Consider the following 111,203-nt stretch of genomic DNA (forward strand, 5'->3'; position numbering starts at 1 on the left):
GGGTTGCGGCGGAGGCGTCCGGCATGGCGGGGGATGGGGAGACGGCGCCGCGCGTCAGGCCGCTCTATCGCGGGGTGCGCGAGACGCTGGTGCGCCGCATCGCGGAGGGGGTGTGGCAGCCGGGCCAGGCGCTGCCGAGCGAGTTCGAGATCGCGGCCGATCTCGGGGTCAGCCAGGGCACCGTGCGAAAAGCCCTCGACGAGCTCACGGCGGAGCGCCTCGTGGTGCGGCGCCAGGGCCGGGGCACCTACGTGGCCCGTCACGACGACGAACGCATCCTGTTCCAGTTCTTCAAGCTGATCCCCGATTCGGGCGAGCGGCGCTTTCCCGAGAGCCGGGTGCTCGCCGTCGCGCGCCGCGCCGCCGACGAGGCCGCGGCCGGGCGGCTCGGCGTGGCGGCGGGCGCGGGGCTCGTCGAGATCGAGCGCGTGCGTTGCGTGGGCGGGACGGCGGCGATCGTCGAGCGGATCACCGTCGCCGACGCGCTCTACCCAGGTCTTGCCGAGCGGGCGCTGCCCAACAATCTCTACGAGCTCTACGCGGCCGAGTTCGGCGTCACCATCGCGGCGGCCACGGAGCGCCTGAAGGCGGTGGCGGCAGGCCCCCGTGAGGCCGAGCATCTGGGGCTCGCCCCCGGCACCCCGCTCCTCGCCGTCGACCGCACCGCCACCGCCATCGACGGGCGCATCGCGGAATGGCGGGTGTCGCTGTGCCGGACGGACGGGCTGCACTATCTGTGCGAGCTGCCCTGAGGGGGAGGAGCGCAGCGGCTCAACCGCACCCCCCAAACGCAAAACGCCGGGCGGGGCCCGGCGTCGCGTGGGTGATTCGGGCCCCTTGGGACCTGGGATCGATCAGACGGTCGCGGGACGCGGGGCCGGGCCGGGGCCGCCGGGACGCGGAGCGCCGGGACGGGCGGGCTTCACGGCACGCTTGGGCATGGGGAGCAACCCCTCGCGCTGGGCCTGCTTGCGGGCCGCCTTGCGGGCGCGGCGCACGGCCTCGGCCTTCTCGCGGGTCTTGCGCTCGGACGGCTTCTCGAACGCCTTGCGCTGCTTCATCTCGCGGAAGATGCCCTCGCGCTGCATCTTCTTCTTGAGGACGCGGAGAGCCTGATCGACGTTGTTGTCACGAACGAGAACTTGCAAGTGATGTCCAATCCTTGTGTTGCGCGATACCCCGGACGCGGCGCGGCCGTAGGATCGCAGGTTTGTCCGGCGCAATGGGCCGATGCTCGCGGAGGCCCCCTAGCACGATTTTTTAGCGTTCGCCTCCCTTTTCTCGCAAGGGCGGCGATCGTCACATGGCCGCATCCACGAAGATCGACACGTCGAGCCCGTGGAGGCGGCGGGCGATGAGGCATTCCTCGTCGCCGGGCTGGCACTCGCGGCACACGTCGGGGCGCACCGCGTAGATGCCGCAGGCGGTCGATTCGCCGACGACGCCCTGGAGGGCGCAGCACCGGTCGCCGACGCAGCGCATGCCAGAACCCCCGTCGGCGACGAGGGCATCCGGGATGCGGGCGAGGGCTTCATCGTCCTCGAGAGAGAAACGCGGCCAGGCGGCCGAGGTTGCACAGCACGCGCCGCAGCTCTGGCACAGGTCGTCGGGAAGGGCGCTCATGGGGCACGCGATAGCACGGCTGAGGGGGGCGCTCCACGCCCATGAAAAAGGCGGCCCGTGGGGCCGCCCAGAGAGAGGGACCGCATGGGCCCCCGGAGCCGAGACGGCCTCAGGCCAGCTCGATCGTGCCCACCGCGGGCTTGCCCGAGCGGCGGTCCACCTCGGTGTCGAAGCGAACCTTCTGGCCCTCGGCGAGGCCCCGCAGGCCGGCCCGCTCCAGCGCGGTGGCATGGACGAACACGTCCTTGCCGCCGTCGTCGGGCTGGATGAATCCGTAGCCCTTGGTTTCGTTGTAGAACTTCACGGTACCCGACTGCATGGCATCCTCCCTGGTCGACATCGAGCAATGGCAGGGATGAAACGGTGCAGGCGCACGCTCAGAAACCCCGATCGTCGATACGTGGATCGTTCAAAACGCGCCGGACGCGCGGTGGATCCCGTGGAGCGTGCGAAAAACCTGCATTCCCGCATCGGCGCCGGGCCCCTATGGTCGGGGCAGGCAACGAGAAGAGGGCGAGCCCGTGTCCCTGTCCGGCATCCGCGTCGTCGACCTGACCCGCGTCCTCTCCGGCCCGTTCTGCACCGCCCTTCTGGCCGACATGGGGGCGGACGTGATCAAGGTGGAGGCGCCGGGCGAGGGGGACCAGGTCCGGGGCCAGGGCTACCTCAAGGACGGCTATTCCTGGTACTTCGCCAACTTCAACCGCAACAAGCGCTCCATCGCTCTCGATCTCTACAGCCCAGAGGGGCGCGCCGTGCTGGAGCGCCTCATCGCGACGGCGGACGTGGTGGTGGACAATTTCCGCCCCGGCGTGATGGACAAGATGGGCTTCTCCCGCGAGCGCCTGGAGGCGATCCGCCCCGGCATCGTGGCGGCGAGCGTCAACGGCTTCGGCGCCACGGGACCCTATGCCGACCGGCCCGCCTTCGACTTCATCGCCCAGGCCATGAGCGGCTTCATGAGCCTCAACGGCCGGGCCGGGGACCCGCCCCTGCGGGCCGGGCCGCCGGTGAGCGACATGGTGGCAGGGCTCTACGGGGCGCTCGGAATCGTCGCCGCCCTGGTGGGGCGGGAGCGCACGGGGCGGGGCGAGGCCCTCGACGTGAGCCTGCTCGGCGGCCTCGTGAGCTTCCTCGGCTTCCACGCCACGAACTATTTCGCGAGCGGCGCCGCGCCCCCGCGCACGGGCAACGACCACCCCATCGCCGCACCCTACGGCCTGTTCGCCACCGCCGACGGCGAGGTGGCGATCGCGCCCTCCAGCGACGTGTTCTACGAGCGGCTGATGCGGGCGCTCGGGCTCGACGAGGCCCTGGCCGACCCGCGTTTCGCCACGAACGACCTGCGCGTCGCCAACCGGGCGGCGATCAACGGGGTGATCGAGGGCGCGACGCGGGCGCGGCCGAGCGCCCACTGGATCGAGGTGCTCAACCGCGCGGGCGTGCCCTGCGGGCCTGTGCTCGGGGTCGAGGAGGTGTTCGAGGACCCGCAGGTCCGCCACCAGGGGCTGGCCGTCACCTACGACCAGCCCGGCGGCGGCGAGGTGACGGTGCTGCGCCTGCCGGTGGATTTCAGCCGCGGGCCCTTCCGCATCCGCCGCCCGGCCCCGGGGCTCGGCGAGCACACCGACGAGATCCTGGCCGAGCTCGGCCTGTCGCCCGCGCGGGAGTGAGGGCCCGGCAACGTCGAAGGGCCGGCTCCCCGGGGGAAACCGGCCCTCGTCGGGCGCTTCTCATGGCGTGACCTGTGTCGGACTCGGCTTAACGGAGACCGAGGAAGGACAGGATCGCGAGGATGACGACGATCGCTCCGATGAGCCAGATGATGTTGTTCATGTGAGCGTTCTCCTGGGGACTCGACCTGGGGGCAACGCGGCCAAGCTTGACCTGTTCCCTGGCTCCGGCCGAGCTCCGCTCCCGCTACTCGCGGGCGCGGTGGCGCCTCGCGGGGGCGTCGACGCGCCCGAGGGCCAGGATGTCGCTTTCGTCGTCGGCGATGAGGCGCGCGTCCGGCGGGTCGAGCTCGACGCCCGCGGCGGCGAGGCGCTGCGCCACCTCGCCCGCGAGCGAGAGGATCGTGTGGTTGCCCGCGACGCCTAGACCCCGCAGGGCCTCGGCGGCGAGATCCGTGTCGCCGTGCATGCAGGCGGCCACGAGGCCGAGCAGGCGGTACTCGTGCGGGGTGGCGCGGCGGCTGCCGACGGGATGCATGGCCCAGGTGGTGCTGCGCTCCGTGCGGAGCGCGAAGCCCAGGAGGAGCGCGTCGGAGACGAGGCCGCGCGCCGCGCAGGGGTCGATGATGGCCGCGAGCCGATCCTCCAGGCGGTCGAGGGCCGAGAGGTCGTAATGCTCCTCGAAGTCGCCGAGCGCGCGGAACATGTCGATCACCAGCACCACGTCGGGGCTGAGAAGGAAGCTGACCGCCGCGCTGGGCGCGATCGGGGCGCTGGACTGGTACATGGTCACCTCGATGTTGGTGCCTCGTCCTGCGCGCCGATGGGTGCCGCAGTCTGAGGGCGCGTCAGTGATGGGGCGACGAGCTCGCCGTGATGGCTCGGCCCGACGCCGGGATGAGCAGGCCCCGGCAGGCGAGATCGCGGGCGATCACGTCGTCCTGCGGCGCCGTGAGCGACACGCCGCTCACCATGCGGGCCGTGCCCGTCTCGCCGCGCTGCGCGGTGGCCGACAGGCTGCGCAGCTCCAGGGGAAGATCCTGCGAGCAGCAGGGATGGTCGACGTCGTTGACCGGAACCACGTTGGGCCTCCTCGCCTCGTGCATGGGGCTCTCCGACCCCGGGCTTGTTAGGGGTCAACGCGAGGTCCGGACCCCGGTTCCTGCCCCTCGGTGGCGCAGGGAGGGGCAGCGAAAGCGGCGGTTCAAAAAATTTTCGAGCCCTGCGGAACCGGCCCTCGCCGGCGGCGTTATCGAGGCAACCGGCTCAATCTGCCCCCACGGGCCGGCACCTCATCGGCGCAGTCGGATCATCCGACTGCGCCGTTTTTCTTTCCAGGTCGGGTGCCCGGAACCGCCCCGCGGACGCATGGTTGAATCGCCGGCGCAAGCCGTCGATCCCCGTCCGGAGAACCCCATGAAAAGCTTGCAGGACCTGTTCGTCCACATGCTCAAGGACGTCTACCACGCCGAGAAGCAGGCGATCCGCGCCTACCCCAAGATGGTGAAGTCCGTGAAGACCCCCGAGCTCAAGCAGGCGCTCGAGGAGCATCGCGACGAGACCCTGGGGCAGGTCGAGCGGCTGGAGCAGATCTTCGAGATGCTCGACCGGCGCGCCCGCGGCGAGCCCTGCGAGGCGATGCAGAGCCTCATCGAGGAGGGCCGCGAGGTGCTGGAGGAGGCCGAGGACGACAACGTCCGGGAGGCCGGCATCATCGCCGCCGCCCAGGCCATCGAGCATTACGAGATCGCCCGCTACGGCACCCTGCGCGCCTGGGCCGAGGAACTCGGCATGGGCGACGCGGCGAAGCTGCTGCAGCAGACCCTCGACGAGGAGAAGAAGACCGACGAGCGCCTCAACAAGCTCGCCGTCGACCGCGTGAACCGCAAGGCCGCCTGAGCCGACGCCGGAGGCGCCGCCCCGCGGCGCCTCCGGACGGGCGGTTGTCAGGGACGGGCAAAGGGGCTTCGGGAGCGTGGGGCTGAACGATAGGCCCCCTCTCCGACCCCCTCATGCTGAGGAGCCCGCCGAAGGCGGGCGTCTCGAAGCACGCAGCACCTTCGTGAGCCGGAGGGAGATCCCTGGAATGCCCTTCGAGGCCCTGCTTCGCAGGGCACCTCAGGACGAGGGTGGAGGGTGGGCCGTACTTATGGGCCAGCCCCTCGGAACTGGACTGGATGCCCTGGCATGAAGCGGCCGGCACGGACCGGCCGCCGACGCGGCTCCCCCTCAGAGCCGCTCGCGCGCGGCGTGGCGGCGGGCCCGCACGCGGACCGGCACGGGCTGGGGCGTCGGAGCCAGCACGGTGAGGGCGCCCGCGAGGGCCGCGGCGGAGGCGAGGATCGCCACCATGGCCTGGGCCAGGATCGAGCCCGACGCGGCACCGAGGGTGCCGGCGGCGAGGGCGGCGAGGAGCAGGACGAGCGAGGCGCGTAGGGCCGCGGAACGAGACATCGGATGACCTCCTGGAACGTGAGACCTCAACGTCCGACGGGGTGAGCTGGTTCTCCGGCCCGGGTGTCGCAGGGCGACGCGACAGAATCGGAACATAGCATTCGGCAAGTCAAGGATGCGTCGAGTCACAGTCCCGTGAGAGTCGCCGGAACCGGGGCCGAGCGCAAGCGTTGCCTCAATGTCATCGGCAACACGCCGAATTCATCATCAGTGAGGTCAAAATGCTCGGCTGGGCAATCACTTTCCTTGTGGTGGCGCTGATCGCTGCGGTCCTCGGTTTCGGCGGAATCGCCGGTGCGGCCGTGGACATCGCGAAGCTCATCTTCTTCGTCGCCATCGTGCTCTTCGCCATCTCGGCGGTGGTGGGCCTCTTCCGGGGCCGGAGCTCCACGAGGCTCTGACGCGAGGTTCACGTCGAGGCGCGCGCCGTCCGGCTCGCCGGGCGGCGCGGCCCTACTCCTTCTTCTTGTCGAGGCGCGAGAGGAGATCCGCGAATCGGTCGGGCACCGGCTGGTTCAGCAGGTCGTCGTACATGGCGCGCAACTGGTCGCCGATCCGCCCCTGGGTGGGGCGATCGAGCTTCGGGTTGGCGGCTGTCGTATCGCGGGACGTGCCAAGAGCGGCCCCATCGGCGGCACCATCCACCGGAGTCTTCCCCATCTTGTCATTCATGTCCGGCTATCCCCGGCCGCTCTGCCGGCATGCGCCCATCGTCTGGGCGGGCCGCGGCGAACCTTGTGCGCATGGGCGACAACGTCGACTCCCCTGGTGAGTTCCGTAAAATGGAACCAAATTTGGGGTCTGGCGTTGCCCCCGCGGACCGCTATCATCAATCAAGCTTCACCATAAGGGGGACCGTATGTCGACAGCCCAGCTCGTCGTTCAGCATCTGCCGTACCTGCGCCGCTACGCCCGCGCGCTGACGGGGAGCCAGATGGCGGGCGACGCCTATGTGGCCGCGACCCTCGAGACGCTGGTGAACGAGCCCGAGACGATCGGCAAGGCGTCGAACGTCAAGGTCGACCTGTTCCAGGTCTTCACCCGGATCTGGAACTCGCTGTCGGTGAACGGCAAGAGCGAGCAGATCCAGCGGGACCTCCCCGCCGAGGTCCGCATCGGCCAGATCACCCCGCTGCCCCGCCAGGCCTTCCTCCTGTCCTGCCTCGAGGGCTTCTCGGAGGAGGAATCGGCCGCGATCCTCGGCGTCGACGCCGCCACCGTGCGCGAGCTCGTCGACGAGGCGGGCCGCGAGCTCGCCGCCGACATGGCGACCGACATCCTCATCATCGAGGACGAGCCCCTCATCGCCATGGACCTGGAGGCGCTCGTCGAGGGCCTGGGCCACAACGTCACGGGCGTGGCGCGCACCCGCACCGAGGCCGTGAAGCTCGCGCAGGGCAAGCGCCCGGGGCTCATCCTCGCCGACATCCAGCTCGCCGACGGCTCCTCGGGCCTCGACGCGGTCAACGATCTCCTGGGAAGCTTCGAGGTGCCGGTGATCTTCATCACGGCGTATCCTGAGCGCTTCCTCACGGGCGAGCGCCCCGAGCCCGCCTTCCTCATCGCCAAGCCGTTCCAGCCCGCGAACGTCTCCGCCGTGATCAGCCAGGCGCTGTTCTTCCAGCAGACCGCCCGGCGCCGCGAGGCCCGCGCCGCGACGGGCTGAGCGCCCAGCGCATCGGCGCCGGACGGCAGCAGGGGAGCCCCGATCCGGGCTCCCCTTTTTCGTGGCGCCGCCCATGGCGCATCGTCGCGGGGGCGGATCCCCGGACCCGCGCGGCACGTTGCGGCCTCGACACATGAGGAGGCTTGCGATGGAAGGCGGCATGATCTGGGCGACGATCATCGTCGGGTTGATGCTGGTGGCCGGCGGCCTTCTCGTCACCGCCCTCGCGATCCGCAGCAAGCGCTAGGACGGCCGACGAGGCGGGTGCGAAGCGGAAGGTTCGGCGCCCCTCGCCGCACGACATCGTGCGATCCCGATAAGTAGGGCGCAAAAAAAGACGGGCCGGCGAACCGACCCGTCAAGTATCCGGCCAATGCACAAGGGGAATGCGGGGAGGACCAGGTGGCCGGGTACTCAGGTAACGTTACGTCGCGCGGATTGGTTCCGAGCCGTTCCGGGGGATCGGCGGAGGCCGACGCCTTGGACCTTGCGGGCGCCTCGGCCCGGCGCGTGAGGCGGCGCACATCGGGGCCTCACGTTCGGGAACATAGAAATTAACCTGGCGTTAACCTCGAAAGGCCCGCACCGCCACGGCGGTACCCGGGGGAGGCACCGCACATGCTCAAGTTCTCGGCCGGTCTCGTCGCGGTTTTCGGCGCGTCGTTCATGCTCGGCACCTACGTGAACGCGTCCCTCGGCCTCACCGGCGGGGCGCAGGCCGGCGGGGTCTCGACCAAGGGCAACCGGATGGCAGCCTCCGCCGGTCCGGCCGCGCCCCGCCCCGTGGCGACCATCGAGGTCCTGGGGCTCGACGGGGCGACCGTGATCCTGCGCGACAAGGCCGGCGAGATCGTCTACCGGCACGACGGCGCCCGCAACACCACGATCGTCTCCCGCGACGTCGACCTGCCCACGATCACCGTGCGCGAGCGCGCCGACAGCCCGACGCAGCCCCAGCCCGTCCAGAAGCCCGCGACGCCGTCCCGCAAGACGGTGGGTTGCGAAGGGGTGGTCAGCACCCTCGTGAAGTCCGAGATGGCCCGCATCCCGAGCCTCTGCCTGACCTGAAACGTCGCACCCGCCGGCGGCCCCGGCGGCGAAACAATCCCGCAGCCCAGTGGTTGATCCCTTGCCGTCCGGCTACGCTTGCCGGGCGGCGAGGTGTCTTGCGTGGCGTGAGTAACGGAGGGCCGCTTGAGCGACTCGATCACCCGTGCCCGGCGGCGATCCCTGTTCCGGCGGTTCTGGCGCACCGCCTTGGGCTTCTGGCGGGGTGCGTCGAAGGGCAAGGCCTGGTTCCTGACGGGGGTGCTCCTCGCCACGATTCTCGTCCAGCTCTTCATCCAGGTCCGGCTGAACGTCTGGAACCGGGACATCTTCGACGCGCTGGAGAAGCAGAACTTCTCCGCCGTCGGGTGGCTCGCCCTCATCTTCGTGCCGCTTGCCGTGGCGGCGGTGGCGCTCAACGTGGCCTCCGTCTGGGGCCGGCTCACCACGCAGCGCACCTGGCGGGCGTGGCTGTCGAACCGGCTCATCGACCGCTGGCTGGAGCACGGGCGCTACTACCAGCTCAACCTCGTGAGCGGCGAGCACCAGAACCCGGAATTCCGCATCGCCGAGGACACCCGCATCGCGACCGAGTCGCCCGTCGACTTCGCCTTCGGCATCATCACGGCGGTGCTCACCGCCGTGACGTTCATCGGGGTGCTCTGGGTGGTGGGCGGCGACATCACCTTCACCCTGGCGGGGCAGCGGATCCACGTCCCCGGCTTTCTCGTCTTCGTGGCGGTGGCCTACGCCCTCGTGACCACGACGGCGATGATCTACATCGCCCGCGCCTTCGTCGCGATCGCCGAGAGCAAGAACCAGTCGGAGGCCGAGTTCCGCTACGCCGCGACGCGGCTGCGGGAATATGGCGAGAGCATCGCGCTGCTCGGCGGCGACCAGGAGGAGCGCTCGTCGCTCGGGGCGACCCTGGGCCGGGTGGTGCACTCCTGGACGCTGATGTGCCACCAATACATGCGCACGACCGTGGTCTCCTACACGAACTTCGTGGTCGCGCCCGTGATCCCGCTGATCCTGTGCGCCCCGAAATATCTCGCCGGCACCATGTCGCTCGGCGAGGTGATGCAGGCGGCGACCGCCTTCGTCACGGTGCAGCAGAGCTTCAACTGGCTCGTCGAGAACTACCCCAAGATGGCGGACTGGACGGCCTCCGTGAACCGGGTCGCGGGCCTGCTCGCCTCTCTCGACCGCCTGGAGCGGGCCGAGCGCCCCGAGGCGCATGGCCGCATCGCCCGCGTCGAGACGGACGAGCCCGGCGCGCCGTCGCTTCGGCTTCGCGGCGTCTCGGTGACCCTCGACGACGGCACCGAGGTGGTGGGCGAGACGGAGGTGGAGATCGGCGCGGGCGAGAAGGTGCTCGTCGTCGGCGAATCGGGCACGGGCAAGAGCACCCTCGTGCGCGCCGTCGCGGGCCTGTGGCCTTGGGGCGAGGGGGAGGTCGTGGTGCGGCGGGGCGTGCGCATGTTCTTCATGCCGCAGCGCCCCTACGTGCCCATCGGCATCCTCAAGCGGGCCGTGGCCTATCCGGCCGCCGTCGAGGAGGTGTCCGACGAGGACGTGGTCGGCGCGCTCACCGACGCGGGCCTGGAGCACCTCGTGGACAAGATCCACGCCCAGGGAATCCCCTGGGAGCGCACCCTGTCGGGCGGCGAGCAGCAGCGGCTCGCCTTCGCGCAGCTCTTCATCCACCGCCCCGACGTGGTGGTGATGGACGAGGCGACCGCGGCCCTCGACACCGAGACGCAGCACCGGCTCCTCACGCGCCTCGCCGAGCGCCTGCCCCACGCGGCCCTCATCAGCGTCGGCCACCGGCCCGAGCTCGAGGCCTTCCACGATCGCCGCCTCGTGCTCGCCCGCCGCCCCGAAGGCGCGCGGCTGGTTCGCGACGAGCATCTCGAGCATTCGGGCGTCAGCCGCCTGCTGGCGCAGATTTTCGGGCGCCCGACGGGGCGTTTGGCGGGCGAGAAGCGTTGACACGGCACAGGCCCCCCGCCGTTCCGGCCGGATAGGACCTCAGGCCGCAGGACGGAACGAAGCCCTAAACGTGGCGTTCCCTCCCTGTGCGCTTGCGCGCCCGATGCCACGTGCGCACGAGCGCCTCGTCGCCTGGCGCGGTGACGCGCCACACAACGACCCGGGAGAACAACATGTTGATCAAGCATATGGCGGCCTGCCTTCTGGCCACGTCGCTCGTCGCGGCACCCGCTTTCGCGCAGTCCACCACGGCTCCGGCCGGGGACCGTCCCGCCGCCTCCGACAACCGGACCGGCACCCTGGGCTCGCCCGCGATGAACGCGCCGGGCACGTCCGCGCCGTCCGCGTCCTCGGGCACCGCCAATTCCACGATGGGCGCCTCCGGCTCCACCGCGAGCTCCGATTCGGCGGCGGGTTCCTCGGGCTCCACGATGAGCTCCTCGGGCTCGACGGCGGGCTCCGCGCCGAGCAGCAGCGCATCCGCCTCGGCGGGCGGCGCCGGCTCCATGCAGCAGCTCCAGCAGGGCCAGTTCCTGGCCTCCGACCTGATCGGCACCCGCGTGGTCGGCCAGAACAACGAGGCGATCGGCGACGTGAACGACGTCGTGATGGGCGCCGACGGCAAGGCGATGGCGGTCCTCGTGGGCGTCGGCGGCTTCCTCGGCATCGGCGAGAAGGACGTCGCCATCCCGTTCGACCAGGCCAAGGTCATGTTCGACAACAACGACGGCAAGTCCGGCGGCTCGGGCGCGCCGAACACCACCGGCAGCACGGCGGCCGGCGGCGCCTCCACGGGCGGCAACACCGCGGCCAACAATGCGAGCGCCGCCTCGCACGAGCCCCAGCGCATCGTCATCAACATGACGAAGGAGCAGCTCACCCAGGCTCCGGCCTTCCGGGCGAACGGCGGCTCGAACGCGTCGGGCAATTCGTCCTCGGGGGCATCGTCCGGCGGCTCCACGGCCCCGGCTGGCGGCGCCACGCGTCCGTAAGGTCCCGGCGTAGGTACGAGAAGGGGAGGCTCGCGACGCGGGCCTCCCCTTTTTCATGCCCGGACGGCGCGCCCTCACATCTGCGGCGTCGGGGCGATCGGGCCGCCCGGCGGCAGGTAGTCGGGCTCGGAGCCCGGCCCTGCGGGGTCGGCTATGCCGGGATCGTTCACGGGATAGGGCGTGCGCGGGCCCGTGGGCCTGTCGGGCGTCCCGTCGGGGGCGCCCGGGACGCCGCGCGGGTCGATGGGGTCGAAGCCTGGCTCGGGGGCCATGATGCTCTCCTTGGGGTTGGGTCAGCACCGTCAACCGATGGGGCAGGGCGCCGTTCCGGCCCAGGGGACCGGCCCGGTGACGCAGGTCCAGGCGAGGTCGCTTCTCGGAGCCTCGCCCTCGTTCCCCGCCTTTGCGGGGGCAGGCTCCGAGGTGCCCTGCGTAAGCCGGGCCTCGAAGGGCGTTCCAGGGAGCTCCGGACGGCCATGGAGGGCGCCCTCCCTCCCCTCAGGGGAGGGGCAGGGGTGGGGTAAGCCGCGCCAGCGACCGCCTCCAGGGGGAGACGCTTCCAGGACTGGCCGGGTTAACGGTCCCGCCCCCCCGATTGGGATCGGCGTCGAGCCGCCCGCGCTGGCGCGCGGTACCCCGCTCGTCGGCTTTCAGCCGACACTCTCCCCTGAGGGGAGAGAGGCCGCGGCGGCGCTGTCGGATATCGCTTGATCCGCGTGGTATCCCCTCACCCCCGGCCCCTCTTCTTATGGGAGAGGGGAGAGCGTCGCGCCCTTTCGAGACCCCTCAGCCGAGGGTATGGCCGTAGGTCGCCGCGAGCAGGTCCACGATCGGGCCGACGCCGAAGCGCATCGGGTCGGTGGCCGGGAGGCCGTGGGTGGTCGCGGCGCGCTCGATCTCGGCCCGGGCTGCCGTCTCGTCGAGGTTCTCCGTGTTGATCGCGATACCGGCGCAGCGGATCGCCGGGTTGGTGAGGCGCCCGCAGGCGAGCGTCAGGTGGATGACGTCGCCGATGGTGGGCAGGGCGGCGGGGACGCCGCGCATCCGCGTCCGGGTGGGCTCGTGGCAGACCACGAAGGCGTCGGGCTGCGCGCCATGCAGGAGCCCTAAGGACACGCCCGCGAAGGAGGGGTGATAAAGCGAGCCCTGGCCCTCGATGAGGTCCCAGTGCCGAGCATCCGCCTCGGGCGAGATCCACTCGACCGCGCCCGAGATGAAGTCGGCCACCACGGCGTCGATGGCGACGCCCCGGCCCGAGATGAACACGCCCGTCTGCCCCGTGGCGCGGAAATCCGCGTCGAAGCCGCGGGCCCGCATGCCCTTCTCCAGCGCGAGCGCGGTGTATTTCTTGCCCACCGAGCAGTCGGTGCCCACCGTGAGGAGCCGCATGCCGGAGCGCTTCACGCCCTTGCCCGTGGCGAAGCGCTCGCTGGTGTGGCGCACGTCGTGGAGCGTGCGCCCGAGGCGGCGCGCGGCCTCGGCGATCTCCGGCACCTCGCCGAGACGGATATGGAGCCCCGAGGCGATGTCGAGCCCAGCCTCCATGGCCTCGACGATGGAGGCGATCCAATGCGGCGGCAGGACGCCGCCCGCGTTCACGACGCCGACGATCATCGTCCTGGCGCCCGCCTGCGCCGCCTCGCCGGGCTTCATCTCCGGCAGGCGCGCATCCGCCTTGGCGCCCGGCAGGCGCATCTGGCCGAGGCACCAGTCGGGACGCCAGTCGACGATGCCGAGCGCGGTCTTGGCGGCGAGCTGGTCCTGCACGTCGCCGAGGAAGAAAAGATAGGGGTGTTGGATCAGCATGGGGGCTCCGGGCCTGTCCGGCAGACCTTAGCCGCAGCGGCAAAAAGCGGAAGGGGGCAGCGTTCGCATCCGGCATGCTGGAGAGGGCACGAGCCATGCCCTAATCTGTGGGCCGGGCGGCGGAGCCCCAAGGAGCGCGGGCATGCGGATCGGGATCGACTGGGGCGGGACGAAGATGGAGGCGATCGCCCTCGACGGCGCCGGGACGATCCTGGCGCGCCGGCGCATCGCGACGCCCCAGGGCGACTACCGGGCCTGCATCGCCGCCGCCGCCGGCCTCGTGCGCGAGATCGAGCGGGAGACGGGCCGGGAGGGGAGCGTGGGCCTCGGCATCCCCGGCGCGATCTCGCCGGCCACGGGGCTCGTGAAGAACGCCAACTCCACCTGGCTCAACGGGCAGCCCCTCGACCGGGACATGGCGGAGGCGCTCGGGCGGCCGGTGCGGGTGGAGAACGACGCCAATTGCCTCGCGGTCTCGGAGGCGGCGGACGGCGCGGCGGCGGGGGCGGGCTCGGTCTGGGCGCTCATCCTCGGCACGGGGGTGGGCTCTGGGATCGCCATCGGCGGCCGGGCGCTCTCGGGCCGCCACCGGATCGCAGGCGAGTGGGGGCACAACCCGCTGCCCTGGCCCCGCGCCGACGAGCTGCCCGGCCCCGCCTGCTATTGCGGCCGCAGCGGCTGCCTGGAGACCTGGCTGTCGGGAACGGGGGTGGCGGCGGACCACGCGCGGCGCACAGGCGCGCGGATGCGGGCCGAGGAGATCGTGGAGGCCATGCGGGCGGGCGACAGGGCGGCGCGGGACACCTTCGAGCGCTTCCTCGACCGCGCGGCGCGGGGCATCGCCCACGGGGTCAACATCCTCGACCCGGACGTGATCGTGATCGGCGGCGGCCTGTCGAACGTCGACGAGCTCATCGCGGCGCTGCCCCGGCTCACCGCCCCGTACGTGTTCTCGGACGCCTTCACGACCCCCATCGTGAGGAGCCGCCATGGCGACTCCTCCGGGGTACGTGGGGCGGCGTGGCTCTGGTGAGGGGAGCCGCGCGTCACGCTCCCAGACGCGCCTCCCGGCCGACCGCCGCAAGCGCGAAGGCGTAGGACAGGGCGACCTCCTCCAGCCGGTCGAACCGCCCGGACGCGCCGCCATGGCCCGCGTCCATGTTGGTGCGCAGCAGGATCGGCCCGCCTCCCGTCATGGTGGCGCGAAGGCGCGCGACCCACTTGGCGGGCTCCCAATAGGTGACGCGGGGATCGCTCAGGCCCCCGAGCGCCAGGAGCGCGGGGTAGCGCTGCGGGCGCACGTTGTCGTAGGGCGAGTAGGACAGGATGACCCGGAAGGCCGCCTCGTCCTCGGCCGGGTTGCCCCATTCGGGCCATTCGGGCGGGGTGAGGGGCAGGTCGCCGTCGAGCATGGTGTTGAGCACGTCGACGAAGGGCACGTCGGCGATGATCCCTGCGAACAGGTCCGGCCGCTGGTTGGCGACCGCCCCCATGAGCATGCCCCCCGCCGAGCCGCCATGGGCGACGATCCGCCCCGCGCTCGTGGCGCCCATCCCGATCAGGGCCTCGGCGCAGGCGATGAAGTCGGAGAAGGTGTTGGGCTTCTTCTCCCGCTTGCCGTCCCGGTACCAGCGCCAGCCCTTCTCCGTGCCGCCGCGGATATGGGCGATGGCATAGACGAAGCCCCGGTCGACGAGGGACAGGATGTTGGTGCGAAATCCCGCCGGGATCGACATGCCGTAGGAGCCGTAGCCGTAGAGAAGGCACGGCGCCGAGCCGTCGAGGGGCGTGTCGCGGCGGCGCACGAACGAGACCGGCACGGTCTCGCCGTCGGGGGCGGTGGCGAGGAGCCGGCCCGAGACGTAGAGCTCGGGATCATGGCCGCTCGGCACCACCTGGCGCTTGAGCAGGGTGCGGGTCCGGCTCTCGAGGTCGTAGTCGTAGGTCTCGGAGGGGCGGGCCAGGGACGAATAGTTGAAGCGCACCACGGTCGTGTCGAACTCCAACCCCGCGTCGAGGGAGAGGCTGTAGCTCTCCTCGTCGAAGGCCACCGCGTGCTCCGCCCCCGTCGCGATCTCCCGCACGACGATGCGCGGGCGCGCGTCCTCGCGCTCCAGCCGCACGATGTGGCGGGCGAGGACCGCGTGGTAGAGGAGCAGGATGCCCGGCCGGTGCGGGACGAGGTCGCGCCAATTGGCGCGCGCGGGATCCGCCAGCGGCGCGGTGACGAGCTTGAAGTCCTCGGCCGCGTCGGCGTTGGTGAGGATGACGAGGCCCTCTCCGTGGTGCTCCACGTCGTACTTCACCCCCGCCTCGCGGGGCGCCACGCAGCGCGGCACGGCGTCGGGGTCGGCGCGGTCGAGGAGCCAGGCCTCGGAGGTCTCGTGGTCGCCGACGCCAATGATCACGAAGGCGTCGGACTGGGTCTGCTCGATGGAGACGAACCAGCCGGGCTCGGGCTCCTCGTAGACCACCGTGTCCTCGGCTTCGTCGGAGCCGAGACGGTGGCGCTTCACGCGGGCCGGGCGGTGGTTGTCGTCGAGCTCGACATAGTAGAAGGTGCTGCCGTCGGCGGTCCAGACGATCTGGCCCGCGGCGCCCGTGACCACGTCGGGCAATTCCGCGCCCGTCGCGAGGTCGCGCACGCGGATCGTGTAGACCTCGGCGCCCGTGACGTCGCTGCCCCAGGCGAGCAGAGCATGGTCGGGGGAGTTGGCGACGTCGCCGAAGCCGAAGAAGTCGTGGCCCTCGGCGAGCGCGTCGCCGTCGAGCATCACCTGGTCGGAGCCGATCTCGGCCAGGCCGAAGCCCCCGTCGCGCGGGCGCCGGCAGATCAGCGGATGCTGCCCGCCCTCGCGGTAGCGCGTGAAGTAGAGGAACGGTCCGTCGGGGCGCGGCACGGAGGAATCGTCCTCCTTGATGCGGGCCCGCATCTCGGCGACGAGGCGGCGCTGCAGGCCCTCGGTGCTGGCGAGGACGCCCGCGCAATAGGCGTTCTCGGCCTCCAGATGGGCGCGGATCTCGGCCGGGAGCGCGTCGCCGTTCTTGAGCACCTCGCGCCAGTTCTCGGCCTTCAGCCACGCGAAGTCGTCGTGGACCGTCTCCCCGTGCAGGGTGAAGGCATGGGGGCGGCGCTGGGGCAACGGCGCGTGGAGGGGGGAGGGGGCGTCCATCCGGGTCAGGCCTCGTCGGGGTGGAAGTCGAGGGCGGTGCCGTTCATGCAATAGCGCAGGCCCGTGGGGCGCGGGCCGTCCTTGAACACGTGGCCCAGATGCGCGTCGCAGGTGGCGCAGCGGATCTCGGTGCGGCGCATGAACCAGGAGCGGTCCTCGATCTCGCTCACCGCGTCCGCTGCGACGGGCTGGTAATAGCTCGGCCAGCCAGTGCCGGACTCGAACTTCGTCTCCGAGCGGAAGAGCGCCGTGCCGCAGCAGACGCAGGTGTAGAGGCCGGCGCGCTTCTCGTCCCAGTACGGGCCCGTGAAGGCCCGCTCTGTGCCGTGCTCGCGGGTGACGTGATATTGCTGCGGCGTGAGCTGCGCGCGCCATTCGGCGTCGCTCTTGCGTAGCTTCGGGGGATTGGTGCCTTGATCCATGGAGCCTGTCCTTGCGTCAGGTCAGATGTGGCGCGCAAGGCCAGTCCGCGCAAGCGTTCCGAGGCCGCAAGACGTCGTGTACAACGCGCCCCCTCACGTCTATCGAATTGCATGAAATGCGCGGCGACTGCACGGGAAGCTGTGATTTTTCGAAATCAACACTTGCAAGCTCAAAGACTTTGACCTAATGCCGTAGTTATCGTGACCTCGGGCTCAGATACCCGGCCACGAAAGGTGCATCGTGAGCGCGGGTTCGAACACGGAGAGGTCCACGGCGAGTTTTTACGCCGCGATCGACGCTCTGTTCGGCCAAAGGCTGTTTGGACAAGGAAAACAAGCAAGATGAACGAGAACCAGGCTTCCGCAAACTACATCGAGCTGGCCGCCGACATCGTGTCGGCCTACGTGAGCAACAACTCGGTGCCCGTCGGCGAGCTGCCCGGCCTGATCAACGACATTCACTCGGCCCTGATGAAGGTGTCGGGCTCCCCCGTCGAGGCGCCGGCCGAGGCTCCCAAGCCCGCCGTGCCGCTCAAGAAGTCGGTGACCCCGGACTACATCATCTGCCTGGAGGACGGGAAGAAGTTCAAGTCGCTCAAGCGTCACCTGCGCACGCAGTACAACATGACGCCCGAGCAGTACCGCGAGAAGTGGGGCCTCGCCTCGGATTACCCGATGGTCGCCCCGAACTACGCCAAGGCCCGCTCGGAGCTGGCGAAGGAGATGGGCCTCGGCCAGCAGCGCCGCAAGCGCCGCCCGACCCGCGCCTCCGCCTGATCCGGCACCGCCGGAGACGATCCGTCACGGGGTCGCCGCGCCAGTCGCGGCGGCCCCGTTCCTTATCCCCGGCCCTCCTCACGAGCGGCGGCGTGAATCCTCCTGCGAGCATCGGTTTTTATGGTCTCGCGGCGGTAGTGGGCTTGTTATCCTAAGGGGTCTCGTCTAACCTCAGCGGCGGCGCCGGGCAGGGCGCGTTTCGAGTTGAGGAACATATCATGAACAAAACTATTGCGAAGACGGGGCGTCGCGGGCAACGGACGGGCGGGGAGCGGGCGGCCGGCGCGGACCTGTCGCGCGACGCCGAACGGCTTCTCGCGGGATTGGCCCGCGACGGCGCCCATGGCCTCGCCGATCCGCTCGATGCCGCGCGCATCGTGCTGCGGGTCGGCACAGGGGGAGTGTCGCTCGGGGGCGGCAGCTTCGCGCGGGCGGCGGCGGACGCGCTCGTCGGGCACGATCTCGCGGCGTGGTCGGGCCGGCGGCTGACGGTGAGCGAGGCCGGCGCGGCCCGCGTCCGGCGCCGGGCGGCGGGGGCGGAGGGCTTCGCGGGCCAGCACCGCGAGATGGCGGCCGTGACGCTCGCGACCCCGGAGGGGCCGGTGCGGGTGGCCGTGAACACGGCGGAAAGTCCTCTCGACTGGCTGCGCCGGCGCCGCGACCGCGACGGAAGCCCCCTCATCGATGCGGCCGCCTACGAGGCGGGGGAGCGGCTTCGGCGCGACCTCACGCAGGCCGGGCTGATGCCGGGCGTCACCCAGCGCTGGGACGGCCTGTCCACGGGCCGGGGCGGGGCCGCCGGGCCCGCGGCGGCGACCGATTCGATGGTGGCGGCCCGCCAGCGCCTGCGCGCCGCGCTCCAGGCGGTGGGGCCCGACTTCGCCGACCTGCTCGTCGACCTGTGCGGCTTCCTGAAAGGGCTCGAGACCCTGGAGCGGGACCGGGGCTGGCCGGCGCGGGCCGGGAAGGTGGTGGTCCGCCTGGCGCTCGGGCGGCTCGCCGACCATTACGGCCTGGCGCGCGAGGCCGCCGGACCCGCCGGCTCGCGAGGCATCCGCGCCTGGGCGGAGCTCGACGCCGTCGCCTGAAAAAATTCCAGCATTTGTGAATGTATGCTTGACAGCGTGACGCTCCGGGGTTAAGGTCCAGACATGCTCACCAATTGCGCCTGACCCGCCGCGGCGGGGAAGGCGCCGGTGGCTCCGCCGCAGGAGCCGTGGACGGGCCCGCCTCCCAAAGGAGCGGGCCCGTTTCGCGTGGGCGCGCGGGGCAGGGATGGGGGTGCGGATGCCGGCCTTGCGGGCGACGGATACGCGCAGGGCGCGGGCGCGGGAGCTTCTCGTCACCACGCGCCTGTCGGAGGACACGATCTCCCGGCTCATCCGCATCCCCTTGCGGGCGCTGCGGCGGATGGTGGACGTGGAGGGGATCACCCGGCCGCGCTCGGGCGTGGCGGAGCTGATCCTCCAGGTTCAGGCCGCGGCCGGCACCCCGGAGGATCGCTGGGAGGCGCTGGTGCAGTGCCTGTGGGGGTTGGTTGCCGCCGAGACCCGGGCCCAGACGGGCCGGGCCCCGGAGGAGCGGGCCCCCGTCCTCTCCCCCGACGAGCTGAAGACGCTGCTGCGCGGCACCCTCGCCCTGGAGACCGCGCTCGCCCAGGCCCGCGCCGCGCTCGTGCAGCGCGGCCTGGGCGAGGGCGCCGCCGCATCGGAGACCGGCCATGAGCCCGACGCCGGAAACCTTGCTGAGATCCGCGCGGAGCTTGCTCGCCGCGTGGCCGAGGCCCATCGGCCCGGAGACGATGCCGGACTGGCTCGCGGCGATGCCGGCGCCGGTCCTGACGGCGCTCTGCCGTGAGTGGCTTTTGGTCGGGGCCCGCGACCCGCAGGCAGCCCCCACCCAGGTGCCCGCCGGCCGGGACTGGACCACCTGGCTCATGCTCGGCGGACGCGGGGCGGGCAAGACCCGCACGGGAGCGGAGTGGATCCACGGGGTCGCCGTCGGCAAGCCCTGGCTCGCCAACGCGCCCCTGGGCCGCCTCGCCCTCATCGGCGAGACCCTCGCCGACGTGCGCGACGTGATGATCGAGGGCCCGTCGGGCATCCTCGCGGCCGCGTCCGAGGAGGAGGAGCGGCCGGTCTTCGTCGCGGCGCGCCGGCGCGTCGAGTGGCCCAACGGCGCGGTGGCCTTCATCTTCTCGGCGGAGGACCCCGATTCCTTACGCGGCGGGCAGTTCGAGGCGGCCTGGGGCGACGAGCTCGCCAAATGGCGCCATCCCGACCGTACCTTCGACATGCTGCAATTTGCCCTGCGCGTCGGCGAGCGCCCGCGCCAGATCCTCACCACCACGCCCCGGCCGATCCCCCTCATCAAGCGGCTCCTGAAGGACCCCCGGGTGGCCCTGAGCCGGATGCGCACCGCCGACAACGCGGCCCATCTCGCCGAGCCGTTCCTCGCCAACATCGTCGAGGCCTATGCGGGCACCCGGCTCGGGCGCCAGGAGCTCGACGGCGAGCTCATCGAGGACCGGCCCGACGCCCTGTGGCGCCGCGAGCGGGTGGAGGCGATCCGGGTCGCCGAGGCCCCGCCGCTGCGCCGCCTCGTCGTCGCCCTCGACCCGCCCGCGAGCTCCGGCCCCCGGGCCGACGCCTGCGGCATCGTCGCGGCGGGTCTCGACGAGCGCGGCTTCGGCTACGTGGTGGCCGACGCCACCGTCCAGGGCTTGCCGCCCGCGGCCTGGGCCGAGCGGGCGGTGGGCCTTTACCGCAGCCTCGAGGCCGACGCGATCGTGGCGGAGGTGAACCAGGGCGGCGAGATGGTGGCGGCGGTTTTGCGCCAGGTGGATCCGACGGTCCCGGTGGTGCCCGTCCGCGCCACCCGCGGCAAGTTCCTGCGCGCCGAGCCCGTGGCCGTGCTCTACGACCAGGGCCGCGTGCGCCACGCCGGGACCTTTCCCGAGCTGGAGGACGAGATGTGCGATTTCGTCCCCGGCGACACCACCCGCTCCCCCGACCGCCTCGACGCCCTGGTCTGGGCGCTGACGCACCTCATGCTGCGCGGGGAGGGGCCGCGGGTGCGGGTGGTGTGAGGAGTGGGATTGGGAGGGTGCTCTCCATCCCCTCATGCTGAGGAGCGCTCATGGAGCGCGTCTCGAAGCACGCACCACCGCGCCCCAGCCGTCCCGTGGAGCCTCGCGCCCTATTTCCGCGCGAGCGAGAACCGCCCGGCGCCGCCCGCCACGAGCATCAGCAGGCCGCCGACGATGGCGAGGTTCTTCGCCGCGTGGATCTGGTTGCCCCGGGCCTCGGCGCCCGTCTGGGTCCAGAAGTCGTGGCCGAGATAGGTGGCAGCGATCGTGAACGCGACGAGTCCTAAGGCCGCCGCCCGCGCCTGCCACCCCACCACAACGAGCGCGCCTAAGCCCACCTCCGCCACGCCCGCCGCATAGGTGAGGTAGAGCGGATAGGGCAGCCCCTTGCCCGCGAGCATCATGCTCAGGCCCCCCGGCGACACGAGCTTGCCGTAGCCGGACCACAGGAAGATCGCCGCCAGCGCGATGCGTCCGAGGGCGTAGAGGGCATGGGCCATGGGGCGGGGATCCTGCTGCGGGCGGGCCGGACAATGGCGCGATTCGCCGGGCTTGGCACCTCACCCCTCCTCCCTTGCGGGGAGGGGCTGGGGGTGGGGGTCGGACAGTCGGAGCTCTCGGGCAGGTGGGGAGAACGCACGTTCGTACAGTCCCCTCCTGGACCGTCGGCGGGTGGCGTCCCGACCCCCACCCCTAGCCCCTCCCCACAAGGGGGAGGGGAACGCACCCCCAGCATCTCCCCCTTGTGATTGCACGCGGCGTGTCGAACAATCCCTGCTTGGGGTTGGTGCGATGCTCGATCGTTACGTGGTGTACATCCTGGCGAGCGGCCGCAACGGCACGCTCTATGTTGGCGTGACGGGCGAGTTCGTGCGTCGCGTCGAGCAGCACAAGGCGATGGCGGTGCCGGGCTTCACGCGGCGGTACCGGGTGACGCGGCTGGTCTATGCCGAGCGCTTCGCCGACGTTCGCGAGGCGATCTCGCGGGAGAAGCAGCTGAAGGGCTGGAACCGGGCCTGGAAGCTGCGCCTAATCGAAGCCTCCAACCCCGACTGGCTCGACCTCGACCCGACGGCCTGTTGAGGCGCACCCACCGTTGTCATCCCCGGCCGGAAGCAGCGTCAGCTGCTGAAGGGGATCCAGCATATCTTGATGTCGCGAAGCGACTCTTCATGCCCGTCCAGGGCCCTTGGCGGGCCCGAGAGAGCTGCTTCGCAGCAGCATCATTGCGCTGGATCCCCTTCCCCTCCACTCGCTTCGCGAGTTCCGGCCGGGGATGACAGCGGTCCCGCACTCGCCTTGTCATCCCCGGCTGGAGCTGACCGTCAGGTCAGCGGAAGGGAAGGGGATCCAGCACCACTTGCTGCGCCGCAGGCGCACCTAAGGCCCGTCCAGGGCCCTTCGCGGGCCCAGGCGAGCCGCTACGCAGCAGCATTATCGCGCTGGATCCCCTTCTTGGCACGCAAGCGTGCGTCCCCTCCGCCCTGACGGGCTCCGGCCGGGGATGACACGGGACCCCCCAACCCCACGAGGACCCCATGTTCGATCGCATCAATCGCTGGCTGCGGCCGGCGGAGGCCAAGGCGGCCGTGTCGGGGGGCGCGGCGGTGTATTTTGGGGCGCGGGCGGTATGGACGCCGCGGGATTACGGGGCGCTCGCGGCGGCCGGGTTCCGGCGCAACGCCGTGGTGCACCGGGCCGTGCGGCTCGTGGCCGAATCGGCCGCCGCCCTGCCGCTGACGCTCATCGAGACCGGGCGGGCCCTCGACGCCCATCCGCTCCTCGCGCTGCTTGCCCGCCCCAACCGGCGCCAGGGCGGGGCGCGGTTCCTGGAGGAGGTCTATGGGCACCTGATGGTGTCGGGGAACGCCTATGTGGAGGCCCTGCGGGTCGACGGCCGGGCCGCGGAGCTGCACGCGCTGCGCCCCGACCGGATGCGGGTGGTGACGGGCGCCGACGGCTGGATCGCAGGCTACGACTACACGGCCGGGGGCACCACGCGGCGCTACGCCATGGGCGAGGGGCCGGCCCCGATCCTCCACCTCACCCTGTTCCACCCCACCGACGACCATTACGGCCTCTCGCCCATGGAGGCGGCGGCCACCGCCCTCGACATCCACAACGCGGCCGGCGCCTGGAACAAGGCGCTCCTCGACAACGCGGCGCGCCCCTCGGGCGCCCTCGTCCTGGAGGGCAGCGGCAACCTCTCCGACCGGCAATTCGCGAAGCTGCGCGCCGAGCTCGACGAGAGCTTCCGGGGCGCGGCGAACGCGGGCCGCCCCATGCTCCTCGACGGCGGGCTCGCCTGGCAGTCCATGAGCCTCACCCCGAAGGACATGGACTTCATCGAGGCCAAGGCGGGCGCCGCCCGGGAGATCGCGCTCGCCTTCGGCGTGCCGCCCCTCCTGCTCGGCCTGCCCGGCGACAACACCCACGCCAACTACGCCGAGGCCAACCGCTCCTTCTACCGCCAGACCGTGATCCCGCTCGCCCGCCGCACGGGCGAGGCCTTCGCCGCCTGGCTCGGCACCCCGGACCTGCGCCTGGAACCCGACCTCGACGCCATCGAGGCCCTGGCGCCGGAGCGGGAATCGCTCTGGCGGCGCGTGAGCGCGGCGGACTTCCTCACCGCCGACGAGAAGCGCGAGGCGGTGGGCTACGGGAGACGATGAGGGGTGGGGGGAAGGTGCGCGTCTCCCCTCTTCCATGGGCAGAGGGATGCACGAAGTGCCAGCGGGGTGAGGGGCTACCACGCAGATCCAGCCGTCTCCCCCTCCCCCCTCTGCGGGGGAGGGTGGCCCCGCGAAGCGGGGTCGGGAGAGGGGGCATGCGTAAAAGCGAAGTGAGGGGCCTCCAGGGTCGCGCGAGGCCGATCTCACGCGGCGGCACGAGCACGCGAACCGTCTGACGGCCCCTCTCCCTGCTTGGCTTCGCCAAGCTGTCCCTCCCCCGCAAAGGGGGGAGGGTTGTGGCGCGAGCCTCCCGGCGTCCGCCCCCTCACCCCCGGCCCTTCGTGCACCCCTCCCCCCCGGGAGAGGGGAGCCTTCCCCCGGCGGGACAGGAGACCCCCATGACACCTCTCGACACCCTCGTGACCGCGGTCGCGGCGCGGGGGGATCTGGCGCACCTGGCGCTGCTCGTTTTCGCGGGCTCCGCCTCGGTGCTCGCCGGACGGCTCCTCAAGGAGCTCGGCGCCGCCAACCGGCGCTTCGACGACTTCGTGCGCGAGCTCGCGCAGTTCAACCGCCGTCACGACGGAGACCAGCCATGATCCGATCCCGCCCGCAGCGGCGGCCGACGCCGCCCTCCAGCGCCCGCGCCATCGCCGTGATGCGCGCCTTCATCCGCACCCTGGAGCGCCTCGACGGGCGCCCCCCCATGCGCGCGCAACCGGAGGGGCGGCGATGATCGCGCGGGAGACGAAGTTCCTCCCCGCGCTCCCCGCCGCCGACGAGACCGGCCGCTTCGAGGGCTATGCCAGCCTGTTCGGGGTGGTGGACCTCGCCAAGGACGTCGTGGTGCCGGGCGCGTTCCGGGCGTCGCTGGAGGCGCGCGGGTCGCGGGGCGTCCGGATGCTCTGGCAGCACGACCCGGCCGAGCCCATCGGCGCCTGGAGCGCCATCGAGGAGGACGCGCGCGGCCTGCGGGTCCGCGGGCGGCTCAACCTGTCGGTGGCGCGGGCCCGCGAGATCCACGCCCTCATGGGGCAGGGCGCCGTCGACGGGCTCTCCATCGGCTACCGCGTCGAGCGCGGGCGGCGCGACCGCACGGGCGTGCGCCGCCTGGAGCAGCTCGACCTGTGGGAGATCTCGGTCGTCACCTTCCCCATGCAGCCGGGGGCCCGGGTCGAGGCCGTGAAGGCCGAGCCCGTGGCGAGCGCCATCCGCCGCACCACGGCGCGGCTCTTCGCGGGCGCTTGAGGCGCCCGCCGTCTCATCCGCCCCTTTCATCCACGTTCATTGCCAGCGAGGCCGTTCATGACCCTTTCGCCCGAGACCAAGTCCGCCGACGTCGCGGCCGCCTTCGAGGATTTCGCCCGCGCCTTCGAGGCGTTCAAGGAGACCAACGACGAGCGGCTCGCCGAGATCGAGACCCGCATGAGCGCCGACGTGGTGCGCGAGGACAAGCTCTCCCGCATCGACCGGGCGCTCGACGAGGCGAAGGGCCGCCTCGACCGCCTCTCCCTCGACGCCCGCCGGCCGGCGCTCGGCGGCGCGCCCGGCGCCGACCCCGCCGTCCGCGAGCACAAGACGGCCTTCGACCTCTATGTCCGCTCCGGCGAGGCCGCAGGCCTCAAGAGCCTCGAGGCGAAGGCGCTCTCGGCGGGCTCGGGGCCGGACGGCGGCTACCTGGCGCCGGCCGACATCGAGCGCGAGGTGCTGCGCCGGCTCGCCGACATCTCGCCGATCCGGGGCATCGCCGCCACGCGCCTCATCTCGGCGGGCCAGTACAAGGTGGCCTACGCGGTCACGGGTGCCGCCGCGGGCTGGGTGGGGGAGGGGACGCCCCGGCCCCAGACGGCCTCGCCCGCGCTCGTCGAGCTCACCTTCCCGGCCATGGAGCTCTATGCCATGCCGGCCGCGACCCAGACGCTCCTCGACGACGCGGTGGTGGACGTCGACGCCTGGATCGCGGCGGAGGTGGAGACCGCCTTCGCCGAGCAGGAGGGCGCGGCCTTCGTGGCGGGCGACGGGGTGGGCAAGCCCAAGGGCTTCCTCGCCTATGAGCGCGCCGCCAACGGCGCCTGGACCTGGGGGCGGCTCGGCACCGTGGCGACGGGCGTCGCGGGGGCGTTCCCCGCGGGCAACGCCTCGGACGTGCTCGTGGACCTCGTCCATGCCGTGAAGGCGGGCTACCGCCAGAACGCCACCTTCGTCATGAACCGCAAGACCCAGAGCGCCATCCGCAAGTTCAAGGACGGCCAGGGCAACTATCTCTGGCAGCCCCCCGCCACCCCCGGCGCCGGCGCCACCCTCATGACCTTCCCCGTGGTGGAGGCCGAGGACATGCCCGACATGGCCCCGAACGCCGCCGCCATCGCCTTCGGCGACTTCCGCCGGGGCTACCTCGTTGTCGACCGCACGGGCGTGCGCGTCCTGCGCGACCCCTATTCCGCCAAGCCCTACGTCCTGTTCTACGTGACGAAGCGCGTCGGCGGCGGCGTGCAGGACTTCGCGGCGATCAAGCTGCTGACCTTCGGGGCGTGAGGGGGCGCCCCTCTCCCAGGGGGAGAGGGATGCACGAAGTGCCAGCGGGGTGAGGGGGTACCACGCCGATCCAGGGATCTCCCTCATGCTGAGGAGCGCTCGAGGAGCGCGTCTCGAAGCACGCACCACGCTTCCACAGCCGTCCGGAGATCCCTGGAGCGCCCTTCGAGGCCCTGCTGCGCAGGGCACCTCAGGACGAGGGCGGAGGATGGGATGAACGGGGTGGGAGAGCTCTGGTTCGAGGTGGTACCCCCTCACCCCCGGCCCCTCTCCCCATGGGAGAGGGGAGGGCGCTTACTCCCACGCCGCCTCGCGGCCCCAGGCTTTCAGCGTGCGGTCGATCCAGTCCCGCTGGGGCGCGACCAACACCCCTTGCGTGAAGGTGCCGCAATCGCGGCCCTTCGGGCCCGAGGCCCAGGTGGTGACGGCGAGGACGGTGTCGGCGCGGGTGATGGGGCCGCCGGAATCGCCGCGGCAGGCGCCGACGCCGCGGCGGTCGGGGTCCTGGGCCCAGAGCAGGATGCGGCTCGGGCCGAAGGGCTCCACCACGTCGAGGGAGGCGGTGCGGAAGGTGCCCGTGGTGCGGGACTCGCCCTCGCGCAGCACGCCCCAGCCGCCGAGCACGATGCGCTCGTCCTTGGAGGCGGCGCCGGCCGCGAGGGTCGCGGTCTCGATGCGGGCGGGGAGCGGCTCGGGCAGGCGCACGAGGGCGAGGTCGATGGAGCGGCGGCGGCGCTCGATGGCTGTCGCGTCGTAGCCCGGATGCACCGCCTTGGCGGAGGGCACGATGAGCACGGGCTGGCCGCCCGCGTCCCGGAAATGCACCCGGTGCTCGGGGGCGCCCGTCACGCAATGGGCGGCGGTGAGAACCACGTCGCGGGCCAGCACCACGCCGGAGCACACGCCGCCCCGGGAATCGAGCACCATCACGGAGCGGCGCGCGAGCGGCCCCGGATCGTCCTGCCCGCCGATCACCGCGAAGGCGAGAGCCGGCCACAGCGCCAGCGCCAGGCCCGCCGCCGATCCCGCGAAGCGTCCGCGCCCTGGATGCCGCATCGTCTTCACCTTGGGGAAACCAATCATGACTCCGATACTCGTCGCCGGCCCCGCCGTCGAGCCCGTGACGCTTGCCGACATGCGGTCAACCTTAAGATCGGAGGGGGGCGAGGACGCGCTGATCGAGGCCTTGATCCGCGCCGCGCGGCTTCTCGTGGAGGCGACGAGCCGGCTTGCCCTCCTGGAGCAGACCTGGCGCCTCACCCTCGACCGCTGGCCCCGCGACCGGATCGTGCGCCTGCCGCTCGCGCCCCTCGTCGGCCTCGAGGCCGTGCGGGTCCATGACGGCGCGGTCTTCTCTACCCTCGACCCGGGCCTCACCGCCCTCGATCCGCTCTCCGACCCGCCCCGCCTCCTCGTCGACGCCACCGCGCCCGAGCCCGGCCGGCCGATGGCGGGGATCGAGATCGTGGTGCGGGCGGGGTTCGGGGCCGCCCCCGAGGCGGTGCCCGCGCCGCTGGCGCAGGCCGTGCGCCTCCTCGTGGCGCGCTGGTTTGAGAACCGGGGCGACGCCCTCGACGACGCCCCCATGCCCCCGGACGTGGCGGCCCTGATCGCCCCCTATCGCCGCCTGCGCCTCACTTAGAGCCCTCCGGAGCGCCCCATGCCCACCCCTTCCATCGGCGCCCGCCGGCGCCCCTTCGTGCTGGAGACGCCGCTCGAGACGCCCGACGGGTTCGGGGGCGTGGTGCGCCGCTTCGAGGCGGGGCCGCAGCTCTGGGGCGCCATCGAGACCCTCACCGGCCGGCGCCTTCGCGTCGCGGGCCAGGCGACCCACCAGGTGACCCTGCGCTGGCGCGAGGGCGTCGACGAGCGCATGCGCCTGGCCTCGGGCCCCCGCCGCTTCCGCATCCGCGCCGCCGACGATCCCGACGGCCGCCGCCGCGACCTCGTGTGCCTCGTCGAGGAGATCGCGCCATGACCGCCACGACGACGAACGGCCCCGTCCTCGCCCTGCGCGCCGCGGTCCTCGCCCGGCTCGCGGGCGACGCGGTGCTCGAAGCCCTCCTCGACGCGCCCGCGATCCACGACGAGGCGCCGGTGCGCGCCGGCGGCGTCCACGCGGTGTTCGGCGACGTGCAATGCGAGCCCGACGTCGAGGGCGTCGCCGTCCAGTCCCTGGAGATCGTGGTGACGGGGCGGCCGGGCAGCGCGGCGTCCGCCCTCATGGCCGCCGACCGCATCGGCGGGCTCCTCGACGGCGCGGACCTGGCGCTCGCCGGTCCCGCTCTCGCCAACCTCACCCTCGTCCGGCTGACCGCGACCCGCGACGGCGCCACGGGCCTTGCCCGGGTGTCGCTGCGCCTTCGCGCCGTCACGGCAACCTGAAGGTATTGAAATGGCCGTGCAAAAGGGCAAGGACCTCCTCATCCGCATCGACGACGGGAGCGGCGCCTTCGTGGCGGTGGCGGGCCTGCGGGCCCGGCGCATCGCCCTCGACGCGCAGACGGTGGACGTGACGAGCGCCGATTCCGCCGGCCGCTGGCGCGAGCTCCTCGGCGGCGCCGGGGTGCGCCGGGCGAGCGTGTCGGGCGGCGGCGTCTTTCGCGACGAGCCCTCGGACGCGCTCATGCGCGCGCTCTTCTTCGAGGGCGGCATCCGCGCCTTCCAGGTCGTGATCCCGGGGCTCGGCCGCCTCGACGGCCCGTTCCAGATCGCGGCCCTCGACTATCGCGGCGAGCACGCCGGCGAGGTCACCTTTGAGATGACCCTCGAATCCGCCGGCCTCCTCGCCTTCACGCCCGCCTGAGGGGCAGGAACGCCTCCAGGGTGGGCCCCCCTCTCCCATGGGGAGAGGGGCCGGGGGTGAGGGGGTACCACCTCGAACCAGTGATCTCCCCAACCCCTCATGCTGAGGAGGCCTGCGGAGCAGGCCGTCTCGAAGCACGCACCACCTCTGCCCCAGCCCTCCGGAGACCTCTGGAGCGCCCTTCGAGGCCCTGCTTCGCAGGGCACCTCAGGACGAGGGTGGCGGGTGGAGCCACCCCATCAAGGAGACCATTGCATGCCCAATCGCCGCCGCGGGGAGGTGCAGGCCAGCTTCGGCGGGCGCCCCCACACCTTGCGCCTGACGCTGGGCGCGCTCGCCGAGCTGGAGGACGCCTTCGCGGTGGAGAGCCTCACCGCGCTCGCCGCGCGCTTCGGCGAGGGGCGCCTGTCGAGCCGCGACCTCGTCGCCATCCTCGGCGCCGCCCTGCGCGGGGGCGGGCACGCGATCACCGACGCGGAGGTGGCCGACCTGCCCCTCGACGGCGGGATCGAGGGCGTCGCCGAGGCGGCGGCCGAGGCGCTGCGCCTCGCCTTCGGGGAGGCCGGCCCAAACCCTCCGGGGCCGCAGGCGCGCCCGCAGCGTTCCCCTGGGACGACGTCCTCGGGTTCCTGATCGGCGTCCTGCGGCTCACCCCCGACGCGGCCTGGGCGCTCACCCCGCGCGAGCTCGCGATGGTGCTGCGCCCCCACCTCGCCCCGGCGCCCCTCGACCGCGCCACCCTCGACGGGTTGCTGCGCGCCTATCCCGACGACCCGCCCGCCCGAGATCCCCCCTGGAGAGCCCCATGACCGACGACGCCGCCGCCCGCATCGGGGGCCTCGAGGCCGGAGCCCGGCGCGTGGGCGAGGCGCTGAGCCGCGCCTTCGAGGACGGGGCCGCGGAAGGCCGGCGCCTCGACGGGGTCTTGCGCGACATCGAGCGCACCATGGCCGGGATGGCGCTGCGCACCGCCGCGAGCACGCTCGGCTCGATCGCGACGCAGGGGCTCGGCTCCCTGGTCTCCTCGCTGACGGGCCTGCAGGTGCCCCTAGGCGGCGCGAACCTCGCCGGGAACCTGCCGCTCGACCGCCTCTTCGGCGCGAACCGCCGCGAGACGGCCGCCGAGGCCCCGGCCGCTCGCCCAGTTTCCGTCTCGGTCCAGATCACCACCCCCGACGCGGCGAGCTTCAAGCGCTCCGAGGCCCAGGTCTCGGCGAGCCTCGCGCGGGCCGTGGCCCGGGGGGCGCGGGCGATGTGAGGGGGCGGCGCTCAGTAGAGATGCATGCCCGAGGGCAGGGCGCACGGCGCCTCGCCCCGGATCACCGCGCGCGCCGCGACGACGGCGGCCAAGAGGCTGCGCTCGTCGGCGGGCTTGTGGAGGCAGCCGAGCGCCGCGGTGCGCCCCCGCTCGGCCGGGCAATTGCCGGTGACGAACAGGCACGGGATGCCGAGCTCGGCGAAGCGGGCCGCCACGTCGAGCCCGGAGCTTCCCCGCAGGAGCTGCACGTCGACGAGGGCGAGGTCCGGGCGCGTGCGGCCCGCCAGGGCAAGGGCGCTCGCGAGGTCGTCGGCGACGCCCAGGACCTCGTGGCCGGCGTCGAGGAGCGAATCCTCCATCGACATGGCGAGAAGCGCCTCGTCCTCGACGATGACGAGGCGCAGCGGATGGCCGGCGGCGGGGCTCGATGGGGGCATGCAGGCTCAGGCGGGTGGCGTGAAGGCGATCGTGAACCGGGCTCCCGGCTCGGCGGGCTCGGCCCGCAGCTCGGCGCGGATCTGGCGCGCGAGCGCCGTGACGATCCGCATGCCGGTGCTCTTCGAGCGCGCGGGATCGAAGCCCTCGGGCAGGCCCGGGCCGTCGTCGCCGACGGTGACCTGGACCGTCCCGCCCTCGTCCTGGCGCAGGCGGAGCTCGATGCGGCCCGCGCGCCCGTCCCAGAAGGCGTGCTTCGCGGCGTTGGTCAGGAGCTCGGCCACGAGCATCACGAGGGGCGTGGCGTCGTTGATCTTGAGGACGATCCCGCCCTGCACGTCGACGTCGAGCCGCACGCGGTCCTCCGCCCCGTAGGCCTTGAGGGTGTCGGCCGCGATGGCGGCGAGGAAGGAGCCGATCTCCAGCCGGTCGTGTCGGCCGCTCTCGTAGAGGCGCTGGTGCACCCCGGCCACCACGCCGACCCGGGCCCGCACCTCGGCGAGCCGGCTCTGGAGATCGGGGTCGCCCGATTGCCGGGCCTGGAGCGCGAGCAGGCTCGTCACCACGGCGAGAGAGTTCTTCACCCGGTGGTTCACCTCGTAGAGGAGGGCTTCCTTCGTCTCCAGCGCCTCGCGCAGCTCGCTTGCCGCGCGGGCATGGGCTTCTCCCACCGCGTTGACCTCGCGGATGGCGGTGCTGACGGCCGGCATGGCGCCACCGGCACCGAGCGCCGAGGCGCTCCCGACCAGGCTGTCGAGGGCGCCCATGATGCGCCGTCCCATGAGGGCCGCGAGCCCCGCCGAGAGCAGGAACAGGAGCGCCCCCGTGGCGATGAGAAGGCGCATCAGCTCGGCGACCGGGCGCCGGAGGACCTCGTCCTCGATGCCGACCGCCACGGTCCAGCCGACGTTCGGCACGGGGGCCGTGAACACGGTGACGGGCGCCCCGGCGGCGGTGACCGAGTGGAGCCGCCCCCCCGCCGCGGGCACGGCTTCGGCGAGCATCGTCGACTCGGCGCTCTCGGCCTCCGACGGCCGGTTGCGGGCGAGCGCCACGGTTCGCCGGTCGGCGACGATCGCGAGGCCCTGCTCGGGCCGCACGGTGCTGAGGATGATCTGGCGCAGGCGCTCGGCCGGGATGCTGAGCTGGAGGAGATAGGCGACCTCCTGGCTACGCTCCCGGAACACGGGCACCATGATCACGAACAGGGGCTCGTTGGCGATCTGCCCCGTGAACATGTCGGTGACGTAGGGCTTCTTCGTCTCGAGCAGGACCGGCACGCCCCGGCGCACCTCCGGGTGGACCAGGGGGAGCGGCGTTCCCCAGGGGCGGCGCGTGTTGACGAGCTGCTGGCCGTTGCGGTCGAACAGGACCACCGCGAGCTCCAGCGTCTCGGCGAGCCGGGAGGCGACCACGTGGAAGCTCCCGAGATCGCCCGTCTGCAGCGACTGGGAATGGGTCAGGGCCTGGAGCCCGGCGGTGAGCGTGACGAGGTCGCGGTCCACGTCGATGGCCACGGTGCGGGCCGCGATGGAGCCCTCGCGCCGGATGGCCTCCTGCTCCCGCGACGCCGATTGCCAGAGCAGGAACGCCAGGAAGCCGAGAACCGGGACGACGATGCCTGCGCACAGCATCACGAGATGCCAGCTCAGCGGGCGGACCGTGGGCGCCCGCTCCGCGGTCCACGGAAGGGGCAGCGGGCTGGCCTGGCCGGTGATCGGTTGCGACGTACCGTCGGACATGCGGGCGGGCCGGCAAGAGGGAATCGGGGTGGCAGGCTTCAACTTAGACGAACAAACCGAGGCGCACATTGGGGTTTTCCCTGGCGCGCCGTCCGCCGGAGGGGGTCATGCAGGAGTTTCACGAGGTGCGCTTTCCCTTCGCCGTGGCGCTCGGCGCGCGGGGCGGGCCGGGGCGGGTGACGGAGATCGTGACGCTGGCCTCCGGCAGGGAGCATCGCAACGCCCGCCACGCGGGCTCCCGGCGCCGCTACGACGCGGGGCTCGGCATCCGCACCCTCGACGCGCTGCACGAGGTGGTGGGCTTCTTCGAGGAGCGGCGCGGGCGCCTGCACGGCTTCCGCTTCCGCGACGCGGTCGACTGGAAGTCCTGCCCGCCCCTGCGCGAGCCCGCGGCCGGCGACCAGCGCATCGGCACGGGGGACGGCGCCACCCGGGTGTTCCCGCTGGTGAAGGCCTATGGCGGGGCGCACGCGCCCTATGCCCGTCCCATCGCCAAGCCCGTGGCCGGCACGGTGCGGATCGCGGTGGACGGGGTGGAGCTCACCGGGATCGGGGGATCCTGTGATCCCGTGACGGGGCTCGTGACGCTGGCGGCGGCGCCGAAGGCCGGCGCCGCCGTGACGGCGGGCTTCTGCTTCGACGTGCCCGTCCGCTTCGACACCGACGAGCTCCTCTTCGACCTCTCGGCCTTCGGGGCGGGCGAGGCGCCCAACGTGCCGCTGATCGAGATCGTCCCGTGACGTCGCGCCTGGATCTTAAGGTTAAACCATCGTTGCCGGAGCGCCGCCTTGGATCGCCGGCTCTCTCATGCATAATAAATCATCGATTATGCCTACAATAGATAGAGAGAAGGCGGGACGATGAGCAAAGACGGCCTCAGCTACGATCGCGGGCTCGCCTCGTTCGGGTCCCTCGTCGATCTCGCGGCGCGCCATGCCGGCGAGGACGGCGTGCTGGACGCCGGCGAGTTCAAGGCCTTCGCCAAGGCCGCGAAGCTGAAGGGGGCCGACCTCTCGATGGTCGACGGCGCCGACGGCTCGGCCAAGGACGGCAAGGTCTCCATGGGCGAGCTCGTGGCCCGCATGGGCATCGCCGACCACGCCGACGGCGTGCGCGGCGACAACGGCCTGCTCAGCCGCAAGGAGGTGCGGGGCATCACCCGCGGCTGCATCGGCAACGCGCCGCTCCCCAACGCCGCCATCGGCGAGGTGGACGCGCCGGGCACGGCGCCCACGGGCGACAGCCTCCTCGACGCCATGGACGGGCCGAGCCGGCGCCATTCCGGCGCGGTGACGGCGGGCGAGCTGTTCGACTTCCTCGTCGCGGCGAAGGACCGCAACGGGCGCCACCTGCACGGGGGCGACTACCGCTTCAACGGCGACGAGCTCAAGGCGCTCGCGAAGGCCACGGGCCTCGACGAGGGCAAGCTCGCCGCGCTCGCGGGCTCCGACGGCTATCTCGACATCGCCGACCTGCAGCGGGCGGTGGAGAGCGGCGACACGGACGGCTCCGGCGCCCTGTCCGGCGACGAGCTGGCCGACCTGCTCCTGCCGGCGGCGGACGACGAGGAGCCCTGCTGCGGGCCCACCTGCGGCGCCGAGGCCACGAACCCGCTCTTCGCCGCCATCGACGGCTCGAACCCCGCTCACCTCGGCGCCCTCACCACGGGCGAGGTGTTCGACTTCCTGATCCAGGCCAGGGGCGCGGACGGCGCGCCGCTCCATGGCGGCGACGATCGCTTCGACGGCGACGAGGTCGCCGCGCTCGCCGCCGCCACAGGCTTCGCCGCCTCGGCCCTGGCCCGCATGGCCGGCGCCGACGGCATCCTCGACGCCACCGACATCGCCGACGCGGTGGCGGCGGCCGACACGAGCCGCGACGGCACCCTTGACCGGGGCGAGTTCGACGGCCTGTCCAAGGCCACCTGACCCACGCTTCAAGGCGACTAGGCCTATACGCCCCTCGCACCGGCTCGCTTGAGCCGTGGCGGGGGGCGATGCGTTTCGTGACGCCGCGTCGCGCGCTTCTCCGCCGGAGACCCCCATGCGAACCCTGTCCCCTGAGCTCGCGGCCCGCCTGGGCCGCGAGACCGCCTCCCTGTGCCGGTGCTGGGCCCTGATCCGCCGCGACGGCGCGGTGCTGGGCTTCACCGACCATGACCGCGACGTCGCATTCGCGGGCCGCGTCCACGCCGCCCGCACGGGCCTCGACGCGGCGGAGGCCACGAGCGAGCTCGGCTTTGCCGTGGGCGGCGGCGAGGTGGCGGGCGCGCTCACCTCGGCGGGGATCACGGAGGACGACCTCGCGGCGGGGCTCTACGACGACGCGAGCGTGGAGACCTGGCTCGTGGACTGGGCCGAGCCTGAGCACCGGCTCCTCCTCGACGTGGCGCATCTGGGCGAGATCCGCCGCGCCGACGGCGCCTTCGTGGCGGAGCTGCGTGGGCTGATGCACCGCCTCGACGAGGAGCGCGGCCGCCTCTACGGCGCGGCCTGCTCGGCCGATCTCGGCGACGCCCGCTGCCGGGTGGACCTCTCAGCCCCGGCCCTGCGCCACGAGGGCGCGGTCGCCTCCACCGACGGCGCCCTGGAGATCACGGCCCCTGCGCTCGCGGGCTACGCGCCGGGCCTGTTCACGGGCGGGCGCCTGCGCTGGACGGCTGGGCTCAATGCCGGCACGGCGGTCGAGGTCAGGGCGCATCGCGGCGGGTCCTTGAGCCTGTGGCAGCGCGCCGCCCGTCCGATCGGGCCGGGCGACACCTTTCAGGTCACGGCGGGCTGCGACAAGAGCCTCTCCACCTGCCGCGACCGCTTCGCCAACGCGACGAACTTCCGCGGCTTCCCCCACATGCCCGGCACGGACTTCCTGCTGCGGGGCGCGGGGTGAGGGATTTGGTCATGACCCCCTCCGCCCCCATCGTCGCGGCCGCGCGCGGCTGGATTGGCACGCCGTTCCGGCATCAGGCCTCGCTCAAAGGGGTCGGTTGCGACTGCCTCGGCCTCGTGCGCGGGGTGTGGCGGGAGGTGGTGGGGGCGGAGCCCGAGGCGCCGCCCGCCTATCCGCCCGACTGGGCCGCCACGGGGCGCGACCTCCTGCGCGAGGCGATCGCGCGCCATTGCGTGCCGGCCGAGGGGATCGGGCCGGGGGCGGTCCTGCTGCTCGCTTGGCGCGACGGCGCCCCCGCCGGCCATTGCGCCATCGCGACGGGGCCCGACGCGATCGTCCACGCCCATGCCGGGGCGGTGGTGGCGGAGGTGTCGCTGCGGGTCTGGCGGCGGCGGGTCGTGGGCGTGTTCCGCTTTCCCTGACGGGCCTCGCGCCCGCCTCGAACTCTCAAATCCTTGGAGGCCCCATGGCCACCGTCGTGCTCCAGGTCGCGGGCTCCGTCCTCGGCTCCATCGTGGGCGGGCCCGTGGGCGCCGCCATCGGCCAGGCGATCGGTGCCGCGGCGGGCGCCGCCATCGACGCGTCCCTGCTCAGCGCCGCCACGAGCGGGGGCGGGCGCACCGTCGAGGGGCCGCGGCTCAAGGACTTCGAGGTGCTGAGCTCGACGGAGGGCGCGCCGATCCCGCGGGTCTATGGCCGCGCCCGGGTCGGCGGCCAGCTGATCTGGGCGACGCCCATCGAGGAGACCGCGACCGTGATCCGCGAGCGCGGGCGCTCCAAGGGCGCGCCGAGCACCAAGCGCACCGAGTACAGCTACCACGTCAACCTCGCGGTGGGCCTGTGCGAGGGGCCCATCGCCTTCGTGCGAAGGGTGTGGGCGGACGGGCGCGAGCTCGACCTGAGCCTCGTCGAGATGCGCATCCATGGCGGGGGCGAGAGCCAGGAGCCCGATCCGCTCCTCGTCGCCCGCATCGGCGCCGGGAGCGTCCCCGCCTATCGCGGGCTCGCCTATGCGGTGTTCGAGCGGCTGCCCCTCGCCGATTTCGGCAATCGCATCCCGCAGCTCGCCTTCGAGGTGGTGCGGCCCGTGGACGGGCTCGCCCGGATGATCCGGGCCGTGTGCCTCATCCCGGGCGCGAGCGAGTTCGCCTATGCGCCGGGCGAGGTGGTGCGGCTGGTGGGGCCCGTCTCGACACGGCCCGAGAACCGTCACCAGCTCTTCGCCCGCGCCGACGTCCACGCCTCCCTCGACGCCCTCCAGGCGCTCTGCCCCAACCTGGAGCGCGTCTCCGTTGTGGCGAGCTGGTTCGGCGACGACCTGCGGGCCGGCCATTGCACCATCGCCCCGCGCACCGAGGCCCCCGACCGGGACACCTACGGCGCCACCTGGTCGGCAGCGGGGCTGACGCGGGCCAACGCCCGGGTGGTGAGCCACGTGAACGGCCGCCCGGCCTATGGCGGCACGCCCGCCGACGAGAGCCTGATCCGCCTCGTCCACGAGCTGAAGCGGCGCGGCCTCGCCGTGACGCTCTATCCCTTCGTCATGATGGACATCGCGGCCGGCAACGGTCGCCCCGACCCCTATGGCCGGCCCGAGCAGCCCCCGTTTCCCTGGCGCGGGCGCATCACCTGCGATCCCGCTCCCGGCCGCGCGGGCACGCCCGACGGGACGCCCGCCGCGGGCTCCCAGGTCGCGGCCCTCGTCGGCACCTGCGCGCCGGGGCACTTCTGGGTCGCTGGAGGCGCCGTCGGCTATGCGGGCCCGGAGGAATGGAGCCTGCGGCGGCTGATCCTGCACTATGCCCATCTCGCGCTTGCGGCCGGGGGCGTCGACGCCTTCATCATCGGCTCCGAGCTCGTGGGGCTCACGCGGGTGCGCGCCGGCAGCGGCGTCTATCCGGCGGCCGCCGCGCTCGCGGCGCTCGCCGCTGACGTGCGCGCGGTGCTGGGCCCCGCCACGCGGATCACCTACGCGGCGGACTGGACGGAGTACGGGGCGCATGTCCTCGAGGGGGGCGCCGAGGTGCGCTTCCCCCTCGACCCGCTCTGGGCGCACCCGGCCATCGACGCGGTGGGGATCGACTATTATCCGCCCCTCTCGGACTGGCGCGACGGCTCCGGCCACCGGGACGCGGCGGAGGCGCGCGGGCCCTGCGACACGGCCTATCTGCGCCGCCGCCTCGCGTCCGGCGAGGGGTTCGACTGGTACTACGCCTCCGACGCCGACCGGGCCTCGCAGACGAGAACCCCCATCGCGGACAGAGCTTACGGCAAGGCGTGGATGTTTCGCGCGAAGGATCTCGTGTCCTGGTGGAGCCTGCCGCACGTGGAGCGCCGGGGCGGCTTGGAGATCGGCGCGACCGCCTGGGTGCCGGGGTCGAAGCCGATCTGGCTCACCGAGATCGGGGTGCCGGCGGTCGACAAGGGGGCGAACGGGCCCAACGTCTTCCCCGATCCGAAGAGCTCCGAATCGGCCTATCCGCCCTTCTCGTCGGGCGCCCGCGACGACCTCGTCCAGGCCCGCGCCCTGGAGGCCATCCTCTCGCGCTTCGATCCCGCCCTGCCGGGCCACGAGGCGGGGATGAACCCGCTCATCGCGGGCGGGACCCGGCGCATGGTCGATCCCTCGCACGTCTATGTCTGGGCGTGGGACGCGAGGCCCTTCCCCGCCTTCCCGGACTACACCGACGTGTGGGCCGACGGGGAGAACTGGCGCACGGGACACTGGCTCACGGGACGGCTCGAGGGCGTGCCCCTCGACCGGCTGGTCGCGGCTGTGCTCGCCGAGCAGGGGATCGCGGCGCCTCTCGACCTCGCCCTCGACGGCTTCCTCGACGGGGCGGTGATCGACCGCCCGGTCTCGGCGCGGGGCGCGCTGGAGCCGATCCTGCGCCTCTTCGGCGCCGACCTCGTGGCCTCGGGCGGCGTGCTGCGCGGGCAGGGGCGCGGGGCGCAGGCCCTTCGCGCCCTCGATCCGGGCGAGCTCGCGGTGGTGGAGGACGAGCCCGTGCTGCGCCTCACCCGCGCCCAGGAGACCGACCTGCCCCGGCAGATGACGCTCTCCTTCATCGACGGCGAGACCGAGTACCGGCGCGCCGCCGTCGCCTCCCGGCGCCTCGCGGTCGCGAGCGGGCGGGAGGCGCGGGCCGAGGTGGCGGCGGTGCTGCGCCGCGACCAGGCGCAGGCGCTCGCCGATGCCTGGCTCCAGGACGTGTGGGCGGCCCGCGAGGGGGCGGCCTTCGCGCTCTCCCCGCGCGCCATCGCCATCGAGCCCGGCGACCTGCTCGCCCTGCCCACCGCCGGCGGCGCGCGCCTTCACCGGGTGGTGCGGATCGCCGACGGGCCGGTGCGGCGCGTGGAGACCCGGGGCGCCGAGCCAGCGATCTTCGCCGGCGCCACGGTCCCGGCTCCCCGCCCGCCGCGCAAGCCGCCGCTCTTTCCCGGGCGACCGGTTCCGATCGTCCTCGACCTGCCGGCCTCGGACGGCGAGCCGACGATCCTGCAATACCTCGCCGTTGCGGCCGAGCCCTGGCCCGGTCCCATGACGGTCTGGCGGGCGGGGGAGGACGGCTTCGTGCCGCACGCGAGCGCCGAGCGCCCCGCCCGAACCGGGCGCACGCTCTCGACGCTCCCGCCGGGCCCTCTCTGGCGCTGGGACCGTGGCGCCGTGCTGGAGGTCGAGATGGCGACGGGTGTCCTGGAGGCGGTGAGCGAGGGCGCGGCGCTCGCGGGGGCGAACCTCATGGCGCTCCAGGGGCCGGACGGCGTGAGGGAGATCCTCTCGGCGGCGGACGTCGAGCTCGTGGGCGAGGGGCGCTACCGGCTCACCCGCCTCCTGCGCGGCCTCGGCGGGAGCGAGGCGGCGGCCTCCCGCACGCTCTCCCCCGGCGCGAGCCTCGTGATGCTCGACGACGCCCTGGTGCCGCTCACCGACGCCCCCGGCGACATCGGGCGACCGCAGGTCTATCGCGTCGGGCCGGCCCGCGTCGATCCGGGCGACGGCTCGGTGGTCGAGGTGACCGCGACGGCGGGCCTCGACCCTCTGCGCCCCCTCGCCCCCGTGCACCTGCGGGCGCGGCGGACCCCCGACGGCGTGGCCATCGCCTGGATCCGGCGCACCCGCCGGGACGACGACGCCTGGGAGCCCGCGGACGTGCCGCTCGGCGAGGACGGCGAGGCCTACGAGGTGGACATCCTGGCGGGCGGCGTCGTGCGCCGGACGCTCACCGCCGCCACGCCCTCGGCCCTCTACCCGGCCGCCCTGGAGGTCGCCGATTTCGGCGCGCCGCAGGCGGCCCTCGCCGTGCGCGTCGCGCAGACGAGCCGGGTCGCCGGGCGTGGGGCCGCCGCCGGAGCCGTGCTCGATGTTCTGGCCTGACAGGCCAACCTCTCTCAGAACCCGGACGCATCCATGACCCAGACCCCTCATCTCGGCCTGCCCCTCATCGCGGCGGGCCAGGCCCAGAAGCATGTCACCCACAACGAGGCCCTGGTGCTCCTCGACGCCCTGGCGCAGCTCGCGATTGTCCGCCGGGACCTCGCCGATCCGCCGGGCGACGTGGGGGAGGGGGCCCGCTTTATCGTCGGGCCCGCCCCGACAGGAGCTTGGGCGGGGCGGGCGGGCCAGGTGGCCGTGCGGCTCGACGGCGCCTGGACCTTCCGCGCGCCGGAGGAGGGCTGGATCGCCTATGCTCTCGCCGAGGGAGCGCTCCTCGTTCACCGCAGCGGCGCCTGGACGCCGCTCGGGGCGCCTTCCGTCCAGCAGCTGGAGCGGCTCGGCCTCGGCACGGCGGCGGACGCGACGAACCCCTTCGCGGCGCGCCTTAACAAGGCCCTGTGGACCGCCCGCCCCGTGGCGGAGGGCGGCGACGGGGACCTGCGCTACACCCTCAACAAGGAGGGCCCGGCGGACGTGCTGTCGCTCCTCTTCCAGTCCGGCTTCCAGGGGCGGGCGGAGCTCGGCCTCATCGGCGACGACGACCTCGTCCTCAAGGTGTCGGCGGACGGGTCGGCATGGCGCGAGGCACTGCGCGTGAGCCGGTCCAGCGGGGTGCCGCGCTTTCCCGGGGCGGCGCGCTTCCTCGCCACGATCGGCGGCGATCCCGCCGTGCCGGCGGGCGCCTGGACGCGCATTCCCTACGACCTCGCCGCCCTCAACGACGGCGGCGGCTTCGACCCCGCCACGGGGCGCTTCACGGCGCCGGCCGCGGGCGTCTACCGGATCGACGCCGCCGCCACGCTGAAGGGCACCGGCGCCGTGCCCGCCGCGATGGAGATCGCGCTCCATCGCAACGCGATCGCGGTGACGGGGACGGCCGCCGGGGCGGCGGGTCTCGTGGACGGGGTGTCCGGCGTCGCCACGGGAGCGGTGCTCGCCCTCGACGCGGGCGACGCGGTCGAGGCGCGCATCCGCTTCACGGGCACCGGGGCGGCTGTGCTCGGCGCGCGGTCCCGAATCTGTGGGAACCTCTTGCCATAGTCTCGCCGGAGGCCAGATCGACCTTGCCGGGAGCGTTAACCCGGCTTTAACGAATGGGCTTCGGACTGAAGAAAACCGCCCAGGTTGAGTCGACGCCGGACAAGCCGTCCGGCAGCGGGGGACAGGTTAGCCGGTTCGTGGGAGGGGTACCGATGGTGTGGATCGCGATCGCCTATATGGGCTGCGTCGCCCTGTTCCTGGAGGCCTGCCACCGGGCGGGCGCCATCGAGGGCGCGGACTGATCGGCCCTAGACGACGTCCACGAGCCACAGGAGCGCGTAGGCGATCCCCAGGATCCAGCCGAGCGTCAGCAAGCCGCCGAAGCCGATGACGACGAGGGGCCACCGGGCGTCGGGCGCCGCGGCCGCGGCGCAGGCGGCGTGCTGCTCGTCCATGCTGCGGCCCCCGGTCGATGCGGCTCCCGAAGCGATCCCTGCGCCCGTTTCGTGACGGCCCGATGTCAGTGAGCCGGCCGGTTCTCCGCCGGGCGGCTCGCGTCCTGGCTCGCCCAGCTCAGGCGCAGCCGGTCGCAGGCCGTTCGCTCGAGGGCGATCAGGCGGGACGCCATGTCCTTCACGCTGCTCCAATGCTCCGGGTGCGCGGCGTCGCAGGGGGTGGGGCCGTCCGGCCGCCGTCCGTCCTGCCGATCGATGGAAGCGGAATCGCAAAGCGCGCATGTCGTAGGTCTCATTGCCGCCGTCCGATCGAGCGCCCCTGATACGCCGTAGAGGACCACCCGACCTGCCGCTCCGTCAACGCGGGAGCCGATTGACGCTTAATCTTCAGGAACCGGAATCCCGACCATTCGAGCCGCCTCGTCCCGAGGCGGCTTTTGTCGTCTCAAGGAGGCTTCCATGGCGGTGCGCTCACGCACAGACCTCATCGTCCTGCACTGCTCGGCGACCCGCGCCGGTCAGGCGGTCACCGCGGCGCAGATCCGCGACTGGCATCTCGCCCGGGGCTTCTCCGACATCGGCTATCATCGGGTGATCCGGCGCGACGGCACCGTCGAGGCCGGGCGGCCCCTCGATGCGGTCGGAGCCCACGTGGCGGGCCATAACGCCCGCTCGGTCGGGGTCTGCCTCGTGGGCGGCCTCGACGACCGCACGGGCGCCCCGGCCGACACCTTCACCCCCGCCCAATGGACCGCCCTGCGGGCGCTCGTGGGCGAGCTCGTCGCCCGCTATCCGGGCGCGCGCGTGCTGGGCCACCGCGACCTCTCGCCCGACCTCGACGGCGACGGCGTCGTCGAGCCCCGTGAATGGCTGAAGAGCTGCCCCTGCTTCGACGCCCGGGCCTGGGCCTGGCGCGAGGGCTTCCCCGTCTGACCCATCGCACAAGGAGAGCGACCATGACCCTCGACACCACCACGCTTGCTCCCGTCTCGAAGGCGCTCGCGGGCGCGCTCGCGGCGGGCCTCGCCGGCACCAGCACGGCCGCCGTCTCGATCCCCGCCGATGCCGCCATGCCCTGGTGGGGCTACCTCCTCGTCGGCCTCGTCAACGCGGGGCTGGGGTTCCTCGGCGTCTACGCCGCCCCGGCGAACCGGCCGGGGGCGTCCGCGGGCTGAGAGGTCGCGCCCCGCATCGCAAACGGCGCCTGCGCGTTGATGCTGGAGCGCCCCGGCTCCGCTTCGATCAGGCGGAGCCATTCAGGGCGCATTCAGTCGCCGTCGCTCAGGGTCGTCCCATGCATCGCCTCGTCTCCGTTCTCGTGGTTCTGGCCGCCCTCGCCGCCGCGGCGCGTCCGGCGGCGGCCGAGGGCTGCCTGTCCCAGGGCGACATGCGGGAGGTGATCTCGTCGAACCAGGTGGTGTCGCCCCTCGTCGCCCTCAACGCGGCGCGGCGGGCGGCGCCGGGAGCCGACGTCCTGCGCGCCCAGCTGTGTCAAAAGGGCAAGGATCTCGTCTATATCTTGACCGCCCTGCGCCGGGACGGGCGCTTCGTCGAGGTGACCGTCGACGCCACGTCGGGCCGGGTCGCCGCGCTGCACTGAACCCACAGGAAACGACCGCCGTGCGCCTTCTCGTCGTCGAGGATGACAAGACCCTCAACCAGCAGATCGTCGGCGCCCTCGAGGGCGCGGGCTACGCCGTCGACCACGCCTTCGACGGCGAGGAGGGCCAGTTCCTCGGCGAGACCGAGCCCTATGACTGCGTCATCCTCGACCTGGGCCTCCCGAAGACCGACGGGGTGACCCTGCTCGGCAACTGGCGCCGGGCGGGCCTGCGCATGCCCGTGATCATCCTCACGGCCCGCGACCGCTGGAGCGACAAGGTGTCGGGCTTCGACGCGGGGGCAGACGACTACGTGACGAAGCCCTTCCACATGGAGGAGCTGCTCGCCCGCGTGCGGGCGCTCCTGCGCCGGGCGGCGGGCCACGCCACGAGCGAGATCGCCTGCGGGCCCGTGAGCCTCGACACGCGCTCGGGCCGCGTGCTGGTCGAGGGCACCGCGATCAAGCTCACCTCGCACGAGTACCGGCTCCTGTCCTACCTCATGCACCACAAGGGCCGCATCGTCTCCCGCGCGGAGCTCACCGAGCACCTCTACGACCAGGACTTCGACCGCGATTCCAACACGATCGAGGTGTTCGTCGGCCGCCTGCGCAAGAAGCTCGGCGTCGACATCATCCAGACGGTCCGGGGCCTGGGCTACCTCGTCGAGGCCAAGGCGTGAGGGGGTGGAGGCCGCCATGGCCGTGACGCCCCTCGCGCAACGCTCCATCGCGGTCCGCCTCGCGGTCTCGGCCCTGTTCTGGAGCGTGCTGATCCTGCTCGTGGCGGGGCTGCTCCTCGTGGCGGGCTTCCGCGAGATCACGGAGCGGGGCTTCGACCAGCGGCTCCTCGTCTACGCCAACGACCTCGCCTCCGACCTCGTGACCCCCGGCGCCCTGGAGCAGCGCGAGGCGGGCGGGGTGGGCGATCCCCGCTTCGTCCTGCCCCTCTCGGGCTGGTACTGGCAGGTGGCCCGGCCCGGCGCCCGCGTGCGCGACATCCGCACCTCCCGCTCGCTGCTGGGCAGCGTGCTCGCGAGCCTCTCGGCGGAGAGCGACGAGCGGCGCTTCGGGGAGATCCGCAAGGGCTATATCGGCGGCCCGGACGAGCGCCAGCTGCGTGTCGTCGAGCGCGACATCGACCTAGGCGAGGACGGGCGCTTCGTCGTGCGGGTGGCGGGCCCCGCGGCGGAGATCCGCCAGGAGGTCCATCGCTTCACCCTGGCGCTCGGGGCGACGTTCAGCGTGCTCGGCATCGCGCTCGCCCTCACGACGCTCCTCCAGATCCGCTTCGGCCTCCAGCCCCTCACCCGGCTGCGCAGCGCGGTGCACGCCGTGCGCCGGGGCGAGTCGGAGCGGATCGCGGGCGACTACCCGAAGGACATCGCGCCGCTCGCGGGCGAGCTCAACCTGCTGCTCGACACCAACCGCGACATCCTGGAGCGCGCCCGCACGCAGGTGGGCAACCTCGCCCATGCCCTGAAGACGCCGCTCTCCGTGCTCGTCAACGAGGCCGATGCCGGGTCCGGGCCGCTCGCCGCGAAGGTGCGCGAGCAGGCCGAGCTCATGCGCGGCCATATCGGCTATTACCTCGACCGGGCGCGCGCGGCGGCGCTCGCCGGTACGCTCGGGACGATGACGGAGGTCGCGCCCGTGGTGGACGCGCTCGCCCGGACCTTCCCGAAGATCTACCGCGACAAGGACCTCGACATCGACGCCGCCGTGCCCGCCGCCTTGCGCTTTCGCGGCGAGCGGCAGGACCTCGAGGAGATGGTGGGCAACCTCCTCGACAACGCCGCCAAATGGGCGGCGAGCCGGGTGACGGTGACGGTCCGCCCGAGCGATCCCGAGCGGAGCCTGTGGTGCATGACCATCGAGGACGACGGCCCGGGCATGCCCCCCGACCGCCTCGCCACGATGCCCAAGCGCGGCCAGCGCCTCGACGAGACCAAGCCCGGTTCCGGGCTCGGCCTCTCGATCGCGGCCGACCTCGCCACCCTCTATCGCGGCTCGCTGAAGCTCGAGACCGCCTCGCTCGGCGGCCTGCGGGCGGTGCTGGAACTGCCCGGCGACGGGGCGTGAGTGGCGCCGGTCGGCAGCGTCGTCCCGGCCGAGGCCGCAAGCCTGCCAGGGCGCCTCGACCCCGCCGCGAGGACCGCGCCCCCGCAACCCCGGCGGGATCGAGGCGCCCGCCCGCCTTCGGCCGCCGCAGATCCCCGTCATCAGGGTTGACGGAGGGCGGCCGGACGCTAGGGTCGGATGGGAAAGCTTAGCCGGGACAGGATGTTGTCTTGCGGTCCCAGGCCCAGGCGAGGCCCCCCGGAGGGAGCGAGCGCGGCCGTCGGCCTCCGCATTCCACCGATCCGCGTTCGTCCCGAGTTGCGCGAGGCGCCAAGTAACTCCTTCTTTCCCGTGTAAAATCAACGACGTGACAGTGTGTCGCCACGTCTGCTAGTCGTTTAGAAGGGCCGCGCGCTGTACATCATGCCTATGACCATCTGGATCCTTTTCGCGGTGATGACCGGCGCGGCCGTGATGGCCGTGCTGTGGCCGTTGTCGCGCCGGCCCGAGGCGGCCGGCGGACCGGATGCGGACGCCGCGTTCTACCGGGATCAGATCGCCGAGATCGAGCGCGACATGGGCCGCGGGCTGCTCTCGCCGCGGGAGGCCGAGGCCGCGCGGGCCGAGGCCGGCCGGCGCCTGCTGCGCTCCAATGCGGCGGTCGACCACATCGTCGACAAGGAGGGCGAGCCTGCGCTGCGCCGCCGCCGCGCGGCCTCGACGCTCGCCCTCTCGATCGTGCCGCTCCTCGCGCTCGCGACCTATGGCGCCTTTGGCTCGCCCGGGCTTCCCGGCAGGCCGGCAACGGCGCGGGCGCCCGCCGATCCGGCCGCCATGGATCTCGGCCAGGCGGTCGCGCAGATCGAGGCGCATCTCGCCAAGAGCCCGGAGGACGGGCGCGGCTGGGAGGTTCTCGCCCCCGTCTACATGCGGGCCGGCCGCTTCGCCGACGCCGCGAAGGCCTACGAGGCCGCGATCCGGGCGCTCGGCGGCAACGCGGACCGCTACGCCAATCTCGGGGAGGCCCTCGTGAACGCCGGCGACGGCGTGGTCTCGGCGGAAGCCCGCGCGGCCTTCGACAAGGCGGTCGCGGCCGACGCCGCAGCCCCCAAGGCGCAGTTCTACCTCGCCCGCGCCGCCGAGCAGGACGGCGACCGTGCCGCCGCGATCGGCCGCTACGAGAGCCTCATCGCCGCCGCGCCCGCGGATGCCCCCTGGCTGCCCCTGGTGCGCCAGCGCCTCGCCGCCCTCCAGGGCCCCGCCGTCGACATCGCGGCGATGCCGCCCGCCGACCAGAGCGCCGCGATCCGCGGCATGGTCGAGGGCCTCGCGGCGCGGCTCGAGGGGCAGGGCGGCTCGATCGAGGAATGGACGCGGCTCGTGCGCGCCCGCATGGTGCTGGGCGAGCCCGACAAGGCGGCGGCGGCCCTCGCCGGGGCCCGCCGGGCGCTTGCCGGCGATCCGGCGGCGCTCGCCCGTCTCGACGCCCTCGCAAGCTCGATGGGCCAGGAGGCCAGGCCATGACCCGCAAGCAGCGGCGCCTCACCCTCATCGGCACCGCCGGCCTCGTCCTCGCCGCGGCCCTGGGCCTCGTGCTCTTCGCCATGAACGACCAGATCATGTTCTTCCACTCGCCCCAGACCGTGGCGGAGAAGAACGTTCAGCCCGGCACGCGCTTCCGTCTCGGCGGGCTGGTCCAGGCCGGCTCGGTGGAGCGCGGGCCCTCGCAATCGGTGAAGTTCCGGGTCGAGGACGCCACGGGATCGATCCCGGTCACCTATGTGGGCCTGCTCCCCGACCTGTTCCGCGAGGGGCAGGGCGTGGTGACCGAGGGGGTGCTCGGGCCCGACGGCGTGTTCAAGGCCTCGACGGTCCTGGCCCGCCACGACGAGACCTACATGCCCCGCGAGGTCGCGGACGCCCTGAAGAGCCAGGGACACTGGCAGCCCGGCGCCGGCCCCCAGGGTGCCGCCGCGAAGCCCCCCCTCGCCACGCCCGTCAGTCAGTAAGGAGTTCGCGCGCCGTGTTGATCGAAGCCGGACATTTCGCGCTCGCGCTGGCCCTCGGGCTGTCGGTGGTGCAGCTCGTCGTGCCGCTCTGGGGCACGCGCACCGACGATTCCGTGCTCATCGGCGTCGCCGGGCCCGCGGCGCTCGCGGTCTTCACCTGCATCCTGTTCTCGTTCAGCGTGCTCACCTTTGCCTACGCGACGTCGGACTTCTCGGTCCTCAACGTCGTGATGAACTCGCACTCGACGAAGCCCTTCATCTACAAGATCTCCGGCGTGTGGGGGAACCACGAGGGCTCGATGCTCCTGTGGGTGCTCATCCTCGCCCTGTTCGGGGCCGTGGTGGCGCTGGCGCGAGACGCGCTGCCCGACCGGCTGCGGGCCAACACGCTCGCCGTGCAGGGCGGCATCACGGTGGCATTCCTGCTCTTCCTGCTCGCGACCTCGAACCCCTTCGCGCGCGTCGATCCGGCGCCGTTCGAGGGGCAGGACCTCAACCCGGTCCTCCAGGATCCCGGCCTCGCGATCCATCCGCCGCTGCTCTATATCGGCTATGTCGGGTTCTCGATCACCTTCGCCTTCGCGATGGCGGCGCTCATCGACGGGCGGATCGACGCGGTGTGGGCCCGGGCCGTGCGCCCGTGGACGCTCGCCGCCTGGGCCTTCCTGACGCTCGGCATCGCCATGGGCTCCTACTGGGCCTATTACGAGCTCGGCTGGGGCGGCTGGTGGTTCTGGGATCCGGTCGAGAACGCCTCGCTCATGCCCTGGATCGCCGGCACGGCGCTGGTCCATTCCACCGTGGTGATGGAGAAGCGCGACGCGCTGAAAGTCTGGACGATCCTGCTCGCCATCCTGACCTTCTCGCTCTCGCTGCTGGGCACCTTCCTGGTGCGCTCGGGCGTCCTCACGTCGGTCCATGCCTTCGCCGTCGATCCGGCGCGCGGCGTGTTCATCCTCGGCATCCTCGTGGTGTTCATCGGCGGGTCGCTCGGTCTCTTCGCCTGGCGGGCGCCGCTCCTGCGGCAGGGCGGGCTCTTCGCCCCCGTCTCCCGCGAGGGCGCGCTCGTGGTGAACAACCTCTTCCTCGCCACGGGCTGCGCCACGATCTTCACCGGCACGCTCTATCCCCTGGCGCTCGAGGCGCTCACGGGGGCGAAGATCTCGGTCGGCGCGCCGTTCTTCAACACGGTGTTCCTGCCGATCATCGTCCCCGTGCTCCTCCTCGTGCCCTTCGGCCAGATGATGGCCTGGAAGCGCGGCGACTTCCTGGGCGTCGCCCAGCGCCTCGCGGCGGCCATCGGCCTCTCGCTCCTCGCGGTGGTGGGCCTGCTCGCCGTGACCCGGGGCGGGCCCGTGGCGGCGCCGCTCGGCATCGGCCTGGGGCTGTTCCTCATCCTCGGCGCGTTCCAGGAGATCGTGTCGCGGGCCTTCGCGTCCGGCACGTCGCTGGGCGTCGGCCTCAAGCGCGCCGCAGGCCTGCCGCGCTCCACCTGGGGAACGGTGCTGGCCCATGCGGGCGCCGGCCTGACGGTGATCGGCATCGCGGCCTCCGCCTGGTCGACGGAGACCATCGTGAGCATGCGGCCGGGCGATCGGCAGGCCGTGGGCGGCTACACCGCCGAGCTCCTGAGCGTGACCCCGCGCACGGGGCCGAACTACCGCGAGGACGTGATCCGCTTCCGCATCATGGACGGGACCCGCGACCTCGGCGAGCTCGACACGATGAAACGGCTCTACGTGACCCGCAACATGCCGACCACTGAGGCCGGGATCATGACCCGGGGCGTGAGCCAGATCTACATCTCGGCCGGGGAGGAGGCGAACGGGACGGTGGGCATCCGCCTGTTCTACAAGCCGCTCATCCTTCTCATCTGGCTCGGCGCCGTGGTGATGGCGGCGGGCGGCGCGATGTCGCTCACCGACCGGCGCTTCCGCGTCGGCGCACCGGCGGTCGCCAAGCGCCGCCGCCCGGAGCCGCAGGGCCAGATGGCGAGCGTTCCGGCGCCGGCCGAGTAGGAGAGAGCCATGGGCAGCCTTCCCCGCATCGGCCTCGCGCTCCTGCTGCTCGCGACCCCGCTCGCCTCGGCGCACGCCGTGCAGCCGGACGAGATCCTGCGCGATCCCGCCATGGAGCGCCGCGCCCGCGATATCTCGTCGGGCCTGCGCTGCCTCGTGTGCCAGAACCAGTCCATCGACGATTCCGACGCACCGCTCGCCAAGGACCTGCGGGTCCTCGTGCGCGAGCGGCTCACCTCGGGTGACAGCGACGCTCAGGTGCGTGACTTCCTGGTCCAGCGCTACGGCGAGTTCGTGCTGCTCAAGCCGCCCTTCTCGCTTCACACGGTCTGGCTGTGGCTCACGCCGCTCGCCGTCTTCGGCGCCGGCGCCCTCGGTCTCGCCCTCACCCTGCGCCGCCGGCGCACACCCGCGGTCGCGGCCCTGACCCCCGACGAGCAGGCCCGTCTCGACGCGCTCCTGCGCGAGAGCGGCCGGGCTTGAGATTTCGCGAGGCGTGAGGCCTGCACCGGTCCCCGGTGACCGGCAGGGGCGAGGCGCGCTCCAGCATGAACGAGCGCCGCCGCTCTCCCTCCCGCTTGCGGGGAGGGGCAGGGTTCGGGACGTGAGATCGTCCGTTGCAGAATAAGCCTGTACCGGCCCGCGTTCCCCCTACCTGCCCGCCAGCTCCGACTTCACGACCTCCACCCCCCAACCCGTTCCCGCAAAGGGGGAGGGGAGCGGGACGCGTCTCCCTCCGCGCGTCGTGCTTGCGTGTCCACTCTCGTTGATATAAAGATATCTTTATATCTCTTAGCGAGAAAGACCACGCCGTGATCGAGCGTCCGCCTCTCAACCTCGACGACGCGCTGACCGCCCTCAAGGCCGCGGGCGAGGAGACGCGGCTGCGGATCCTGGCGCTGCTGCGCGAGGGCGAGCTGTCGGTCTCCGACCTCACCGACATTCTCGGCCAGTCGCAGCCCCGCATCTCGCGTCACCTGAAGCTCCTCGTCGAGGCCGGCCTCGTGGAGCGCCATCGCGAGGGCGCGTGGGCGTTCTTCCGCCTCGCCGAGGATCCCGCCGGCGCGATGCTGCGGCCGGTGCTCGCCGGCATCGATCCTGGGGACCGGCGGGTCGCGGCGGACCGGGACCGGCTCGCGGCGGTGCGGGCGCAGCGCGCCGAGACCGCCCTGTCGCACTTCGCCCGCATCGCCCCCGAATGGGACCGCCTGCGCTCGCTCCATGTTCCGGAGGAGGCCGTCGAGGCCGCGATCCTCGAGACGCTCGGGGGAAAGCCGATCCGGGCGCTCGTCGATCTCGGCACCGGCACCGGCCGCATGCTCCAGCTTCTCGCCCCGCGCGCGAGCCGGGTCGTGGGCCTTGATGCCAGCCACGCCATGCTGTCGGTGGCGCGCGCCAACCTGGAGAAGGCGGGCCTTGCCCGCATCGAGCTGCGCCAGGGCGACATCTACGCCCCGCCCCTGGAGAGCAATGCCTTCGACCTCGTGATCGTCCACCAGGTGCTGCATTACCTCGATGACCCGGCCCGGGCGCTGCGCGAGGCGGCGCGCCTTCTGGCGCCCGGCGGCCGGCTCCTCGTGGTGGATTTCGCGCCGCACGATCTCGAGTTCTTGCGCGAGCGCCAGGCGCATCGGCGCCTCGGCTTCGCGGGCGAGCAGGTGAGGGGTTGGCTCGCGGAAGCGGGCCTCGACACCCTCGCCGGCCGCGAGCTCGCGCCCCCGACGGCCGGCCGCGACCAGCTCACCGTCTCCCTCTGGCTCGCGCAGGACCCGCGCGTGATCACCGATTGGCCCCTTCTGTCGAACCGCGAGGTCGCCTGATGACGTCCGCCTTCCGCCCCAGCCGCCACGGCGCGCGTCCGATCCGGGTCTCCTTCGAGTTCTTTCCGCCCAAGACCCCCGAGATGGAGGCGACGCTCTGGGCCTCCATCGAGCGCCTGGCGCCGCTGGGGCCTAGCTTCGTCTCGGTCACCTACGGGGCCGGCGGCTCGACCCGCGAGCGCACCCACAACACGCTCTCGCGGCTGGTCCGCGAGACCGCGCTCAAGCCCGCCGCGCACCTCACCTGCGTGGCGGCGACCCGTACGGAGGTGGACGAGGTGGTCCGCTCCTATTGGGATGCGGGCGTGCGCCACATCGTGGCCCTGCGCGGCGACCCCGTGGCGGGTCCCGGCACGGCCTACGAGGCCCATCCGGGGGGCTACGAGCAGACCTGCGATCTCGTGGCGGGCATCAAGCGGGTCGGCGACTTCGAGGTCTCGGTCTCGGCCTACCCCGAGAAGCACCCGGAGGCCGCCTCGCTCGACGCCGACATCGACGCCCTGAAGGCGAAGGTCGACGCGGGCGCCGACCGGGCCATCACCCAGTTCTTCTTCGATAACGACCTGTTCTTCCGCTATCTCGACCGCGTGCGGGCGCGGGGCATCGACATCCCGATCGTGCCGGGCATCCTCCCCGTCCAGAACTTCAAGCAGGCGGCGAACTTCGCGGCCAAGACCGGCGCCTCGATGCCGGCGTGGCTCGCGGCGCGCTTCGAGGGCCTGGAGGGCGACGTCGAGACCCGCAAGCTCATCGCGGCGGCGGTGGCGGCCGAGCAGGTCATCGACCTCGTGGACCGGGGCGTCACGGACTTCCACTTCTACACGATGAACCGCGCCGACCTCGTCTACGCGATCTGCCACTTGCTGGGCTTGCGGGCGCAGGCGAGCGGAGAGCCGACGCGGGTGGCGGCGTGAGGGGACCCCCCTCTCCCGGATGGGAGAGGGGCTAGGGGTGAGGGTGCCATGCTGATCGTATCGCGAGCCCCCTCCACGCCACCACCGTCATCCCCGGGCTTGTCCTTCGACAGGCTCATGATGAGGCCGGGGACCCAGGTCTCCGCGGTGTCTGGATGTCCGGGTCAAGCCCGGCCATGACAATCGGGAGCGGAGGGGTGCGAGCGAGCTGGTCCGACCTGGCCACCCTCACCCCCGACCCCTCTCCCATCCGGGAGAGGGGGGACGAACCAACGAGAAGACCTTTCGATGTCCGACATCCGCCTTGCCGACGGCCCTGAAATCCTCAACGCCCTGCGCGAGGCGGCTGCCCAGCGCATCCTCGTCCTCGACGGGGCGATGGGGACGGAGATCCAGAACCTGAAGCTCGGCGAGGCGGATTATCGCGGCGAGCGGTTCAAGGATCACGGGCACGATCAGCGGGGCAACAACGACCTCCTGATCCTCTCGCAGCCCGACGCGGTGCGGGGCATCCACCTCGACTATTTCCGCGCCGGCGCCGACATCGTCGAGACCAACACGTTCTCGGGCACCTCGATCGCCCAGGCCGATTACGGCCTGGAGGCGGTCGTCTACGAGCTCAACCGCGAGGGCGCGCGGCTGGCCCGCGAGGCGGCGGTCCTGGCCGAACGGGAGGACGGGCGGCGCCGTTTCGTGGCGGGCGCGGTCGGCCCCACCAACCGCACGCTCTCGATCTCGCCCGACGTCAACAATCCGGGCTACCGCGCCGTCACCTTCGACGAGGTGCGCGACGCTTACGCCGAGCAGATCCGCGGCCTCGTGGATGGCGGCGCGCAGATCGTCCTCATCGAGACGATCTTCGACACGCTCAACGCCAAGGCCGCGATCGTCGCCGCCGACATCGTGTTCCGCGAGCGGGGCGTGCGCCTGCCGGTGATGATCTCAGGCACGATCACCGACCTCTCCGGCCGCACCCTGTCGGGCCAGACGCCGGAGGCCTTCTGGCACTCGATCCGCCACGCCGACCCGCTCCTGTCGGTGGGCCTCAACTGCGCGCTCGGCGCCCGCGAGATGCGCGCCCACATCGCGGCCCTGTCGAAGGTCGCCGATACCCTCGTCTGCGCCTATCCGAATGCGGGCCTGCCCAACGAGTTCGGCCTCTACGACGAGCGCCCGGAGGCCACGGCCACGATGCTCGCCGAGTTCGCCTCCGCCGGGCTCGTCAACATGGTGGGCGGCTGCTGCGGCACGACGCCGGCCCATATCCGCGCCGTCGCGGAAGCGGTCGCCGGCAAGGCGCCGCGTAGCGTTCCGAGCGTGTCCCCGATGATGTGTCTGTCAGGGCTCGAGCCCTTCGTGCTCACCCCCGACATCCCCTTCGTGAACGTGGGCGAGCGCACGAACGTCACGGGCTCGGCCAAGTTCCGCAAGCTCGTCACCAACGGCGACCTCCCGGCGGCGCTCGACGTCGCCCGCGACCAGGTCGCGGCGGGCGCCCAGATCATCGACGTCAACATGGACGAGGGCCTGCTCGACTCGAAAAAGGCGATGGTCGAGTTCCTCAACCTCGCCATGGCCGAGCCCGACATCGCCCGCGTGCCCGTCATGGTCGACTCGTCGAAGTTCGACGTGATCGAGGCAGGCCTGAAATGCCTCCAGGGCAAGGCGATCGTGAACTCGATCTCCATGAAGGAGGGGATCGAGGCGTTCAAGGAGCAGGCCCGGATCTGCCGCTCTTATGGCGCCGCCGTCGTGGTCATGGCCTTCGACGAGCAGGGCCAGGCGGATTCCTACGAGCGCAAGGTCGAGATCTGCGGGCGCGCCTACAAGATCCTCACGGAGGAGGTGGGCTTCCCGCCGGAGGACATCATCTTCGACCCGAACGTCTTCGCGGTGGCGACCGGCATCGAGGAGCATGACGGCTACGGCGTCGCCTTCATCGACGCCGCGCGCACCATCCGCGAGACCCTGCCCCACGCCCATATCTCGGGCGGCGTGTCGAACCTGTCGTTCTCGTTCCGTGGCAACGAGCCCGTGCGCGAGGCGATGCACACGGTGTTCCTCTACCATGCCATCGGGGCCGGCATGGACATGGGCATCGTCAATGCGGGCCAGCTCGGCGTCTACGCGAACCTCGATCCGGAGCTGCGGGACTTGTGCGAGGACGTGGTTCTCAACCGCCGCCCGGACGCCACCGAGCGCCTTCTGGAGGCCGCGCCGCGCCACAAGGGCGACGGCCAGCAGGCGGCCAAGTGCGCCGATCTCGAATGGCGCTCCTGGCCCGTCGAGAAGCGGTTGGAGCACGCGCTGGTGAGCGGCATCACCGAGTTCATCGAGGCCGACACGGAGGAGGCGCGCGGGGCCGCCGAGCGCCCGCTCCACGTCATCGAGGGCCCACTCATGGCGGGGATGAACGTGGTCGGCGACCTGTTCGGGGCGGGCAAGATGTTCCTGCCGCAGGTGGTGAAGTCGGCCCGCGTCATGAAGCAGGCGGTGGCCTATCTCATGCCGTTCATGGAGGCGGAGAAGGCCGCGTCGGGGCTGGAGCAGCGCTCGGCCGCGGGCAAGATCCTCATGGCAACCGTGAAGGGGGACGTGCACGACATCGGCAAGAACATCGTCGGCGTCGTGCTGGCCTGCAACAATTACGAGGTCATCGACCTCGGCGTGATGGTGCCGGCCCAGAAGATCCTGGAGACGGCGCAGCGCGAGGGCGTCGACGTGATCGGCCTGTCGGGCCTCATCACCCCCTCCCTCGACGAGATGGTGCATGTCGCCGCCGAGATGGAGCGCCAGGGCATCGAGGTGCCGCTCCTCATCGGGGGCGCCACCACGAGCCGGGTCCACACGGCGGTGAAGATCCACCCGGCCTACGAGCGCGGCCAGACGGTCTACGTGACGGACGCGAGCCGCGCGGTCGGCGTGGTCTCCTCGCTGCTCTCGCCCGAGGCGAAGGGCCCTTACGTCGAGACCGTGCGGGCCGAGTACCGCCGCGTGGCGGATGCCCACGCCCGGGCCGAGATCGACAAGCAGCGCCTGTCCCTCGACAAGGCCCGCGCCAACCGCATGCGCATCGACTGGAGCGCCTACCAGCCCCCGAAGCCCACCTTCACGGGCACCCGGGTGTTCCGCACCTACGAGGTCGCGGATCTCGTGCCCTATATCGACTGGACGCCGTTCTTCTCCACCTGGGAGCTGAAGGGCCGCTTCCCCGGCATCCTGGAGGACGAGGTCCAGGGGCCCGCGGCGCGCCAGCTCTGGGAGGACGCGCAGGCGATGCTCGCCCGCATCGTCGAGGAGCGCTGGTTCAACCCGAAGGCCGTGCTGGGCTTCTGGCCGGCCAACAGCGTCGGCGACGACATCGCGCTCTTCACGGGCGAGAGCCGGTCGGAGCGGCTCGCCACCTTCCACGGGCTGCGCCAGCAGCTTTCCAAGCGCGACGGGCGGCCGAACCTCTGCCTCTCCGATTTCGTGGCGCCGCAGGAGACGGGGCTTCCCGACTATGTCGGCGGCTTCGTGGTGACGGCGGGCATCGAGGAGGTGCGCATCGCCGAGCGCTTCGAGCGCGCCAACGACGATTACGGCTCCATCCTCGTCAAGGCGCTCGCCGACCGCCTGGCGGAAGCCTTCGCCGAGCGCATGCACGAGCGGGTGCGCCGGGAGTTCTGGGCCTATGCCCCGGACGAGGCCTTCACCATGGAGGATCTCGTGCGCGAGGAATACCGCGGCATCCGCCCGGCGCCCGGCTATCCGGCCCAGCCCGATCACACCGAGAAGGCGACCCTGTTCGACCTGCTGAAGGCCGAGCCCCGTATCGGCGTGCGCCTCACCGAGTCCTACGCCATGTGGCCGGGCTCCTCGGTCTCGGGCCTCTACATCGCGCATCCGGACGCGCATTATTTCGGCGTCGCCAAGGTGGAGCGCGACCAGGTAGAGGACTATGCCGAGCGCAAGGGCATGGCGATCCACGAGGTGGAACGCTGGCTCTCGCCGATCCTCAACTACGACCCGGCCGCCTACCGCCCGATGGCGGCGGAGTAGGGCTCTCAACTCCTCTCCCCGCCGTGCGGTGAGAGGGCTTCGGCTGCGGAATGGCAGCCGGAGCAAGCGAACGTCAGTGAGCGAGGGTGAGGGGGCGCCGACGGGGGAGCGATCGCGTCAAGGCCCCCTTACCCTCGGGCTGCCGCCCTCGCCTCAGCCCCCGGTGAAGGGGGCCTCGGCCCTCTCCCCGCGCGGCGGGGAGAGGGGACCTCCATCCCTGGAGCCCCCATGACCAGCGCCTCCGTACCCGCCGCCCGTCCCGAGCCCCACCGCGAGGCGCAGCCGGGGCAGCCTGGCGACGTCCAGCCCGCTCTCGACCACCTCTTCGAGGAATGGCGCGAGCAGGAACAGCATGTCGACCTCTCGGACCTGCGGTGGACGGACATCCTCGTCTTCGCCACGTTCTGGGTCCTGTTCGGGGTCGTCTTCCTCCAGTTCTACACCCGCTACATCCTCAACGACTCGCTGGGCTGGACGGAGGAGATCGCCCGCTACCTGCTCGTGGCGGTGGTGTTCATCGGCTCCATCACCGCCATGCGCAAGGGCACGCACATCGCGGTGGAGGCGCTCCTCGTCTATCTCCCCAAGGAGGGGAAGCACTGGATCCTGGTGGCGGTGGACGGCCTGGTGGCGCTCTTCTGCTACGGCATGGCCTGGTACGGATACGTGCTCGGCGAGCGCGCCAACCAGTACATGGTCTCCATCGATATCCCGAAATCCTACATGTACTGGATGGTGGCGCTCGCCATCCTCGGCATGGCGGTCCACGCCACGATCCGCTTCGTCCGGCGCCTGAGGCGGCGCGAGGCCGATCAGGCCCACACCCTCGTCCTCGACTGATCGGGAGCGCCCCATGCTCGTCACCCTGCTCCTGGTCTCGCTTCTCGTCATGATCGTGCTCGGCGTGCCGATCGCCGTGGCGCTCGCGGGCTCGTCCCTGTTCTTCCTCGTGGTGGGCAACATCACGGGCGAGGTGACGACCCCCGCCGTCACGGTGATCCACCGCATGGTCAACGGGGTGGATTCCTTCCCCCTCCTCGCCGTGCCCTTCTTCATCATGGCCGGCAACCTCATGAACTCCGCCGGCATCACGAAGCAGATCTACGACTTCGCGGTGGCGGCGGTGGGCTGGCTGAAAGGGGGCCTCGGCCACGTGAACGTGGCGGGCTCGGTGATCTTCGCGGGCATGTCGGGCACGGCGGTGGCGGATGCCGGGGGCCTTGGCACCATCGAGATCAAGGCCATGCGCGACCACGGCTACGACACGGGCTTCGCGGTGGGCCTGACCGCGGCCTCGTCGACCATCGGGCCGATCATCCCGCCCTCGCTGCCCCTCGTGATCTACGGCGTCGTGGCGAACGCCTCGATCAGCGCGCTCTTCGTCGCCGGCATCGTGCCGGGCCTCATCATGGCTGCCGTCCTCTCCGGCTCGGTGGCCTTCTACGCCCACCGCTACGGCATCGGGCGCGACGCGTCGTTCCAGTTGCGCGCCCTCGGCGTCTCCTTCGTGCACGCCTTCCTGCCGCTCCTGACCCCGGCGATCATCATCGGCGGCATGAGCTTCGGCCTGTTCACGCCCACCGAAGCCGCGGTGTTCGCCTGCGCCTACGCGCTGCTGCTCTCCCTCGTAATCCACCGCGTGTTCAACTGGGTCCTCATCGCGCGGGGGAGGCCGCAGGGCTATTCCGTGCTCACCATGCGCCAGCTCGTGCGCGTCACCATGGATACGATCGAGACCACGGCGGTGGTGCTCCTGATCGTGGCGGGCGCCTCTATCTTCGGCTGGATCCTCACCACCACCCGCACCACGGACGCGCTCGGGGCCTGGATCCTCGCCTTCGCGGACGACCCGATCACCTTCCTCATCCTGGTGAACCTCTTTCTCCTCGTGGTCGGCTGCTTCATGGAGACGATCGCCGCGATCACGATCCTCACCCCCGTCCTCCTGCCGGTGGCGATCAAGCTCGGGATCGACCCGGTCCATTTCGGGCTGATCATGGTGCTCAACCTCATGATCGGCCTTCTCACCCCGCCGGTCGGCATGGTGCTCTACGTCCTGGCGCGGGTCTCGAACTTGACCTTCGAGGAGACCGTGAAGGCGGTGGCGCCGTGGATCGTGCCGCTGCTCCTCGTTCTGATCCTGATCACCTTCGTGCCCGAGACCGTGCTATGGCTGCCGCGGACATTGAAGGAATGGGGATACCTGTAGGCCAAGCGGCGCCGCTTGCGCGGCATCGGAGTGCTGGATCTCGGATCGGCTTTGCGCTGCGTGCAGCTTGTCCGGGAAAGTGGGCGTGGGAGGTTCTGGAGAACCAACCTGTCACCCTGAACAACTTTCCCGGACAAGTCCCGCGTGAGCGGGACGCAGATCCGGGATCCGGCGCAAAACCCCGTCGCGCAGCGACACAGACACACCCACATCCGATCACGACGTCCCGTCCGCCGATCATCCGAAGGCCCCGCCCATGACCACCCCCCGCACCATCCACCTGCGCCCCGAGGACAACGTCGCCGTGGCGGTCGATCTCGTGCCCGCCGGCGCCACGGCCCAAGGGATCACGGCGCGCGAGCGCATTCTCAAAGGCCACAAGATGGCCCTGGAGCCGATCCGCGAGGGGGAGCCCGTGCGCAAGTTCGGGCAGATCATCGGCTTTGCCACGCGCCACGTCGCGCCGGGCGAGTGGGTGCACGAGCACAATGTCGGCCTGCACGATTTCGAGCGCGACTACCGCTTCGCCGAGGACGCCCGCGACGACGACCTGCTCCCCGAGGGCATGCGCGCCACCTTCGAGGGCTTCCGCCGCGACACCGGGCGCACGGGCACCCGCAACTATATCGGCATCCTCACCTCTGTGAACTGCTCGGCCTCCGTCGCGCGCTTCGCCGCCGAGCACATCACGAAATCCGGCATGCTCGACGACTATCCGGGCATCGACGGGGTGGTGGCCATCGTCCACGGGACTGGCTGCGGGCACGCGGCCTATGGCGAGGGCTTCGAGGTCCTGCGCCGCACCCAGTGGGGCTATGCGAGCCACCCGAACTTCGCGGGCGTCGTCATGGTGGGCCTGGGCTGCGAGGTGTTCCAGATCGGCCGGATGAAGCAGGAATACGGCCTGTCGGAAACGGACACCTTCCGCACGCTCACCATCCAGGACACGGGCGGCACCCGCCGCACCGTCGAGGCGATCACGGCGGCCGTGCGGGACATGCTGCCGCTCGCGGGCCGGGCCCGGCGCGAGACGCGCCCCGCCTCCGAGCTCATCCTGGCGCTGCAATGCGGCGGCTCAGACGGCTATTCCGGCCTCACCGCCAACCCGGCTTTGGGCGCGGCCTCCGATCTCCTGGTGCGCCACGGGGGCACCTCGATCCTCTCCGAGACGCCGGAGATCTACGGTGCCGAGCACCTGCTCACGCGCCGCGCCGCGACCCGCGCGATCGGCGAGCGCCTCGTCGAGCGCATCCGCTGGTGGGAGGCCTATACGGAGCGCAACGGCGGTGAGATGAACAACAACCCCTCGCCCGGCAACAAGGCGGGCGGCCTCACCACGATCCTCGAGAAGTCGCTCGGCGCCACGGCGAAGGGCGGGCAGTCGACCTTGCGAGGGGTGTTCGAATATGCCGAGCCCGTGCGCGAGCGCGGCTTCGTGTTCATGGACACGCCGGGCTACGATCCCGTGGCCGCCACGGGCCAGGTGGCGGGCGGCGCGAACCTCATCGCCTTCACCACGGGCCGCGGCTCGGCCTTCGGCGCCAAGCCCGCGCCCTCGATCAAGCTCGCCACGAATTCCGACATCTACCGGCGCATGATCGACGACATGGACATCGATTGCGGCGGCATCCTGGAGGGCGTCTCCGTCGAGGAGAAGGGCGCCGAGATCTTCGACACCATTCTGCGTGTGGCCTCGGGCGAGCCCACGAAATCCGAGGAGCTCGGCTACGGTGACAGCGAGTTCGTGCCCTGGCAGATCGGCGCCGTGATGTGAGAGGACTGCGCCTCGGGGCGAGGGGTGACGCTGCTCGCGGCGCACCCGCTCTCCCCGCTCCCGGGTCATCCCCGGGCTTGACCCGGGGATCCAGGCCAGCACGTCGACGGGATGGCCGGGTCGAGCCCGGCCATGACACGCGAAGCGGGAGAGGGTTTAGGCGCGCTCCCTACATCTTCCCCGCCGTCACCGCGGCCTGGATCCGCGGCAGGTCCTCGGGGCTCGCGCCGTCGACCCGCAGGATCGGGTGGCCGGCGGCCGACCAGCGCTTGGTGAAGCGAAGCCGCGCATAGCCCTCCTCGAGGGGCAGGAAGAACAGCCCGTCGGATTCGCCCCGCAGGTAGCAGGCGGCGCCAAGCGAGAAGCTTTCCTCGAAGCCGTGGACGGCGCGGCGGATCGCGGGGTGAAGCACGAGGGTGATGCCCTTGGCCTCGCACTCGTTTTCGACACTGGACAGGCTCAGCACGGTCGACCCTCCGGCAATGGCGCGCGCGGCGCCCTCATAGGGGATCAACGTGCCCCGCCTTGCCTGGTTTCGCCGCTCAAGGCATGGTGATGTGTCGCTGAGAGTGGTCATGGATCCCGAGAAGCTTGCCGCCCTGCGGGCCCGTTACGCCGAGTCGCTCGGCGCCGACATCGACGATCCGGAATTCCGGCGCGTGGCGGAGACGCAGTTCCAGGGCGAGCGGCGGCGGTTCCCCTATGCCGGCGTCCCCACCTTCCTCGGCGCGCCCTACCGTCCGGACGCCCTCGCGGAGGGGTTCGCCGACCTCGACGTCGCGCTCCTCGGCGTGCCCATGGATCTCGGCGTCACCAACCGCTCCGGCTCGCGCTTCGGGCCCCGGGCCGTGCGCACCGTCGAGCGGATCGGCCCCTACGACCACGTGCTCAAATGCGTGCCGCTCGCCGAGGCCCGGGTGGCGGATGTGGGCGACGTGCCCTTCCGCAGCCGCTATTCCTTGAGCGACAGCCACGCGGACATCGAGGCTCACGTCGGCGCGATCGTGGCGGCCGGGGTGCGGCCCCTGTCGGTGGGCGGCGACCATTCCATCAGCCTGCCGATCCTCAAGGCCCTGGGGCGCGAGCGGCCCGTGGGGCTCATCCACATCGACGCCCATTGCGACACGAGCGGCGCCTACGAGGGCACGAAATTCCACCATGGCGGGCCGTTCCGGGAGGCGGTGCTCGCGGGCGTGCTCGACCCTGAGCGCACGATCCAGATCGGGATCCGCGGCCCCGCCGAATATCTGTGGGAGTTCTCCTACCGCTCCGGGATGACGGTGATTCACGCGGAGGAGATCACGGCGCTCGGGATCCCGGCCATCGTCGAGCGTATCCGCGCCGTGATCGGCACGGGACCGGCCTACGTCACCTTCGACGTCGACAGCCTCGATCCGGCCTTCGCGCCCGGCACGGGCACGCCGGAGGTGGGCGGGCTCACGCCGCGCGAGGCGCAGGCGATCCTGCGGGGCTGCGACGGGCTCGACATCGTGGGCGGCGACGTGGTCGAGGTGGCGCCCCAATACGACCCCACCACCAACACCGCCCAGAACGCGGCCCAGATGCTGCTCACCATAGCGTGCCTGATGGTGCGCTCGCCCTCCATGGCGCGCCGCTGATCGGGCCGGGAGGGTTCAGGCGGCGCCGCTTCGCGGCATCGGACCCTGGGATCAAGCGCAAGGAGGCGCGCCGAAGGCGATCCTCATCCCGCCAGGCGTAAATCCGCGTCCCGCACCGGCAAACGCCGCGAGCCCCCTTGCGCTCCGCCGCGATCCCGCTACCTCAAGCGCTCGCTTTTCCGGGGGATGCGCCTTGATTCTCGCATCCTGAGCGATTAGCGTGTTTTTTCAGATAGATAGCAAGCAACGAAACGGCTGGAGCTGACGGATGGCGGGGCGGACGGTGACGCGGGCGGACTTGAGCGAGGCCGTCTACCAACGGGTCGGGCTCTCCCGCACGGAATCCTCCGCCCTTGTCGAGGCCGTCCTGACCGAGATCTGCGACTGCCTCGTGCGCGGCGAGACGGTGAAGCTGTCCTCGTTCGGCTCCTTCGTCGTGAGGGACAAGGGCGAGCGCGTGGGCCGCAACCCGAAGACGGGCGTCGAGGTGCCGATCGAGCCCCGGCGCGTGATGGTGTTCAAGCCCTCGAACGTCCTCAAGGGCCGCATCAACGGCGAGACGGTCCAAGGCGACTGAGCCTGACCGGAAGGGGCGGGGATGGACAAGAGCCCGGATGCGTTCCGAACCATCAGCGAGGTGGCCGACGAGATCGACCTCCCGCAGCACGTGCTGCGCTTCTGGGAGACGCGGTTCGGCCAGATCCGCCCGCTCAAGCGCGCGGGCGGGCGGCGCTATTATCGGCCCGAGGACGTCGACCTCCTGCGCGGCATCCGCCACCTGCTCTACGGCGAGGGCTACACCATCAAGGGCGTGCAGCGCATCCTGAAGGCCGAGGGGATCCGCTTCGTCCAGGCCGTGGGCCGGGGGGAGCAGGCGGTGGGGCCGGAGCCGCGCCAGCCTGGCGACGAGGGCGACGACGCGCCCGAGCCCGTCCCGCCGCAGCGCGACGCGGCGCCCGCGCGGGCCGAGCCCGACGAGCCCCTGCCGCGCGACATGCTCGGCGCCCTCGCGCTCTCGGCCAACGAGGTGGACCGCCTGCGCGACGCCCTCGACGACCTCGTGGAATGCGAGCGCCTCCTCGCTGGGCTGCGGGCGGACGCCGCGGGCGCCGACCCGACCGCCGACCTGGACGAGCCCTGAGGCCCCTCAGCCCTGCTTGGCGGGGGTGGTGACCGTCAGCCCGTCGAGGGTCTCCTTGACCCGGATCTGGCACGACAGGCGCGAGGTGGGGCGCACGTCGAAGGCGAAATCGAGCATGTCCTCCTCCATCGGCTCGGGCTCGCCGGCCGCCTCGCGCCAGGCCTCGTCCACGTAGACGTGGCAGGTCGCGCAGGCGCAGGCGCCGCCGCATTCCGCGTCGATGCCCGGCACGCCGTTGCGGATCGCCGTCTCCATCACGGTCGAGCCCACCTCGCCCTCCACGGTGCGGGCGGTGCCCCCGGCATCGACGAACGTGATCTTCACCATGCACGACACTCCTGCAAACGCTGGATCCCGACCGGAGATGGCGCGGATCCGCCCGCTGTCTAGAGCATTTCGGGGCGTGGTGGATAGAGGCTCAGGCGGCGTGGGTCGAGCGCCGCGCCTCGACGGCGGCGAGCGTCGGGGCCAGCGCCGCCGCGAAATCCCGCAGGACCGCGATGTGCTCGGGGTTCGGCGACCCGTCGGCGAGGCTCGTCTCGGCGCGCTCCAGCACGGCGGCGAGGCGTCCCGCCCCGATGGCGCGGGCCGCGCCCTTGAGGGTGTGGGCGCCCTCGCGCCGCTCCTGGGCGGGAGCGTCGGAGGCGAGCAGGGGCGCGAGGCGCCGGCACTGGTCCTTGAACAGGTCGAGGACCTCCGCCTCCAGGTCGGCGTCGCCGAAGGTGGCCTGCGCGAGGTGGGCGAGATCGAGGGCGGGTTCGCTGGTCATGTGGGGGACCCGGTGGCGTGGTCGAACGAGTCGAAGGCGGCGACCGCCTCGCGAAGGGCGGCGAGGCAGGCCGGATCGAAGGCGGTGCCGGCGTCGCGTTCCATGATGGCGAAGGCCTGCTCCGGCGGCATGGCGGCCCGGTAGGGCCGCTCGGCGGTGAGCGCGTCGAAGACGTCCGCCACCGAGACGATTCGGGTCTCGAGATCGATGGCCTCGCCCTTGAGCCCGCTCGGGTAGCCGCGGCCGTCCAGGCGCTCGTGATGGCCCGCCGCCACCCGGGCCATCCCGGCGAAGGCGTCGATGCGGGACAGGATCGCCGCGCCCGCGCCCGGATGAGTGCGCATCTGCGCCCATTCGGCGTCGTCGAGGGGGCCCGCCTTGTCGAGCACCTGGTTCGAGACGCCGAGCTTGCCGATGTCGTGCAGGAGCGCGGCCCGGCGCAGCCAGCGCCGGCGCTCGGGCGAGAGGCCGAGGCGGTCGGCCGTCATCACGGCAAAGAGCGCGACCCGCTGGCTGTGGCCGTGGGTGAAGGGGCTCTTCGCGTCGACGACCTGCGCGAAGGCGGCGGCGATGTCGTCGAGATAGCCGTCGTCGAGTGCGACGCGGCGCTGCCCCGGCTCCAGGTCGAAGAGGGCTGCCTCCAGATCGGGCGAGGTCAGGCCCGTCCAGAACCCCCGGTCGAGGGAGATGCGCACGAAGGCGTCGACGAGGGCCGGGTCGAACCAGATGCCGCGCCGCCGGCGCAGCTCGGCCACCGCGCCCGCTTCCCCGGCGCTGGTGTGGAACACGTCGACGACCTGGGCCAGCAGCGCGATGCGGGCGAACAGCGAGATCGCCTCGCCGCGTAGCCCCAAGGGCTTGCCGCCCCCGTCCCAGTGCTCGTCGAGATCGCGGATGCCTGACGCCACCGCCTCGGAGAAGCGCATCCGGCGGGCGATGTCGGCCCCGCGCTGGCAGCGGGTCTCGATGAGGTCCCGGGCGATCTCGCCGCCGTTCTGGACGATGGCGACGATGGCCCGCACGCGCTCGGCGAAGCCCGCCTTGAGGCCCGTATGCGAGAGGACGAAGCGCAAAGCCTGGGGCAGCCCGTCGCCCACCAGCTTGAAATCGTGCTTGAAGCCGCGATCGTCCGCCAGGTACAGCGCGCAGATGCGCGCGGCGTTCGAGCTGCAGCCGAGATCCTTCAGCAGCAGGGCGTAATAGAGGTCGCCGAGCTCGGCGGCCCTCAGCCCGATGGCCTGCCCGATATGAAGCCCGATCCAGCAGCAGCGCAGGCCGTGGCCGGGCGACTGGCCCTCGGTCATGTCGAGGGCGTGGCTGAGCGCGCCCAGGACCTCCGCGAGGCGCACGTCTCCGGGCACCCGGGCCGGGCGCGGGGGTTCACGGCTGGTGAGGAGGACCGCCACGCTCATCCGGCCACGCTGCCCGCCAACCCTTAAAAGCCCGCTAAGAGCCCCCGGCGCGCGGGCGCCCGAAACGGGGCGCCATCCCCAGCCCGCCGCAGGCCTCAAGAGCTTGGCGGCGCGAGGTTTTCGGGGTGCCGGCACCCTGCCGTTAACGAAAACCCGAGGACGGGGGCGGGCTCGGGTTTCAAAAGAGGGGGGTGGGGACTACACTCGATTGGTAAATCATGCGTAAACCATTCCGCTCGGCGGCCGCAGGAGGCGGACGCCGGACGGCGTGGCGGACGGTGCCTGATGGGGCTGCGCAAAGCGCGCGGCGCCGCCGGGGCCGGCCTGCGTGGGTAGCGTCATCGGGGCGGCGGTCAATGGCAGTTGAAAAGAAGCTCAAGGATCCGACGGAAGCGGCGCTGTCGGCGATCGAGCAGGCGCTCAATCTCGACCCCGCGGCCGGAGCCCCCGCCGTTCCGCCGCGCGACGAGGCGAGCCCCCGCCTCCCCGAGGTGAAGGAGGGCGAGCTCACCCCGCCGCCCGGCCCGCGCCTGGAGCGGCCTTCCAACGCCCCCGAGCTTCCCCCCGTCGACCGCGACCCCCCGCGCCCGACCTTCGTGGCGCCCGACCGCACGGCGGTGGCGAACGACGACCGCCAGGCCGTCGGCCTGATGATCCAGGCCCTCCAGACGCGCGCCTCCCGCCGTCCGCTCCTCCTCGCGGCGCTCGGCGCCATCGCCTGGATCGCGGCGTTCGGCGGCTACGGGGCGTCCCGCATCGGCATCGACAACGTCCTGACCGCGCTGACCCCGCTCCAGCTCCTTGCCGCGGGCGCGATCCTGCTCGCCCCGCCGCTCCTGTTCGTGGTCGCGGGCCTCGTGCTCATGCGGACCCAGGAGATGCGGGTCGTGGCCCGCGCCATGGGCGAGGTGGTGCTGCGGCTCGCCCAGCCCGAGACGCTCTCGACCGACGCCGTGCTGACCGTGTCGCAGGCCGTGCGCCGCGAGGTGGCGGCGGTGAACGACGGCGTCGAGCGGGCGCTCGCCCGGGCGGGGGAGCTCGAGACCCTCGTGCGGGGCGAGATCTCGACCCTGGAGCGCGCCTATTCGGACAACGAGATCCGCATCCGCTCCCTCGTCGACGAGCTCGTGGCCCAGCGCGAGGCCATCGTCACCCATGCCGAGCGCGCCCGCACGGCCATCGTGGGCTCGCACCAGACCCTCACCCAGGATCTCGACACCGCGGCGCAGCGCATCGTGCAGGCCGTGACCAACACGGGCGAGCGGGTGAGCGAGGCCCTGGAGACCCGGGGCGAGCAGATCACGGCGGCCCTCGACCTCACGGGCGAGCGGGTCGTGGACCACGTGACGAGCCGGGGCAACCAGCTCGTGGAGCGCCTGAGCGGCGCGGCGGAGGAGATCCGCGCCGGCATCGCCGACGTGGGCGGCGCCCTCAACGCCTCGCTGGAGGGCAAGGCCCGCGAGATCGCGGGCTCGCTGGAGCAGGCGGGCTCCCTCGTCACCCGCGGCCTCGACGACGGTGCTGCCCGCATCACCCAGGCGCTCGGCGAGACGGGCACCGGGGTCGTGCAGGCCCTCGCCAAGCGCGGCGCCGAGGTGCGCGACGCCTTGGAGCGGACGGCGCAGAGCCTCGAGGAGAGCTTCGCGGCGCGCGGGACGGAGCTCAACGAGCGCCTCGCCCTCACCGGCCGGGAGATCTCGGAGGAGATCGCGGGCCGGGGCGAGGCGGCGCGGGCCGGCATCGTCGAGGTCACGACGGGGCTCGGCGAGGAGATCCTGGCGCGGGGCAACGAGGTCCGCGAGGGCATCCAGGCCGCCGCGGGCGGCGTCGCGGGCGAGATCGCGGCCCGGGGCGACGAGGTGCGCGAGCAGCTCAATCGCGCCGCCGGCGCGCTCCTCGACGAGTTCATGGCCCGCAGCATGGAGCTGCACGAGCAGTTCTCGACGGCCGGCACCCGGGCCGGCGAGGAGATCACCCTGCGCGGCGCCTCGGTGCGCGAGGAGCTCGGCACGGCGCTCACCGCCCTCGTCACGGAGTTCCTGGCCCGCAGCGGCGAGCTGCGCGAGGGCTTCAACGCGGCAGGCCTTCAGGTGAGCCAGCAGATCCTGGAGCGCGGCAACGAGGTGCGCGAGGCGTTCGAGCGCAGCGCGCGCGCCTTCGACGAGAGCCTCGCCGAGCGCGGCGACGCGGTGGCGGGCCGTCTCGATGGCGTCGCGGTCCGCATCGAGGAGGCGATCGACGTCCGGGGCCAGAGCCTGGAGACGAACCTCGCCGCCATCGGCGAGCGGGTCTCGACGCTGCTCGACACCCGGGCCGGTGAGGTCACGGCGGCCCTGGAGCAGGCGACGCAGGCCGTCGCGGGCGAGCTTGCCACGCATACCGGCGACATCGAGACCCGGCTTGCGGGCACCGGCCGCGACATCGTGCTCGCCATCGCCAACCAGGGCGCGCGCATCAACGAGGTTCTCGGGCGCACGGGCCAGACGCTCGCCACGAGCGTGGAGGAGCGCGGGCGCGACCTCGATTCCATGCTCGGCCAGCGCCTCACGGCCCTGGAGGAGACCATCGTCCAGCGCGGCGGCGAGCTCGTGACGCGCTTCACCGACGACCTCGGCACGCTCACGACCACCGTCGAGGGCCGGCTGGAGGACATGGACCGGCTCATCAACGTCCATGGCCGCGAGCTCGCCGACACCCTCGGCGCCCGCACCCGCGAGGCCGCCGACGTGATCGAGTCGCAGATCGGCGCCCTGGAGGAGCGGGCCGCCAAGCGCGGGCAGGAGCTCACCGCCACCTTCGACACCCTGGTCGGCCGCATCGACCAGCAGCTCGGCGCCCGTGCAACGGCCCTCAACGAGACCCTCATCGTCCGCACCGGCGAGATGGCCCGGGTGCTCGCCGACGGCGGCCGCGAGGTCGCCCAGTCCCTCGACGCCCGCGCCGACGAGATCGGCCAGCTCGTGGCGGCGCGCAGCTCCGCGCTCACCGAAGCCCTCGCGGCCCACGCCGACGAGATCAACCGCACGCTCGGCGGCCGCGCCGAGGAGATCGCCGCCACCCTCGACGAGCGGGTGATCCGCTTCGAGGACCGGGTGGTGAACCGCCTGGAATCGGTCGCCTACACCCTCGACGAGCGCGGCCGCGTCATCGACGAGACCGTGGGGCGGCGCGTCTCGCAGGTCACGGACCTGCTCGACCAGGGCACGCAATCCCTCGGCCGCCTCCTCGACGAGCGCGGCGAGCGGATCGTCGCCACGCTGGGCAACCGCGTCAACGAGGTCGCCGACCTCCTCGACGCCGGCACATCCACCTTCGCCGACCTCGTCAACCGCCGGGGCGACGAGCTCGTCAGCGCGCTCGGCGCCCGGGTCACCGAGATGTCGACCCTCGTGGACCGCAGCGGCGACGCCATGGCCGAGGTGCTCGACGAGCGCGGCGGCCGCCTCGCCGAGGCCATGGAGGAGCGCATCTCGCGCCTGTCCGGGCTCATCGACGAGGGCGGCGATCGCCTCACCCGGATCCTGGAGCAGCGCGGCGACTCCATCGTCGTCGACCTCGACGGCCGGATCGGGCGGCTCAACGGCGTCCTGGAGGAGGGGGCCTCGAGCCTCGCCTCCACCTTCGACCAGCGCGGCGAGATTTTCGTCGACGCCGTGGAGGACCGGGTGCGCCGGGTCTCCGAGGTGCTCGACCGGGGCGGCGAGATCCTGACGGGCGCCCTCGACCGGCGCGGCGAGGCTCTTCTCGTCACGCTCCAGGGCCGCATCGGCCAGATCGCGACCCTGTTCGACCAGGGCGCCTCGACGCTTGCCTCCACCCTCGACCAGCGCGGCGACGCGCTCGTGGGCGGCCTGGAGCAGCGCGCCTCGCGGATCACGGGCCTGTTCGAGGAGCACAGCGAGACCTTCGCTGCCCTGCTCGACGAGCGCAGCGAGGCGCTCGCCACCCTCATCGACCGGCGCGGCCATGCGGTGGTCGGGGCGCTCGGGCATCGCGTCGCCGAGGTGGACGCGATCTTCCGCGACCAGGGCGCGGCGCTCGTGGAGGCGCTGGGCTCGCGCGGCGAGGCGATCACCCGCGAGGTGGCCGCCATCGGCGACGGCGTGATCCAGGGGCTGGAGAGCCGCGGCGGCGCCGTCATCGAGGCGTTCCGCGAGAGCACGGGCGAGATCGCGGCCACCTACGAGGCCTCGACGGAGCGCCTGCGCAGCGCAATCGACGAGGGCGCGGGCCGCACCGTGGCGGCGCTCGCCGCCGCCAACGACCGCCTGCGCAACGAGCTCGGCTCGATCCTCGGGCGCGTCCAGGAGGCCAACCGCGTCCTGGAGACCGTGGCGGGCCGGGCCGGCAACGAGCTCGGCGGCGTCGCCCAGTCGCTTGCCGAGCGCGTGGGCCAGGTCGAGGCGCTGGTGGTCGGCATCGCGGACCAGACCGGGGACGCGGCCGATCACATCGGCCGCCAGGTCGAGGCCCTGCGCCTGGCCTCCGACGGAGCCCTGCGCGAGGCCGCCGACCTCGTCCAGGCGCTCGACCAGCGGGGGCGGGCGCTCGCGGCGAGCACCAACGACCAGATCGACGCGCTCACCGACGCGGCCGCCACCCTGGAGCGGGTCGAGGGCCGCATGGGCGACGCGCTCGCCGAGCGCAACGCCGCCCTGCAAACGCTCATCACCCGCATCGAGGAGCGCTCGGGCGACGTGGAGGGGCTGACCCGCGCCTTCGCGCAGCGCCTGGAGGAGAGCCTGCGCGGCGCCGAGACCCGCGCGCGCCAGATCGGGCACCTACTGGCGACGGGCACCCAGGCCGCCGCGGAGGCGATCGGCACGCAGTTCGAGCGGATCCGCACCAGCACCGACGACGAGCGCGATCGCACCAGCGCCGCCGTCCGCGAGGCCTATGAGAGCGTCGCGGCGGAGATGAACGAGGCGTTGGGGGGCGCGACGACCCGCTTCCGCGACGCAGCCGAGGAGCTGCGCACCCTCACGGCCCAGATCCAGCGCGAGATGGAGACCACCCGCTCCGAGCTGCGCCGGGGCTTCACGGCGCTGCCGCAGGAGACCGAGGCCGCGACCGCCGACATGCGCCGTGTGGTCTCCGAGCAGATCCGGGCGCTCAACGACCTCACCGAGCTCGTGTCGCGCTCCGCCCGCGCGGTGGACGCGGTGCCGGCACGGGCGGTCGCGAACGGCGCGCCCGCCGCGCCGCCCGCGCCTCCGCCGGCCGAGGCCCGCGCGGCGGCCATGCGCTACCCCGACCCGGTGATGCCGGCGGCCCGCTACCAGCAGCCGCCCGCGCCCGAGCGGGCAGCGCCTCCGCCTGAGCGGCAAGCCCCCGCACCGGAGCGGCAGGCTCCCGCGCCTGAGCGGCAAGCCTCTGCGCCCGAGCGGCCCGCTCCCGCGCCTGAGCGGTCCAAGCCCGCGGCGGAGCGGCCGAAGCCTGCGCCCGAGCGCCCCGCTCCGGCACCCGAGCGGACCGCCGCGCGTCGCGAGACGCCCGCGCCCCAGCCCGCCCCGGCCACCGGCAACCGCAACGGCTGGCTCTCCGACCTCCTCACCCGCGCCTCGCAGGAGGAGCCGGCAGCCAAGCCCCGCGAGCCGCGCCGCGAGGCGCCGCCCGAGCGGAGCCGGGCCAACACCCTGGACTCGCTCAACTCCATCTCGGGCGACATCGCCCGCATGGTGGACCACGACGCGGCGTCCGAGATGTGGGACCTCTACCGGCGCGGCGAGCCCAACGTGTTCTCCCGGCGGCTCTACACGCTCCAGGGCCAGCAGACCTTCGAGGAGATCCGCCGCAAGTACCGCCGCGACGCGGATTTCAAGCAGACCGTCGACCGCTACGTGGACGAGTTCGAGCGCCTCCTCGCCGAGGTCTCCCGCGACGACCGGGACAACATGCTGGCCAAGACCTACCTCATCTCCGAGACGGGCAAGGTCTACACCATGCTGGCCCACGCGAGCGGCCGCCTGGACGGGTGATGCGAGGGACGGGGAGCGCCGGCTCGGGGCTCCCCGTCAAGGCTTGCCGGCAAGGAAGATCGGAGCCGCTTCGCGGCATCTGAATCCTGGATCCGGGATCGGCGCCTCGCTACGCGAGGCTTGTCCGGGAAAGTGATCGAGGGTGGCAGAAAGGTTATCCAGGGCCTCCAACGCCACTGTCCCGGACACGAGGAGCGAAGCGTCAGCGGAGCGGATCGCAGATCCGGGACCCAGCGCAAGAAGCGCCGCGAAAGCGGCTCACCATGGCCGCACGTGCCGCATCTCGCGGCTGACGTGTCAGGGCTGCGCGACGGGGGCGGTGGCGTCCACGGTGGCCGGCATGTCGCCGCCCGTTCCGGCCCAGCGCACGATGTCGAGGAGGACCCGGTTGAGGGCCTGGTCGAGGGCGCGCGCCGCGTTGGCCGGGTCGATCGCCGCCACGGGAACCCGGGCCGAGAAGATGCGGGAGGCGACCACGCGGCCCGTGGCCTCGCTCACGGCCTTCGCCGAGATCTCGACGGCGGCCTCGCCCCGACCCGCCTCGATCTGGAAGGCGCGAAGCTCGGTGTTGAGCTGGAAATCCACCTTCACCCGGTCGCCCGGCCGGCTGACCCGGCCGAGGCGGGAGGCGTTCTCGAAGGCCTGGATGATGCGGGCCTGGACGAGGGCGGGTAATTGGTCGGCCCATTGCGAGGCCGGCAGGAAGCTCACGCCCCGCTCGCCGTCCCGCACCAGGATGCGGTCCGTGGACAGGATCTGGACGGCGCTGGGGGCGGTGACCAGGAGATTGCCGGGGATGCGCGTGGTGCGCACCCGCTCGGTGGGCGCCGTGAGGTCGAACGTCGCCGGCGCGGCCCCGCCGCCGCACGCGGCAAGGCTCAGGGCCACGAGACCCATGGCCGCCCACCGCGTCGTCACCCTTGCCCCCGTACTCACGCTAGACCGTGCCTCTGGCTGATCCACCCTGTCTAGGTGGTCGCGTCAGGGCGCGTCAACGACATGGCTGCAACAGGTGCCGCCGAAACGGTGCTCAGCGCCGGCCATTGTACTCGGGCACGCTCGCCTTGCCGCCGAAGATCACCTGCTGCGGGTTGCGCTCCAGGGAGCGCGCGGTGCGGCTCAGGTCGTTGAGGGTGCGCCGCCCGTCGGTGGCCAGGGCCTCGAACTCCCGCAGGGCCGGCCCGGTGACCCGGTTGATGCCCGCCGTAATCTCGGCGGTGCGCTTGTCGAGGTTGTCGGCGAGCACGCGCACGGACTTCGCCGCCTCGCGGATGTCCTGGAACATGCCCTCGCCCCCGGCGCCGCTCGCCGAGCCGAGGAAGCCCTCGGCGGCCTTGAGGACGCCGTCGAGCCGGTCGGCGGAGCGGTTTAGCTTGTCCGTGAGGCTCGCGGCGTTCTTGACCGTCCGCTCCGCGTCGCCGCTCGATTCGCCGAGGGCCTGGGTGAAGCGCTCGGTGTTGGCGAGGACGCGGTTGATGCGGTCGCCGTCGATGGCGGTGGCGAGCTTGCCGGCCTGGTCGAGGAGGCGGGTCAGGCTCTCCCGGTTGGCCGCGAGCGTCTGGCTGAAGCCCTCGACGTTGGTGAGCGTCGAGGCGAGCTTCGTGGGGTCGATCGCCTTGACCACCCCGGAGACCTCGGCGAGCGCGGCGTCGATCCGCGTCGTGGTGTCCGTGAGGCGCCGCGACAGGACCGCGACGTCGCCGAGGATCTGGTTCACGTTGCCCCGGTTGTCGGCGAGCGTCTTGCTGAAGTCCTGGACGTTGGCGATCGTCTTGTTGATGGCGCCCGCGTCCACGGCCTTCACGAGGGTGCTCACGTCGGCGAGGGTCGTGTCGAGGCGGACCGAGGTCTCGTTGAGGCGCTGGGTGAGCTGCGCGGCGCTCGTCAGCACGGTCGTGACGTTGTCGCGGTTGTCGGCGAGCGCCCGCGTGAAGCCCTCGACATTGTCGATGACCTTGGCGACCCGCGCGGGCTCCACGGCCTCCACGACGCGGTTCACGTTGGTCGAGAGGGTCTCCAGGCGCTCGGCGAGCGGGCCGATGCGCTCGGCCGCCTGGCCCACCTGGGCGAGGAAGCGGTCCATGCCGGGGGCGTTGTCGGAGAGTGCCTTGGAGAAGCGCTCCACGTTCTGGATTGTGCGGTTCACGCCCTCGGCGTTGCCCGCCACCACGCCGTCGACGCGGGTCAGCACCTCGTCGGCGCGGCGAGCGATATTGCGGGCGGTCTCGATGAGATCCTGGAAGTCCGAGCGCTCGGCGGCGATTTGGGGCAGGCTCGACCCGGGCGGCGGCTCGAGGGGCGGCGCGCCGGCGGCGCCGCCGGTGAGCGCGACCTGCGCCACGCCCGTGAGGCCCTGGTATTCCAGGCGGGCGCGGGTGTCGGCCCGCACGGGCACGTTGCGGTCGATGTCGACGCGGGCCACGACCTTGCGCGGATCGTCGGGCATCAGCGACACGTCCGTCACCTCGCCGATGCGGATGCCGTTGAAGGTGACGGCCGAGCCGCGGGACATTCCCGAGACGGAGCCCTCGAAGACGATGCGGTAGCCGACGCGTCCGCCGCTCCGGTCGTTGCCGGAGAACCAGAAGACGAACAGGAAGGCGGCGGCCACGACCGCAAGGGTGAAGGCGCCGATCAGCGCGTAGTTGGCGCGGGTTTCCATCGTGGTCTCGTGTGTCCCCTGCGGGTTCCAGGCCCGCGCTCGGCGTCGTCAGGCCCCGGTCTGAAGAACGGCCCGGGCCCGCTTCCCGTTGAAATACATCCGTAGCCAGGGATGATCGGACGCCATCATGGTATCGATCGACCCGGCGGCGATGATATGGCCCTCGCCCAGGGCCGCCACCCGGTCGCAGACCGTGTGAATGCTGTCGAGGTCATGGGTTACCATGAAAACCGTGAGCCCCAAAGTGCGCTGAAGCGTCGAGATCAGGTCGTCGAAGTCGCCCGCGCCGATGGGGTCGAGGCCCGACGTGGGCTCGTCGAGGAAGAGGATCTCGGGATCGAGGGCAAGGGCACGGGCCAGGGAGGCCCGCTTGATCATGCCGCCCGAGAGCTCGGAGGGGAACTTGTCGGCGGCGTCGGGCTTGAGGCCCACCATCTCGATCTTGAGCCGGGCGAGTTCGTCGAGGAGGCGCTCGGAGAGCTTCAGGTGCTCGCGCATGGGCACCTGGACGTTCTGCTTCACGGTGAGCGACGAGAACAGCGCGCCCTGCTGGAACAGCACGCCCCAGCGCCGCTCCACCGCCCGGCGGGAGCCCGCCGAGAGGTCGTCCAGGTCCTCGCCGAACACCTCGATGGTGCCCGCCCGCTTGCGGACGAGGCCGAGGATCGTGCGGGTGAGCACCGACTTGCCCTGGCCCGAGGCGCCGACGAAGCCCAGGATCTCGCCGCGATACACGTCGAGGTCGAGCCCCTTCATGATCGTCTTCTCGCCGAAAGCCACCTCCAGCCCGCGCACGCGGATGATCGCCTCACGGTCGCCTGGGAGAGGGTAGGGGGCGTGGGACTGGAGCATGGGCGGCACTTTAATGGGGTGCGCGGGCCGCCGCCACAAGGTTTCGGGGCCATGCGGCGCCGCCGATCCCCGACCGCGCGAAGCGCCATCCTGTCCCGCCGTGTCGCCCGATGGTCCTCAAATCGTGCGGTCAGGCAGCCGGAGGACGTCCGGCTGCCTGACCCGGCATCACGAGAGCGTCGGCTGGCGGATCTCCCGGAACATCCTCGCATTCAGATCGCCGATGAGCGCCAGCAGCTTCCTCTCCAGGACCAGGAAGATGATCAGGCCCGTGGCGGCGCCTCCGGTCACGGCAAGCGTCGAACCCAGGATGTGAGCGGCGATGCCCATGTCGTGGGCGAGATGCTTGAACACGGCCCAGACCGCCCCGACGGCGAACATGTGGAAGATGTAGATGGAATAGGAGGCATCCCCCAGCACGTGCAGCACATGCCATTTGGGAAGGCGATCGGAGATCTCCAGCTTCATCAACGCGACGACGATGCACGCGCTTCCCAGGCTCATCGTCACGTGGAGGCCGAGGCTGTCCTTGAAGGGGACGAAGGCGAAGAAGACCGCCGTGATGACGACCGACGCCAGGGACACGAGAACGGTTCCGGCTTTGCCCATGCCCGACAAAGCGCCCCGGCGATTGGCTTCGCCGATGATGACGCCGAAGACGAACCCCATGAGGCTCGGGCTGGTATAGTAGGTCCAGAAGGGGTTATCGATCGACGTCACGCTTCCGAGCAGGATGAGGCCCGCGAAGATGGTCGTCACGGCGACCGTGCGCTGCGCGCTGCTCAGGAAGCAGAGGGCGGAGAAGACGAGATAGAAGAACATCTCGAAATTGAGGGACCAGCCCAGCTTGAGAACCGGGTGCTTCTCGTCGGGAAGAAACAGGAGCGACCGCGCAACGCGATCGAGCTCGGCCGAGGCGGTCTTGAAGATCGATGCGTCGAACAGCACGACGAAGACGATCATGATCGTCGCCGCCCAATAGAGCGGAGCGACCCTGAGCCACCGCCGGACCAGGAACTTCATGGGTTGGAATGACCCCGAGCCTGTGCTCGTGACGATGATGAAGCCGCTCACGACGAAGAATATGTCCACCGCAAAGCGGCCTATCTTGCCGACGAGCTCGGGCTCCACCTTCAAGGGGTGCCCGATCCCGTGACAGAGCACGACCATCAATGCGGCGATGCCGCGCAGATATTGGATCGACCTGTAGTTCGCGCGGCGCGCTGTCTCGGATGAGCTGATTTGGCGTTATTCGTGTGGCATGGGAACCTACATTCAATTTTAATAATTAGGTATCCCACGGTTCCCGGGACCACAACGTCCGGCTGAATTCATGGTAAATATATGCGTATACGACAGATGACGGTCCCGCTCTGCTAGGAGGTCGCTACGGAAGCACCCGCCTTGTGCGGGCCGTCGCATGTCGCGTCGCGTGCCCAGCCGCAGAACGAGAGAGATGCACCTTGGCGCGGCGTGGTACGGCGCGCGGGCCCCGCGCGTGAGGGCCCGCGCGCCGTCGGAGGCTCTGGATCAGTACCGGATGGCGGCGAAGAACATCGCGAAGATGCCGTCGAGGACGATCACCATGAAGATCGCCTTCACGACGGAGGCCGTGACGTGGCGGCCGAGCGACTCGGCGGAGCCCTGGACCGCGAGGCCTTCCATGGTGGCGATGAGGCCGATGACGAGGGCCATGAAGGGGGCCTTGATGAAGCCCACCATGAAGGTGTTGAAGCCGATGCTCGTGCGCAGCCGCGCGAGGTACACGTCGGGGCTGATGTCGCCGTAGAGCCAGGCCACCACGCCGCCGCCCGCGAGCGCCGCCATGGCCGAGAGGAAGCTCAGGAGCGGCAGGGCGACGACCAGGGCGAGGATGCGGGGCACGATGAGCACCTCGACGGGGTCGAGGCCCATGACCCGGAGCGCGTCGATCTCCTCGCGCATGCGCATGGAGCCGATCTCCGCCGTGAAGGCGGACCCTGAGCGGCCCGCCACCATGATGGAGGTGAGGAGCACGGCGAGCTCGCGCATCACGAGGATGCCGACGAGGTTCACCACGAAGGGCGCCGCGCCGAAGCGCTGGAGCTGGAACAGGCCCTGCTGGGCCACGATGCAGCCCACCAGGAACGAGATCAGCACGATGATCGGCACGCCGCGAAACGCGATGTGCTCCAGGTGGTAGACGAGCGAGGTGATGCGAAAGCGCGCCGGCTTCGTGGCGACCCGCAGGAGGGCTGCCACGAACTCGCCCATGAAGCTGATGCCGCTGGCGAGGTCCCGGCCGGCGCCGACCACCGTCCCGCCCACCTCCGCCAGGAAGTCGATCGCGCGGGAGCGCCGGACGGGAACGCTCTCCTGGAAGCCCCGGAACGCGACCTCGTCGAGGAGGATGCGGTGCTCGGCGCGGGCGTTCACGAAGTCGGCGGCAAGCCCCCGGGTGCCGAGCTCGTGGCGGGTGCGGTCGAGCACCCAGGCGCCCAGCGTGTCGAGGCGCTCCACCCGGGCGAGATCGAGCAGGACGAGGCGTTCGCCCACGACCGCGTCCGCCACCTCGGCCATGCGGGCCTCGACGCCCGGCGCCTGGTCGGCGGTCCAGCGGCCCGAGAGGACGACGCGCGCGCCCGTCCCGTCATGGTCGAGGACGGCCTGGGGCTCTGGGCTCGGGGCGCTCGGCACGATCGGGGGCCTTGGAAAAGCGGTTCCGATCGGTGATAGCGTGCCCCGGGCCGCCGAGTCGAGCGCGCCTTGGAGAAACGAGGGACCACGCATGGCGCTGAGGCTCAACGTGTCGGTGGAGCGCTTTCCCATCGCGGGACGGTTCGTGATCTCGCGGGGCGCCCGCACCGAGGCCGTGGTCGTCACCGCGACCATCGAGGAGGCGGGCGCCGCCGGGCGGGGCGAGTGCGTGCCCTATCCGCGCTACGGCGAGACCGTCGAGGGCGTGGCGGCCGACATCGAGCGCATGCGCGCCGCGATCGAGGGCGGGCTCGATCGGGCGGCCCTGCAGGACGCCATGCCGGCGGGCGCCGCCCGCAACGCCCTCGACTGCGCGCTGTGGGACCTCGACGCCAAGCGGGCCGGGGTGCCGGCCATGACGCTGGCCGGCATCGACCGCCTGCGCCCCGTCACCACCGCCTACACGATCAGCCTCGGGACGCCCGAGGAGATGGCGGAGGCCGCCGCCAAGGCCGCCGGCCGGCCGATCCTGAAGATCAAGCTCGGCGGCCCGGAGGGCGACCTGGAGCGCATCCGCGCCGTGCGCGACGCCGCTCCCGACGCGACCCTGATCGCGGACGCCAACGAGGGCTGGGTGGCCGAGCGGCTGCAATCGCACCTGCGGGCCTGTGCCGACGCGGGCTTCGCCCTCGTCGAGCAGCCCCTGCCCGCGAAGGCCGACGACGCGCTGGCGGGCATCGAGCGCCCGGTGCCCGTCTGCGCCGACGAGAGCGCCCACGACCGGCGCAACCTCGACCGGATCGCGGGCCTCTACGACGCCATCAACGTGAAGCTCGACAAGACCGGGGGCCTCACCGAGGCCCTGGCGCTCACCGAGGCGGCGCAGGCACGGGGGCTCACCGTGATGGTGGGCTGCATGCTCGCGACCTCGCTCGCCATGGCGCCGGCCATGCTGCTGACGCCCAAGGCGCGTTTCGTCGACCTCGACGGGCCGCTGCTGCTCGCCCGCGACCGGGAGAACGGGCTCACCTTCGAGGGCAGCGTCGTTCACCCGCCCTCGGCCACCCTCTGGGGCTGAGACGCCGCCCGCATGGCAAGCAAGACGAGGCCGAGGCCCAGGAGCGCCAGCGGCGCCATGGCGGCGAAGGCGAGCGGCCCGCCCCAGCGGTAGAGCCCGCCCGAGGCCACCATGGCGAGACCCGTGGCGAGCGCCTGCCCGGCGCTGTAGACACCCTGCGCCGCGCCGCGCGCGCCCGGCGGCGAGAGGGCGGTGAGGGCCGCCATGGCCCCCAGATGCGTGGCGCCGAAGGTCAGCGCGTGCAGGGCCTGCAGGCAGGCCGTGGCGGCGAGCCCCGGATCGGTGGCGAGCACCCCGAAGCGGAACGCCGCCGCCCCGGCGCCGAGGCCCACGAGCCTCAGGCCCTTCACGCCGCCGCTCACCATGCGCCCGAGCCCGATGAAGAGCGCGATCTCCGCCACGACGCCGATCGACCACAGGACGCCGATCACCGGGCCGGAGAAGCCCAGCGAGCGCCAGTGGATGCTGCCGAAGCCGTAGACCGCCGCGTGGCTCGCCTGGACGCAGGCGCAGGCCGCGATCGCGAGCGCCAGGGGGCGGGGCAGATCGAAGCGCAGGCCCAGCACCCGCCGCCGCCCCTCGAGCGCCGGCGTGTCGCGCACAAGGGCGGCCCGGTGGGAGACCAGCATCGCCAGGAGGCCCAGGCCGATGATCGTCCACAGGATTCCGTCGGGGGGCAGCAGGGCCAGGACGTAGCCGCCGGCGATGCTCGTGGCCAGGAAGGTGATCGAGCCCCAGACCCGGATCCGCCCGTAGTTCAGGGACGGATCGGCCCGCACCGCGTCCGTGGTGAGAAGGTCGCCCGTCGGGACGATCGGCGCCTGGGCGACCGCGACGGCCGCGACGAGGAGCGCGATGACGAGGGGGCTTTCGGCTCCGAGCATCACGATATAGCCCAGAGCCGCGCCCACCTGGCCGAGGACGAGGAGGCGGCGCGCGCCGGTCGGGCTGTCGGCGAGGCTCATGAGGGGCGCCGTCACGAGGACGCGCACCACCGTCGGGATCGCGAGCAGCACCCCGATGGCGCCCGCGCCCAGGCCCCGGCTCTCCATCCATACGGGCAGGAAGGGCATCGACACGCCGATCGCGGCGAAGGCCGCCCCGTGCAGGGCGGCGAGGCGAAAGGCGGGGTTGGACAGGATTCGTTGACGGGGCATTCACCAGTGCCATGACGGAAGGCAGCCGAGGCGGCGGCGTCAATCGACCTTAAAGGACTTGCAGTCCACACCTACTCGCCGACACTGGTCTCTTTACGAGATTCGAGCCTCGGGCGCGACGGGCGGACCACATGAGCGAGTCGAAGGCGCTGACGCCGATCAGCGATGCGGATTACGAGGCGATCGAGTTCGCGGTCATGGAGACCGCGCGCGGTCGCTGGTTCCTGAAGGAATACGCCCAGCGCAACCGCACCGCCGACACCCAGATGCTGCTCGCCGCCATCGAGCGGCTCGAGGGCGTGGTGACGAGCGAGCGCCAGACCCAGTCCATGGACCGGCTGCGCTTCGATCTCGTCGAGATGGCGAAGGCCATCACCCGGACGAAGACCGAGATCGCCTCGATCCGTCCCTCCGATCACGCCCAGACCGACCTCGTCGTCGCCTCCGAGGCGCTGGACGGGATCGTGCGCACCACCGAGCGCGCCACCTCCGAGATCCTGGAGGCGGCCGAGCACGTGCAGGAGGCCGCCTGGACCCTGCGCGAGGAGGGGGCCCACGAGGGGCTGTGCGACGAGCTCGACCGCCGCGCCACCGAGATCTACACGGCCTGCGCCTTCCAGGACCTCACGGCGCAGCGGGTGACGAAGATCGTCCATACCCTGCGCTTCCTGGAGGGACGCCTCAACGCGATGATCGACATCTGGGGCACCCCCGACGGGGAGGAGGCCTCCCCCGCCGACGCCCGCCCGGGCCTCTCGCGGGACCTCGGCACGACCGAGTCCCTGACCCAGACCGACGTGGATTGCGTGATCCTCGACGCCGAGGAGGCCACAGCTCCGGCGCCCGACAGCGACGTCGCCTTCGCCGAGCCCGAGGAGGCCGTGCTCATCGGCCCCAACCCCGACGCCTTCGCCGACATCGACGCCCTCGACACCGCCGAGAAGCTGCGCCGGTTCACCTGAGAGCCGGCGCGGGAGGGGGCGCGTTCCCCCTTCACCCCTCGTCCCCCGCCTTCGCGGGGGCAGGCTCTGAGGTGGCCGCCGGAGGCGGGCCTCGAAGGGCGCTCCAGGGATCGCCAAGGCTGTTGGAACGCGATGCGTGCTTCGAGGGCGGGCTTCGCAGGGCACCTCAGCATGAGGGCGGTGGGGACCCTTGTTCCGGCCTAGGCTCCTAACCCCTCACGCCGCCGACCGCATCTCCACGAGCCGCGCGAGCAGCGCCGCGCCCAAGGGCAGGACCTCGTCGTTGAAGTCGTAGGCCGGGTTGTGAAGGCCCGCGCCCCGGCCCATCCCGATCCAGGCATAGGCGCCCGGCACCCCGCGCAGCATGTCGGCGAAGTCCTCGCTGCCCATCTGGGCGGCGGGCGCGGGATCGAGGGCGTCAGGCCCGAACAGATCCCGGGCGGCGGCCCTCATCGCGTCGACCGCCGCCGGATTGTTGTCGAGCACCGTGAAGATGTCGCGGATCTCCACCTCGGCCGTGACGCCGTGGGCCCGCGCGATCCCCTGCGCGATCTCCCGCAACCGGGTGCGGGTCAGGTCGCGCACGCCGTCGTCGAAGGTGCGCACCGTGCCGGCGAGGTGGGCGCCGTCGGGGATCACGTTGTAGGCCGCGCCCGCGTGGACCTGCGTCACGGAGACCACCGCCGCCGCGAGCGGATCGACCGTGCGGCTCACGATGGACTGGAGCGCCTGGCCCAGGGCGAAGGCCGCCACCACGGGATCGGCGCTGCGGTGCGGGTAGGCGCCGTGCGAGCCCCGGCCCCGCAGGCGGATGTCGAAGAAGTCGGCGCCCGCCATGGCCGGGCCCGGCCGCACCGACACGGCGCCGAAGGGCAGGTCGGGTGCGTTGTGGAGGCCGTAGATCTCGTCGCAGGGGAAGCGCTCGAGCAGTCCGTCGGCGAGCATGGCGCGGGCGCCGCCCAAACCCTCCTCGGCGGGCTGGAACACGAAGATCGCGGTGCCCTCGAAGGCGCGGGTCTCGGCGAGGTAGCGCGCGGCGCCGAGCAGCATGGTGGTGTGCCCGTCATGGCCGCAGGCATGCATCGTGCCCGGAACCGTGGAGGCATGGGCCAGGCCGGTGGTCTCGTGGATCGGCAGGGCGTCCATGTCGGCCCGCAGCCCGATGCGCCGGGCGTTCCCGCCCCCGCGCAGCACGCCCACCACCCCCGTGCCGCCGATCCCGCGATGGACCTCGACGCCCCAAGCTTCCAGGCGCTCGGCCACGATCCCCGCCGTGCGCTCCTCCTCGAAGCCGATCTCGGGATGGGCGTGGAGGTCGCGGCGGATGGCCGTGAGCTCGGGATGGTAGGCGCGGATGCGGTCGAGGGGGCTCATGGGCGGGCTCTCAGGGCGTCCGTGAGAGGGGAGGGCATCGGCCGGGCGGCGTCAAGGGCATGCCTTGCGGAGCCCAGGCCTGCATGCTGCGCTCCCCCTTGCCGCAGCGCAGCAAGAGAGGCTTTCACCGCACCCGCTTCCCCCCTATGGTGCGCGCCGAATCCGACACGGAAACCAGAAACGATGGCCACCGGCACCATTCCCCATTTCCACAACAGCCCCGGCGTCCAGGTCATTTACGTGGGCTCGAAGGAGTTCATGTGCATCGGGGCGCTGCCGCCTCTCGATCACCCGCATTCCTTCCTCGACATGGGCTCCGACGCCGACATCGTCTGCCCCTATTGCTCGACGCTGTTTCGCTACAAGGGGAGCCTCGGCGAGGGCGGGGCGGAGCCGAAGGAGTGCCTCTATCACGAGCGCGCCGACAAGGCGCCCGGCGACAACCTGCGCTGACCGGTGACCGACGCCGTCGTCGTGGGGGCCGGCATCGCCGGCCTCGTCACGGCCCTCTGCCTGTCGCGCATCGGGATCCCGACCACCCTCGTCGAGCGCCGCACGGGCTTCACGGAGGTGGGGGCGGGGCTCCAGCTCTCCCCCAACGCAAGCCGCATCCTCATCGATCTGGGCCTCGGCGCCCCGCTGCGCCGGGTCGGGTTCGAGCCCGAGCGCGTGGTGGTGCGCCGGGCGGGGTCGGGCCGGGAGATCGGGGGCGTGGCGCTGGGCCCGTTCATGCGCGAGCGCTTCGGCGCGCCCTACCTCGTGGTCCAGCGCATCGACCTGCAGACCCTTCTCCTCGACGCGGTGCGGGCCCAGCCCAACATCCGGCTCCTCGTCGGGCGCGCCGTGGAGGGGGTGACCGCCGAGCCGAAGCCCACCGCGCGGCTTCGCACCGCGGCCGGCGCCCTCGAGGAGATCGACGCGGACCTGATCGTCGGCGCCGACGGCGTGCGCTCGCGCCTGCGCGCGGCTTTGGGCGATGACCGCGAGCCGGCCTTCAAGGGCTACGTCGCCTGGCGGGCCACGATCCCCCGGGAGGCTGCGCCCCGGGAGCTTGCGGGCAACGAGACCGGCCTATGGCTGGGCCCCGGCGGGCACGTGGTGCACTACCCGATCGCGGGCGGGCGCCTTCTCAACATCGTGGCTGTGGAGCGGCGGCGCGAGCCGGTGGAGGGCTGGTCGGCGCCGGGCGATCCGGCGGTGATCCAGGCGCTCCACGCCCGCTCGGCCGAGCCCCTGCGCCGGCTCCTCGCGCAAGCTCCGGACTGGCTCCTGTGGTCCCTTCTCGACTTGCCCGCGAAGGCGATGAGCCGGGGGGCGCTGGCGCTCGTGGGCGACGCGGCCCATCCGGTCCTGCCGTTCCTGGCGCAGGGGGCGGCGCTCGCCATCGAGGACGCGGCGGCGCTGGCGGGCTTCCTGCGGGCGGGCGAGACCGTCGAGGGCGCGCTGAAGGCCTATGCGGCGGCGCGCCTCCCACGGGCCCGGCGCGTCCAGGGCGCGGCCCGGCGCAACGGCGGGATCTACCACGCCCGGGCGCCCGTCGCCTTCGCCCGCGACCTCGTCATGGGCCGCCGCAGCCCCGAGGCGATGACCGAAGCCTATGCCTGGCTCTATGGCTGGGGCCCCGCCGCTTGATCCCCGAGGGCTCCCGGGTTACCGCTGCGCCTTGAGCGGACGTGGCGAAATCGGTAGACGCAAGAGACTTAAAATCTCTCGGGCTCACGCCCGTGCGGGTTCGAGCCCCGCCGTCCGCACCAAATCCGGCAGGACGCCCCCGGCCGCGTCGAGCCCGCCGCACGAGGCCATCGTGAAGCTCCTCATCCTGTCGGACATCCACGCCAACCACGATGCTCTGAGGGCCGTGCCGGAGGACTACGACGAGCTGTGGGTGCTCGGCGATCTCGTGAATTACGGCCCCGAACCCGCCGAGGCTGTCGCCTGGGTGCGGGCGCGAGCCTCCCTCGTGGTGCAGGGCAACCACGACCATGCCGTCGCGCACGACGACGACACCACCTGGAGCCCGCGCTATCGCGCCCTGTCCGAGGCGACGCGCCGCTACACCTCCTCGGTTCTGAGCACGGCTGACAAGGCCTATCTCGGCAGCCTGCCCGAGCGCGCAGAGGCGGAGCGGGAGGGCACCACCTTCCACCTCCTCCACGGCACGCCCGCCGACCCGCTTCGCGGCCGATGGCCGGCGGACGAGACCGCCTGGGCGGCGCTACTCGCCGGGATCGAGGCGGACGTCCTCCTGTGCGGCCACAGTCACGTCCCGATGCTGAAGCAGGTCGGCGGCAAGGTCGTGCTCAACCCCGGCAGCGTCGGGCAGCCCCGGAACGGGCGCGCGGGCGGGAGCTACGCCGTCTGGCAGGACGGCACCTTCACGCTGAGAGCGTTCGAATACCCGGTGGAGGACACGATCGGCAAGATCGACGCGCTTCCCTTAAAGCTCGAAACGAGGGCGGAGCTGGCCGCGATCCTTCGGACCGGCACGGTCTAGGCGTCGACCCGGTGGGGCGGACGCTAACCGGGCGTCCTTCGAATCTCGGCCTCACCACGTCGCGAGACCCACCGGTGCCACGGCTCCGGTGGGCCGCGTGGGTCACGCGCCCGCCCCGGTGCCCACACCGGGCTCGCGGGTGCCACTCGCCCCAGGAGGGCTACAGGGGCGCGTCGACGACCTGGATGTTCATGGTCACCGTCCCGGTCGCCTCCCGGCCGGTCGACGCGTGGATCCACGACAGCACGAAGGTCAGGGTGTCGGTTCCGGCGACCTTCGAGCGGTAGTCTATGGAATAGCGACCCGAAGGAGCCGCCTCGCCGAGCCGCGGCTTCTGGACGATCTGGATCGGCTTGTGCATGGCGCCGAGGCCGACGAGCGAGATGCGGCAGAAGTCCGGCGCTCTGGTGGCGCCGGGAATGATCGGCCGCGGGACGGTGCTCTTCACGACCCTCCAGGTGTGGGTTGAAGAGCAGCCCTCGCACACCATGATGCGGTCATGCCGACAGAACGTCTGCGCACTTGCCGCCTGGACGCCCGCGAGGAGGAACGCCCCCGCCACCACGAATCGCATCGTACAACCTCAAGCCACAAGCCGCGGCTAAGCTTACGGTGCGTCAACCAGGATGTCTAGCGTGGGTTGTGATCATGATCGTCGCTCGAACCTCGTCGGACGGCTCGCTGCAACGACATCCCACCTCGCTCGTTACGGCTATTCCATCCGGTAGATATGGGCCTCGAATGGACGAGCTTACGGGTCTTCTCGGGACGCTTCGCATCGTCCCGCACGCCGCCGCCCTGGCGCTCGCCTATCTCCTGGCCTTTCCGATCGGGTGGGACCGGGAGCGGGAGGAGCGCAGCGCGGGCTTGCGGACCTTTCCTCTGGTCGCGGTCGCGAGCTGCGGGTTCGTGCAGGCGACCGAGAGCCTGACATCGGGCTCGCCCGAGGCCCAGGCGCGGATCGTGGAGGGGCTGATCACCGGCATCGGCTTCATCGGCGGCGGTGCGATCATCAAGCATGGCGGCGCCGTCCAGGGCACGGCGACGGCGGCGGGCTTGTGGAGCACGGGCGCGATCGGGGTCGCGGTGGGGCTCGGCAGCTACGACGTGGCCGTGGTGATCACGGCCTTCACGCTCTTCACCTTTCGCGGCCTCTCGCCCCTCAAGCACCAGAAGCAGCCGGACGACGAGATCGGCCCGCCGGCCGGCTGAGCGCCGGCATCGGGCCGGAAGGTGACGAAAAATTCATGCGGCCTCCATGGCGCGGTGATCCGCGCAAGGTGACGCTGCCGCGATCCGATCCCTTGAGGAGACCGCCGATGAGAGTGCTTGCAACCCTGACCGCCGCGTCCGCGCTCATCCTGGCGGGCGCCGCCTTCGCCCAGAGCCCGCCGCCCGCGCCGGGAGCGCCGCCGGCTTCGGGAGCGCCCCAGGACGGGAACGCCGCCCGGCCCGGCGACGCGGACGCGCGCGGGCAGCGGCCCCGCCTGTCCCGCGAGGACCGGGGCGCCCTGGTGGATGCCCGCATCGCGGGGATCCAGGCGGGGCTGAAGCTCACGCCCGAGCAGCAGCGCCTGTTCGGCCCCGTCGAGCAGGCCTTGCGCGCCCAGGCGCGCGAGCGGGCCGAGCGCATGGACGAGCGTCGCGGCGAGCGCGGCGCGCAGAGCCTCGACCTGATGCAGCGCCTCGACCGTCAGGCGGAGCGCACCAGGGAGCGGGCCGAGAGCGTCCAGGCCCTCGCCGGCGCCATGCGGCCGTTCTGGGCTTCCCTCAACGAGGACCAGAAGCGCCTCCTGCCGGTCCTCATGCGCGGGGGCGCCGGGCGGGGCCACGACCACCATGGCGGCCGCTACCGCCATGGCGGCATGCCCGACGGCATGCATCACGGGATGCCGATGGGACCTCGCCGGTCTTGAGAGGCCCGCTCACGACGAAAGCCCCGCCATGCGCTCGGCATGGCGGGGCTTTCCTTTCGCATCGACGGCGTAGGCTTCGGCCGGGTCAGCGCTCGTTGAACGCGCACCGCCCGTCCGCGGCCTTGAACTCCGGCGGATCGCACGGATTGAGGTCGCTCGGGCACCACGGGACGCATGCGTTGCGCTGGGTCTGGACCGCCACGGGCGGCCCGGCGCGGCGCTCGGCGATCACGCGCTCGGAGCCGGGGCGCCCATAGGCGACGCCCTGGGCCGAGGCGAAGGTGGCGGGGAGAAGGACGAACGCCGCAAGGGCGAGAGAGAGACGCATCGGGGGCTCCTCAGAAACTGCATCGCTTGAGGCTAACCTAGGGCGCCGAACCGATGTTCCGGAGTGCGGCCGGGCGCCGCGCGGCATTCAGAGAATCGGGCGCAGGCGCCGCGCCATCTCGACGGTCGCCGGATAGTCGATCTTGCCCGAGCCCAGCACCGGGATGCCCCCCACCACCAGCACGGTGCGGGGGATCCACAGCTCGGGAAAACCCTCGGCCTTGGCGTGAGCGATCAGCGCCTCCCGGTCGGCGCCGGCCTCGTCCGTCACGAGCATGAGCTGCTCGCCCTTGCGGGGATCGGGCAGGGCCACCACAACGTGGCTCGCCTCGGGCCACAGGGTCTGGGCCATGCCCTCCACGGCCGCGAAGGACACCATCTCGCCGCCGATCTTCGCGAAGCGCTTGGCGCGGCCCCGGATGGAGACGAAGCCGTCCTCCACCACCACGATGTCGCCCGTGTCGTGCCAGCCGTCCGGGGGCGGCTCGATGCCCTCAGGGGTCAGATAGCCCCTCATCACGTTGGCCCCGCGCACCACGAGGCGTCCGCCCTCGGCGATGCCCTCGACGGGGTCGAGGCGCCATTCGAGGCCGGGCAGGAAGCGCCCGACGCTCCCCGGGCGGCTCGCGGAGGGCAGGTTGCAGGCGATGACGGGGGCGCACTCCGTGGCGCCGTATCCTTCGAGGATCTCCGTGCCCCAGCGCGCCCAGAGCCGGCGCGTCTCGTCCTTCACCCGCTCGGCCCCGGCGATCACGTAGCGCACGGTGCCCAGATCGCCCTCCGCCGCGGCGCGGGCATAGCCCTGGAGGAAGGTGTCGGTGGCGAACAGGATCGTGGCTCCCGTGCCGCCCACGAGCTTCGGCACCTGGCGGTAGTGCAGGGGGCTCGGATAGAGCACCACCTTCATCCCGTGGAAGAGCCCCAGCAGCATCCCCGCCGTGAGGCCGAAGGAGTGGAAGGCGGGCAGGGGGTTGAACAGGGTGTCGGCGGGCGACAGGGCCCCGATGGCGTGCTGGGCGATCTGGCCCGCATTGGCCAGGATGTTGGCGTTGGAGAGCGCCACGGCCTTGGGCGCCCCCTCGGAGCCCGAGGTGAAGAGGATCACGCCGGGATCGTCGGGCGTCAGCCCCGAGCGCCGGGCGATCCCCCCGGCCCGCCAGCTCTCGGCGAGGCCGTAGAACTTGTCGAGGCTCGTGATGCCGGCCCGCACCTCCTCGAGATAGACCACCCGCCGCCCGGGCTCGATCGCCGCCACCACGTCCTCGAGCTTGCCCTGCTCGACGAAGCGCCGGGAGGTCACGATGGTCGCGACCCCTGCGATCTCGCAGGCGGCGCGCAGGGTCTTGGCGCCCGCCGTGAAGTTCAGCATGGCGGGGACGCGGCCGCGCGCGTTGAGCCCGAACAGCACCACCGGCAGCGCCTGGACGTTGGGCAGGAGCACGCCGACCCGCTCCCCCGGCCGCGTGAGGGCGGCGAGCTTGCGCCCGAGCACCAGGGCGCCGAGCACCAGGCGATCATAGGTGAGCGGCTGGCGCTCGGGATCCTCCAGGGCGACCTTTCGCCCGCCAAAGCGCGCGCGGGCGGCGAGGAGCGCCCCGAACAGCGTGGTGCGGGTGATCCCCTCGTCGAACGGTTCGCTGAACATGGACCTCAGGCCCCCGGCTGGACGCGACGGCTCAAGGTCGCAGCCCCGGACCCTGCGGGCAAGCCCCGGCGATAGCGGCGCTCCCCGTCACTGCGCCACGAGCACCTGGCGGCAGGCCGGGGGCAGCTGCGCCATGGTCATGGGCGGCACGGGCTTGGCGGGGCGCTTAGGGTTGCGCGCCTCGGCCGAGAACCACCAGTCGAGCTCGGGCCCGCAGCCGTCACCGGCGGGGGGCGGGTCCTGGTCGGAGCAGCCCTCGGCGCCGGCCGGGCAGGCGAGGCGGATATGGTAATGGTAATTGTGGCCCGGCGCCGGGCGCACCTTGCGCAGCCAGCCGCGATCGGAGCCCGCCTCGCGGCACAGGGCGCGCTTGATCGCCGCGTTCACGAAGACGCGGGCTACCTGGGGCTCCTTGGCCGTGGCCCGGATGAGCGCCGTGTGGGCGGGGGTCCAGGCAGCCGGGTCGACGTCGTTCCAGTCCCCCGCCACCACGTTCGTCGCCGACATGAACTCCCGTTCCTCCCGCGACAGGCGCCGGTCGGGCATCGGCGTGAGCCAGACGTCGGCGTCGAGGCCGATCTGGTGCGAGGCGTGGCCCGTGAGCATCGGCCCGCCCCGGGGCTGAGAGATGTCGCCCACGAGGAGGCCTGGCCAGCCGTTGACCTGCGGCACGCGCTTGGAGAGCCGCTCCAGGAAGGCGACGAGGTCCGGGTGGCCCCAGTTGCGGTTGCGCGACAGGCGCATGACCTGCCAGGCGGGACCGTCGATCGGAAGCGCCGTCGCGCCCGCCACGCAGCCCCGGGCATAGGAGCCGAGGGAGCGCGCCTCCAGGGGCGCGGGCTCGGCCTTGCGTCCGAACAGCTCCTTGGCGGGGGTGCCGGGCGCGTCCGGGTCGGCGAGGGGAGGCAGGGGTTTCGGGGCAAGCGTGCCCCGGTCCTGGGCGAGCGCGGCGCCGCCCGTGAGAAGGATCGCCGCGCAGGCGAGGGTGCGAATCAGGTGCATGCCGGGATCGTAGTGCGGGTTTGAGCCGCGCGCCTCCCCTCTCCCGGATGGGAGAGGGATGCACGAAGTGCCCCGGGTGAGAGTGGCCAGCTCGGGAGGTTTGCTCCGACACCTCCGCCTGTCGTGGCCGGGCTTGTCCTTCGACAGGCTCAGGATGAGGCCGGCCACCCAGTCGACGCGTAGGCCTGGGTTCCCGGGTCAAGCCCGGGGATGACGGGGGAAGCACGGATCCGTGGTGCGCCCCTCCCAGCGTTCACCCTCACCCCCGGCCCCTCTCCCATCCGGGAGAGGGGAGTATACGCCCCTCAGTTCCCCATGCGGCGGTCGTGGGCGGAGCGGTCGGGGGCGCGGTTCGGGTAGCCGCCGGGGCCCATGGTGGGCTGGTCGTGGCCGTTGCCCGCCTGGCGGCGGGTCTCGCGGTAGCGGCGGTAGTTCTCGGCCATGCGCCGGTCGTGATCGCGTCCCTCCGCCCGGGTCGGGCGCAGGAGCGAGAAGGCCGCGAAGCCGAGGCCCACCACGAGCGCCAGCGTGGTGAGCGGGCGCATCTGCGCCTCGAGCAGCAGGCTCGAGCGCCGGTGCGTGTTGGAGATCACCGAGTGCTCGGCCCCGTCCTGGCGGGGCTCGTAGAGGTTGTCGCGCATCTCGCGCCGGCCCGGCGCCTGGGTGGTCTGCGAGGCCCGGCCGGTGGCCTCCATGACGAGGTCGGCGAGCGGCGGGAAGAGGTTGCCGAACAGGCTGATCGCCCAGCCGCCGAAGCCCACCACGAGGGCCCGCGTGGGGCTCGTCGCCGCGTGCAGGATGGCGCGCGCCACCACGTGGGGATCGTAGGTGGGCGGGGGCACCATGGGGCTCGGCGCGTCGAGATAGTTGCGCGCGTGCTCCGGGTAGGGGGTGTTGATCGCGGCGGGCTTGATGAGCGTCACCGAGATCGGGGCGCCCTCGCGCTCCAATTCCATGCGCAGCGCGTCCGTGAAGCCGCGCACCGCGTGCTTGGAGGCCGAGTACTGGCCCTGGTCGATCATGGCGCGGTCGGAGAGCACCGAGCCGATATTGATCAGCGCGCCGCCGCTCTTGCGCAGGTGCCCCGCCGCGACGAGCGAGCCGTGCACCACGCCCCAATAATTGACGTCGAAGAGGTGGCGCTGATCCTCCAGCGGGATCTTCTCCAGGGTGCCGTAGAGGGCGACCGCCGCGTCGTTGACCCAGGTGTCGATGCCGCCGAAGCGCTGGATGGCCTCCCGGGCGACCCGCTCCACGTCCTCGCGCTTCGAGACGTCGGCCGCGACCGCGAGCGCCTGGCCGCCGGATTCGGTGATCTCGCGGGCGATGGTCTCGAGGTCCCCCGCGTTGCGGGACACGATCACGACCCGGGCGCCCGCCTTGGCGGCGTCGCGGGCCGTCGCGAGGCCGATGCCGCTTGAGGCGCCGGTGATCACGATCGTCTGCTGGTCGAGCGGCTTCAATCGAACGGTCATGGCTTGGCTCCTGGCATGTCGGGTCGCGCGTTCCTGCACGTCGCGGGCGCTCCCAGGGTGGGGCGCTCGGGGGAGAACGCTGGCGGCACGGTCGGTCAACGCGGGCGCGAATCCCGGGGTTCCGCTCCGGAGGCCCCTGGCGGAACGTCGCGGGCCGTCGCGGCGTTGCCTTGGGACGCTTCAGGAACACGTAAGGGAGAGACGCCATGCAGGCCGGCGAGACGACCTCCACGACGCGCCGCGAGTCCAACAGCCTCATCGCCAGCGACAAGGTCGAGGGCACCCCCGTGCGCCGCTCGGACGGCGAGAAGGTGGGGACGATCGAGCGGGTGATGATCGAGAAGCGCTCGGGCCGGGTCGCCTACGCGGTGATGAGCTTCGGCGGCTATATGGGCCTGGGCGAGGGCTACTTCACGCTCCCCTGGAACGTGCTGAAGTACAACACCGAGCTCGACGCCTACGAGCTGAACCTCAACGAGGAGCAGCTGCGCGGCGCGCCCAAGCGCACGGCGGACGGGAACGATCCCTCCTTCGACCGCGACTGGGAGGAGCACGTCCACCGCTACTACAACGCGACGCCGTACTGGGGCGAGAGCGACCCGATGTCGACGGGGCGCTGAGGGCGCCTCGCCCGTCGTATGTAAGGTCTGACGAGAGAGGGGTCTCGCTCCGGCTCACGCCCGTGCTGCGTGCTTCGAGACGCCCACCTGCGGTGGGCTCCTCAGCATGAGGGCGGAGAGAGGCCCCGGCGTGCACGACGCCCCTCGACACCCGTCGCGCCTGCGCTTATTGCGGGCGCGATGATCCCCCTCCGTTCTCTCCGCCGATGACCCGCAACCTTCCCGCCCTGATCGGCTGGATGGCGGGCACGCTGGTGTCGTTCTCGGCGCTCGCGGTCTCGATCCGGGAGCTGCAGGGCCGGTTCAGCGTCTTCGAGATGCTGTCCTTGCGCAACGCGGCGGGGCTCGCGATCCTGCTCGGCCTCGCGCTGGCGCGACCGGACCTGCGCGCCACGCTGCGGCCCCGGCGGGTGCCGCTCCAGGTCTTTCGCAACGTGGTGCATTTCGGGGGCACCTATGCGTGGGCGGTGGGCGTGACCGTGCTGCCGCTCGCGCTCGTCTTCGCGCTCGAGTTCACCACGCCGATCTGGGTCGCGGGGCTTGCCGTGCTGGTGCTCGGCGAGCGGCTGACGGGGCCGCGGATCGCCGCCATCGCGCTGGGCTTCCTCGGCGTGATCGTGATCCTGCGGCCGGGTGCGTCGGGCCTCCAGATCGGCGCCCTCCTCGTCCTGTTCGCCGCCATGGCCTTCGGCGTCACCACCATCTCGACGAAGGCGCTGACCCGGACGGAGAGCACCTTCGCGATCCTCGTGTGGATGAACGCCCTGCAATTGCCCATGAACCTCGCCGGCGCCGATCCCCTCTTCTGGACGCGGATCCCGGACGCGCCGCTCCTGCCGGTGCTCGGCATCTGCGTGCTCGGCCTCTCGGCGCATTGGTGCCTCACCAACGCCTACCGCTACGGCGACGCGATCCTCGTGGTGCCCCTCGACTTCCTGCGGGTGCCGCTCATCGCGATCGTGGGCTTTGCGCTCTATGCCGAGCGGCTCGACCCGTTCCTGTTCGCGGGCGCGGGGCTCATCATCGCCGGCATCCTGTGGAACCTGAGGGCGGAGGCCAGGGCATGACGCGGTGGTCGCCCCAGCAGGACGCGGCGCTCGCGTCCGTCGCCGAGTGGCTGAAGCGGGGCAGCCCGCAGGTCTTCCGCCTGTTCGGGTTCGCGGGCACGGGCAAGACCACGCTCGCCCGCCACGTGGCGGACGGCGTCGACGGCGACGTGGTGTTCGGCGCCTATACGGGCAAGGCCGCCTCGGTGATGCGCGCCAAGGGCTGCCGCGAGGCCGCCACCATCCATTCCATGATCTACCGCACCCGCGAATCCGACGAGGGCGGGCCCACCTTCGCGCTCAACCGCTCCGGCTCTGCCGCCAAGGCGGACCTCATAGTCATCGACGAGTGCTCCATGGTGGACGAGGAGCTCGGGCGCGACCTCCTCACCTTCGGCGTGCCCGTGCTGGTGCTCGGCGATCCAGCCCAGCTCCCCCCGGTGAAGGGCGGCGGCTTCTTCACGGAAGCCGCGCCCGACGTGATGCTCACGGAGGTCCACCGCCAGGCCGCCGACAACCCCATCGTGCGCCTCTCCATGACGGTGCGCGAGGGCGGGCGGCTGGAGCCGGGGCGCTACGGCGAGAGCGCCGTCATCTCCCGCGGGCAGATCGACAAGGACATGGTGATGAAGGCCGACCAGGTGCTGGTCGGCATGAACAAGACCCGGCGCCTCTACAACAACCGCATCCGCGAGCTTCTCGGCTACCGCGACCCGATGCCGGCCGCGGGCGAGAAGCTCGTGTGCCTGCGCAACGACAAGACCAAGGGCCTCCTCAACGGCGGCACCTGGACGATCCAGGCGCTCCGCACCGGCAACCCGCGCTATGTCCGCATGGACGTGGTCTCGGAGGACGACCAGAAGAAGCGGGCCGTGGACGTGAGCGTGCTCAAGGAGTTCTTCGAGGGCCGGGAGGAGGAGGCGCCGCCCCTGCTGCGCCGCGAGTCCGACGAGTTCACCTACGGCTACGCGCTCACCGTCCACAAGGCGCAGGGCTCGCAATGGGACGACGTGGTGCTCTTCGACGAGTCCTTCGCCTTCCGCGAGCACCGGGCGCGCTGGCTCTATACGGGCCTCACCCGCGCGGCCGAGCGGGTCACGATCGTGCGCTGACGCCCTGCGGGAAGGTGCGGCGCACGAGGCCCGGGTACCGGGCCGCCTGGCCGAAGCCCCGGACACCGAGGAACACCACGAAGGCGCCCCAGAGCGCCGCGTTGCCCCATTGGCTCGACAGCCACAGCACGCCCGCGAAGAGCGCAAGCGAGAGGAGCATGAGATCCCGCATGGCCGCGGTCCACGTGGCCCCGATATAGATGCCGTCATAGGCGAAGGCCGCCGCCCCCACGAGGGGCGTGAGCGCCGCGAAGACGAGGTAGTCGCGGGCGAGGGCCCGCACCTCCGGGTTCGTCGAGACCGCGTCGACGAAGGGAGCGCCGCCGACGAGGAAGACGCCCGAGAGCGCCGCCCCGAAGCCGACGCTCCACCCCAGGCTCAAGGCGACGGCGCGCCGGAACGCGTCCTCGCGCCGGGCGCCGATCGCCTGGCCGCACAGGGTCTCGGCGGCGGTCGCGAAGCCGTCGAGGAAATAGCCGCCCATAAGGAACATGTTGTAGAGCACGGCATTCGCCGCGAGGGTCACGTCGCCCGAGCGGGCGCCCACGCCCGTGAAGATCGCGAAGGCCGCGAGCAGCGCCACGGTCCGGATCATGATGTCCCGGTTCACGGCGAGCGTGCGGACCAAGGCGTCGCGCCGCATCACCTCGGCGAGCGGCACCCGCCAGGGGCGGGAGCCCAGGCGGCCCAGGACGGCGAGGCTGAAGGCGAGACCCAAGGCCTCGGCCAGGACCGTTCCCAGCGCCGCGCCCGCGACGCCCATGCCGAGCCCCGCGACGAAGAGCAGGGTGAGAGCGATGTTGGCGAGATTGATGCCCACCTGCACCAGGAAGCCCAGATCCGTGCGCCCGCGCCCGACGATGGAGCCGAAGGCGGCGTAGTTGGCGAGGGTCAGCGGCGCGGCCCAGATGCGGATGCCGAAATAGACCGCGAGCGCGCCCAGGACCGCGGGGCTCGCGCCCGACAGCGAGAAGGCGACGAGGCGGATGGGCCATTGCAGCGCCACGAGGACGAGGCCCGCCGCGACGCCCACCGCGAGCGCCCGGGCGAGCGCCCGGTCGATCTCGGCCCGGTCGCCCGCCCCCACCGCCTGCGCGGTGAGGCCCGCAGTGCCCATGCGCAGGGCCCCGAAGCTCCAGAACAGGAAATCGAAGACCACCGCCCCGAGCGCCACGGCGCCGAGCAGGTGGGCCTCGCCCAGGCGGCCGATCACGGTGGCGTCCACGAGGCCGAGGAGGGGCGTCGTGACGTGGGAGAGGGTCATCGGCAGCGCGATGGCGAGCATCCGCCGATGAGTCGGGGGCTCCATGCCCCCGGGGGCTGCCGCGCTCACGGGCGGCGGCTGGAGAGCAGGCGCGAGAGGAGCCAGAGCGGCACGACCACCACGGCGCCGTAGGCAAGCCAGCGCCAGATCTGGGCGAAGGTGTCGAAGCCGAGGTCGAGCACGGAGCGCGCCAGGCGCACCACCCCGTCGACGAGGCCCACCGGCGTGAGCCCGAGGAAGGACATGAAGGCGCCGACGAGAAGGGACAGGAAGACGAGCTTCACCAGGACCGCGCCGGGCGAGCCGCCGAGAAAGCGCTGCAGGTTGGACGCCATCGGGTTCCCTCGTCCGCGACGCCCCTGGAACCGGGCGCCGCTCGGGCGTTACATCGCAGGCCAGCCCCCGCTTGGCAACCTGCCGGCCACCCGTCTGGACCCCGCCCCTTGTTCGATCCCGCTCTCCTCGACCCCGCCGCCGCCGACCCGCAGACGCTTGCGCTCAACGCCGAGATCGTCGCGAAGCTCGCGGGCCTCCCCGATCCCTGGTCCGTGCCCGCAGGCGTGGTGCGCGAGAAGCGCCGCCTGGGCCTCGGTCCCTTCCCCGCCATGCCCGCGAGCGCCCGGGCCTCGACGCTTCTCGTGCCCGGTCCCGCGGGCGAGATTCCGCTGCGGGTGATCGCGCCCGAGCGGCCCCGGGGCGTCTATCTCCACATCCATGGCGGTGGCTGGACCTGGGGTTCGGCGGACGAGCAGGACCCCTGGCTCGACCGGCTCGCCGATGCGTGCGGGCTGGCTTGCGTCTCCGTGGAGTACCGGCTCGCCCCCGAGCATCCCTATCCGGCGGCCCCCGACGATTGCGAGGCGGCGGCCTTATGGCTCGTGCGGGAGTCGCAGGCACGGTTCGGCACCCGGCGGCTCTTCATCGGCGGGGAATCGGCCGGCGCGCATCTCTCCCTCGTGACGCTGCTTCGCCTGCGCGACCGGCACGGGACGATGCCGTTCGCCGGGGCCAACCTGTTCGCGGGCTGCTACGACCTCACCCTCACGCCCTCGGCGGCCAATTGGGGCACCGAGAAGCTCATCCTCAACACCCGTGACATCCGCAACTTCGCCGACGGCTTCTGCGGCCCGGCGATCGACCGCCGCGCCCCCGACATCTCGCCGCTCTACGCGGATTTGAGCGGCCTGCCCCCGCTCCTCGTCTCCGTGGGCACCCGCGACCCGCTCCTCGACGACACCCTCTTCCTCGCCGCGCGGGTCGCGGCCGCCCAAGGGCGGATCGAGACGGCCCTCTGGCCCGGCGGCGCCCACGTCTTCCCCCGGTTCGACAGCGATCTCTCGGAGCGCGCGCTCGCCCGGATCGACGCCTTCGTCGACGCGCTCTGAGCCACGTGGCGCCGCCGCGCTCCCTCCCNNGGGGGGTGACGGCGGTGTCCCAACAGGATTGATCACCCGCCGATCAGGCGCGATCTCCTCCCCTCTCCGCAAGGGAGCGGGAAGCCCGGCGCCGAACGCTCAGGCGGGGCCCGGCGTCTTCGGCTCGTAGCGGCACAGGTCCCGGATCGGGCAGCGCCAGCATTCGGGCAGCCGGGCCTTGCAGATGTAGCGGCCGTGCAGGATGAGCCAGTGGTGGGCGTGGAGGAGGAACTCCTCGGGCACGATCGCCTCCAGGGGCGCCTGCGTGTCGAGGGGGGTCTTCGTCACCACGAGGGGGATGCGGTTCGCGACGCGGAAGATGTGGGTGTCCACGGCGATCCGGGGGATCCGGAACGCCATGTTGACCACCACGCTCGCGGTCTTGCGGCCGACGCCGGGCAGCCCCTCCAGGATCTCCACCGACGGCGGGACCGCGCCACCATGCTCGGTGATGAGGATCTCCGACAGGGCGATGACGTTGCGGGCTTTCGTGTTGAAGAAATTGATCGTCTTCACGTGCTCGCGCACGCCCTCGAGCCCGAGCTCCAGCATCGCATGCGGCGTGCTGGCGGCGGCGAACAGCCCGCGGGTCGCCTTGTTGACGCCCTTGTCGGTGGCCTGGGCCGAGAGCACCACGGCCACCAGCAGCGTATAGGGATCGGAGTGCTCCAGCTCGCCCTTGGGCTCGGGCTCGATCTCGCGAAAGCGCGTGAAGATCTCGCGCAGGGTCGCGGCGTCCACGGGCTTGGGGGCCGGCGCGGCTTTCTGTCTCGGGGCGGCCTTGGGCGCGCCTTGCTTCCGGATGGGCATGGGCGCGTTATACTCGCGATATGAACTCCGGCAAGGCACCCCCCGACCCGACCGAAGCCCACGAACGTCCCGTCTTCGCGGCCACCATCACGCCGCACCGGGCCCTGGGAACGGCTGGCGTGCGGCTCGTCATGACGCTCCTGTGCGTCGTGACCCTGGTGTCGAGCATCCCCTTCATGATCGCGGGCGCCTGGCCCGTGGCGGGCTTCTTCGGCCTCGACCTGCTCGCCCTCTCCATCGCCTTCAGCGTGAACATGCGCGCCGGGCGCGGCTTCGAGGAGCTCGTCCTCACCCCCATCGAGCTCATGGTGCGCCGGGTAACGCCGCGGGGCGAGGCCCGGGCCTGGCGCTTCAACCCGCTCTGGACGCGGCTCGAGAGCGAGGCGGACGACGAGTTCGGGATGCAGGTGGTGACCGTGGTGTCGCGCGGCGAGCGGGTCGTCATCGCCCGCGACCTCTCGCCGCCTGAGCGCGAGAGCCTCGCCCGCGAGCTGTCGCGGGCGCTCGCGGACGTGAAGCGGGGTTATTGAGGGGGGCTGTACGTCGGGGGGCCCCGGACGAGCTCGTTGCGCACCTGCGGCGCGAGCGTTGCGCTAGGTTCCGGATCCGCGATCCGCTTCGGCTCCGCAGGTCCCGAGCCTACCGCCCGCGATACACCCAAACCCGCGCCGGCGGCAGGTTGAGCCAGATGCGGTTGGAGGCCGTCACGGTGAACTGGCGCGGGTTCCTGGGGATCGGCGGCACCATGGCGTAGGTGAACTGCACGAAGGGCGCGTTGCGGTGCATGAGCGCCTGGATCTCGGCGAGCAGCGACGTGCGCACCTCGACGGGCTTCGTGAACAGTGGCAGGCTCGACACGGTCGCGGCGGCGGGCTCCGACATCACGCCCTCGAGGGTGCGCGCGATGCTGTAGGCGTCGCCCTGGACGATGGTGGCCCGGGGGAAGCGCTTCTTGAGGAGCTTGCAGAAGTCCGGATTGAACTCGACGAGAACCAGCCGGTCCTCCGCCACGCCGCGCCGCACGAGGGCGTCGGTCACGGGGCCGGTGCCGGGCCCGAGCTCCACCACGGGGCCGGGAACGCGCGGGTCGACATAGGACGCCATGGTGCGGGCGAGCAGCTTGCTCGAAGGGGTGACGGCTCCCGTGACGAGCGGCCGCTCCAGCCAGGATCGCAAGAAACGAGCCTCGTCCTCGATCTTGCCCAGGGGCTGGATCTTGCGGGAGACTCGTCCGGGAGGCTGCAGCACGGGACCATCCTTGTTCGGCACGCGGCAGGCGCGACATCGGCCCACCCGTCAACGGCTGTCAAGCCCGTGTCGATCCACCTAAGCCGTCGAAGAATTCACGCACCCGGGAGAAAAAGCCAGAGCTCTCCGGGTGGGTGCTTGTGGAGCACTCGCGATCAAACTCCATGAGGAGCTCGCGCTGGCGCTTGGTGAGGCTTTGCGGCGTCTCCACCACCACCTGGATGTAGAGGTCGCCCCGGTCGCGCGAGCGCAGCACGGGCATGCCCCGGTCCTTGAGCCTGAACTGCTTGCCCGATTGCGTGCCCTCGGGAACCTTCACCTTGGCGTCCGAGCCGTCGATGGTGGGCACCGCGATCTCGCCGCCGAGCGCCGCCGTCACCATGGAGATCGGCGCGCGGCAGAACAGGTCCGCCCCGTCGCGCTGGAAGAAGGCGTGCGGCTTGAGGGACAGGAAGATGTAGAGGTCCCCCGCAGGCCCGCCGCGCAGGCCCGCCTCGCCCTCGCCAGAGAGGCGGATGCGGGTGCCGTCCTCGACGCCCGCCGGGATGTTGACGGAGAGCGTGCGCTCGCGGGTGAGCCGGCCCGCGCCGGCGCAGGTGGCGCAGGGGTCGTCGATGGTCTCGCCGCGCCCGTGGCAATTGGGGCAGGTGCGCTCGACGGAGAAGAAGCCCTGCGTCGCCCGCACGCGCCCGTAGCCGCCGCAGGTGGGGCAGGTCCGCGGCTTGGAGCCGGGCTTGGCGCCGCTCCCCGCGCAGGTCTCGCAGGTGATGGAGGTGGGGATCTTGACCGTCTCGGTCTTGCCCTCGAAGGCGTCCTCGAGGCTGATCTCGAGATTGTAGCGCAGGTCCGAGCCGCGCTCGCGCCCGCCCGCGCCGCGCTGGCGCCCCCGGGCGTCGCCGAAGAACGTGTCGAAGATGTCCGACATGAAGTCGGTGAAGCCTGCGTCGAAGCCGGGCCCGCCGGCGCCGCCCTGGGCGAAGGCCGCGTGGCCGAAGCGGTCGTAGGCCGCGCGCTTTTGCGGGTCGGAGAGGGTCTGGTAGGCCTCGTTGACCTCCTTGAACCGGGTCTCGGCCTCCGCGTCGCCGGGATTGCGGTCCGGGTGGAACTGCATCGCGAGCTTGCGGAAGGCGGACTTCATGTCCCCCTCGCTCGCCGTCTTGGCGACGCCCAGAACCTCGTAATAGTCACGCTTGGACATGTCAGGGCTTCCTGGGCGCCTCGGGGCGCCCGCTCCTCAGATGCGCATGCCGATCCGCCGTTCCAAGGTGGAGCTCGCGGTCAGCAAGGGAAGGGGGCGGCGCAGCCTTAAAGGGTCGACCCGGTCCGGTCGCGCCCCGGCATGGAAACGGCACCCGCCACCGGAAAGGGGCGGGTGCCGTGGATCGTGTCAGGGTGGGGCCATGGCGGCCTGTCGCGGTCAGGCGCGCTTCTTCTTGTCGCCCTCGTCGACCTCCTGGAAGTCGGCGTCGATGACGTCGTCCTTCTTGGGAGCCTCGCCCTCGGGGCCGGCCTCGCCCGCCTCGCCCGCCTGAGCGGCCTCGTACATGGCCTGGCCGAGCTTCATCGAGGCCTGCATCAGGTCCGTGGTGCGGGCCTTGATCACCTCCACGTCGTCGCCGGCGAGAGCCCCGCGCAGCGCCTCGATGGCGGTCTCAATGCCCTGCTTGTCGCCCGTCGAGACCTTGTCGCCGTACTCCTTCACCGACTTCTCGGTGGAGTGGACGAGGGCCTCGCCCTGGTTCTTGGCCTCCACGAGCTCGCGGCGCTTCTTGTCCTCGGCGGCATGCGCCTCCGCGTCCTTCACCATCTTGTCGATGTCGGCGTCGGAGAGGCCGCCCGAGGCCTGGATGCGGATCGCCTGCTCCTTGTTGGTGGCCTTGTCCTTCGCCGTGACGTTGACGATGCCGTTGGCGTCGATGTCGAAGGTCACCTCCACCTGCGGCACGCCGCGGGGCGCGGGCGGGATGCCCATGAGGTCGAACTGGCCGAGCAGCTTGTTGTCCGCCGCCATCTCGCGCTCGCCCTGGAAGACCCGGATCGTCACGGCGTTCTGGTTGTCCTCCGCCGTGGAGAAGACCTGGGACTTCTTGGTCGGGATCGTGGTGTTGCGGTCAATGAGGCGCGTGAACACGCCGCCGAGCGTCTCGATGCCGAGCGAGAGCGGGGTCACGTCGAGGAGCAGCACGTCCTTCACGTCGCCCTGGAGCACGCCCGCCTGGATCGCGGCGCCGATGGCCACCACCTCGTCGGGGTTCACGCCCTTGTGGGGCTCCTTGCCGAAGAACTGCTTCACGACCTCCTGGACCTTCGGCATGCGGGTCATGCCGCCGACCAGCACCACCTCGTCGATCTCGGCCGCCGAGAGGCCCGCGTCCTTGAGCGCCTTGCGGCAGGGCTCGATGGTGCGCTGGACGAGATCGTCGACGAGGCTCTCGAACTTGGCGCGCGAGAGCTTCATGGTGAGGTGCTTCGGGCCCGACGAGTCCGCCGTGATGTAGGGCAGGTTGATCTCGGTCTGGGTCGTCGAGGACAGCTCGATCTTCGCCTTCTCGGCGGCCTCCTTGAGGCGCTGCAGGGCGAGCTTGTCCTTCGTGAGGTCGATGGCCTGCTCCTTCTTGAACTCGGAGGCCAGGTACTCGACGACGCGCATGTCGAAGTCCTCGCCGCCGAGGAAGGTGTCGCCGTTCGTGGACTTCACCTCGAACACGCCGTCGCCGATCTCGAGGATCGACACGTCGAAGGTGCCGCCGCCGAGGTCGTAGACCGCGATGGTGCCCTGCTGCTTCTTGTCGAGGCCGTAGGCGAGCGCCGCCGCGGTGGGCTCGTTGATGATGCGCAGCACCTCGAGGCCGGCGATCTTGCCGGCGTCCTTGGTGGCCTGGCGCTGGGCGTCGTTGAAGTAGGCCGGGACCGTGATGACGGCCTGGTCCACCTTCTGGCCCAGATGCGCCTCCGCGGTCTCCTTCATCTTCTGGAGCGTGAAGGCGGAGATCTGCGAGGGCGACATCTGCTTGCCGTCGGCCTCGACCCAGGCGTCGCCGTTGCCGCCGCGGGTGATCTTGTAGGGCACGAGGCCCTTGTCCTTCTGCGTCATCGGATCTTCGTAGGTCCGCCCGATGAGGCGCTTGATGGCGAAGAAGGTGCGCTCGGGGTTCGTGACGCCCTGGCGCTTGGCCGGCATGCCGACGAGACGCTCGCCGTCGTCCGTGAAGGCGACGATGGACGGGGTGGTGCGCGCGCCCTCCGCGTTCTCGATCACGCGGGGCGTGGTGCCTTCCATCACGGCCACGCACGAATTGGTGGTGCCGAGGTCGATGCCGATGACTTTACCCATGGAGGGATCCCTCACTCTCTAAGCAGACCGCCAGGCCCCGAAGCAGCCTGGCCCATGGCTGTTGCTGGTTTGAAATGATGCCTGTCGCGGCGGCATGCGGCGCCGTCCCGATGGATCGGAACCGTGAGCCCCCACGAACGCGGCTGATATAGGGGGGTGGCCTGCGGCCCGCAAGGCGACGTGCTTCTCCGGATGGCAAGGCGCGCGAGGGATTTATGGCGGGCGCCGAGGCGCGATGCGGATGCCGCAGCGTCACCGGCGCGGCCCGCGACGCCGCGAAGGCCGGCCGGTGTTGCACTTGTGTTCTAACGCCGGCGCCGCCGTCGTGCTACGCCCGGGGGGATCCTAGCGGTTTTGCGATGACCCTCCCCCGCCTTGCCCTGCTGACCCTCCTGTGCGCGGCCCTGCCCGCGGGCGCGCAGGCGCAGTTCTGGCCGTTCGGCGCCCGCACCAACGAGCCGCCCGTCCCGCCCGCCTCCGTGCCCACCGCCCCCGCGGCGCCCGCGCAGCCCCAGCCCGGGGCGCCCCTGTCGCTCGGCGTGCCGGCCCAGCCCGGCGCGCCGGGGCAGCCGTCCCAGGCCCAGCCCGCCGGTCCGCCCCAGCCCCGTCCCGCCGCCGTGCGCACGGCCTCCGAGGACGAGGTTGTCGGGCGTGACCTGCGGCGCAACGGCGAGGCCGGGCGCCTTCGCATCGAGCGCGCCGCGCGCGGGGCCCTCACGGCGCGCCTCACCCTCGACGGCACCCGGATCTCGAAGCCCGGCCAGGCCTGCCAGGTGAAGGTCGCGGACGGGGAGCCGATCCCGCTCAGCGCCCAGGGGCGCCCCGAGGGGTCGCTGCGCTTCGCGATCGAGACGCCGGCCTGCCCCATGGCCTTCGACGTTCTGGAGGGCGCGGTGCTCGTGCCCGCCGCGACGGCGGCCTGCGTCGTCGAGGCGGCCGATTGCCGGGCGGAGATGCACGGCCTGTGGGGCCTCGAGCCCGCGGCCCTCGCGCCCCTGGCGCGCGCCATCGAGACGGCCCGGGGCGACGCCGACCGGGCGGTGCGCGAGAACTACAAGGTCCTGTCGCAGCGCGCCGGGCCGGGCCAGGTCCGCGCCATCGTATCGGAGCAGGCGGCGTTCTCGTCCGAGCGGGACGTGGCCTGCCGGGACTATGCCCGCGAGGCGAACCACGGCTTCTGCAACGCCCGCTTCACGGCGGCCCGCGCGGCCTCGCTCGCCGGCAAGCTGGGGCTGATCTCGACCGCGCCGACGCCGGCCCCGGCGGCCCGCAGGCCCGCCGCCCCAGGCCCCCAGGCGGGCCCCAACCCGCCCGCCACGGGCACGGCGCCCCGCGCCCAGCCCTTCTGACCCGTCCGTTACGGCAGCGCTGAAACCGGGGCCCCGCGAGAGGGTTTGCCCCGGGGGCTCTGACAAGGAGAGCCAGATGGGCCTGCTCGAACAGGTGATTTCCGGCGCGATCGCATCGCGCATGGGCGGCGGCATGGGCCGCAACATGGGAGGCGGCATGGGCGGCGGCATGGGGTCCCCCCTCATGATGGCCCTCATGGCCCTGCTCGCCTCCCGCGGCATGGGAGGAGGCATGATGGGCGGAGGCGGCGGCCTCGGCGGCATGCTGGGCGGCATGCTCGGCGGCGGCATGGGCGGCGGCATGGGCGGACCCATGGGCGGCATGGCGGGAGGCGGCGGCCTCGGCGGCCTCATCGACATGTTCCGCTCGCGCGGTCACGGCGACGCCGTCGATTCATGGGTCGGCCACGGCCCCAACCGCCTCATGGCGCCCACCGAGCTGGAGGAGGCGCTCGGCCCCGACACGGTCGAGCAGCTCCAGCAGCAGACCGGCATGGACCGGGGCGACATGCTCCAGGAGCTCTCCCACGTCCTCCCCGGCGTGGTGGACCAGCTCACCCCGCACGGCCGCCCGCCGACCGAGGAGGAGATGGGGCATTGGTAGGACGCTGACGGGTCTCCCCTCTCCCGGATGGGAGAGGGATGCACGAAGTGCCAGGGGGGGAGGGTGGCGGGACTGGAAGGTTCGCACCACCATGCCGCCGCACCCCTGTCATCCCCGGGCTTGACCCGGGGACCCAGACAGACGGTTCGACTGGATGGCCGGGTCAAGCCCGGCCATGACAAGCGGGCGGGTTTGAGCCAACCTCCCGGCCGCCCACCCTCACCCCCGGCCCCTCTCCCATCCGGGAGAGGGGAGTGCGTTCATCCCCCGACGTTGAACGCCGCCAGCGCCGCCATGTTGACGATGTCGTTGTCGGTGGCGCCGAGGGGGACGATCTGGACCGGCTTGTCGAGGCCCACGATGAGCGGGCCGATCACGGTGGAGCCGCCGAGCTCCTGGAGCATGCGGGTCGAGATCGAGGCCGAGTGGAAGGCGGGCATGACGAGCACGTTCGCCGCGCCGGTCAGCCGGCAGAACGGGTACTGCGCCGCCATGAGGTCCCGGTTGAGCGCCACGTCCGCCGACATCTCGCCGTCATACTCGAAGTCGACCCGCGCCCGGTCGAGGATGCGCACCGCCTCCTGGATCTTCTCGGCGCGCTCGGCCTGCGGATGGCCGAAGGTCGAGAACGAGAGGAGCGCCACGCGGGGCTCGTAGCCCAGGCGCCGCGCCACGCCCGCCGCCTCGATGGCGATCTCGGACAATTCCTGGGCGTCGGGCATCTCGTGGATGGCCGTGTCGGCCACGAGCACGGTACGCCCGCGCGCCAGGCACACCGACACGCCGATGACCCGGTGGCCGGGCTTCGCGTCGATCACGCGCCGCACGTCGGAGAGCGCGATGGAATAGTTGCGGGTGACGCCCGTGATCAGCGCGTCGGCGTCCCCGAGCGCCACCATCGAGGCGCCGAAATGGTTGCGGTCCTGGTTGATCAGGCGCTGGCAGTCGCGCAGCAGGAAGCCCTGGCGCTGGAGCCGGTCGTAGAGGAAGCGCGCATAGGCCCCGTTGCGCTGCGAGAGCCGCGCGTTGTGGATCTCCAGGTTCTCGCGCCCCTCCAGGTCGATGCCGGCGGCCCGCGCCGTCTCGTGGATGCGCTCCTCGCGCCCCACCAGGATGGCGGTGCCCAGGCCCTGGTTCACGAAGGCGAGGGCGGCGCGGATGACCTGCTCCTCCTCGCCCTCGGCGAAGACCACGCGCTTGGGGAAGCGGCGCACCCGCTCGAAGATGCGCGCGAGCGTGCCGGCCACGGGATCGCGCCGGGCGGAGAGCTGGGTCTTGTAGGCCCGCATGTCGACGATGGGCCGGCGCGCGACGCCCGTGTCCATGGCGGCACGCGCCACGGCGGCCGGCACCGTGTGGATGAGGCGCGGGTCGAAGGGCACGGGGATGATGTATTCGCGCCCGAAGCGAGGGCGCGAGCCCTGGTAGGCGGCGGCCACCTCGTCGGGCACGTCCTCGCGGGCAAGCTCGGCCAGCGCCTGGGCCGCCGCGATCTTCATCTCCATGTTGATCGTGGTGGCGAGCACGTCGAGGGCGCCCCGGAAGATGTAGGGGAAGCCGAGAACGTTGTTGACCTGGTTGGGATAGTCCGAGCGCCCCGTCGCCACGATGGCGTCGTCGCGGATCGCGGCGACCTCCTCGGGCGTGATCTCCGGGTCGGGGTTCGCCATGGCGAAGATGATGGGCTTGGGCGCCATCGAGGCGATCATCTCGGGGGTGAACGCGCCCTTGGCCGAGAGGCCGAACACGGCATCCGCGCCCGCCATGGCATCCGCCAGGCTGCGGGCGTCGGTCTTGGCCGCGTGCGCCGACTTCCACTGGTTCATGCCCTCGGTGCGGCCCTGGTAGATCGCGCCCTTGGTGTCGCACAGGATCACCTTGTCGGGGGCGAATCCCATCGCCTTGAGAAGCTCGACGCAGGCGATGCCCGCCGCGCCCGCGCCGTTCACCACGAGCCGCGTCGACTTCACGTCGCGCCCCGTGAGGTGGAGCGCGTTGATGAGCCCCGCCGCCGCGATGATCGCCGTCCCGTGCTGGTCGTCGTGAAAGACGGGGATGTCCATCAATTCGCGCAGGCGCTCCTCGATGATGAAGCACTCGGGCGCCTTGATGTCCTCCAGGTTGATGCCGCCGAAGGAGGGGCCCAGATAGCGCACGCAATTGATGAAGGCGTCCGCGTCCTCCGTGTCGACCTCGAGGTCGATGGAATCGACGTCGGCGAAGCGCTTGAACAGGACCGCCTTGCCCTCCATCACGGGCTTGGAGGCGAGCGCGCCGAGATTGCCGAGGCCTAGGATCGCCGTGCCGTTGGAGATCACGGCCACCATGTTGCCGCGCGCCGTGTAGTCGAAGGCGCAGGTGGGGTTCTCGGCGATGGCCTTCACCGGCACCGCCACGCCCGGCGAATAGGCGAGCGACAGGTCGCGCTGCGTCGCCATGGGCTTGGTGGGCACCACCTCCAGCTTGCCGGGCCGCCCCTGCGAGTGGAACTGCAGCGCCTCCTGGTCCGTGAAGGTCGGGCGCGTGCGGCGGGGGACGGGCTTGTCGGTCATGAAGTCTGGTCCTGCGGCGGGTCCGGGACCATAGGGGCCCGCGCCGCCGGGCTCAACCGCCCTCGTGAGGCGGCGAACGATCCGCTTGGCTGAAAGCACCCGCCGAAAAGGGCTCCCGCAACGAAAAAGGGGCGGCCGAAGCCGCCCCTCGGGCATCCCGGGCGGGACGCCTTACTCGATGATCGTCACCACGCGGCGGGACTCGGGCTCGACGAAGATGATCTCGTCGCCCGAGATGAAGTAGCGGTACTCGCGCAGCTCCGGCACCTCGGACACGATGGTCTGGGGCACGTCGAAGAGCTCCACCGACTGCGGCACCGTCGCGCCCTCGCGCACCGTCACCTTCGTGGAGACGCGGCCCTGGCCGCTCTCGACGAGGCGGCGCACCGTGCGGCGCTCCTCCTGCTTCAGGGTCAGGCTGGCGCTCCCCGACGAGCGGGTGCCGCCCGAGCGCTCGATCACCGTCACGACCTTGCGGGTGCGCGGCTCGATGATGACGATCTCGTCGCGCACGACCACGAAGTTGTAGCCGCGATACTGCGGGACGATGCTCACCACCTCCTGGGGCAGCGGGCGCGGGTTGATCCGCTCGGGCAGCGTGGCACCGACCGACACGTTGATGTTCACGTCGCGGATCGGCTCGACGTTCACGCTGTTGAAGGCGCGCGTGACCTCGGTGCGCTTCTCCTGCGGGATCGGCTGGGCCGAGACGGAGCCCGTGGAGGTCTCGGTCTGGGTCGAGGCCTGGCCCGAATTGCTCGTGCCCGTCGTGGTCGACTGGCCGGACGTCGTGGACTGGCCCTGCGTGGCCGACTGGCCGCTGCGGGTCGTATTGGTGTCGCTTGCCGACTGGCCCGTGCGGTTGTTCTGGTCCGTCGCGGACTGACCCGTGCGGTTCGTGTTCTGGTCCGTTGCCGACTGGCCCGTCCGGTTCGTGTTCTGATCCGTGGCCGACTGGCCGGTGCGGCCGCTATTCGTGCCGGTCGCGGACTGGCCCGTGCCGCGCTGCGTGTCGGACGCGGTCGAGCCGGGCTTGCTGGCGTCGGACGCGCCCGAGGAGGCCGTCGACCCGCTCTTGTTCGCGTCGCTCGAGCCGGACGAGGCGGCCGAGCCGCTCCGGTTCGTGTCGGAGGAGCCCGACGAGGCCGTGCCGCTGCGCTCGCTGCCCGGCTGGCCGCCGGTCGCGTTCTCGCGGCGCTGCTGGCCGGGCGCGTTCTCCGAGCGGCCGGGGCCGCCGGTCGCGCCGTCGACGCGCTCCTGGCCCGGAGCGTTGGCCGAGTTGCCGCGGCCCGCGGCACCCGCCGAGCCAGACCCCTCGGACTGGGCCGCGCTGCGGCCGCCGGTGGACGCGCCGCTCGACGCTTCGGGACGCGGCTGAGCCGAGCCGCCGCCGGACCCGCCGCCCGAGCCGCCGCCCGACGAGGGCGAGGCCGCCTGGCCCGACGAGGCGCCGCCACCGGCACCGGCACCGCCCGCGGCACCAGCACCGCCGGCGCCTCCGGATTGCGCGAAGGCGCCCGCAACGCTCAGGGACAGAGCGGCGGCCGCGACAGTTGTGAGAAGCGAGTGACGCATGGCATCTCTCCAAATTCGAGGCATGATGAGCCGGCCCGATCGGACCGTTCGCTGGGTGCAACGCATCGCGACGAAAGCGGGTTCCTTACCGGCATGACGATGGATGTTGAAAACGTCGGTTGAGCTGGAATACGGCTCCGGATCTGCTTGACATGAACGCGTGTTCATCTTGATCGCGGCGGCGTGCTCTCTCTCACTGCTTGCCGCGCGCGAATTCCGTGGAGTTTCGCCGCGCCCTCTGGCTCCCCGCTCCGGGAGAGCATAAAACCGGGTCTGGCCACGCGTTCCCGATCATGCTCGACCACGCTCCCCCTGCCTCCCCGCCGCCCGGCGACGCGCGCGTCACGCCGATGATGGCGCAGTACGTGGAGATCAAGGCTGCCAACCCCGACAGCCTCCTGTTCTACCGGATGGGGGACTTCTACGAGCTGTTCTTCGAGGACGCGGAGATCGCGAGCCGGACGCTCGGCATCGTGCTGACCCGGCGGGGCAAGCACCAGGGGCAGGACATCCCCATGTGCGGCGTGCCCGTGGAGCGCGCCGACGACTATCTCCAGCGCCTTATCGCGGCGGGCCACCGCGTCGCCGTGTGCGAGCAGACCGAGGATCCCGCGGAGGCCAAGAAGCGGGGTGCCAAGTCCGTGGTGCGCCGGGACGTGGTGCGCCTCGTCACCCCGGGCACCATCACCGAGGAGGCGCTGCTCGAGCCCGCGCGGGCCAACGTCCTCCTCGCGCTCGCCCGCCGCCGCCTCTCCGACGAGGCCTTCTGCTACGGCCTCGCGGCGCTCGACATCTCCACGGGCCGCTTCCTCGTCTCGGAGACGGACGAGGCGGGGCTTGCCACCGAGATCGCCCGCATCGAGCCGCGCGAGATCATCCTGCCCGACGCGGTCCACGAGGATCCCCGCCTCGCCGCCCTGTGGCGCGACGCCAGGGCCGCGGTGACCCCCGTCGCCCGGGAGGGCCTCGACCCGGCCTCCGCCGAGCGGCGCATCCGCGATTATTTCGGTGTCGCCACCCTCGACGCCTTCGGGAGCTTCGGGCGCGCGGAGGTCGCGGCGGCGGGGCTCGCGCTGTTCTATGTCGAGCGCACGCAGCTCGGCGCCCGGCCGCCGCTCTCGCCTCCCGCCCGCGCAGGCGCGAGCGCGGCGCTCGCCATCGACGCCGCGACCCGTGCCAATCTCGAGCTCACCCGCACGCTCGCGGGCGAGCGGGCCGGCAGCCTGCTCGCCGCCATCGATCGCACGGTGACCCCGGCGGGCGGGCGCCTCCTCGCCGAGCGCCTGGCCGGGCCCCTCACGGACCCGGGGGCGATCGCCCGCCGCGCGGACGCGGTGGCGCTCCTCGTCGCGGAAGCGGACCTGCGCGACGGCCTGCGCCGGGGGCTGAAGAGCGCGCCCGATCTCGCCCGCGCGCTGACCCGCCTTGCGCTCGGCCGCGGCGGGCCTCGCGATCTCGCGGCGATCCGCGACGGGCTCTTCGCCGCCTTCGAGGTCGGCGCCTCGCTTCTCCTGTGGGGGGCGCTGCCGCCGGAGCTCGCCGGGGCCGCCGAGGCCCTGGCCCGCCTCGACCGCGCCCTGCCGGAGGCGCTCGCCGGGGCGCTCGCCGACGATCTGCCGCTCCTGAAGCGCGACGGCGGCTTCGTGCGGGCGGGCTACGATCCGAGCCTCGACGAGCTGCGCACGCTCCAGACGGATTCGCGCAAGGTGATCGCCGCCCTTCAGGCGCGCTACGCCGCCGAGACGGGCTGCCGTACCCTGCGGATCAAGCACAACCACATGCTCGGCTATTTCGTCGAGGTGCCGCAGGCGGCGGGCGAGGAGTTCCTGCGCGGGCCGCACAAGGAGACCTTCGTTCACCGCCAGACCATGGCGGACGCCATGCGCTTCTCCACCGTCGAGCTCGGCGGGCTGGAGGCGCGCATCGCGTCGGCGGCCGAGCGCGCGCTTGCCATCGAGCTCGCCGCCTTCGACGAGCTCACGGCCCGGGCGATCGGCGCGTCCCAGGGGATCAACGCCGCCGCCGACGCGCTCGCCGAGATCGACATCGCGGCCGCCCTCGCCGAGCTCGCCGCGGAGGGCGGCTGGAGCCGGCCCGTGGTGGATGCGAGCCTTGCCTTCCGCATCGAGGGCGGGCGCCATCCCGTCGTCGAGGCGGCGCTGCGCCGGGACGGAGTGGCCTTTATCGCCAACGATTGCGACCTCTCGGGCGAGGAGCGCAAGGGCGGGCGCATCGCCCTCATCACCGGCCCCAACATGGGCGGCAAGTCGACCTATCTGCGCCAGAACGCGCTCATCGTGGTGCTGGCCCAGATGGGCTCCTTCGTCCCGGCGCGGGCGGCCCATATCGGGGCCGTGGACCGGCTCTTCTCCCGCGTCGGCGCGGCGGACGACCTGGCGCGGGGGCGCTCGACCTTCATGGTCGAGATGGTGGAGACGGCCGCCATCCTGAACCAGGCCACCGCCCGCTCCCTCGTGATCCTCGACGAGATCGGCCGGGGCACCGCGACCTTCGACGGCCTGTCCATCGCCTGGAGCGCGGTGGAGCATCTCCACGGCGTCAACCGCTGCCGCGCGCTCTTCGCCACCCACTTCCACGAGCTCACCCGCCTCGCCGAGCGCCTCGACCGGCTCGCGAACGCGACCCTCAAGGTGGCGGAATGGAACGGCGAGGTGGTGTTCCTGCACGAGGTGGTGCCGGGCGTCGCCGACCGTTCCTACGGCATCCAGGTGGCGCGCCTCGCGGGCCTGCCCCCGGCCGTGATCGAGCGCGCCCGCACGATCCTGAGCGAGCTGGAGCGGGGCGACCGGGAGCGGCCCGCGGCCCGCATCGACGACCTGCCCCTCTTCGCCGCGGCCCCGCGCCCCGCGCCGTCGCCGCCCGCCCCGAAGGCCGATCCTCTGCGCGAGGCGGTCGCCGCCCTCGACCCCGACGAGATGACCCCGCGCGAGGCGCTCGACGCGCTCTATCGCCTGAAGGCGGCCGCCAAGGGCGGGTGAGGGGCTAGCGGCGCGCGGCGGACTCGGGCGGCAGGGTGATGGTCACGCGGGTCCCGGGCGCTGTCTCCTCGCGGCGTACCTCGGCGCGCAGCTGCTTGCCGAGAAGATCCACGAGCATGGGCCCGAAGCCGTCGCCGTGCTCCTCGGCCGGCGCCGAGCCGTCGTCCGCCACCATGATGCGCACGGCGCCCGCCTCCGTGCTCGCGCTGACGCCGATGCGGCCGCCGCGCTCCTCGGGGAAGTCGCGCGCGAAGGCGTCGGCTAGCACCTCGTGCACCAGGAGCGCGAGGGAGGGAGCCTTGGCGGCCGCGATGGTCGTGTCGGCGAGATCGAGGGCGACCTCGATCCGGTCCGACCCGCCGCGCATCTCGTGCGTGGTCTCGCGCAGGAAGGCGGAGACGTCGAAGCTGCCGGCCTCGCCCTCGGCGAGCAGGCGGTGCACGGTGGACAGCGCGCTGATGCGCTCGGCGATGGCATAGAGGACGCGCTGGGCCGCCGTGGAGCCGATGCGCCGAGCCTGGAGGAGCACCAGGGAGGTGACCACCTGGAGCGTGTTCTTCGCCCGGTGGTCCGCCTCGTGCAGCAGGGCGCGGGTGCGGGCGAGATCGGCCTCGAGCGCGCGGACGTCCGGCTCGTCCGCGATCGTCAGGACCGGCACCCCGTCGCCCCTCGGCTGAAGCTTGAGGTCAGGCGCCCGAAACTCGTTGCCCATCGACATACGCCCCCGATACTGGCGCCGGAGCGGATGCCGGCGCGGACGGCGCGGCCCGGCCTTCCCTTGGGGAAGAAGCGGGGCCATGGCGCCATGGGGCAAAACGCGTTGCGGTTCATCGGGTTCCGCGACCCCGTCCACAGGGGCCGGGGCCGGGGGCAGGAAACGGGTGTCGCGGGGCGCCCGCGCCGCTACAGTCGGGCGGAGAGGAGACCCCCATGCTCGACGTCGCCCCCAGCCTGAAAGCCGCGCTCGAGGCGCCCCCCGCCGACCCGTGCGGCGACTACGATCATGTCCGGCGCATCGTCGCCTTCCTGTCGCAGCGCTGGCGCGACCAGCCCTCCCTGGAGGCGATCGCCGAGCATGTCGGCCTCTCGACGACGCATGTCCATCACCTCTTCCGCCGCTGGGCGGGGCTCACGCCGAAAGCCTTCCTGCAGGCCATCACCCTCGACAACGCCAAGGCGCTGCTCGCGGGCTCCGCGAGCGTGCTCGATGCCGCCTACGAGGTGGGGCTGTCGGGGCCGGGCCGCCTGCACGACCTGTTCGTGACCCACGAGGGCATGTCGCCGGGCGAGTACAAGGCGGGCGGGGCGGGGCTCCTCATGCGCTTCGGCTTCCACCCCTCGCCCTTCGGCGAGGCGATCCTGATGGCCA

At 72.0% G+C, this 111,203-nt stretch carries 108 protein-coding genes and 1 tRNA gene (1 of these 109 cut by a window edge); 68 read left to right on the forward strand and 41 right to left on the reverse strand.

Annotated elements, in window-relative coordinates:
- Positions 1–23: 23 nt before the first annotated feature.
- The gene (locus F0L46_RS09355; protein ID WP_149816895.1) at positions 24–752 is read left to right on the forward strand and encodes a GntR family transcriptional regulator; all 729 of its coding nucleotides are present in this window, start codon (positions 24–26) and stop codon (positions 750–752) included.
- A 102-nt stretch (positions 753–854) separates the two neighbouring features.
- On the opposite strand, the gene rpsU is transcribed toward F0L46_RS09355, so the two are convergent.
- The 3 genes from rpsU to F0L46_RS09370 form a co-directional block, all read right to left on the reverse strand.
- Positions 855–1,148 (reverse strand): 30S ribosomal protein S21, encoded by a 294-nt coding sequence (gene rpsU, locus F0L46_RS09360; RefSeq protein ID WP_149816896.1) that lies wholly within the window; start codon positions 1,146–1,148, stop codon positions 855–857.
- Positions 1,149–1,299: 151 nt separating this feature from the next.
- On the reverse strand, positions 1,300–1,623 hold the full coding sequence (locus F0L46_RS09365; RefSeq protein WP_149816897.1) for a YkgJ family cysteine cluster protein: 324 nt from the start codon (positions 1,621–1,623) through the stop codon (positions 1,300–1,302).
- A gap of 109 nt (positions 1,624–1,732) precedes the next feature.
- Positions 1,733–1,942 (reverse strand): cold-shock protein, encoded by a 210-nt coding sequence (locus tag F0L46_RS09370; RefSeq protein ID WP_149816898.1) that lies wholly within the window; start codon positions 1,940–1,942, stop codon positions 1,733–1,735.
- A 202-nt stretch (positions 1,943–2,144) separates the two neighbouring features.
- Between F0L46_RS09370 and F0L46_RS09375 the strand changes: the two genes are divergently transcribed.
- Positions 2,145–3,296: a CaiB/BaiF CoA transferase family protein gene (locus F0L46_RS09375; RefSeq protein WP_149816899.1), complete on the forward strand. Its 1,152-nt coding sequence runs from the start codon at positions 2,145–2,147 to the stop codon at positions 3,294–3,296.
- A 247-nt stretch (positions 3,297–3,543) separates the two neighbouring features.
- On the opposite strand, the gene F0L46_RS09380 is transcribed toward F0L46_RS09375, so the two are convergent.
- Together F0L46_RS09380 and F0L46_RS09385 are read right to left on the reverse strand one after the other, a co-directional pair.
- Entirely contained in the window at positions 3,544–4,083 is a 540-nt protein-coding gene (locus F0L46_RS09380; protein WP_149816900.1) for a hypothetical protein, read from the reverse strand.
- A 61-nt stretch (positions 4,084–4,144) separates the two neighbouring features.
- The gene (locus F0L46_RS09385; protein ID WP_149816901.1) at positions 4,145–4,402 is read right to left on the reverse strand and encodes a hypothetical protein; all 258 of its coding nucleotides are present in this window, start codon (positions 4,400–4,402) and stop codon (positions 4,145–4,147) included.
- Positions 4,403–4,712: 310 nt separating this feature from the next.
- Between F0L46_RS09385 and F0L46_RS09390 the strand changes: the two genes are divergently transcribed.
- Complete coding sequence (locus F0L46_RS09390) at positions 4,713–5,195, forward strand: YciE/YciF ferroxidase family protein (protein ID WP_149816902.1); 483 nt, start codon at positions 4,713–4,715, stop codon at positions 5,193–5,195.
- Positions 5,196–5,525: 330 nt separating this feature from the next.
- Here F0L46_RS09390 and F0L46_RS09395 read toward each other — a convergent pair whose 3' ends face one another.
- Positions 5,526–5,750: a hypothetical protein gene (locus F0L46_RS09395; protein ID WP_149816903.1), complete on the reverse strand. Its 225-nt coding sequence runs from the start codon at positions 5,748–5,750 to the stop codon at positions 5,526–5,528.
- Positions 5,751–5,971: 221 nt separating this feature from the next.
- Between F0L46_RS09395 and F0L46_RS09400 the strand changes: the two genes are divergently transcribed.
- On the forward strand, positions 5,972–6,151 hold the full coding sequence (locus F0L46_RS09400; RefSeq protein ID WP_149816904.1) for a DUF1328 domain-containing protein: 180 nt from the start codon (positions 5,972–5,974) through the stop codon (positions 6,149–6,151).
- A 52-nt stretch (positions 6,152–6,203) separates the two neighbouring features.
- On the opposite strand, the gene F0L46_RS27590 is transcribed toward F0L46_RS09400, so the two are convergent.
- Positions 6,204–6,422 carry a NepR family anti-sigma factor gene (locus tag F0L46_RS27590; protein WP_149816905.1) on the reverse strand — a complete coding sequence of 73 codons (219 nt, stop codon included), beginning with the start codon at positions 6,420–6,422 and terminating at the stop codon, positions 6,204–6,206.
- 187 nt (positions 6,423–6,609) lie between these two features.
- Here F0L46_RS27590 and F0L46_RS09410 point away from each other — a divergent pair, with 187 nt between their 5' ends.
- The 4 genes from F0L46_RS09410 (at position 6,610) to F0L46_RS09430 (ending at position 11,447) form a co-directional block, all read left to right on the forward strand.
- Complete coding sequence (locus F0L46_RS09410) at positions 6,610–7,416, forward strand: response regulator (protein ID WP_149816906.1); 807 nt, start codon at positions 6,610–6,612, stop codon at positions 7,414–7,416.
- 618 nt (positions 7,417–8,034) lie between these two features.
- Positions 8,035–8,484 (forward strand): hypothetical protein, encoded by a 450-nt coding sequence (locus F0L46_RS09415; RefSeq protein ID WP_149816907.1) that lies wholly within the window; start codon positions 8,035–8,037, stop codon positions 8,482–8,484.
- A 126-nt stretch (positions 8,485–8,610) separates the two neighbouring features.
- Positions 8,611–10,455 (forward strand): ABC transporter ATP-binding protein/permease, encoded by a 1,845-nt coding sequence (locus tag F0L46_RS09420; protein ID WP_149816908.1) that lies wholly within the window; start codon positions 8,611–8,613, stop codon positions 10,453–10,455.
- Between the two features lie 173 nt (positions 10,456–10,628).
- A complete protein-coding gene (locus F0L46_RS09430) occupies positions 10,629–11,447 on the forward strand; it encodes a PRC-barrel domain-containing protein (protein ID WP_188311902.1) in 819 nt (272 codons plus the stop codon).
- Between the two features lie 74 nt (positions 11,448–11,521).
- On the opposite strand, the gene F0L46_RS09435 is transcribed toward F0L46_RS09430, so the two are convergent.
- Positions 11,522–11,719 carry a hypothetical protein gene (locus F0L46_RS09435; protein ID WP_149816909.1) on the reverse strand — a complete coding sequence of 66 codons (198 nt, stop codon included), beginning with the start codon at positions 11,717–11,719 and terminating at the stop codon, positions 11,522–11,524.
- Positions 11,720–12,233: 514 nt separating this feature from the next.
- Positions 12,234–13,253, reverse strand: a complete 1,020-nt coding sequence (gene dgcN, locus F0L46_RS09440; protein WP_149816910.1) for an N-acetyltransferase DgcN — start codon at positions 13,251–13,253, stop codon at positions 12,234–12,236.
- A 142-nt stretch (positions 13,254–13,395) separates the two neighbouring features.
- Here dgcN and F0L46_RS09445 point away from each other — a divergent pair, with 142 nt between their 5' ends.
- Positions 13,396–14,286, forward strand: coding sequence for an ROK family protein (locus F0L46_RS09445; protein ID WP_149816911.1), 891 nt, complete (start codon positions 13,396–13,398; stop codon positions 14,284–14,286).
- Positions 14,287–14,299: 13 nt separating this feature from the next.
- On the opposite strand, the gene F0L46_RS09450 is transcribed toward F0L46_RS09445, so the two are convergent.
- The gene (locus tag F0L46_RS09450; protein WP_149816912.1) at positions 14,300–16,426 is read right to left on the reverse strand and encodes a S9 family peptidase; all 2,127 of its coding nucleotides are present in this window, start codon (positions 16,424–16,426) and stop codon (positions 14,300–14,302) included.
- 5 nt (positions 16,427–16,431) lie between these two features.
- Entirely contained in the window at positions 16,432–16,848 is a 417-nt protein-coding gene (gene msrB, locus F0L46_RS09455; protein ID WP_149816913.1) for a peptide-methionine (R)-S-oxide reductase MsrB, read from the reverse strand.
- Positions 16,849–17,190: 342 nt separating this feature from the next.
- Between msrB and F0L46_RS09460 the strand changes: the two genes are divergently transcribed.
- The 4 genes from F0L46_RS09460 to F0L46_RS09475 all read left to right on the forward strand — a co-directional run bounded on the left by F0L46_RS09460 (position 17,191) and on the right by F0L46_RS09475 (position 20,713).
- Positions 17,191–17,625 carry a Ros/MucR family transcriptional regulator gene (locus F0L46_RS09460; protein WP_149816914.1) on the forward strand — a complete coding sequence of 145 codons (435 nt, stop codon included), beginning with the start codon at positions 17,191–17,193 and terminating at the stop codon, positions 17,623–17,625.
- A 218-nt stretch (positions 17,626–17,843) separates the two neighbouring features.
- A complete protein-coding gene (locus tag F0L46_RS09465) occupies positions 17,844–18,713 on the forward strand; it encodes a DUF6456 domain-containing protein (RefSeq protein ID WP_240539929.1) in 870 nt (289 codons plus the stop codon).
- A gap of 208 nt (positions 18,714–18,921) precedes the next feature.
- Positions 18,922–19,482 (forward strand): hypothetical protein, encoded by a 561-nt coding sequence (locus F0L46_RS09470; RefSeq protein ID WP_149816915.1) that lies wholly within the window; start codon positions 18,922–18,924, stop codon positions 19,480–19,482.
- Entirely contained in the window at positions 19,427–20,713 is a 1,287-nt protein-coding gene (locus F0L46_RS09475) for a DNA-packaging protein (RefSeq protein ID WP_149816916.1), read from the forward strand. The genes F0L46_RS09470 and F0L46_RS09475 overlap by 56 nt, the downstream gene beginning before the upstream one ends.
- A gap of 110 nt (positions 20,714–20,823) precedes the next feature.
- Here the strand turns inward: F0L46_RS09475 and F0L46_RS09480 are convergent, their stop codons facing one another.
- Positions 20,824–21,213, reverse strand: coding sequence for a DoxX family protein (locus tag F0L46_RS09480; protein ID WP_149816917.1), 390 nt, complete (start codon positions 21,211–21,213; stop codon positions 20,824–20,826).
- A 292-nt stretch (positions 21,214–21,505) separates the two neighbouring features.
- On the opposite strand from F0L46_RS09480, the gene F0L46_RS09485 reads away from it, so the two are divergent.
- The 6 genes from F0L46_RS09485 (at position 21,506) to F0L46_RS09505 (ending at position 25,920) form a co-directional block, all read left to right on the forward strand.
- Positions 21,506–21,796, forward strand: coding sequence for a GIY-YIG nuclease family protein (locus tag F0L46_RS09485; protein WP_149816918.1), 291 nt, complete (start codon positions 21,506–21,508; stop codon positions 21,794–21,796).
- A gap of 455 nt (positions 21,797–22,251) precedes the next feature.
- The gene (locus F0L46_RS09490; RefSeq protein WP_149816919.1) at positions 22,252–23,385 is read left to right on the forward strand and encodes a phage portal protein; all 1,134 of its coding nucleotides are present in this window, start codon (positions 22,252–22,254) and stop codon (positions 23,383–23,385) included.
- A 398-nt stretch (positions 23,386–23,783) separates the two neighbouring features.
- A complete protein-coding gene (locus tag F0L46_RS09495) occupies positions 23,784–23,984 on the forward strand; it encodes a hypothetical protein (protein ID WP_149816920.1) in 201 nt (66 codons plus the stop codon).
- Positions 23,981–24,121, forward strand: a complete 141-nt coding sequence (locus F0L46_RS26095; protein WP_188311903.1) for a hypothetical protein — start codon at positions 23,981–23,983, stop codon at positions 24,119–24,121. The genes F0L46_RS09495 and F0L46_RS26095 overlap by 4 nt, the downstream gene beginning before the upstream one ends.
- The gene (locus F0L46_RS09500) at positions 24,118–24,633 is read left to right on the forward strand and encodes an HK97 family phage prohead protease (protein ID WP_149816921.1); all 516 of its coding nucleotides are present in this window, start codon (positions 24,118–24,120) and stop codon (positions 24,631–24,633) included. Before F0L46_RS26095 ends, F0L46_RS09500 begins: the two co-directional genes overlap by 4 nt.
- Positions 24,634–24,690: 57 nt before the next feature.
- Positions 24,691–25,920 (forward strand): phage major capsid protein, encoded by a 1,230-nt coding sequence (locus F0L46_RS09505; protein ID WP_149816922.1) that lies wholly within the window; start codon positions 24,691–24,693, stop codon positions 25,918–25,920.
- A gap of 294 nt (positions 25,921–26,214) precedes the next feature.
- Here the strand turns inward: F0L46_RS09505 and F0L46_RS09510 are convergent, their stop codons facing one another.
- Entirely contained in the window at positions 26,215–27,003 is a 789-nt protein-coding gene (locus tag F0L46_RS09510; RefSeq protein ID WP_240539930.1) for a S1 family peptidase, read from the reverse strand.
- Between F0L46_RS09510 and F0L46_RS09515 the strand changes: the two genes are divergently transcribed.
- The 7 genes from F0L46_RS09515 to F0L46_RS09545 all read left to right on the forward strand — a co-directional run bounded on the left by F0L46_RS09515 (position 27,002) and on the right by F0L46_RS09545 (position 29,984).
- Complete coding sequence (locus F0L46_RS09515) at positions 27,002–27,562, forward strand: head-tail connector protein (RefSeq protein WP_149816923.1); 561 nt, start codon at positions 27,002–27,004, stop codon at positions 27,560–27,562. The genes F0L46_RS09510 and F0L46_RS09515 overlap by 2 nt on opposite strands.
- 18 nt (positions 27,563–27,580) lie before the next feature.
- Complete coding sequence (locus F0L46_RS09520; RefSeq protein WP_149816924.1) at positions 27,581–27,898, forward strand: phage head closure protein; 318 nt, start codon at positions 27,581–27,583, stop codon at positions 27,896–27,898.
- On the forward strand, positions 27,895–28,305 hold the full coding sequence (gene gp17 / locus F0L46_RS09525; protein WP_149816925.1) for a tail completion protein gp17: 411 nt from the start codon (positions 27,895–27,897) through the stop codon (positions 28,303–28,305). The genes F0L46_RS09520 and gp17 overlap by 4 nt, the downstream gene beginning before the upstream one ends.
- Positions 28,306–28,315: 10 nt before the next feature.
- Positions 28,316–28,726 carry a phage major tail protein, TP901-1 family gene (locus tag F0L46_RS09530; RefSeq protein ID WP_149816926.1) on the forward strand — a complete coding sequence of 137 codons (411 nt, stop codon included), beginning with the start codon at positions 28,316–28,318 and terminating at the stop codon, positions 28,724–28,726.
- 255 nt (positions 28,727–28,981) lie between these two features.
- Positions 28,982–29,359, forward strand: coding sequence for a gene transfer agent family protein (locus F0L46_RS09535; RefSeq protein WP_149816927.1), 378 nt, complete (start codon positions 28,982–28,984; stop codon positions 29,357–29,359).
- An 8-nt stretch (positions 29,360–29,367) separates the two neighbouring features.
- On the forward strand, positions 29,368–29,535 hold the full coding sequence (locus F0L46_RS09540; RefSeq protein WP_306461771.1) for a phage tail assembly chaperone: 168 nt from the start codon (positions 29,368–29,370) through the stop codon (positions 29,533–29,535).
- Complete coding sequence (locus F0L46_RS09545; RefSeq protein WP_149816928.1) at positions 29,532–29,984, forward strand: phage tail tape measure protein; 453 nt, start codon at positions 29,532–29,534, stop codon at positions 29,982–29,984. Before F0L46_RS09540 ends, F0L46_RS09545 begins: the two co-directional genes overlap by 4 nt.
- 11 nt (positions 29,985–29,995) lie before the next feature.
- On the opposite strand, the gene F0L46_RS09550 is transcribed toward F0L46_RS09545, so the two are convergent.
- Positions 29,996–30,421: a response regulator gene (locus F0L46_RS09550; RefSeq protein ID WP_149816929.1), complete on the reverse strand. Its 426-nt coding sequence runs from the start codon at positions 30,419–30,421 to the stop codon at positions 29,996–29,998.
- A 6-nt stretch (positions 30,422–30,427) separates the two neighbouring features.
- The gene (locus tag F0L46_RS09555; RefSeq protein WP_149816930.1) at positions 30,428–32,161 is read right to left on the reverse strand and encodes a sensor histidine kinase; all 1,734 of its coding nucleotides are present in this window, start codon (positions 32,159–32,161) and stop codon (positions 30,428–30,430) included.
- A 107-nt stretch (positions 32,162–32,268) separates the two neighbouring features.
- Here F0L46_RS09555 and F0L46_RS09560 point away from each other — a divergent pair, with 107 nt between their 5' ends.
- From F0L46_RS09560 to F0L46_RS09585, 6 genes are all read left to right on the forward strand, one after another.
- Entirely contained in the window at positions 32,269–32,901 is a 633-nt protein-coding gene (locus tag F0L46_RS09560) for a DUF2460 domain-containing protein (protein ID WP_149816931.1), read from the forward strand.
- Positions 32,902–33,021: 120 nt separating this feature from the next.
- Positions 33,022–34,089, forward strand: a complete 1,068-nt coding sequence (locus F0L46_RS09565) for a hypothetical protein (RefSeq protein WP_149816932.1) — start codon at positions 33,022–33,024, stop codon at positions 34,087–34,089.
- A 115-nt stretch (positions 34,090–34,204) separates the two neighbouring features.
- Positions 34,205–35,047: a phage/gene transfer agent baseplate hub protein gene (locus tag F0L46_RS09570; RefSeq protein WP_149816933.1), complete on the forward strand. Its 843-nt coding sequence runs from the start codon at positions 34,205–34,207 to the stop codon at positions 35,045–35,047.
- An 11-nt stretch (positions 35,048–35,058) separates the two neighbouring features.
- Positions 35,059–35,469: an NlpC/P60 family protein gene (locus F0L46_RS09575; RefSeq protein ID WP_149816934.1), complete on the forward strand. Its 411-nt coding sequence runs from the start codon at positions 35,059–35,061 to the stop codon at positions 35,467–35,469.
- A gap of 44 nt (positions 35,470–35,513) precedes the next feature.
- The gene (locus F0L46_RS09580) at positions 35,514–39,425 is read left to right on the forward strand and encodes a baseplate multidomain protein megatron (RefSeq protein WP_149816935.1); all 3,912 of its coding nucleotides are present in this window, start codon (positions 35,514–35,516) and stop codon (positions 39,423–39,425) included.
- Positions 39,426–39,458: 33 nt separating this feature from the next.
- The gene (locus F0L46_RS09585) at positions 39,459–40,526 is read left to right on the forward strand and encodes a DUF2793 domain-containing protein (RefSeq protein ID WP_149816936.1); all 1,068 of its coding nucleotides are present in this window, start codon (positions 39,459–39,461) and stop codon (positions 40,524–40,526) included.
- 248 nt (positions 40,527–40,774) lie between these two features.
- Here F0L46_RS09585 and F0L46_RS26100 read toward each other — a convergent pair whose 3' ends face one another.
- Positions 40,775–40,921, reverse strand: a complete 147-nt coding sequence (locus tag F0L46_RS26100; protein ID WP_188311904.1) for a hypothetical protein — start codon at positions 40,919–40,921, stop codon at positions 40,775–40,777.
- A gap of 459 nt (positions 40,922–41,380) precedes the next feature.
- Here F0L46_RS26100 and F0L46_RS09590 point away from each other — a divergent pair, with 459 nt between their 5' ends.
- The 15 genes from F0L46_RS09590 (at position 41,381) to F0L46_RS09660 (ending at position 59,367) form a co-directional block, all read left to right on the forward strand.
- Positions 41,381–41,854, forward strand: a complete 474-nt coding sequence (locus F0L46_RS09590) for an N-acetylmuramoyl-L-alanine amidase (RefSeq protein WP_149816937.1) — start codon at positions 41,381–41,383, stop codon at positions 41,852–41,854.
- A 23-nt stretch (positions 41,855–41,877) separates the two neighbouring features.
- Positions 41,878–42,096: a hypothetical protein gene (locus F0L46_RS09595; protein WP_149816938.1), complete on the forward strand. Its 219-nt coding sequence runs from the start codon at positions 41,878–41,880 to the stop codon at positions 42,094–42,096.
- Between the two features lie 119 nt (positions 42,097–42,215).
- A complete protein-coding gene (locus F0L46_RS09600; protein WP_149816939.1) occupies positions 42,216–42,521 on the forward strand; it encodes a PepSY domain-containing protein in 306 nt (101 codons plus the stop codon).
- A gap of 20 nt (positions 42,522–42,541) precedes the next feature.
- Positions 42,542–43,204, forward strand: coding sequence for a response regulator transcription factor (locus F0L46_RS09605; RefSeq protein ID WP_149816940.1), 663 nt, complete (start codon positions 42,542–42,544; stop codon positions 43,202–43,204).
- A 16-nt stretch (positions 43,205–43,220) separates the two neighbouring features.
- On the forward strand, positions 43,221–44,603 hold the full coding sequence (locus F0L46_RS09610; protein WP_188311905.1) for a sensor histidine kinase: 1,383 nt from the start codon (positions 43,221–43,223) through the stop codon (positions 44,601–44,603).
- A gap of 408 nt (positions 44,604–45,011) precedes the next feature.
- Complete coding sequence (gene ccmI, locus F0L46_RS09615) at positions 45,012–46,106, forward strand: c-type cytochrome biogenesis protein CcmI (RefSeq protein WP_149816942.1); 1,095 nt, start codon at positions 45,012–45,014, stop codon at positions 46,104–46,106.
- Positions 46,103–46,591: a cytochrome c maturation protein CcmE gene (gene ccmE / locus F0L46_RS09620; protein ID WP_149816943.1), complete on the forward strand. Its 489-nt coding sequence runs from the start codon at positions 46,103–46,105 to the stop codon at positions 46,589–46,591. Before ccmI ends, ccmE begins: the two co-directional genes overlap by 4 nt.
- Positions 46,592–46,605: 14 nt before the next feature.
- Positions 46,606–48,609 (forward strand): heme lyase CcmF/NrfE family subunit, encoded by a 2,004-nt coding sequence (locus tag F0L46_RS09625; protein WP_149816944.1) that lies wholly within the window; start codon positions 46,606–46,608, stop codon positions 48,607–48,609.
- A 9-nt stretch (positions 48,610–48,618) separates the two neighbouring features.
- The gene (locus tag F0L46_RS09630; RefSeq protein ID WP_149816945.1) at positions 48,619–49,092 is read left to right on the forward strand and encodes a cytochrome c-type biogenesis protein; all 474 of its coding nucleotides are present in this window, start codon (positions 48,619–48,621) and stop codon (positions 49,090–49,092) included.
- Positions 49,093–49,421: 329 nt separating this feature from the next.
- The gene (locus F0L46_RS09635; protein WP_188311906.1) at positions 49,422–50,429 is read left to right on the forward strand and encodes an ArsR/SmtB family transcription factor; all 1,008 of its coding nucleotides are present in this window, start codon (positions 49,422–49,424) and stop codon (positions 50,427–50,429) included.
- Positions 50,429–51,343 (forward strand): methylenetetrahydrofolate reductase [NAD(P)H], encoded by a 915-nt coding sequence (metF, locus tag F0L46_RS09640; protein ID WP_149816946.1) that lies wholly within the window; start codon positions 50,429–50,431, stop codon positions 51,341–51,343. Before F0L46_RS09635 ends, metF begins: the two co-directional genes overlap by 1 nt.
- A 288-nt stretch (positions 51,344–51,631) precedes the next feature.
- Complete coding sequence (gene metH, locus F0L46_RS09645; RefSeq protein WP_149816947.1) at positions 51,632–55,384, forward strand: methionine synthase; 3,753 nt, start codon at positions 51,632–51,634, stop codon at positions 55,382–55,384.
- Positions 55,385–55,612: 228 nt separating this feature from the next.
- Positions 55,613–56,224: a TRAP transporter small permease gene (locus F0L46_RS09650; RefSeq protein WP_149816948.1), complete on the forward strand. Its 612-nt coding sequence runs from the start codon at positions 55,613–55,615 to the stop codon at positions 56,222–56,224.
- A gap of 13 nt (positions 56,225–56,237) precedes the next feature.
- Positions 56,238–57,593, forward strand: a complete 1,356-nt coding sequence (locus tag F0L46_RS09655) for a TRAP transporter large permease (protein WP_149816949.1) — start codon at positions 56,238–56,240, stop codon at positions 57,591–57,593.
- Between the two features lie 256 nt (positions 57,594–57,849).
- Positions 57,850–59,367 carry a UxaA family hydrolase gene (locus F0L46_RS09660; protein WP_149816950.1) on the forward strand — a complete coding sequence of 506 codons (1,518 nt, stop codon included), beginning with the start codon at positions 57,850–57,852 and terminating at the stop codon, positions 59,365–59,367.
- Positions 59,368–59,536: 169 nt separating this feature from the next.
- Here F0L46_RS09660 and F0L46_RS09665 read toward each other — a convergent pair whose 3' ends face one another.
- Positions 59,537–59,833, reverse strand: coding sequence for a hypothetical protein (locus F0L46_RS09665; protein ID WP_149816951.1), 297 nt, complete (start codon positions 59,831–59,833; stop codon positions 59,537–59,539).
- Positions 59,834–59,942: 109 nt separating this feature from the next.
- Between F0L46_RS09665 and speB the strand changes: the two genes are divergently transcribed.
- The 3 genes from speB to F0L46_RS09680 all read left to right on the forward strand — a co-directional run bounded on the left by speB (position 59,943) and on the right by F0L46_RS09680 (position 62,127).
- Complete coding sequence (gene speB, locus F0L46_RS09670) at positions 59,943–60,986, forward strand: agmatinase (RefSeq protein ID WP_149816952.1); 1,044 nt, start codon at positions 59,943–59,945, stop codon at positions 60,984–60,986.
- A 268-nt stretch (positions 60,987–61,254) separates the two neighbouring features.
- Positions 61,255–61,563 carry an integration host factor subunit alpha gene (locus tag F0L46_RS09675; protein ID WP_149816953.1) on the forward strand — a complete coding sequence of 103 codons (309 nt, stop codon included), beginning with the start codon at positions 61,255–61,257 and terminating at the stop codon, positions 61,561–61,563.
- A 21-nt stretch (positions 61,564–61,584) separates the two neighbouring features.
- Positions 61,585–62,127, forward strand: a complete 543-nt coding sequence (locus F0L46_RS09680) for a MerR family transcriptional regulator (protein ID WP_149816954.1) — start codon at positions 61,585–61,587, stop codon at positions 62,125–62,127.
- 6 nt (positions 62,128–62,133) lie between these two features.
- Here F0L46_RS09680 and F0L46_RS09685 read toward each other — a convergent pair whose 3' ends face one another.
- The 3 genes from F0L46_RS09685 to F0L46_RS09695 form a co-directional block, all read right to left on the reverse strand.
- Positions 62,134–62,454, reverse strand: coding sequence for a 2Fe-2S iron-sulfur cluster-binding protein (locus F0L46_RS09685; protein WP_149816955.1), 321 nt, complete (start codon positions 62,452–62,454; stop codon positions 62,134–62,136).
- A 91-nt stretch (positions 62,455–62,545) separates the two neighbouring features.
- A complete protein-coding gene (locus F0L46_RS09690; RefSeq protein WP_149816956.1) occupies positions 62,546–62,896 on the reverse strand; it encodes an Hpt domain-containing protein in 351 nt (116 codons plus the stop codon).
- Entirely contained in the window at positions 62,893–64,200 is a 1,308-nt protein-coding gene (locus F0L46_RS09695; RefSeq protein ID WP_240539956.1) for an HD-GYP domain-containing protein, read from the reverse strand. Before F0L46_RS09695 ends, F0L46_RS09690 begins: the two co-directional genes overlap by 4 nt.
- 464 nt (positions 64,201–64,664) lie before the next feature.
- On the opposite strand from F0L46_RS09695, the gene F0L46_RS26105 reads away from it, so the two are divergent.
- Positions 64,665–70,286 (forward strand): apolipoprotein A-IV repeat region-like domain-containing protein, encoded by a 5,622-nt coding sequence (locus F0L46_RS26105; protein ID WP_188311907.1) that lies wholly within the window; start codon positions 64,665–64,667, stop codon positions 70,284–70,286.
- 297 nt (positions 70,287–70,583) lie between these two features.
- Here F0L46_RS26105 and F0L46_RS09730 read toward each other — a convergent pair whose 3' ends face one another.
- From F0L46_RS09730 to F0L46_RS09750, 5 genes are all read right to left on the reverse strand, one after another.
- The gene (locus tag F0L46_RS09730) at positions 70,584–71,204 is read right to left on the reverse strand and encodes an ABC-type transport auxiliary lipoprotein family protein (protein ID WP_240539931.1); all 621 of its coding nucleotides are present in this window, start codon (positions 71,202–71,204) and stop codon (positions 70,584–70,586) included.
- A 112-nt stretch (positions 71,205–71,316) separates the two neighbouring features.
- Positions 71,317–72,948, reverse strand: a complete 1,632-nt coding sequence (locus F0L46_RS09735) for an MlaD family protein (protein ID WP_149816958.1) — start codon at positions 72,946–72,948, stop codon at positions 71,317–71,319.
- 48 nt (positions 72,949–72,996) lie between these two features.
- Positions 72,997–73,800 carry an ABC transporter ATP-binding protein gene (locus F0L46_RS09740; protein WP_188311908.1) on the reverse strand — a complete coding sequence of 268 codons (804 nt, stop codon included), beginning with the start codon at positions 73,798–73,800 and terminating at the stop codon, positions 72,997–72,999.
- Positions 73,801–73,968: 168 nt separating this feature from the next.
- Entirely contained in the window at positions 73,969–75,042 is a 1,074-nt protein-coding gene (locus F0L46_RS09745; protein WP_306461772.1) for an acyltransferase family protein, read from the reverse strand.
- A 288-nt stretch (positions 75,043–75,330) separates the two neighbouring features.
- Complete coding sequence (locus F0L46_RS09750; RefSeq protein WP_240539932.1) at positions 75,331–76,476, reverse strand: ABC transporter permease; 1,146 nt, start codon at positions 76,474–76,476, stop codon at positions 75,331–75,333.
- A gap of 91 nt (positions 76,477–76,567) precedes the next feature.
- Here F0L46_RS09750 and dgcA point away from each other — a divergent pair, with 91 nt between their 5' ends.
- Positions 76,568–77,554, forward strand: a complete 987-nt coding sequence (gene dgcA, locus F0L46_RS09755; RefSeq protein ID WP_149816961.1) for an N-acetyl-D-Glu racemase DgcA — start codon at positions 76,568–76,570, stop codon at positions 77,552–77,554.
- Here dgcA and F0L46_RS09760 read toward each other — a convergent pair.
- Positions 77,524–78,711, reverse strand: coding sequence for an MFS transporter (locus F0L46_RS09760; protein ID WP_149816962.1), 1,188 nt, complete (start codon positions 78,709–78,711; stop codon positions 77,524–77,526). The two genes, dgcA and F0L46_RS09760, sit on opposite strands and share 31 nt — an antisense overlap.
- A gap of 131 nt (positions 78,712–78,842) precedes the next feature.
- On the opposite strand from F0L46_RS09760, the gene F0L46_RS09765 reads away from it, so the two are divergent.
- On the forward strand, positions 78,843–79,673 hold the full coding sequence (locus F0L46_RS09765) for a hypothetical protein (RefSeq protein WP_149816963.1): 831 nt from the start codon (positions 78,843–78,845) through the stop codon (positions 79,671–79,673).
- 216 nt (positions 79,674–79,889) lie between these two features.
- On the opposite strand, the gene F0L46_RS09770 is transcribed toward F0L46_RS09765, so the two are convergent.
- Positions 79,890–81,047 carry a M20 aminoacylase family protein gene (locus tag F0L46_RS09770; RefSeq protein WP_149816964.1) on the reverse strand — a complete coding sequence of 386 codons (1,158 nt, stop codon included), beginning with the start codon at positions 81,045–81,047 and terminating at the stop codon, positions 79,890–79,892.
- 183 nt (positions 81,048–81,230) lie between these two features.
- On the opposite strand from F0L46_RS09770, the gene F0L46_RS09775 reads away from it, so the two are divergent.
- The 4 genes from F0L46_RS09775 (at position 81,231) to F0L46_RS09790 (ending at position 83,541) form a co-directional block, all read left to right on the forward strand.
- Positions 81,231–81,500, forward strand: a complete 270-nt coding sequence (locus F0L46_RS09775) for a zinc-finger domain-containing protein (protein ID WP_149816965.1) — start codon at positions 81,231–81,233, stop codon at positions 81,498–81,500.
- Positions 81,501–81,503: 3 nt separating this feature from the next.
- Complete coding sequence (locus F0L46_RS09780; RefSeq protein WP_149816966.1) at positions 81,504–82,679, forward strand: FAD-dependent monooxygenase; 1,176 nt, start codon at positions 81,504–81,506, stop codon at positions 82,677–82,679.
- A 35-nt stretch (positions 82,680–82,714) separates the two neighbouring features.
- A tRNA-Leu gene (locus tag F0L46_RS09785) sits at positions 82,715–82,801 on the forward strand.
- 50 nt (positions 82,802–82,851) lie between these two features.
- On the forward strand, positions 82,852–83,541 hold the full coding sequence (locus F0L46_RS09790; RefSeq protein ID WP_188311909.1) for a metallophosphoesterase family protein: 690 nt from the start codon (positions 82,852–82,854) through the stop codon (positions 83,539–83,541).
- 160 nt (positions 83,542–83,701) lie between these two features.
- On the opposite strand, the gene F0L46_RS09795 is transcribed toward F0L46_RS09790, so the two are convergent.
- A complete protein-coding gene (locus tag F0L46_RS09795) occupies positions 83,702–83,989 on the reverse strand; it encodes a hypothetical protein (protein WP_210247629.1) in 288 nt (95 codons plus the stop codon).
- Between the two features lie 293 nt (positions 83,990–84,282).
- Between F0L46_RS09795 and F0L46_RS09800 the strand changes: the two genes are divergently transcribed.
- Positions 84,283–84,753: an MgtC/SapB family protein gene (locus F0L46_RS09800; protein WP_149816968.1), complete on the forward strand. Its 471-nt coding sequence runs from the start codon at positions 84,283–84,285 to the stop codon at positions 84,751–84,753.
- A gap of 107 nt (positions 84,754–84,860) precedes the next feature.
- Positions 84,861–85,457 (forward strand): Spy/CpxP family protein refolding chaperone, encoded by a 597-nt coding sequence (locus F0L46_RS09805; protein WP_188311910.1) that lies wholly within the window; start codon positions 84,861–84,863, stop codon positions 85,455–85,457.
- An 85-nt stretch (positions 85,458–85,542) separates the two neighbouring features.
- Here F0L46_RS09805 and F0L46_RS09810 read toward each other — a convergent pair whose 3' ends face one another.
- The 4 genes from F0L46_RS09810 to F0L46_RS09825 all read right to left on the reverse strand — a co-directional run bounded on the left by F0L46_RS09810 (position 85,543) and on the right by F0L46_RS09825 (position 89,906).
- Complete coding sequence (locus F0L46_RS09810; protein WP_149816970.1) at positions 85,543–85,785, reverse strand: hypothetical protein; 243 nt, start codon at positions 85,783–85,785, stop codon at positions 85,543–85,545.
- 87 nt (positions 85,786–85,872) lie between these two features.
- On the reverse strand, positions 85,873–87,429 hold the full coding sequence (locus F0L46_RS09815; protein WP_149816971.1) for an AMP-binding protein: 1,557 nt from the start codon (positions 87,427–87,429) through the stop codon (positions 85,873–85,875).
- Between the two features lie 87 nt (positions 87,430–87,516).
- A complete protein-coding gene (gene mepA, locus F0L46_RS09820) occupies positions 87,517–88,431 on the reverse strand; it encodes a penicillin-insensitive murein endopeptidase (protein WP_149816972.1) in 915 nt (304 codons plus the stop codon).
- A gap of 305 nt (positions 88,432–88,736) precedes the next feature.
- The gene (locus F0L46_RS09825; protein ID WP_149816973.1) at positions 88,737–89,906 is read right to left on the reverse strand and encodes an SDR family oxidoreductase; all 1,170 of its coding nucleotides are present in this window, start codon (positions 89,904–89,906) and stop codon (positions 88,737–88,739) included.
- Between the two features lie 206 nt (positions 89,907–90,112).
- Between F0L46_RS09825 and F0L46_RS09830 the strand changes: the two genes are divergently transcribed.
- From F0L46_RS09830 to F0L46_RS09840, 3 genes are all read left to right on the forward strand, one after another.
- Complete coding sequence (locus F0L46_RS09830) at positions 90,113–90,526, forward strand: PRC-barrel domain-containing protein (RefSeq protein WP_149816974.1); 414 nt, start codon at positions 90,113–90,115, stop codon at positions 90,524–90,526.
- A gap of 206 nt (positions 90,527–90,732) precedes the next feature.
- Positions 90,733–91,593 (forward strand): DMT family transporter, encoded by an 861-nt coding sequence (locus tag F0L46_RS09835; RefSeq protein WP_149816975.1) that lies wholly within the window; start codon positions 90,733–90,735, stop codon positions 91,591–91,593.
- A complete protein-coding gene (locus F0L46_RS09840) occupies positions 91,590–92,684 on the forward strand; it encodes an ATP-dependent DNA helicase (RefSeq protein WP_149816976.1) in 1,095 nt (364 codons plus the stop codon). The genes F0L46_RS09835 and F0L46_RS09840 overlap by 4 nt, the downstream gene beginning before the upstream one ends.
- On the opposite strand, the gene F0L46_RS09845 is transcribed toward F0L46_RS09840, so the two are convergent.
- A complete protein-coding gene (locus tag F0L46_RS09845) occupies positions 92,668–93,969 on the reverse strand; it encodes an MATE family efflux transporter (protein ID WP_240539933.1) in 1,302 nt (433 codons plus the stop codon). The genes F0L46_RS09840 and F0L46_RS09845 overlap by 17 nt on opposite strands.
- A 44-nt stretch (positions 93,970–94,013) precedes the next feature.
- Positions 94,014–94,283, reverse strand: coding sequence for a DUF6460 domain-containing protein (locus F0L46_RS09850; RefSeq protein WP_149816978.1), 270 nt, complete (start codon positions 94,281–94,283; stop codon positions 94,014–94,016).
- A gap of 108 nt (positions 94,284–94,391) precedes the next feature.
- Between F0L46_RS09850 and F0L46_RS09855 the strand changes: the two genes are divergently transcribed.
- On the forward strand, positions 94,392–95,333 hold the full coding sequence (locus F0L46_RS09855) for an alpha/beta hydrolase (protein ID WP_149816979.1): 942 nt from the start codon (positions 94,392–94,394) through the stop codon (positions 95,331–95,333).
- 129 nt (positions 95,334–95,462) lie between these two features.
- Here the strand turns inward: F0L46_RS09855 and nth are convergent, their stop codons facing one another.
- Positions 95,463–96,173 (reverse strand): endonuclease III, encoded by a 711-nt coding sequence (gene nth / locus F0L46_RS09860; RefSeq protein WP_149816980.1) that lies wholly within the window; start codon positions 96,171–96,173, stop codon positions 95,463–95,465.
- A gap of 20 nt (positions 96,174–96,193) precedes the next feature.
- Between nth and F0L46_RS09865 the strand changes: the two genes are divergently transcribed.
- On the forward strand, positions 96,194–96,703 hold the full coding sequence (locus tag F0L46_RS09865; RefSeq protein WP_149816981.1) for a DUF2244 domain-containing protein: 510 nt from the start codon (positions 96,194–96,196) through the stop codon (positions 96,701–96,703).
- Between the two features lie 109 nt (positions 96,704–96,812).
- Here F0L46_RS09865 and F0L46_RS09870 read toward each other — a convergent pair whose 3' ends face one another.
- From F0L46_RS09870 to dnaK, 3 genes are all read right to left on the reverse strand, one after another.
- The gene (locus tag F0L46_RS09870; RefSeq protein ID WP_240539934.1) at positions 96,813–97,421 is read right to left on the reverse strand and encodes a class I SAM-dependent methyltransferase; all 609 of its coding nucleotides are present in this window, start codon (positions 97,419–97,421) and stop codon (positions 96,813–96,815) included.
- Between the two features lie 58 nt (positions 97,422–97,479).
- Complete coding sequence (gene dnaJ / locus F0L46_RS09875) at positions 97,480–98,619, reverse strand: molecular chaperone DnaJ (RefSeq protein WP_149816983.1); 1,140 nt, start codon at positions 98,617–98,619, stop codon at positions 97,480–97,482.
- Positions 98,620–98,838: 219 nt separating this feature from the next.
- Positions 98,839–100,755, reverse strand: a complete 1,917-nt coding sequence (dnaK, locus tag F0L46_RS09880) for a molecular chaperone DnaK (protein ID WP_149816984.1) — start codon at positions 100,753–100,755, stop codon at positions 98,839–98,841.
- Between the two features lie 359 nt (positions 100,756–101,114).
- Between dnaK and F0L46_RS09885 the strand changes: the two genes are divergently transcribed.
- Positions 101,115–102,104, forward strand: a complete 990-nt coding sequence (locus tag F0L46_RS09885) for a DUF1311 domain-containing protein (protein ID WP_149816985.1) — start codon at positions 101,115–101,117, stop codon at positions 102,102–102,104.
- A 76-nt stretch (positions 102,105–102,180) separates the two neighbouring features.
- Positions 102,181–102,708, forward strand: coding sequence for a YidB family protein (locus tag F0L46_RS09890; protein WP_149816986.1), 528 nt, complete (start codon positions 102,181–102,183; stop codon positions 102,706–102,708).
- 260 nt (positions 102,709–102,968) lie between these two features.
- Here F0L46_RS09890 and F0L46_RS09895 read toward each other — a convergent pair whose 3' ends face one another.
- Both F0L46_RS09895 and F0L46_RS09900 read right to left on the reverse strand, forming a co-directional pair.
- On the reverse strand, positions 102,969–105,260 hold the full coding sequence (locus F0L46_RS09895) for an NADP-dependent malic enzyme (RefSeq protein ID WP_149816987.1): 2,292 nt from the start codon (positions 105,258–105,260) through the stop codon (positions 102,969–102,971).
- Positions 105,261–105,431: 171 nt separating this feature from the next.
- Positions 105,432–106,835 carry a DUF1236 domain-containing protein gene (locus F0L46_RS09900; RefSeq protein ID WP_149816988.1) on the reverse strand — a complete coding sequence of 468 codons (1,404 nt, stop codon included), beginning with the start codon at positions 106,833–106,835 and terminating at the stop codon, positions 105,432–105,434.
- Positions 106,836–107,128: 293 nt separating this feature from the next.
- Here F0L46_RS09900 and mutS point away from each other — a divergent pair, with 293 nt between their 5' ends.
- On the forward strand, positions 107,129–109,834 hold the full coding sequence (gene mutS / locus F0L46_RS09905; RefSeq protein ID WP_149816989.1) for a DNA mismatch repair protein MutS: 2,706 nt from the start codon (positions 107,129–107,131) through the stop codon (positions 109,832–109,834).
- A 4-nt stretch (positions 109,835–109,838) separates the two neighbouring features.
- On the opposite strand, the gene F0L46_RS09910 is transcribed toward mutS, so the two are convergent.
- Positions 109,839–110,546: a sensor histidine kinase gene (locus F0L46_RS09910; protein WP_188311911.1), complete on the reverse strand. Its 708-nt coding sequence runs from the start codon at positions 110,544–110,546 to the stop codon at positions 109,839–109,841.
- A gap of 218 nt (positions 110,547–110,764) precedes the next feature.
- On the opposite strand from F0L46_RS09910, the gene F0L46_RS09915 reads away from it, so the two are divergent.
- Positions 110,765–111,203 carry the beginning of a methylated-DNA--[protein]-cysteine S-methyltransferase gene (locus tag F0L46_RS09915; protein WP_149816992.1) on the forward strand. It continues 455 nt past the right edge of the window, so only the first 439 of its 894 coding nucleotides appear in the window; its start codon is at positions 110,765–110,767; its stop codon lies off the right edge, out of view.

This window comes from Salinarimonas soli (assembly GCF_008386575.1).
In the GTDB taxonomy this organism is placed as follows: domain Bacteria; phylum Pseudomonadota; class Alphaproteobacteria; order Rhizobiales; family Beijerinckiaceae; genus Salinarimonas_A; species Salinarimonas_A soli.

Bases quoted from the DNA above. Each gene is read 5' to 3' on its own strand.
- F0L46_RS09355 (WP_149816895.1), top strand. From the start codon at position 24: ATGGCGGGGGATGGGGAGACGGCGCCGCGCGTCAGGCCGCTCTATCGC.
- F0L46_RS09365 (WP_149816897.1), bottom strand. From the start codon at position 1,623: ATGAGCGCCCTTCCCGACGACCTGTGCCAGAGCTGCGGCGCGTGCTGT.
- F0L46_RS09370 (WP_149816898.1), bottom strand. From the start codon at position 1,942: ATGCAGTCGGGTACCGTGAAGTTCTACAACGAAACCAAGGGCTACGGA.
- F0L46_RS09380 (WP_149816900.1), bottom strand. From the start codon at position 4,083: ATGTACCAGTCCAGCGCCCCGATCGCGCCCAGCGCGGCGGTCAGCTTC.
- F0L46_RS09385 (WP_149816901.1), bottom strand. From the start codon at position 4,402: ATGCACGAGGCGAGGAGGCCCAACGTGGTTCCGGTCAACGACGTCGAC.
- F0L46_RS09390 (WP_149816902.1), top strand. From the start codon at position 4,713: ATGAAAAGCTTGCAGGACCTGTTCGTCCACATGCTCAAGGACGTCTAC.
- F0L46_RS09395 (WP_149816903.1), bottom strand. From the start codon at position 5,750: ATGTCTCGTTCCGCGGCCCTACGCGCCTCGCTCGTCCTGCTCCTCGCC.
- F0L46_RS09400 (WP_149816904.1), top strand. From the start codon at position 5,972: ATGCTCGGCTGGGCAATCACTTTCCTTGTGGTGGCGCTGATCGCTGCG.
- F0L46_RS27590 (WP_149816905.1), bottom strand. From the start codon at position 6,422: ATGAATGACAAGATGGGGAAGACTCCGGTGGATGGTGCCGCCGATGGG.
- F0L46_RS09410 (WP_149816906.1), top strand. From the start codon at position 6,610: ATGTCGACAGCCCAGCTCGTCGTTCAGCATCTGCCGTACCTGCGCCGC.
- F0L46_RS09415 (WP_149816907.1), top strand. From the start codon at position 8,035: ATGCTCAAGTTCTCGGCCGGTCTCGTCGCGGTTTTCGGCGCGTCGTTC.
- F0L46_RS09430 (WP_188311902.1), top strand. From the start codon at position 10,629: ATGTTGATCAAGCATATGGCGGCCTGCCTTCTGGCCACGTCGCTCGTC.
- F0L46_RS09435 (WP_149816909.1), bottom strand. From the start codon at position 11,719: ATGGCCCCCGAGCCAGGCTTCGACCCCATCGACCCGCGCGGCGTCCCG.
- dgcN (WP_149816910.1), bottom strand. From the start codon at position 13,253: ATGCTGATCCAACACCCCTATCTTTTCTTCCTCGGCGACGTGCAGGAC.
- F0L46_RS09445 (WP_149816911.1), top strand. From the start codon at position 13,396: ATGCGGATCGGGATCGACTGGGGCGGGACGAAGATGGAGGCGATCGCC.
- F0L46_RS09450 (WP_149816912.1), bottom strand. From the start codon at position 16,426: ATGGACGCCCCCTCCCCCCTCCACGCGCCGTTGCCCCAGCGCCGCCCC.
- msrB (WP_149816913.1), bottom strand. From the start codon at position 16,848: ATGGATCAAGGCACCAATCCCCCGAAGCTACGCAAGAGCGACGCCGAA.
- F0L46_RS09460 (WP_149816914.1), top strand. From the start codon at position 17,191: ATGAACGAGAACCAGGCTTCCGCAAACTACATCGAGCTGGCCGCCGAC.
- F0L46_RS09465 (WP_240539929.1), top strand. From the start codon at position 17,844: ATGAACAAAACTATTGCGAAGACGGGGCGTCGCGGGCAACGGACGGGC.
- F0L46_RS09475 (WP_149816916.1), top strand. From the start codon at position 19,427: ATGCCGGACTGGCTCGCGGCGATGCCGGCGCCGGTCCTGACGGCGCTC.
- F0L46_RS09480 (WP_149816917.1), bottom strand. From the start codon at position 21,213: ATGGCCCATGCCCTCTACGCCCTCGGACGCATCGCGCTGGCGGCGATC.
- F0L46_RS09485 (WP_149816918.1), top strand. From the start codon at position 21,506: ATGCTCGATCGTTACGTGGTGTACATCCTGGCGAGCGGCCGCAACGGC.
- F0L46_RS09490 (WP_149816919.1), top strand. From the start codon at position 22,252: ATGTTCGATCGCATCAATCGCTGGCTGCGGCCGGCGGAGGCCAAGGCG.
- F0L46_RS09495 (WP_149816920.1), top strand. From the start codon at position 23,784: ATGACACCTCTCGACACCCTCGTGACCGCGGTCGCGGCGCGGGGGGAT.
- F0L46_RS26095 (WP_188311903.1), top strand. From the start codon at position 23,981: ATGATCCGATCCCGCCCGCAGCGGCGGCCGACGCCGCCCTCCAGCGCC.
- F0L46_RS09500 (WP_149816921.1), top strand. From the start codon at position 24,118: ATGATCGCGCGGGAGACGAAGTTCCTCCCCGCGCTCCCCGCCGCCGAC.
- F0L46_RS09505 (WP_149816922.1), top strand. From the start codon at position 24,691: ATGACCCTTTCGCCCGAGACCAAGTCCGCCGACGTCGCGGCCGCCTTC.
- F0L46_RS09515 (WP_149816923.1), top strand. From the start codon at position 27,002: ATGACTCCGATACTCGTCGCCGGCCCCGCCGTCGAGCCCGTGACGCTT.
- F0L46_RS09510 (WP_240539930.1), bottom strand. From the start codon at position 27,003: ATGATTGGTTTCCCCAAGGTGAAGACGATGCGGCATCCAGGGCGCGGA.
- F0L46_RS09520 (WP_149816924.1), top strand. From the start codon at position 27,581: ATGCCCACCCCTTCCATCGGCGCCCGCCGGCGCCCCTTCGTGCTGGAG.
- gp17 (WP_149816925.1), top strand. From the start codon at position 27,895: ATGACCGCCACGACGACGAACGGCCCCGTCCTCGCCCTGCGCGCCGCG.
- F0L46_RS09530 (WP_149816926.1), top strand. From the start codon at position 28,316: ATGGCCGTGCAAAAGGGCAAGGACCTCCTCATCCGCATCGACGACGGG.
- F0L46_RS09535 (WP_149816927.1), top strand. From the start codon at position 28,982: ATGCCCAATCGCCGCCGCGGGGAGGTGCAGGCCAGCTTCGGCGGGCGC.
- F0L46_RS09545 (WP_149816928.1), top strand. From the start codon at position 29,532: ATGACCGACGACGCCGCCGCCCGCATCGGGGGCCTCGAGGCCGGAGCC.
- F0L46_RS09550 (WP_149816929.1), bottom strand. From the start codon at position 30,421: ATGCCCCCATCGAGCCCCGCCGCCGGCCATCCGCTGCGCCTCGTCATC.
- F0L46_RS09555 (WP_149816930.1), bottom strand. From the start codon at position 32,161: ATGTCCGACGGTACGTCGCAACCGATCACCGGCCAGGCCAGCCCGCTG.
- F0L46_RS09560 (WP_149816931.1), top strand. From the start codon at position 32,269: ATGCAGGAGTTTCACGAGGTGCGCTTTCCCTTCGCCGTGGCGCTCGGC.
- F0L46_RS09565 (WP_149816932.1), top strand. From the start codon at position 33,022: ATGAGCAAAGACGGCCTCAGCTACGATCGCGGGCTCGCCTCGTTCGGG.
- F0L46_RS09570 (WP_149816933.1), top strand. From the start codon at position 34,205: ATGCGAACCCTGTCCCCTGAGCTCGCGGCCCGCCTGGGCCGCGAGACC.
- F0L46_RS09575 (WP_149816934.1), top strand. From the start codon at position 35,059: ATGACCCCCTCCGCCCCCATCGTCGCGGCCGCGCGCGGCTGGATTGGC.
- F0L46_RS09580 (WP_149816935.1), top strand. From the start codon at position 35,514: ATGGCCACCGTCGTGCTCCAGGTCGCGGGCTCCGTCCTCGGCTCCATC.
- F0L46_RS09585 (WP_149816936.1), top strand. From the start codon at position 39,459: ATGACCCAGACCCCTCATCTCGGCCTGCCCCTCATCGCGGCGGGCCAG.
- F0L46_RS26100 (WP_188311904.1), bottom strand. From the start codon at position 40,921: ATGGACGAGCAGCACGCCGCCTGCGCCGCGGCCGCGGCGCCCGACGCC.
- F0L46_RS09590 (WP_149816937.1), top strand. From the start codon at position 41,381: ATGGCGGTGCGCTCACGCACAGACCTCATCGTCCTGCACTGCTCGGCG.
- F0L46_RS09595 (WP_149816938.1), top strand. From the start codon at position 41,878: ATGACCCTCGACACCACCACGCTTGCTCCCGTCTCGAAGGCGCTCGCG.
- F0L46_RS09600 (WP_149816939.1), top strand. From the start codon at position 42,216: ATGCATCGCCTCGTCTCCGTTCTCGTGGTTCTGGCCGCCCTCGCCGCC.
- F0L46_RS09610 (WP_188311905.1), top strand. From the start codon at position 43,221: ATGGCCGTGACGCCCCTCGCGCAACGCTCCATCGCGGTCCGCCTCGCG.
- ccmI (WP_149816942.1), top strand. From the start codon at position 45,012: ATGACCATCTGGATCCTTTTCGCGGTGATGACCGGCGCGGCCGTGATG.
- ccmE (WP_149816943.1), top strand. From the start codon at position 46,103: ATGACCCGCAAGCAGCGGCGCCTCACCCTCATCGGCACCGCCGGCCTC.
- F0L46_RS09630 (WP_149816945.1), top strand. From the start codon at position 48,619: ATGGGCAGCCTTCCCCGCATCGGCCTCGCGCTCCTGCTGCTCGCGACC.
- metF (WP_149816946.1), top strand. From the start codon at position 50,429: ATGACGTCCGCCTTCCGCCCCAGCCGCCACGGCGCGCGTCCGATCCGG.
- metH (WP_149816947.1), top strand. From the start codon at position 51,632: ATGTCCGACATCCGCCTTGCCGACGGCCCTGAAATCCTCAACGCCCTG.
- F0L46_RS09650 (WP_149816948.1), top strand. From the start codon at position 55,613: ATGACCAGCGCCTCCGTACCCGCCGCCCGTCCCGAGCCCCACCGCGAG.
- F0L46_RS09655 (WP_149816949.1), top strand. From the start codon at position 56,238: ATGCTCGTCACCCTGCTCCTGGTCTCGCTTCTCGTCATGATCGTGCTC.
- F0L46_RS09660 (WP_149816950.1), top strand. From the start codon at position 57,850: ATGACCACCCCCCGCACCATCCACCTGCGCCCCGAGGACAACGTCGCC.
- speB (WP_149816952.1), top strand. From the start codon at position 59,943: ATGGATCCCGAGAAGCTTGCCGCCCTGCGGGCCCGTTACGCCGAGTCG.
- F0L46_RS09675 (WP_149816953.1), top strand. From the start codon at position 61,255: ATGGCGGGGCGGACGGTGACGCGGGCGGACTTGAGCGAGGCCGTCTAC.
- F0L46_RS09680 (WP_149816954.1), top strand. From the start codon at position 61,585: ATGGACAAGAGCCCGGATGCGTTCCGAACCATCAGCGAGGTGGCCGAC.
- F0L46_RS09685 (WP_149816955.1), bottom strand. From the start codon at position 62,454: ATGGTGAAGATCACGTTCGTCGATGCCGGGGGCACCGCCCGCACCGTG.
- F0L46_RS09690 (WP_149816956.1), bottom strand. From the start codon at position 62,896: ATGACCAGCGAACCCGCCCTCGATCTCGCCCACCTCGCGCAGGCCACC.
- F0L46_RS09695 (WP_240539956.1), bottom strand. From the start codon at position 64,200: ATGACCGAGGGCCAGTCGCCCGGCCACGGCCTGCGCTGCTGCTGGATC.
- F0L46_RS26105 (WP_188311907.1), top strand. From the start codon at position 64,665: ATGGCAGTTGAAAAGAAGCTCAAGGATCCGACGGAAGCGGCGCTGTCG.
- F0L46_RS09735 (WP_149816958.1), bottom strand. From the start codon at position 72,948: ATGGAAACCCGCGCCAACTACGCGCTGATCGGCGCCTTCACCCTTGCG.
- F0L46_RS09740 (WP_188311908.1), bottom strand. From the start codon at position 73,800: ATGCTCCAGTCCCACGCCCCCTACCCTCTCCCAGGCGACCGTGAGGCG.
- dgcA (WP_149816961.1), top strand. From the start codon at position 76,568: ATGGCGCTGAGGCTCAACGTGTCGGTGGAGCGCTTTCCCATCGCGGGA.
- F0L46_RS09760 (WP_149816962.1), bottom strand. From the start codon at position 78,711: ATGCCCCGTCAACGAATCCTGTCCAACCCCGCCTTTCGCCTCGCCGCC.
- F0L46_RS09765 (WP_149816963.1), top strand. From the start codon at position 78,843: ATGAGCGAGTCGAAGGCGCTGACGCCGATCAGCGATGCGGATTACGAG.
- F0L46_RS09770 (WP_149816964.1), bottom strand. From the start codon at position 81,047: ATGAGCCCCCTCGACCGCATCCGCGCCTACCATCCCGAGCTCACGGCC.
- F0L46_RS09775 (WP_149816965.1), top strand. From the start codon at position 81,231: ATGGCCACCGGCACCATTCCCCATTTCCACAACAGCCCCGGCGTCCAG.
- F0L46_RS09800 (WP_149816968.1), top strand. From the start codon at position 84,283: ATGGACGAGCTTACGGGTCTTCTCGGGACGCTTCGCATCGTCCCGCAC.
- F0L46_RS09805 (WP_188311910.1), top strand. From the start codon at position 84,861: ATGAGAGTGCTTGCAACCCTGACCGCCGCGTCCGCGCTCATCCTGGCG.
- F0L46_RS09810 (WP_149816970.1), bottom strand. From the start codon at position 85,785: ATGCGTCTCTCTCTCGCCCTTGCGGCGTTCGTCCTTCTCCCCGCCACC.
- F0L46_RS09815 (WP_149816971.1), bottom strand. From the start codon at position 87,429: ATGTTCAGCGAACCGTTCGACGAGGGGATCACCCGCACCACGCTGTTC.
- mepA (WP_149816972.1), bottom strand. From the start codon at position 88,431: ATGCACCTGATTCGCACCCTCGCCTGCGCGGCGATCCTTCTCACGGGC.
- F0L46_RS09825 (WP_149816973.1), bottom strand. From the start codon at position 89,906: ATGACCGTTCGATTGAAGCCGCTCGACCAGCAGACGATCGTGATCACC.
- F0L46_RS09830 (WP_149816974.1), top strand. From the start codon at position 90,113: ATGCAGGCCGGCGAGACGACCTCCACGACGCGCCGCGAGTCCAACAGC.
- F0L46_RS09835 (WP_149816975.1), top strand. From the start codon at position 90,733: ATGACCCGCAACCTTCCCGCCCTGATCGGCTGGATGGCGGGCACGCTG.
- F0L46_RS09840 (WP_149816976.1), top strand. From the start codon at position 91,590: ATGACGCGGTGGTCGCCCCAGCAGGACGCGGCGCTCGCGTCCGTCGCC.
- F0L46_RS09845 (WP_240539933.1), bottom strand. From the start codon at position 93,969: ATGCTCGCCATCGCGCTGCCGATGACCCTCTCCCACGTCACGACGCCC.
- F0L46_RS09850 (WP_149816978.1), bottom strand. From the start codon at position 94,283: ATGGCGTCCAACCTGCAGCGCTTTCTCGGCGGCTCGCCCGGCGCGGTC.
- nth (WP_149816980.1), bottom strand. From the start codon at position 96,173: ATGCCCATCCGGAAGCAAGGCGCGCCCAAGGCCGCCCCGAGACAGAAA.
- F0L46_RS09865 (WP_149816981.1), top strand. From the start codon at position 96,194: ATGAACTCCGGCAAGGCACCCCCCGACCCGACCGAAGCCCACGAACGT.
- dnaJ (WP_149816983.1), bottom strand. From the start codon at position 98,619: ATGTCCAAGCGTGACTATTACGAGGTTCTGGGCGTCGCCAAGACGGCG.
- dnaK (WP_149816984.1), bottom strand. From the start codon at position 100,755: ATGGGTAAAGTCATCGGCATCGACCTCGGCACCACCAATTCGTGCGTG.
- F0L46_RS09885 (WP_149816985.1), top strand. From the start codon at position 101,115: ATGACCCTCCCCCGCCTTGCCCTGCTGACCCTCCTGTGCGCGGCCCTG.
- F0L46_RS09890 (WP_149816986.1), top strand. From the start codon at position 102,181: ATGGGCCTGCTCGAACAGGTGATTTCCGGCGCGATCGCATCGCGCATG.
- F0L46_RS09895 (WP_149816987.1), bottom strand. From the start codon at position 105,260: ATGACCGACAAGCCCGTCCCCCGCCGCACGCGCCCGACCTTCACGGAC.
- F0L46_RS09900 (WP_149816988.1), bottom strand. From the start codon at position 106,835: ATGCGTCACTCGCTTCTCACAACTGTCGCGGCCGCCGCTCTGTCCCTG.
- mutS (WP_149816989.1), top strand. From the start codon at position 107,129: ATGCTCGACCACGCTCCCCCTGCCTCCCCGCCGCCCGGCGACGCGCGC.
- F0L46_RS09910 (WP_188311911.1), bottom strand. From the start codon at position 110,546: ATGGGCAACGAGTTTCGGGCGCCTGACCTCAAGCTTCAGCCGAGGGGC.